The organism is Peribacillus sp. NJ11 (genome assembly GCF_030348405.1).
Taxonomy (GTDB): Bacteria; Bacillota; Bacilli; order Bacillales; family DSM-1321; genus Peribacillus.
Genome location: NZ_JAUCFO010000001.1, coordinates 1,787,038 through 1,902,380 on the forward strand (window position 1 = coordinate 1,787,038; position 115,343 = coordinate 1,902,380).

111 protein-coding genes, 6 pseudogenes, 1 riboswitch and 1 other annotated feature (2 of these 119 only partly in view) are annotated in these 115,343 nt (G+C 41.4%); of the genes and pseudogenes, 70 read left to right on the forward strand and 47 right to left on the reverse strand.

Annotated features, from left to right (window positions below; genetic code table 11):
- The 3 genes from QUF86_RS08850 to QUF86_RS08860 form a co-directional block, all read left to right on the forward strand.
- Window positions 1–513, forward strand: partial view of an o-succinylbenzoate--CoA ligase gene (locus QUF86_RS08850; protein WP_289314640.1) — the end only. The gene continues 969 nt to the left of window position 1, outside the view; only the last 513 of its 1,482 coding nucleotides appear in the window; the start codon falls outside the window, past its left edge; its stop codon occupies window positions 511–513.
- Window positions 510–1,613 (forward strand): o-succinylbenzoate synthase, encoded by a 1,104-nt coding sequence (gene menC, locus QUF86_RS08855; protein WP_289334068.1) that lies wholly within the window; start codon window positions 510–512, stop codon window positions 1,611–1,613. The genes QUF86_RS08850 and menC overlap by 4 nt, the downstream gene beginning before the upstream one ends.
- Before the next feature lie 576 nt (window positions 1,614–2,189).
- Window positions 2,190–2,336: a hypothetical protein gene (locus tag QUF86_RS08860; RefSeq protein ID WP_289314641.1), complete on the forward strand. Its 147-nt coding sequence runs from the start codon at window positions 2,190–2,192 to the stop codon at window positions 2,334–2,336.
- Window positions 2,337–2,397: 61 nt separating this feature from the next.
- On the opposite strand, the gene QUF86_RS08865 is transcribed toward QUF86_RS08860, so the two are convergent.
- A complete protein-coding gene (locus QUF86_RS08865) occupies window positions 2,398–3,093 on the reverse strand; it encodes a response regulator (RefSeq protein WP_289334069.1) in 696 nt (231 codons plus the stop codon).
- Window positions 3,086–4,696: an ATP-binding protein gene (locus QUF86_RS08870; protein WP_289334070.1), complete on the reverse strand. Its 1,611-nt coding sequence runs from the start codon at window positions 4,694–4,696 to the stop codon at window positions 3,086–3,088. The genes QUF86_RS08865 and QUF86_RS08870 overlap by 8 nt, the downstream gene beginning before the upstream one ends.
- A 141-nt stretch (window positions 4,697–4,837) precedes the next feature.
- Here QUF86_RS08870 and QUF86_RS08875 point away from each other — a divergent pair, with 141 nt between their 5' ends.
- Window positions 4,838–5,902: a DctP family TRAP transporter solute-binding subunit gene (locus tag QUF86_RS08875; protein WP_289334071.1), complete on the forward strand. Its 1,065-nt coding sequence runs from the start codon at window positions 4,838–4,840 to the stop codon at window positions 5,900–5,902.
- Window positions 5,903–5,974: 72 nt separating this feature from the next.
- Here the strand turns inward: QUF86_RS08875 and QUF86_RS08880 are convergent, their stop codons facing one another.
- Together QUF86_RS08880 and yidD are read right to left on the reverse strand one after the other, a co-directional pair.
- Window positions 5,975–6,922, reverse strand: a complete 948-nt coding sequence (locus QUF86_RS08880; protein ID WP_289334072.1) for a metal ABC transporter solute-binding protein, Zn/Mn family — start codon at window positions 6,920–6,922, stop codon at window positions 5,975–5,977.
- 120 nt (window positions 6,923–7,042) lie between these two features.
- A complete protein-coding gene (gene yidD / locus QUF86_RS08885) occupies window positions 7,043–7,264 on the reverse strand; it encodes a membrane protein insertion efficiency factor YidD (RefSeq protein WP_483313949.1) in 222 nt (73 codons plus the stop codon).
- A 199-nt stretch (window positions 7,265–7,463) separates the two neighbouring features.
- Between yidD and QUF86_RS08890 the strand changes: the two genes are divergently transcribed.
- Window positions 7,464–7,937 carry an S-ribosylhomocysteine lyase gene (locus QUF86_RS08890; RefSeq protein WP_289314647.1) on the forward strand — a complete coding sequence of 158 codons (474 nt, stop codon included), beginning with the start codon at window positions 7,464–7,466 and terminating at the stop codon, window positions 7,935–7,937.
- A 38-nt stretch (window positions 7,938–7,975) separates the two neighbouring features.
- Here QUF86_RS08890 and ytzI read toward each other — a convergent pair whose 3' ends face one another.
- On the reverse strand, window positions 7,976–8,131 hold the full coding sequence (gene ytzI, locus QUF86_RS08895) for a YtzI protein (RefSeq protein WP_289334074.1): 156 nt from the start codon (window positions 8,129–8,131) through the stop codon (window positions 7,976–7,978).
- 124 nt (window positions 8,132–8,255) lie between these two features.
- Here ytzI and QUF86_RS08900 point away from each other — a divergent pair, with 124 nt between their 5' ends.
- Window positions 8,256–8,696 (forward strand): Dps family protein, encoded by a 441-nt coding sequence (locus tag QUF86_RS08900; protein WP_289334075.1) that lies wholly within the window; start codon window positions 8,256–8,258, stop codon window positions 8,694–8,696.
- A gap of 103 nt (window positions 8,697–8,799) precedes the next feature.
- Here the strand turns inward: QUF86_RS08900 and QUF86_RS08905 are convergent, their stop codons facing one another.
- The gene (locus tag QUF86_RS08905) at window positions 8,800–9,066 is read right to left on the reverse strand and encodes a DUF6154 family protein (protein WP_370016622.1); all 267 of its coding nucleotides are present in this window, start codon (window positions 9,064–9,066) and stop codon (window positions 8,800–8,802) included.
- Window positions 9,067–9,293: 227 nt separating this feature from the next.
- Here QUF86_RS08905 and QUF86_RS08910 point away from each other — a divergent pair, with 227 nt between their 5' ends.
- Both QUF86_RS08910 and ytkD read left to right on the forward strand, forming a co-directional pair.
- Window positions 9,294–9,644, forward strand: coding sequence for a hydrolase (locus QUF86_RS08910; RefSeq protein WP_289314650.1), 351 nt, complete (start codon window positions 9,294–9,296; stop codon window positions 9,642–9,644).
- Between the two features lie 104 nt (window positions 9,645–9,748).
- A complete protein-coding gene (gene ytkD, locus QUF86_RS08915; RefSeq protein WP_289314651.1) occupies window positions 9,749–10,204 on the forward strand; it encodes an RNA deprotection pyrophosphohydrolase in 456 nt (151 codons plus the stop codon).
- An 808-nt stretch (window positions 10,205–11,012) separates the two neighbouring features.
- Here the strand turns inward: ytkD and QUF86_RS08920 are convergent.
- The 3 genes from QUF86_RS08920 to QUF86_RS08930 are packed head-to-tail and all read right to left on the reverse strand — an operon-like array spanning window position 11,013 to window position 13,593.
- Window positions 11,013–11,804: an ABC transporter permease gene (locus QUF86_RS08920; RefSeq protein WP_289314653.1), complete on the reverse strand. Its 792-nt coding sequence runs from the start codon at window positions 11,802–11,804 to the stop codon at window positions 11,013–11,015.
- Window positions 11,794–12,564, reverse strand: coding sequence for an ABC transporter ATP-binding protein (locus QUF86_RS08925; protein ID WP_289314654.1), 771 nt, complete (start codon window positions 12,562–12,564; stop codon window positions 11,794–11,796). The genes QUF86_RS08920 and QUF86_RS08925 overlap by 11 nt, the downstream gene beginning before the upstream one ends.
- A 27-nt stretch (window positions 12,565–12,591) precedes the next feature.
- Entirely contained in the window at window positions 12,592–13,593 is a 1,002-nt protein-coding gene (locus QUF86_RS08930) for an ABC transporter substrate-binding protein (protein ID WP_289334076.1), read from the reverse strand.
- A gap of 135 nt (window positions 13,594–13,728) precedes the next feature.
- On the opposite strand from QUF86_RS08930, the gene QUF86_RS08935 reads away from it, so the two are divergent.
- The 4 genes from QUF86_RS08935 (at window position 13,729) to QUF86_RS08950 (ending at window position 16,352) form a co-directional block, all read left to right on the forward strand.
- The gene (locus QUF86_RS08935) at window positions 13,729–14,517 is read left to right on the forward strand and encodes an alpha/beta hydrolase family protein (protein WP_289334077.1); all 789 of its coding nucleotides are present in this window, start codon (window positions 13,729–13,731) and stop codon (window positions 14,515–14,517) included.
- A 51-nt stretch (window positions 14,518–14,568) separates the two neighbouring features.
- Complete coding sequence (locus QUF86_RS08940) at window positions 14,569–14,811, forward strand: DUF2584 domain-containing protein (protein ID WP_101225571.1); 243 nt, start codon at window positions 14,569–14,571, stop codon at window positions 14,809–14,811.
- 273 nt (window positions 14,812–15,084) lie between these two features.
- A complete protein-coding gene (locus QUF86_RS08945) occupies window positions 15,085–15,549 on the forward strand; it encodes a 2-thiouracil desulfurase family protein (protein WP_289334078.1) in 465 nt (154 codons plus the stop codon).
- 32 nt (window positions 15,550–15,581) lie between these two features.
- Window positions 15,582–16,352 (forward strand): TSUP family transporter, encoded by a 771-nt coding sequence (locus QUF86_RS08950; protein ID WP_289314657.1) that lies wholly within the window; start codon window positions 15,582–15,584, stop codon window positions 16,350–16,352.
- A 53-nt stretch (window positions 16,353–16,405) separates the two neighbouring features.
- Here the strand turns inward: QUF86_RS08950 and QUF86_RS08955 are convergent, their stop codons facing one another.
- The gene (locus QUF86_RS08955; protein WP_289314658.1) at window positions 16,406–16,813 is read right to left on the reverse strand and encodes a VOC family protein; all 408 of its coding nucleotides are present in this window, start codon (window positions 16,811–16,813) and stop codon (window positions 16,406–16,408) included.
- 188 nt (window positions 16,814–17,001) lie between these two features.
- On the opposite strand from QUF86_RS08955, the gene QUF86_RS08960 reads away from it, so the two are divergent.
- On the forward strand, window positions 17,002–17,580 hold the full coding sequence (locus tag QUF86_RS08960; RefSeq protein WP_289334079.1) for a TetR/AcrR family transcriptional regulator: 579 nt from the start codon (window positions 17,002–17,004) through the stop codon (window positions 17,578–17,580).
- A gap of 25 nt (window positions 17,581–17,605) precedes the next feature.
- The gene (locus QUF86_RS08965; RefSeq protein ID WP_289334080.1) at window positions 17,606–18,979 is read left to right on the forward strand and encodes an MATE family efflux transporter; all 1,374 of its coding nucleotides are present in this window, start codon (window positions 17,606–17,608) and stop codon (window positions 18,977–18,979) included.
- A gap of 75 nt (window positions 18,980–19,054) precedes the next feature.
- Here QUF86_RS08965 and QUF86_RS08970 read toward each other — a convergent pair whose 3' ends face one another.
- Window positions 19,055–19,222, reverse strand: a complete 168-nt coding sequence (locus QUF86_RS08970; protein WP_289314661.1) for a Fe3+ hydroxamate ABC transporter substrate-binding protein — start codon at window positions 19,220–19,222, stop codon at window positions 19,055–19,057.
- Window positions 19,223–19,574: 352 nt separating this feature from the next.
- A complete protein-coding gene (wecB, locus tag QUF86_RS08975) occupies window positions 19,575–20,708 on the reverse strand; it encodes a non-hydrolyzing UDP-N-acetylglucosamine 2-epimerase (protein ID WP_289334081.1) in 1,134 nt (377 codons plus the stop codon).
- Window positions 20,709–20,904: 196 nt separating this feature from the next.
- Between wecB and QUF86_RS08980 the strand changes: the two genes are divergently transcribed.
- From QUF86_RS08980 to QUF86_RS08990, 3 genes are read left to right on the forward strand one after another with little or no spacing between them, the layout of a single operon-like run.
- Window positions 20,905–22,110: a glycosyltransferase family 4 protein gene (locus tag QUF86_RS08980; protein WP_289314663.1), complete on the forward strand. Its 1,206-nt coding sequence runs from the start codon at window positions 20,905–20,907 to the stop codon at window positions 22,108–22,110.
- A 22-nt stretch (window positions 22,111–22,132) separates the two neighbouring features.
- Window positions 22,133–23,449, forward strand: coding sequence for a glycosyltransferase (locus tag QUF86_RS08985; protein ID WP_289326708.1), 1,317 nt, complete (start codon window positions 22,133–22,135; stop codon window positions 23,447–23,449).
- 41 nt (window positions 23,450–23,490) lie between these two features.
- Window positions 23,491–24,792 (forward strand): nucleotide sugar dehydrogenase, encoded by a 1,302-nt coding sequence (locus QUF86_RS08990; RefSeq protein WP_289334082.1) that lies wholly within the window; start codon window positions 23,491–23,493, stop codon window positions 24,790–24,792.
- 164 nt (window positions 24,793–24,956) lie between these two features.
- On the opposite strand, the gene pckA is transcribed toward QUF86_RS08990, so the two are convergent.
- Window positions 24,957–26,543 (reverse strand): phosphoenolpyruvate carboxykinase (ATP), encoded by a 1,587-nt coding sequence (gene pckA / locus QUF86_RS08995; RefSeq protein WP_289314666.1) that lies wholly within the window; start codon window positions 26,541–26,543, stop codon window positions 24,957–24,959.
- Between the two features lie 416 nt (window positions 26,544–26,959).
- Window positions 26,960–27,122, forward strand: a riboswitch (SAM riboswitch).
- Window positions 27,123–27,284: 162 nt separating this feature from the next.
- Here pckA and metK point away from each other — a divergent pair.
- On the forward strand, window positions 27,285–28,478 hold the full coding sequence (metK, locus tag QUF86_RS09000; RefSeq protein ID WP_289314667.1) for a methionine adenosyltransferase: 1,194 nt from the start codon (window positions 27,285–27,287) through the stop codon (window positions 28,476–28,478).
- Between the two features lie 432 nt (window positions 28,479–28,910).
- Here metK and QUF86_RS09005 read toward each other — a convergent pair whose 3' ends face one another.
- Complete coding sequence (locus QUF86_RS09005) at window positions 28,911–29,429, reverse strand: gamma carbonic anhydrase (protein WP_289318282.1); 519 nt, start codon at window positions 29,427–29,429, stop codon at window positions 28,911–28,913.
- 210 nt (window positions 29,430–29,639) lie between these two features.
- Here QUF86_RS09005 and QUF86_RS09010 point away from each other — a divergent pair, with 210 nt between their 5' ends.
- Window positions 29,640–30,443 carry an alpha/beta hydrolase gene (locus QUF86_RS09010; RefSeq protein ID WP_289314668.1) on the forward strand — a complete coding sequence of 268 codons (804 nt, stop codon included), beginning with the start codon at window positions 29,640–29,642 and terminating at the stop codon, window positions 30,441–30,443.
- Between the two features lie 269 nt (window positions 30,444–30,712).
- On the opposite strand, the gene mnmM is transcribed toward QUF86_RS09010, so the two are convergent.
- Both mnmM and mnmL read right to left on the reverse strand, forming a co-directional pair.
- The gene (gene mnmM / locus QUF86_RS09015; RefSeq protein WP_289326703.1) at window positions 30,713–31,285 is read right to left on the reverse strand and encodes a tRNA 5-(aminomethyl)-2-thiouridylate-methyltransferase MnmM; all 573 of its coding nucleotides are present in this window, start codon (window positions 31,283–31,285) and stop codon (window positions 30,713–30,715) included.
- Entirely contained in the window at window positions 31,282–32,241 is a 960-nt protein-coding gene (mnmL, locus tag QUF86_RS09020) for a tRNA modification radical SAM protein MnmL/YtqA (protein ID WP_289314670.1), read from the reverse strand. Before mnmL ends, mnmM begins: the two co-directional genes overlap by 4 nt.
- Before the next feature lie 169 nt (window positions 32,242–32,410).
- On the opposite strand from mnmL, the gene QUF86_RS09025 reads away from it, so the two are divergent.
- The 6 genes from QUF86_RS09025 to QUF86_RS09050 all read left to right on the forward strand — a co-directional run bounded on the left by QUF86_RS09025 (window position 32,411) and on the right by QUF86_RS09050 (window position 41,238).
- A complete protein-coding gene (locus tag QUF86_RS09025; RefSeq protein WP_289334083.1) occupies window positions 32,411–32,917 on the forward strand; it encodes an SMI1/KNR4 family protein in 507 nt (168 codons plus the stop codon).
- Window positions 32,918–33,012: 95 nt separating this feature from the next.
- Window positions 33,013–33,276 (forward strand): DUF2524 family protein, encoded by a 264-nt coding sequence (locus QUF86_RS09030; RefSeq protein ID WP_061465304.1) that lies wholly within the window; start codon window positions 33,013–33,015, stop codon window positions 33,274–33,276.
- A 153-nt stretch (window positions 33,277–33,429) separates the two neighbouring features.
- Window positions 33,430–33,662: a binding site (T-box leader), on the forward strand.
- A gap of 53 nt (window positions 33,663–33,715) precedes the next feature.
- Complete coding sequence (gene leuS, locus QUF86_RS09035) at window positions 33,716–36,130, forward strand: leucine--tRNA ligase (RefSeq protein WP_289314672.1); 2,415 nt, start codon at window positions 33,716–33,718, stop codon at window positions 36,128–36,130.
- 339 nt (window positions 36,131–36,469) lie between these two features.
- A complete protein-coding gene (locus QUF86_RS09040; RefSeq protein ID WP_289334084.1) occupies window positions 36,470–39,634 on the forward strand; it encodes a S8 family peptidase in 3,165 nt (1,054 codons plus the stop codon).
- A gap of 280 nt (window positions 39,635–39,914) precedes the next feature.
- The gene (locus tag QUF86_RS09045) at window positions 39,915–40,613 is read left to right on the forward strand and encodes an ATP-binding cassette domain-containing protein (protein WP_289334085.1); all 699 of its coding nucleotides are present in this window, start codon (window positions 39,915–39,917) and stop codon (window positions 40,611–40,613) included.
- Window positions 40,600–41,238 carry a hypothetical protein gene (locus QUF86_RS09050; protein WP_289334086.1) on the forward strand — a complete coding sequence of 213 codons (639 nt, stop codon included), beginning with the start codon at window positions 40,600–40,602 and terminating at the stop codon, window positions 41,236–41,238. Before QUF86_RS09045 ends, QUF86_RS09050 begins: the two co-directional genes overlap by 14 nt.
- 532 nt (window positions 41,239–41,770) lie before the next feature.
- Here QUF86_RS09050 and QUF86_RS09055 read toward each other — a convergent pair.
- The 3 genes and pseudogenes from QUF86_RS09055 to gltC form a co-directional block, all read right to left on the reverse strand.
- On the reverse strand, window positions 41,771–42,370 hold the full coding sequence (locus QUF86_RS09055; protein ID WP_289334087.1) for a hypothetical protein: 600 nt from the start codon (window positions 42,368–42,370) through the stop codon (window positions 41,771–41,773).
- A gap of 128 nt (window positions 42,371–42,498) precedes the next feature.
- Window positions 42,499–42,993 (reverse strand): annotated as a pseudogene (locus QUF86_RS09060) (spore coat protein).
- 124 nt (window positions 42,994–43,117) lie between these two features.
- Window positions 43,118–44,020 carry a glutamate biosynthesis transcriptional regulator GltC gene (gltC, locus tag QUF86_RS09065; RefSeq protein WP_289334088.1) on the reverse strand — a complete coding sequence of 301 codons (903 nt, stop codon included), beginning with the start codon at window positions 44,018–44,020 and terminating at the stop codon, window positions 43,118–43,120.
- Window positions 44,021–44,153: 133 nt separating this feature from the next.
- On the opposite strand from gltC, the gene gltB reads away from it, so the two are divergent.
- Together gltB and gltD are read left to right on the forward strand one after the other, a co-directional pair.
- Entirely contained in the window at window positions 44,154–48,704 is a 4,551-nt protein-coding gene (gene gltB, locus QUF86_RS09070; protein ID WP_289334089.1) for a glutamate synthase large subunit, read from the forward strand.
- 16 nt (window positions 48,705–48,720) lie between these two features.
- The gene (gltD, locus tag QUF86_RS09075) at window positions 48,721–50,202 is read left to right on the forward strand and encodes a glutamate synthase small subunit (protein WP_289314680.1); all 1,482 of its coding nucleotides are present in this window, start codon (window positions 48,721–48,723) and stop codon (window positions 50,200–50,202) included.
- Between the two features lie 29 nt (window positions 50,203–50,231).
- Here the strand turns inward: gltD and QUF86_RS09080 are convergent, their stop codons facing one another.
- Window positions 50,232–50,525, reverse strand: a complete 294-nt coding sequence (locus QUF86_RS09080) for a hypothetical protein (protein ID WP_289334090.1) — start codon at window positions 50,523–50,525, stop codon at window positions 50,232–50,234.
- Window positions 50,526–50,649: 124 nt separating this feature from the next.
- Window positions 50,650–51,225 (reverse strand): MEDS domain-containing protein, encoded by a 576-nt coding sequence (locus QUF86_RS09085; protein WP_289334091.1) that lies wholly within the window; start codon window positions 51,223–51,225, stop codon window positions 50,650–50,652.
- 380 nt (window positions 51,226–51,605) lie between these two features.
- Here QUF86_RS09085 and QUF86_RS09090 point away from each other — a divergent pair.
- A pseudogene (locus QUF86_RS09090) lies at window positions 51,606–52,259 on the forward strand (DUF4386 domain-containing protein); the annotation flags it as partial.
- A 153-nt stretch (window positions 52,260–52,412) separates the two neighbouring features.
- Here the strand turns inward: QUF86_RS09090 and QUF86_RS09095 are convergent.
- Entirely contained in the window at window positions 52,413–53,048 is a 636-nt protein-coding gene (locus QUF86_RS09095) for a FusB/FusC family EF-G-binding protein (protein ID WP_289334092.1), read from the reverse strand.
- A gap of 159 nt (window positions 53,049–53,207) precedes the next feature.
- Window positions 53,208–53,471 carry a CD3324 family protein gene (locus QUF86_RS09100; protein ID WP_101225543.1) on the reverse strand — a complete coding sequence of 88 codons (264 nt, stop codon included), beginning with the start codon at window positions 53,469–53,471 and terminating at the stop codon, window positions 53,208–53,210.
- 349 nt (window positions 53,472–53,820) lie between these two features.
- Here QUF86_RS09100 and QUF86_RS09105 point away from each other — a divergent pair, with 349 nt between their 5' ends.
- Window positions 53,821–54,465, forward strand: a complete 645-nt coding sequence (locus tag QUF86_RS09105) for an SDR family oxidoreductase (protein WP_289314685.1) — start codon at window positions 53,821–53,823, stop codon at window positions 54,463–54,465.
- 43 nt (window positions 54,466–54,508) lie between these two features.
- On the opposite strand, the pseudogene QUF86_RS09110 reads toward QUF86_RS09105, so the two are convergent.
- A pseudogene (locus tag QUF86_RS09110) lies at window positions 54,509–55,039 on the reverse strand (sugar O-acetyltransferase).
- 383 nt (window positions 55,040–55,422) lie between these two features.
- Between QUF86_RS09110 and brnQ the strand changes: the two are divergent.
- The 4 genes from brnQ to QUF86_RS09130 all read left to right on the forward strand — a co-directional run bounded on the left by brnQ (window position 55,423) and on the right by QUF86_RS09130 (window position 60,859).
- Window positions 55,423–56,754, forward strand: a complete 1,332-nt coding sequence (brnQ, locus tag QUF86_RS09115) for a branched-chain amino acid transport system II carrier protein (protein ID WP_289334093.1) — start codon at window positions 55,423–55,425, stop codon at window positions 56,752–56,754.
- Between the two features lie 427 nt (window positions 56,755–57,181).
- Complete coding sequence (locus tag QUF86_RS09120) at window positions 57,182–58,048, forward strand: ATP-binding protein (RefSeq protein ID WP_289334094.1); 867 nt, start codon at window positions 57,182–57,184, stop codon at window positions 58,046–58,048.
- Between the two features lie 15 nt (window positions 58,049–58,063).
- Window positions 58,064–59,980 carry a vWA domain-containing protein gene (locus tag QUF86_RS09125; RefSeq protein ID WP_289334095.1) on the forward strand — a complete coding sequence of 639 codons (1,917 nt, stop codon included), beginning with the start codon at window positions 58,064–58,066 and terminating at the stop codon, window positions 59,978–59,980.
- Window positions 59,981–60,163: 183 nt separating this feature from the next.
- A complete protein-coding gene (locus QUF86_RS09130; protein ID WP_289334096.1) occupies window positions 60,164–60,859 on the forward strand; it encodes a hypothetical protein in 696 nt (231 codons plus the stop codon).
- Between the two features lie 51 nt (window positions 60,860–60,910).
- Here QUF86_RS09130 and QUF86_RS09135 read toward each other — a convergent pair whose 3' ends face one another.
- Window positions 60,911–61,030, reverse strand: coding sequence for a DUF4023 family protein (locus QUF86_RS09135; RefSeq protein WP_061465287.1), 120 nt, complete (start codon window positions 61,028–61,030; stop codon window positions 60,911–60,913).
- Between the two features lie 656 nt (window positions 61,031–61,686).
- Here QUF86_RS09135 and QUF86_RS09140 point away from each other — a divergent pair.
- The 7 genes and pseudogenes from QUF86_RS09140 to eutC all read left to right on the forward strand — a co-directional run.
- Window positions 61,687–61,974, forward strand: a complete 288-nt coding sequence (locus QUF86_RS09140; RefSeq protein WP_289334097.1) for a hypothetical protein — start codon at window positions 61,687–61,689, stop codon at window positions 61,972–61,974.
- Between the two features lie 163 nt (window positions 61,975–62,137).
- On the forward strand, window positions 62,138–63,517 hold the full coding sequence (locus tag QUF86_RS09145; protein ID WP_289314691.1) for a sensor histidine kinase: 1,380 nt from the start codon (window positions 62,138–62,140) through the stop codon (window positions 63,515–63,517).
- Window positions 63,518–63,526: 9 nt separating this feature from the next.
- Window positions 63,527–64,111 (forward strand): ANTAR domain-containing response regulator, encoded by a 585-nt coding sequence (locus QUF86_RS09150; protein WP_289314692.1) that lies wholly within the window; start codon window positions 63,527–63,529, stop codon window positions 64,109–64,111.
- 146 nt (window positions 64,112–64,257) lie between these two features.
- Window positions 64,258–65,529, forward strand: coding sequence for an ethanolamine utilization protein EutH (gene eutH, locus QUF86_RS09155; protein ID WP_289334098.1), 1,272 nt, complete (start codon window positions 64,258–64,260; stop codon window positions 65,527–65,529).
- An 18-nt stretch (window positions 65,530–65,547) separates the two neighbouring features.
- Window positions 65,548–66,954, forward strand: a complete 1,407-nt coding sequence (locus QUF86_RS09160; protein ID WP_289334099.1) for an ethanolamine ammonia-lyase reactivating factor EutA — start codon at window positions 65,548–65,550, stop codon at window positions 66,952–66,954.
- Window positions 66,955–66,972: 18 nt separating this feature from the next.
- Window positions 66,973–68,337 (forward strand): ethanolamine ammonia-lyase subunit EutB, encoded by a 1,365-nt coding sequence (locus tag QUF86_RS09165; RefSeq protein WP_289314695.1) that lies wholly within the window; start codon window positions 66,973–66,975, stop codon window positions 68,335–68,337.
- 32 nt (window positions 68,338–68,369) lie between these two features.
- Window positions 68,370–69,095: pseudogene (eutC, locus tag QUF86_RS09170) on the forward strand (ethanolamine ammonia-lyase subunit EutC); the annotation flags it as partial.
- A 95-nt stretch (window positions 69,096–69,190) separates the two neighbouring features.
- Here the strand turns inward: eutC and QUF86_RS09175 are convergent.
- Complete coding sequence (locus QUF86_RS09175; protein ID WP_289334100.1) at window positions 69,191–69,916, reverse strand: DUF4261 domain-containing protein; 726 nt, start codon at window positions 69,914–69,916, stop codon at window positions 69,191–69,193.
- 262 nt (window positions 69,917–70,178) lie between these two features.
- Between QUF86_RS09175 and QUF86_RS09180 the strand changes: the two genes are divergently transcribed.
- Window positions 70,179–70,898, forward strand: coding sequence for a YebC/PmpR family DNA-binding transcriptional regulator (locus QUF86_RS09180; RefSeq protein WP_289314697.1), 720 nt, complete (start codon window positions 70,179–70,181; stop codon window positions 70,896–70,898).
- A 99-nt stretch (window positions 70,899–70,997) separates the two neighbouring features.
- Here QUF86_RS09180 and QUF86_RS09185 read toward each other — a convergent pair whose 3' ends face one another.
- A complete protein-coding gene (locus tag QUF86_RS09185) occupies window positions 70,998–72,404 on the reverse strand; it encodes a polysaccharide deacetylase family protein (protein WP_289334101.1) in 1,407 nt (468 codons plus the stop codon).
- Between the two features lie 185 nt (window positions 72,405–72,589).
- On the opposite strand from QUF86_RS09185, the gene QUF86_RS09190 reads away from it, so the two are divergent.
- Window positions 72,590–73,105, forward strand: a complete 516-nt coding sequence (locus QUF86_RS09190) for an RNA polymerase sigma factor SigV (protein ID WP_289334102.1) — start codon at window positions 72,590–72,592, stop codon at window positions 73,103–73,105.
- Complete coding sequence (gene rsiV / locus QUF86_RS09195) at window positions 73,090–73,959, forward strand: anti-sigma-V factor RsiV (protein ID WP_289326669.1); 870 nt, start codon at window positions 73,090–73,092, stop codon at window positions 73,957–73,959. The genes QUF86_RS09190 and rsiV overlap by 16 nt, the downstream gene beginning before the upstream one ends.
- A 107-nt stretch (window positions 73,960–74,066) precedes the next feature.
- On the opposite strand, the gene QUF86_RS09200 is transcribed toward rsiV, so the two are convergent.
- A complete protein-coding gene (locus tag QUF86_RS09200) occupies window positions 74,067–74,291 on the reverse strand; it encodes a hypothetical protein (protein ID WP_289314701.1) in 225 nt (74 codons plus the stop codon).
- Window positions 74,292–74,624: 333 nt separating this feature from the next.
- Between QUF86_RS09200 and QUF86_RS09205 the strand changes: the two genes are divergently transcribed.
- A complete protein-coding gene (locus QUF86_RS09205) occupies window positions 74,625–76,118 on the forward strand; it encodes a peptide MFS transporter (RefSeq protein ID WP_289314702.1) in 1,494 nt (497 codons plus the stop codon).
- A gap of 671 nt (window positions 76,119–76,789) precedes the next feature.
- Here the strand turns inward: QUF86_RS09205 and QUF86_RS09210 are convergent.
- Window positions 76,790–77,062, reverse strand: a complete 273-nt coding sequence (locus QUF86_RS09210; protein ID WP_289334103.1) for a YesK family protein — start codon at window positions 77,060–77,062, stop codon at window positions 76,790–76,792.
- Window positions 77,063–77,700: 638 nt separating this feature from the next.
- Between QUF86_RS09210 and QUF86_RS09215 the strand changes: the two genes are divergently transcribed.
- Complete coding sequence (locus tag QUF86_RS09215; protein WP_289334104.1) at window positions 77,701–77,904, forward strand: hypothetical protein; 204 nt, start codon at window positions 77,701–77,703, stop codon at window positions 77,902–77,904.
- Window positions 77,905–77,981: 77 nt separating this feature from the next.
- Here QUF86_RS09215 and bioA read toward each other — a convergent pair whose 3' ends face one another.
- Genes bioA through QUF86_RS09230 form a run of 3 tightly spaced genes read right to left on the reverse strand, consistent with a single transcriptional unit; the run spans window position 77,982 to window position 80,631 of the window.
- Entirely contained in the window at window positions 77,982–79,364 is a 1,383-nt protein-coding gene (gene bioA, locus QUF86_RS09220) for an adenosylmethionine--8-amino-7-oxononanoate transaminase (protein ID WP_289334105.1), read from the reverse strand.
- Window positions 79,361–80,068: a dethiobiotin synthase gene (bioD, locus tag QUF86_RS09225; protein ID WP_289314707.1), complete on the reverse strand. Its 708-nt coding sequence runs from the start codon at window positions 80,066–80,068 to the stop codon at window positions 79,361–79,363. The genes bioA and bioD overlap by 4 nt, the downstream gene beginning before the upstream one ends.
- Window positions 80,047–80,631, reverse strand: coding sequence for a biotin transporter BioY (locus tag QUF86_RS09230; protein WP_289334106.1), 585 nt, complete (start codon window positions 80,629–80,631; stop codon window positions 80,047–80,049). Before QUF86_RS09230 ends, bioD begins: the two co-directional genes overlap by 22 nt.
- A 647-nt stretch (window positions 80,632–81,278) precedes the next feature.
- On the opposite strand from QUF86_RS09230, the gene bioB reads away from it, so the two are divergent.
- The 5 genes from bioB (at window position 81,279) to modA (ending at window position 86,473) form a co-directional block, all read left to right on the forward strand.
- Window positions 81,279–82,244 carry a biotin synthase BioB gene (gene bioB, locus QUF86_RS09235; RefSeq protein WP_289318283.1) on the forward strand — a complete coding sequence of 322 codons (966 nt, stop codon included), beginning with the start codon at window positions 81,279–81,281 and terminating at the stop codon, window positions 82,242–82,244.
- A 592-nt stretch (window positions 82,245–82,836) separates the two neighbouring features.
- Window positions 82,837–83,538: a polysaccharide deacetylase family protein gene (locus tag QUF86_RS09240; protein WP_289334107.1), complete on the forward strand. Its 702-nt coding sequence runs from the start codon at window positions 82,837–82,839 to the stop codon at window positions 83,536–83,538.
- 17 nt (window positions 83,539–83,555) lie between these two features.
- Window positions 83,556–84,155: a DedA family protein gene (locus QUF86_RS09245; protein WP_289334108.1), complete on the forward strand. Its 600-nt coding sequence runs from the start codon at window positions 83,556–83,558 to the stop codon at window positions 84,153–84,155.
- A 185-nt stretch (window positions 84,156–84,340) separates the two neighbouring features.
- Complete coding sequence (locus QUF86_RS09250) at window positions 84,341–85,507, forward strand: MGDG synthase family glycosyltransferase (protein WP_289334109.1); 1,167 nt, start codon at window positions 84,341–84,343, stop codon at window positions 85,505–85,507.
- Window positions 85,508–85,681: 174 nt separating this feature from the next.
- Window positions 85,682–86,473, forward strand: coding sequence for a molybdate ABC transporter substrate-binding protein (gene modA / locus QUF86_RS09255; RefSeq protein ID WP_289334110.1), 792 nt, complete (start codon window positions 85,682–85,684; stop codon window positions 86,471–86,473).
- 141 nt (window positions 86,474–86,614) lie between these two features.
- On the opposite strand, the gene QUF86_RS09260 is transcribed toward modA, so the two are convergent.
- Entirely contained in the window at window positions 86,615–87,103 is a 489-nt protein-coding gene (locus QUF86_RS09260) for a VanZ family protein (protein ID WP_289334111.1), read from the reverse strand.
- Window positions 87,104–87,220: 117 nt separating this feature from the next.
- On the opposite strand from QUF86_RS09260, the gene QUF86_RS09265 reads away from it, so the two are divergent.
- Genes QUF86_RS09265 through QUF86_RS09275 form a run of 3 tightly spaced genes read left to right on the forward strand, consistent with a single transcriptional unit; the run spans window position 87,221 to window position 88,653 of the window.
- Window positions 87,221–87,592 carry a hypothetical protein gene (locus QUF86_RS09265; protein WP_289334112.1) on the forward strand — a complete coding sequence of 124 codons (372 nt, stop codon included), beginning with the start codon at window positions 87,221–87,223 and terminating at the stop codon, window positions 87,590–87,592.
- Window positions 87,589–88,089, forward strand: coding sequence for a hypothetical protein (locus tag QUF86_RS09270; protein WP_289334113.1), 501 nt, complete (start codon window positions 87,589–87,591; stop codon window positions 88,087–88,089). The genes QUF86_RS09265 and QUF86_RS09270 overlap by 4 nt, the downstream gene beginning before the upstream one ends.
- Before the next feature lie 39 nt (window positions 88,090–88,128).
- Window positions 88,129–88,653: a GrpB family protein gene (locus QUF86_RS09275; RefSeq protein WP_289334114.1), complete on the forward strand. Its 525-nt coding sequence runs from the start codon at window positions 88,129–88,131 to the stop codon at window positions 88,651–88,653.
- Between the two features lie 132 nt (window positions 88,654–88,785).
- Here the strand turns inward: QUF86_RS09275 and QUF86_RS09280 are convergent, their stop codons facing one another.
- The 3 genes from QUF86_RS09280 to kduI all read right to left on the reverse strand — a co-directional run bounded on the left by QUF86_RS09280 (window position 88,786) and on the right by kduI (window position 91,627).
- Window positions 88,786–89,793, reverse strand: coding sequence for a LacI family DNA-binding transcriptional regulator (locus QUF86_RS09280; protein WP_289334115.1), 1,008 nt, complete (start codon window positions 89,791–89,793; stop codon window positions 88,786–88,788).
- A 158-nt stretch (window positions 89,794–89,951) separates the two neighbouring features.
- The gene (gene kduD / locus QUF86_RS09285) at window positions 89,952–90,728 is read right to left on the reverse strand and encodes a 2-dehydro-3-deoxy-D-gluconate 5-dehydrogenase KduD (RefSeq protein WP_289334116.1); all 777 of its coding nucleotides are present in this window, start codon (window positions 90,726–90,728) and stop codon (window positions 89,952–89,954) included.
- 68 nt (window positions 90,729–90,796) lie between these two features.
- Complete coding sequence (gene kduI, locus QUF86_RS09290; protein WP_289336201.1) at window positions 90,797–91,627, reverse strand: 5-dehydro-4-deoxy-D-glucuronate isomerase; 831 nt, start codon at window positions 91,625–91,627, stop codon at window positions 90,797–90,799.
- A 309-nt stretch (window positions 91,628–91,936) separates the two neighbouring features.
- On the opposite strand from kduI, the gene QUF86_RS09295 reads away from it, so the two are divergent.
- The 8 genes and pseudogenes from QUF86_RS09295 to QUF86_RS09330 all read left to right on the forward strand — a co-directional run.
- Window positions 91,937–92,902: a sugar kinase gene (locus QUF86_RS09295; protein ID WP_289334117.1), complete on the forward strand. Its 966-nt coding sequence runs from the start codon at window positions 91,937–91,939 to the stop codon at window positions 92,900–92,902.
- Window positions 92,903–92,986: 84 nt separating this feature from the next.
- Entirely contained in the window at window positions 92,987–94,012 is a 1,026-nt protein-coding gene (locus QUF86_RS09300; RefSeq protein ID WP_289334118.1) for a 2-keto-3-deoxygluconate permease, read from the forward strand.
- 266 nt (window positions 94,013–94,278) lie between these two features.
- Entirely contained in the window at window positions 94,279–95,034 is a 756-nt protein-coding gene (locus QUF86_RS09305; RefSeq protein WP_289334119.1) for an AAA family ATPase, read from the forward strand.
- Window positions 95,035–95,227: 193 nt separating this feature from the next.
- Window positions 95,228–95,608, forward strand: a complete 381-nt coding sequence (locus QUF86_RS09310) for a GntR family transcriptional regulator (RefSeq protein ID WP_289314719.1) — start codon at window positions 95,228–95,230, stop codon at window positions 95,606–95,608.
- Complete coding sequence (locus tag QUF86_RS09315; protein ID WP_289334120.1) at window positions 95,605–96,291, forward strand: ABC transporter ATP-binding protein; 687 nt, start codon at window positions 95,605–95,607, stop codon at window positions 96,289–96,291. The genes QUF86_RS09310 and QUF86_RS09315 overlap by 4 nt, the downstream gene beginning before the upstream one ends.
- A complete protein-coding gene (locus QUF86_RS09320) occupies window positions 96,288–97,118 on the forward strand; it encodes a hypothetical protein (protein WP_289334121.1) in 831 nt (276 codons plus the stop codon). The genes QUF86_RS09315 and QUF86_RS09320 overlap by 4 nt, the downstream gene beginning before the upstream one ends.
- Before the next feature lie 27 nt (window positions 97,119–97,145).
- The gene (locus tag QUF86_RS09325) at window positions 97,146–98,381 is read left to right on the forward strand and encodes a hypothetical protein (protein ID WP_289334122.1); all 1,236 of its coding nucleotides are present in this window, start codon (window positions 97,146–97,148) and stop codon (window positions 98,379–98,381) included.
- A gap of 37 nt (window positions 98,382–98,418) precedes the next feature.
- Window positions 98,419–98,733: pseudogene (locus QUF86_RS09330) on the forward strand (GNAT family N-acetyltransferase); the annotation flags it as partial.
- A gap of 39 nt (window positions 98,734–98,772) precedes the next feature.
- Here QUF86_RS09330 and QUF86_RS09335 read toward each other — a convergent pair.
- From QUF86_RS09335 to QUF86_RS09360, 6 genes are all read right to left on the reverse strand, one after another.
- Window positions 98,773–99,972 (reverse strand): MFS transporter, encoded by a 1,200-nt coding sequence (locus QUF86_RS09335; RefSeq protein WP_289314723.1) that lies wholly within the window; start codon window positions 99,970–99,972, stop codon window positions 98,773–98,775.
- Window positions 99,973–99,984: 12 nt separating this feature from the next.
- On the reverse strand, window positions 99,985–100,404 hold the full coding sequence (locus tag QUF86_RS09340) for a MarR family winged helix-turn-helix transcriptional regulator (protein ID WP_289336202.1): 420 nt from the start codon (window positions 100,402–100,404) through the stop codon (window positions 99,985–99,987).
- A gap of 90 nt (window positions 100,405–100,494) precedes the next feature.
- Entirely contained in the window at window positions 100,495–100,698 is a 204-nt protein-coding gene (locus QUF86_RS09345) for a hypothetical protein (protein ID WP_289334123.1), read from the reverse strand.
- On the reverse strand, window positions 100,695–101,009 hold the full coding sequence (locus tag QUF86_RS09350) for a hypothetical protein (RefSeq protein WP_289334124.1): 315 nt from the start codon (window positions 101,007–101,009) through the stop codon (window positions 100,695–100,697). The genes QUF86_RS09345 and QUF86_RS09350 overlap by 4 nt, the downstream gene beginning before the upstream one ends.
- Entirely contained in the window at window positions 101,006–101,194 is a 189-nt protein-coding gene (locus tag QUF86_RS09355) for a hypothetical protein (RefSeq protein ID WP_289334125.1), read from the reverse strand. The genes QUF86_RS09350 and QUF86_RS09355 overlap by 4 nt, the downstream gene beginning before the upstream one ends.
- A gap of 329 nt (window positions 101,195–101,523) precedes the next feature.
- On the reverse strand, window positions 101,524–102,174 hold the full coding sequence (locus QUF86_RS09360; RefSeq protein WP_289334126.1) for a DUF6944 family repetitive protein: 651 nt from the start codon (window positions 102,172–102,174) through the stop codon (window positions 101,524–101,526).
- A 152-nt stretch (window positions 102,175–102,326) separates the two neighbouring features.
- On the opposite strand from QUF86_RS09360, the gene QUF86_RS09365 reads away from it, so the two are divergent.
- The gene (locus QUF86_RS09365) at window positions 102,327–102,806 is read left to right on the forward strand and encodes a DUF4306 domain-containing protein (protein WP_289334127.1); all 480 of its coding nucleotides are present in this window, start codon (window positions 102,327–102,329) and stop codon (window positions 102,804–102,806) included.
- Between the two features lie 392 nt (window positions 102,807–103,198).
- Window positions 103,199–103,846 carry a pentapeptide repeat-containing protein gene (locus QUF86_RS09370; RefSeq protein ID WP_289334128.1) on the forward strand — a complete coding sequence of 216 codons (648 nt, stop codon included), beginning with the start codon at window positions 103,199–103,201 and terminating at the stop codon, window positions 103,844–103,846.
- A gap of 71 nt (window positions 103,847–103,917) precedes the next feature.
- Here QUF86_RS09370 and QUF86_RS09375 read toward each other — a convergent pair whose 3' ends face one another.
- On the reverse strand, window positions 103,918–104,073 hold the full coding sequence (locus QUF86_RS09375; protein WP_289334129.1) for a hypothetical protein: 156 nt from the start codon (window positions 104,071–104,073) through the stop codon (window positions 103,918–103,920).
- Window positions 104,074–104,223: 150 nt separating this feature from the next.
- On the opposite strand from QUF86_RS09375, the gene QUF86_RS09380 reads away from it, so the two are divergent.
- The 6 genes and pseudogenes from QUF86_RS09380 (at window position 104,224) to QUF86_RS09405 (ending at window position 110,990) form a co-directional block, all read left to right on the forward strand.
- The gene (locus QUF86_RS09380) at window positions 104,224–104,910 is read left to right on the forward strand and encodes a VOC family protein (RefSeq protein ID WP_289334130.1); all 687 of its coding nucleotides are present in this window, start codon (window positions 104,224–104,226) and stop codon (window positions 104,908–104,910) included.
- Between the two features lie 227 nt (window positions 104,911–105,137).
- Entirely contained in the window at window positions 105,138–106,415 is a 1,278-nt protein-coding gene (locus tag QUF86_RS09385) for a family 8 glycosyl hydrolase (protein WP_289334131.1), read from the forward strand.
- Between the two features lie 45 nt (window positions 106,416–106,460).
- Window positions 106,461–106,856: a VOC family protein gene (locus tag QUF86_RS09390; protein WP_289334132.1), complete on the forward strand. Its 396-nt coding sequence runs from the start codon at window positions 106,461–106,463 to the stop codon at window positions 106,854–106,856.
- A gap of 240 nt (window positions 106,857–107,096) precedes the next feature.
- Window positions 107,097–107,435, forward strand: a pseudogene (locus QUF86_RS09395) (thioredoxin family protein); the annotation flags it as partial.
- A 196-nt stretch (window positions 107,436–107,631) separates the two neighbouring features.
- Window positions 107,632–108,138 carry an RrF2 family transcriptional regulator gene (locus tag QUF86_RS09400; RefSeq protein WP_289314733.1) on the forward strand — a complete coding sequence of 169 codons (507 nt, stop codon included), beginning with the start codon at window positions 107,632–107,634 and terminating at the stop codon, window positions 108,136–108,138.
- Window positions 108,139–108,140: 2 nt separating this feature from the next.
- Window positions 108,141–110,990, forward strand: coding sequence for a YhgE/Pip family protein (locus tag QUF86_RS09405; protein ID WP_289336203.1), 2,850 nt, complete (start codon window positions 108,141–108,143; stop codon window positions 110,988–110,990).
- 46 nt (window positions 110,991–111,036) lie between these two features.
- Here the strand turns inward: QUF86_RS09405 and QUF86_RS09410 are convergent, their stop codons facing one another.
- From QUF86_RS09410 to QUF86_RS09425, 4 genes are all read right to left on the reverse strand, one after another.
- A complete protein-coding gene (locus tag QUF86_RS09410; RefSeq protein WP_289334133.1) occupies window positions 111,037–111,408 on the reverse strand; it encodes an ArsR/SmtB family transcription factor in 372 nt (123 codons plus the stop codon).
- Window positions 111,409–111,837: an SRPBCC family protein gene (locus QUF86_RS09415; RefSeq protein ID WP_289334134.1), complete on the reverse strand. Its 429-nt coding sequence runs from the start codon at window positions 111,835–111,837 to the stop codon at window positions 111,409–111,411.
- Between the two features lie 177 nt (window positions 111,838–112,014).
- Complete coding sequence (locus QUF86_RS09420) at window positions 112,015–112,458, reverse strand: DUF6376 family protein (protein WP_289314736.1); 444 nt, start codon at window positions 112,456–112,458, stop codon at window positions 112,015–112,017.
- Between the two features lie 34 nt (window positions 112,459–112,492).
- Window positions 112,493–113,098, reverse strand: coding sequence for a protein kinase family protein (locus QUF86_RS09425; protein ID WP_289334135.1), 606 nt, complete (start codon window positions 113,096–113,098; stop codon window positions 112,493–112,495).
- 615 nt (window positions 113,099–113,713) lie between these two features.
- Between QUF86_RS09425 and QUF86_RS09430 the strand changes: the two genes are divergently transcribed.
- Window positions 113,714–115,343, forward strand: the 5' portion of a protein-coding gene (locus tag QUF86_RS09430) for an SH3 domain-containing protein (protein WP_289334136.1). Its footprint extends 1,457 nt past the window's final position; 1,630 of the gene's 3,087 nt are visible here — the first part of the coding sequence; it begins with the start codon at window positions 113,714–113,716; its stop codon lies beyond the right edge, outside the window.

Below are 115,343 nucleotides of genomic sequence, written 5' to 3' on the forward strand. Positions count from 1 at the left end.
CAATTACGTATAGAGAAAGACGGCAATATGTGTGAACCGGGGGAAGCGGGTGAAATCGTGGTTTCAGGTCCAAATGTGACAAAAGGCTATTTCAATCGGATGGATGCTACACAGCAGGCCATTACCGATGGATGGCTTTATACTGGGGACCTTGGTTATCTCGATGAGGAAGGCTTTTTGTATGTGCTTGACCGACGCTCGGATTTAATCATATCCGGCGGTGAAAATGTCTATCCGGCCGAGATTGAAAATGTCCTTAGTAAGCATCCGGATGTATTCGAAGCGGGAGTGACGGGGACTGACGATGAAAAATGGGGACAGGTTCCACTCGCTTTTGTCGTTTTAAACCAAGGTGCAGAGCTTAGTGAGAGCGAACTGCTGGAGTATTGCAGGGAATCCTTGGCGGCCTATAAAATTCCCCGGAACGTGATTTTTTGCCAGGAGCTTCCGCGTAATGGCGCGAGCAAGCTTCTGAGAAGGGAACTGAAGAAGGGAATGGGGGAATGGCAATGATGTTATCCTCCATTTCACTAAAGCTCATTAAGGCCCCATTAAAGCGGCCATTTAAGACGCATCTCGAAACGGTAAGCGACCGGGAAGTGATAATTGTCGAAGCCATGGATGAAGATGGATTGATTGGATACGGGGAAGCGGTGCCATTTGCAAGTCCTTGGTATACCGAGGAAACGATCAAAACATGCTTTCATATGTTGGAGGACTTCTTAATACCGCTGACATTGGCAAGTCAGATCAAGCATCCTGATGAGCTGCCGAACTTATGGAGCGGAATCAGACGGAATGCGATGGCGAAGTCAGCTTTAGAGCAGGCAATTCTTGATCTATATGCGAAGCAGAAAGAAGTCTATCTCGGTCGGCTGTTTGGCGGCGAACGAAGTGAAGTGCCCGCTGGTGTTGTCGTTGCTTCCAATGATATTGAAGACGCGCTGCGCCAGATTGAGGATTTTTCCGGATCTGGTTATCAGCGATATAAGATAAAAATCAATCCTCAAAATGATCTGGAGTTTTTATCGGAAATCCGTCGGGCCTATCCCGATATTCCGCTAATGGCAGATGCCAATTCAGCGTACACTCTTGATGACATCCCACACCTTCAGAAGCTTGATGTGTTTAATCTGATGATGATTGAGCAGCCGCTGGGACATGACGACATTGTTGAGCATGCCATTTTACAGAAACAGCTGCAGACACCCATTTGCCTTGATGAAAGCATAAATTCCTTTCATGATGCCAAAAGTGCTCTGTCGCTCGGAAGCTGTGGGGTGATCAACATTAAGATGGCAAAAGTCGGCGGCTGGACGGAAGCTGTCAAAATACATGATCTATGCCTGGGAAATGATGTGCCCGTTTGGTGCGGGGGCATGATTGAATTTGGCATTTCACGTGCACATAATATCGCACTTGCCACATTAAAAGGGTTCACGATTCCCGGGGATATATCATCCTCATCCCGCTATTGGGAAGGGGACATAATCGATCCGGAAGTCATTGTCAAAAATGGCATGATCCAAGTCCCCGATAAAGCTGGGATCGGTTTTGCCATCAATGAAAAGCGGCTAAAGGATTTGACTACATATAGTAAACTGTACAGGTGAAAACATCAAAGGAGGTGAATGCCGCACCTCTTTTGAACTAATATTGCAAATCCAACCACATTTTATAATAATCCTCTATCTCGCTAGAAAGCTAATGTGCTTCATCCATTCGATATCACGGTATATGGAACTCACCAATTTAGTACTTCTTGGACAAAAACCCCACCCTTTTGGAAAATGATTTAATAGGATACTAACAAATATCAGTTTGTCGATATAAGGAGCTCTCACCCCCGAATCATGGTGTTAAAAGTTAACTCGGATACTCCTGCCGAATAACTGGCTAACCAAGACCCCGCCAGATGCCTGCGGCAGGAGGCTTGGCAGAGCGGAAAGGGAACGGATTTTTTCTGAAAACGACTGGAACTCTTTTTTATTTGTCAGCAGACTACAAATATATTTTTTCTCCAGTATTCCCTATTAAAAATGGAGTTTTAAAGAAGAAAAATCAGTTAAATGGCCCGATCAGTCATATTTTTTTTCGTAAAATGGGGCTTTGTCTATTTTTTCTTCACTGGATTATTTTGTATAATGAAATAAAAAGTATGCAACCAAGGGAAAGGGAGGGGAGAGTATATGAAAAGACCGTACCTTATTGCGGAAATTCTACTAAGAAGAGGCATGCCGGACTATGTCATTAAAGAAGTGACGGCATTGGCGGAGTGTGAACTGTTTCTTTTGAAGAGAAAGTGGGGCCTATATGATCGAAAGACGGGTGCGTAAAATGGATAAAAGATAAAAGGTAAAAGGGAACCGTTTCGGTTCTAGCTGGTCCCCATGCGTTTTAAGATTTTTGAAGCCGGTACCTATTGACTGGACGGCCGATGCTGCCGTACTGAACGTCAAGCTGAAGGACTTCTTCGCCATGCAAGTATTCAAGATAGCGCCTTGCAGTAACTCTGGCGATTCCAATCCCATCAGCCACTTCTTCCGCAGATAAAGATCCAGGCTGGGTCTTTATAAATTTCGTCACTTGCTCAAGAGTCGCGCCATTCAATCCTTTCGGAACATCATATTTCGGACTCGATTCAGAAGGTGTTTTGGTTTGAAAGAGAATTCGGTCAAGCTGATTTTGAGAGATTTGATGGTCAGGTTCAACCTCCATCCGAAAAGCAAAATATTGTTCAAGCGTATGTTTTAGCCTTTCGAATTTGAATGGCTTGATTAAATAGTCAAAAGCCCCGTTCTGAACCATTTTTCGGATCGTTTTCTGATCATTTGCCGCTGAAATGATGATGACATCCACATCAATTTGCTCTTTTCTTATTTGATAAAGTGTATCTACCCCGTTTAAAGATGGCATGAAGATGTCCAAAATCACAAGGTCGGGTTTAGACTCCCTGATTTTTTTTAGACCATCAAGCCCATTGGAAGCTGTATCAACTACTTTAAAGGCAGACAGGCGCTCGATGAACTGTTTGTTGACCTCTTGGACCATTGGGTCGTCTTCAATTAAAAGTACACGAATTTCATTAGTCATTTTGGTTCTCCTCTATATCGTGCATGGGAAAAGAAAGAAAAAAGCTTGTTCCTTCGTTAGGGCGTGTCGTGAATTTCATTTCGCCGTTCGCTTTTTTTACAATTTGGTCTATTAGGTAAAGACCAATTCCTGATCCTTCCGCACCTTTTGTTGTAAAACCATATTCGAATATATCTTTATGAATGTCCTCAGGAATACCGGGTCCATTATCCTCAAGCACGATTTGACAATTACGTTCATCCTGGTAGATGGATAGATAAACCTGTTTCGTTTCCTCTGAAAAATGCTTTAGTGCAGCGAATGAATTTTCGATCAGGTTTCCGATTATCAAAACAAAATCGTGATGATCCATATCAGCTGGGAAGTGGTCCAATTTCGTGTGCTTGTCCATGATTAGTTCGATTCCGAGTTCCCGTCCCAAGGAAATCTTGCTTAATATAAGCCCCACTAAATTATCATCGTGAATGTGCTTCGTTAAAAACCTGGTCAATTCCTCTTGCTCTTCCGTGATTTGAAAAATGTAATGCAGTGCTTCGTCCAGATTACCTAGCTGGATCAATCCAGCTATCGTATGAAGTTTGTTCATATGTTCATGGTTTTGGACGCGCAGGGCTTCAACGAAAGCTTTGACACTAGTCAACTCTTCAGCTAGCTTCGTCACATCGGTGCGATCCTGGAAAATGGCCACGGCACCGATCGTTTTATCCGCAATCTTTATCGGTACCCGGTTGCTTACAATATTCCTGTTTTGAACGGAGATTTCCTGATTGAAGATGGGAGATGTCCGGTCGAGCACTTCCGGGAGACGGGTATCATGTATAATATCATTGATATTCTTGCCTATGACCGCACCGTCAATATTGAATATTTGCTTAGCCTTTTCATTGAAAATCGTGATTGTCTGATTATTATCTATGGCGATGACCCCTTCATGCATGGCATTGAAAGCCGCCGTCCTTTCAACCAACATCCGTGAAATTTCATGTGGTTCAAGTTGAAAGGTCTCTTTTTTTATCCGTCTGGCCATGAGCCATGAGCCGCATACACCGAATAGGAGTGTAAGGACCAGGATAATCGCGATTTCGCCTTTCAGATCCTTGATTAATTCCGGTATCGTAGGCAGGATATTCCCAACCAGAACGACGCCGATTTGCTCTCTATCTCTATCAAGGATCGGGACAAAGGCGCGGACGGAAATGCCAAGTTCGCCAGCGGCCTTCGAAAGGTATTCGTGTTCGGCGAACGCAGCGCTTTCGTCGCTGCTGCCCGAGGGGGTTCCCAATTGGCTGAACACAGGGTGGGAATAACGTATATGCTGATTGTTGAGCACAACTATATAATTCGCTTGATGGATTTTCCTTAAATTTTCAATAATCGGATTGAGCTGCGTCCATCCTTCGGGCTCACGGACCAATTTTTGTACTTCAGGGAGTTCGGCAATGGTATGGGCGGTGATCATCGATCGTTTGCCAATTTCATCTTCCCTGACTGAAACGATATTTCCAAATATAAAAATCCCGCCTATAAGTATCGAAAAAGCGACGATTACGAATGATAGCAGGGTGATTTTAACTTGAATGGGCATATGAAAGGATTTATCCATTGTTTCTCCTCCATTACTTCTATACTTAATAGTAACAGAATTACTATCACTTTTCGCTATTTTTCGCGCATTGTATTACGACAGAAAAAAGGCTGTGATAGAATAGTGATAACGTTATGTGAGCGGTAAGGAGTTGTCGGTATGCGTGCATTATGGGGGTACTTCATATTAATTGGCTTGGGGCTGTCGATAGCAGTATATATATCGTTTCAATCGTTCTTTACAAGCTTCGGTTTCAATTTGCCGAAGGATGAGGAGCAGGTAGGGATGAAGGATCAAATCGTAATTAAGTTCAGTCATGTCGTAGCCGAAAATACACCTAAAGGGCTAGCTGCGAACCGGTTTGCCCAACTAGTCGATGAATATACAGATCATCGTGTCAAAATTGAAGTTTATCCTAATCAGTCATTATATAGTGATCTTGAAGAAATCGAAGCATTACAGGAAAACAAGGTGCAGATGATTGCTCCAACTACATCTAAAATTACGAGTATATCAAAAAAATGGATGCTATTGGACCTCCCTTACGTCTTTCCAACGGACGCTGCCTTGCAGGAAGCTTTGAATGGGGAAGTGGGGGAAGAGCTGCTTAAGCAGCTGAATACCATTGATATCGAGGGACTCGCATTTTGGTCGAATAACTATAAACAGATTACAAGCAGTAAACCGATACGGCACCCAAGTGATTTTGCAGGAAAGAATTTTAGAATCATGCCAAGTGCAGTCCTGGAAAGCCAATTTAAGCATTTTGGGGCGACTACATCTCAGCTGGAGTTTAATGATACGTTTAAAAGCCTTGAAATCAATGAAACGGATAGCCAGGAAAATACGATTTCGAATATCTATTCCAAGAAATTATATGAGGTGCAAAAATATTTAACGATCAGTGATCACGGCTATTTAGGGTATGTCGTCATGATAAACAAGCCATTTTGGAACAAACTCCCGTTGGATATTCAGCAGCAAATCCAACGGGCGATGGATGATACAACGAAATGGCTATGGAAGAAATCAACTGAATTGAATCAGGAACAGCTACGGGAAATTCAACAAAAATCGAATATAGACATCTATACACTGTCAGATGAAGAAAAGAAAGAATGGATGGAAGAGATGACCGTCATCTATCCGGAATTTGAATCAACGATTGGAACCGAATTGATGACGAAAATGGAAAAGATTCGTGAGAAGCATTTAAAGGAATAACGAAAGCGACTCTTTAGTCCGTTTAAAAGGACCAAAAAAAAGCGGACCCATAAGGACCCGCTTTTTTTTTGACTATTGCAATGCAGTTTGCAGTGTCTTTATATTTTTTTCCATTAAACTGAAGTAATCTTCGCCAGCTTCGATATCTTTATCCGTCAGAACGGAAAGGTTATGGAGCTCAAGTGATTTCGCTCCCATTTCCTTTTGGATGATCTCGGTTAGTTTAGAACTGATATTCTGCTCAAAGATGACGTAATTCAAGTTCTCTTCATCGGCCATGGTTACGATTTTCCCCAGTTCCTTTTGAGATGGTTCGTTTGAAGACGTTAGTCCTGTGACGCCAATCTGTTCAAGACCGTAGCGTTCCTCCCAATACCCATAAGCGGAATGGGAAACGATGATCTTATTGGTACGGCCCGACTCGATTGTTGTCGCGAATTTTTCATCAAGTGACTTCAGCTTTTCGGAAAGCTTGTTGAATTGACTGTTGAAATATTCTTCCTGTTCAGGCATTTTCTTCGTTAATTCGTCCTTGATGGTTTTGGCCATCTCAATGGAATAGATGGGATCTAACCATAAATGCGGATTGACGCCCCCATGGTCATGACCGTCTTCTTCATGGGCATGTTCATCTTCGTGTGCATGCTCTTCTTCATCAAGATGAACCGTTTCGCCTATCGCGACTGTGCCGACGCCTTCTTTGCTTAAAATTGGTTCAGCTTTGGTTACAAAGCCTTCAAGATGATAGCCAATGTAGAAAAATAGGTCTGACTCAGCCATTTTTACAATATCTTTTTGAGAGGGTTCAAATGAGTGTTCATCCGTTCCGGGTGGATAAACCGTTTCGACGTTCACGTACTCCCCACCAATGGCTTCCGTGAAGTATTGCAATGGGTAAACGGTCGTATATATATCTAAGGTATCCTTCTCTTTTTTAGTGGATTCTCCCTTTGAGTTGCCGCAGGCTGACAAAAATAGCGCAGTAACAAGGAAAAGTGAGAGCAATGCTCGATTTTTCATATGAAATGCTCCTTTATAATTCGTATTGATTACGATTTGAATTTTATGTGTAAAAACGAAATGATTACGATTTGACTTCTGTATAATACAAAAAATTGCAAAGGAAAGCAAGGGTTTTTTCTAACGGTCCTCACTTTTTTCTTTTTTTTCTGGAACAAGGTCAATGCCTCCTGGATGAAACGGATGACATTTAAGGATCCGGATGAGTGCTAACCAGCTTCCTTTTATGGGGCCGAAACGGTTGATCGCTTCCAAACCATAATGGGAACACGTTGGGTAAAAACGGCAGGTTGGCGGTTTTATTGGAGAAATGGCAACTTGGTAAAAACGGATGATTCCCATTAGTACTTTTTTCAACACGATGCTTTCATCTCTTTTCGAGTAAATTCACTACCCTCAATTATAGCATATTTTCTAAATTTCCAATAAGGCATAAGCATATTGGTAATCCGATAGATATAATGAGAATTAATTTTAAAGGATGAAATATATTGTTATTCAAGGTAAAATAGAGATGACATACAATTAAGGAGTGAATTAAATGCCTTCAGTTGAAAGCTTTGAATTAGATCATGACGCTGTTAAAGCCCCATATGTTAGACATTGCGGTGTCCATAAGGTAGGAACAGATGGTGTTGTTAATAAATTTGATATCCGTTTTTGCCAGCCGAATAAACAAGCGATGAAGCCGGATACGATCCATACACTGGAACATTTGCTTGCATTCAATATCCGTAAGCATTCTGAGCGTTACGATCATTTTGATATTATCGATATTTCGCCAATGGGCTGTCAAACAGGATATTACCTTGTTGTCAGCGGTGAGCCGACAGTAACGGAAATCATCGATGTTCTTGAAGATACATTCAAGGATGCCGTTACAATTACAGAAATTCCTGCTGCAAATGAAAAGCAATGCGGCCAAGCAAAATTGCATGATCTTGAAGGAGCTAAGAAATTAATGAATTTCTGGCTTACACAAGATAAAGAAGAACTTCATAAAGTTTTCGGTTAATGAAAAAGGTTCCCGTCATTTTTTGACAGGAACCTTTTTTATTTTTCGGATTCTTCCTTTTTCCGCTCATCCTCTGGCAAAGGGTCAATGGGATCCACTGTATGTTTGTAGCTGTAACCCTTTCCGATGGTTAGGACGGATAATGCCAATACAATCAGAATCACAATAATGGAGATAACTAAAACCGTAATCATACTTTACAGCCCCTAACGTTCACAATTTAGATTCATTTTAGCATAAGAATCGAAATAGATAATGTTTCAATTTTTGAATAGAGGGAATTATAAAGGTATAACCAACTTACGGAGGTAGATATTTATGGCTCAGAAAAAATTAGGAACTTTAGTGAATAAGGAAATTGCAAACTTCAGTGTTCTTTATACGAAAATTCATAATTACCACTGGTTCGTGAATGGACCGCACTTCTTTGAACTTCACCAAAAATTGGAAGAGCTATATAAAGAAGTGACAACCAATTATGACGAATTGGCTGAAAGACTATTGGCCATTGGTGAAAAACCGGTCGCTACCCTTAAAGAATACTTGGAATTAACCACGATTGAAGAAGCGACAGGGAACGAAAATACAGAAGATATGGTTCAAAGTGTCATCAGTGATTTTGAGAAGCTTTCCCAAGAGTTCTCGGAAATTATCGAAGTTGCGGAACAAGAAGATCCGGTTACGGCTGATATGCTGACAGGCATGAAGAAAAGCTTAAACAAACATGCTTGGATGTTGCGTGCGTATTTAGGACGTTAAGGTTTAAGGAAAAGCTCTACTTCGGTAGGGTTTTTTTTTGGAGGAAAAAAACTAAAACAACAAAAAGGCATCCATCAAGAGAGGGACACCTGACAAGTATGTATTAATGAATATTCCGTGGCGGAAAATGTGTAGGTTTCGTGTCGTTCATGCTATTTTGTGCGAACTTCCCTTTTAAAGTTTCAATAATGTAAAGGCCCATTAGATTGGTTAGTTCCTGATCATCCATCTCTTGAAGCAATTCGAAAATTTCCTTACGATCCAGTTGTTCCAGAACGGCAAAAGTAAGCATATCAATATCTTCTTCATCACCAGTCATCTTATTGCGGTACATATTGTATAATTCTTCAATTAACTTCAAAACTCTCACCTCACATTTATTAGAAATCCGTTATCTCTTTATATGTAGGTTATCAAAAAAACCTCTGGGTGCATATAAAAATCTGAAGGGATGCTTGGGCTTATTATATGTTTTACCCTTTGAAAGATACTTTAATCTATTATTTAACATCTTTGTTCTTCTTTAAGCAAAATTTTCCATTGTATGAAGTGGGGAATTACGTGAAAAAATAAGCGTAGGATTTATGGAAAGGGTGGATGAATGTGTCTGAAAACAGGAAAAAGTATTACATTTGGCTTCCGAATGGGCAGATAACACAAGATAGGGAAAGTTCTCCATGGAATTTCGAAATCGAGGCTACTGATAATGAAGTCATCAAGTTACGTGAGTTATTTGATTATAATTATTCTGTAGGGGAAGAAAACTTTTACCGGGCACATGTCCCATACCTACAATATCATTATGACCGGGAAAATGATAAACAGGACATCACACTCCAAAAAATTTACGAGATGATTTATGCACTAGGTACTGAAGAAGGAAGACGGCATATAGAAAGTATGGGGATTTTACAGGCAAAACCAACAGACGATGGCCTCGAATATTGAGGTGCCATCGTTTTTTTGATGTGATGGAGATTCTTGCTGGATTATAATGAAAGATGGATCCAATAAAAATCAGCATTATTTCTTACATGGAGAGAAGGGGAAAAATGAAACGCTTTTTTGATAAGAACGGATATAAGGTGGAATACTCCGAGGATCCTGTTTTTGGAGAGTCCTGGCATGTTTTTGTGCTAAGCAGGTATAAGGGAACGTGGGTATTGACCAAACACAGAGAGCGGGGATTGGAGTTCCCGGGAGGTAAGCGGGAAGCAGGGGAGTCGATAGAACAAACAGCCATACGGGAAGTGTATGAAGAAACAGGGGGTTTAGTGGGGGAGCTGCAATTTTTGGGACAATATAAAGTGCATGACCCAGTTAAGCCATTCGTTAAATCGATATACTATGCTTCTTTGCGTGAGGTCGAAAAGAAGGAAGATTACCTGGAAACGGACGGCCCGATCTTTTTGGAAGCATTTCCGGATGTACTGGGTGAGGAGTTTAGTTTCATCATGAAAGATCAGATTGTGCCGTTGAGCTTATCAAGGCTGGATGGCAGTATATAACTGAGAAACGAGTAGATGGGGCAAATTTACGGATATTGGACAATTCATAGGTAAAAACATCAAATTCACGAATTAAGGCTCGTATTCACGAGTAAACGCACCAAACTCACGAGTAAAGCACCAAACTCGACTCACGAGTAAATCGCGCAAACTCACGAGTAAACCGCGCAAATTCACGAGTAAACGCACCTAATTCACGAGTAAATCGCCGAAACTCACGAGTAAACGCACCAAACTCACGAATAAACCGCGCAAACTCACGAGTAAAGCACCTAACTCACGAGTAAATCACGCAAACTCACGAGTAAAGCACCTAATTCACGAGTAAATCGCGCAAACTCACGAGTAAACGCACCTAATTCACGAGTAAATCGCCGAAACTCACGAGTAAACGCATCAAACTCACGAATAAACGCACCTAATTCACGAGTAAAGCACCAAACTCACGAGTAAACGCACCAAACTCACGAGTAAATCACGCAAACTCACGAGTAAAGCACCTAATTCACGAGTAAATCGCCGAAACTCACGAGTAAAGCACCAAACTCACGAGTAAAGCACCTAATTCACGAGTAAATCGCCGAAACTCACGAGTAAAAGCACCTAATTCACGAGTAAACCGCGCAAACTCACGAGTAAACGCACCAAATTCACGAGTAAATCGCGCAAACTCACGAGTAAACGCACCAAACTCACGAATAAATCGCGCAAACTCACGAGTAAACGCACCTAATTCACGAGTAAATCGCCGGAATTCAATAAATTCCTGACATGAATGAAAAACTGCCGAGGGTTATCGGCAGTTTGGTTAGTCTTTGATTAGTTTTCGCTCGAGCAGTTCGACAAGTTGATACATGATGGTGGCAAAGACGGCGATGATCATCAAGGCAAGCATGACGAGGGTGAAGTTGAAGACTTGAAAGCCATAAATGATCAGGTAGCCCAATCCTTTCGCCGAGACAAGGAATTCTCCGACGATGACGCCGACCCAGGAGAGTCCGACATTCACTTTCAATGTCGAGATGATCGTTGGGAATGAGGCGGGTAATATGGCTTCCCGAAAAGCTTGTGTTCTTGTGGCTCCAAAAGTTTGGAGCACCTTCAGGTAGTTCGGGTCCACTTCGCGAAATGCGGTGTAGACGACGATGGTGGTGATGATGATGGAGATGATTGCCCCCATCGAGATGATGGAAGGGAAGCCAGGGCCGAATGCTACGATGATGATGGGGCCGAGTGCCACTTTCGGCATGGCATTTAAAATGACGAGATAGGGGTCAAGTGTTTTTGATAATCTTGGCGACCACCAGAGCAGTGATGCCAGGACCGTTCCAAGAAAAGTCCCTATGATGAAGCCGAGGACGGTCTCGAATAGCGTCACTCCGGAATGGGAAAGCAGCGTTCCATCACTCAATTTCTGTATGAAAAGGTGCCACACTTTAGTTGGGGAGCTGAAGATGAGCGGGTCAATCCATTCCATTCTGGAAAACAGTTCCCAACTGCTGAAAAAAACAATGAAAATCAGGATCTGATAAAAGCGAATGAGCCTGTTTTCCTTTTTTAATGAGGTTTTATATTGGTTATGAAGTTGTTCAATATTCAAGGCTCTCAAGCTCCTTCCAGATCGTTTGGAATAGCATCGGATACTGTGGATGGTTGCGTGCATGGAAAGGCGTCAGTTCACGCAGTTCATCGGGAACATCTAAAGTTTTGTACACGCTACCCGGGTTCGCGGAAAACAGATAAATGCGGTCACTCATTGCAATGGCTTCACCGATATCATGGGTGACGAGCACGGCTGTCTTTCCGAAGGATTTCAAGGTTTCAAAAACAAGGTCTTCCAGCTTCAGCTTCGTTTGGTAATCAAGGGCCGAGAAGGGTTCGTCAAGCAAAAGGATTTTTGGATCGACCGCCAGTGTCCGTGCCAGTGCAGCCCTTTGCCTCATTCCGCCTGAGAGTTCGCGCGGATATAATTTTCCGGTGCCTCCCAATCCAACGTCACTTAATAGTTTCAGCGTCTTTATTCTCTCAAGGCCTTCATCCTTTTTAATCAGTTTCAATCCTAATAAAACATTTTCTTCTATCGTCTTCCATGGAAATAGATAATCCTGCTGCAGCATATAGCCGATTGAAAGGTCACTGTTGGCCTTCAGAGGTTTGTTTTCGAGCAGGATCTTTCCCGCAGTGGGCGGAAATAGCCCGGCGATGATGGAAAGCAGGGTGGTCTTTCCGCAGCCGCTGGGACCTAGAAAAGAGACGAATTCACCTTTTTCAATGTCGAGGGAAATGTCCGCGAGTGCGGTCGCTGCCGTCTGATTTGAAAAATAAGTATGGTGAATGTCTTGGATTTTTAAAAAGCTCATCGGACATCCTCCTTACCTTTAGCTATGCTATTTTGTGACTTCTTCAGCAAAATCGGTATTGACCAGCTCATCATGGCTTATACGTGAAGGCAGCTCTCCTGCTTCATCCATGATGTTTTGCAGATTGTTCCATTCTTCTTCATCAAGAATGGGGTCGGTGGCAAAGGATCCTTGTTCTTTGTAGCGGTTGATGACTGTTTCCATCGTCTCGATATTGGTATCTTCAAAATATGGCTGAATGACTTTGGCAATTTCGGCAGCGTCATTTTCCTGAACCCAATCCTGTGCTTTCTTCAATGCCTTCGTGAATTTCTCGACAGTCTCTTTGTCTTCTTTCAAATAGCTTTCCTTAGCCATATAAACCGTATAGGGAAGATGCCCGGACTCGGTGCCGAAAGAAGCGACGATATAGCCTTTTCCTTCTTTTTCAAACACGCTGGCTGTTGGTTCGAACAGTTGAACAAAATCGCCTGTTCCGGAAGCGAAGGCAGTTGCTACATTCGCAAAATCAATATTCTGGATGAGATTCAAATCTTCTTTCGGGTCTATGTTATGTTTTTTCAATACGAACTCGCCGGCCATTTGCGGCATCCCGCCTTTTCGCTGGCCTAGGAATGTAGAGTTTTTCAGCATATCCCATTTGAAGTTGTCGATTTTTTCACGTGAAACAAGAAACGTTCCATCCGTCTGTGTTAATTGGGCAAAGTTGATGACGGGATCGTTCGAACCTTGTGCCTGAACATAGATCGATGTTTCAGAGCCAACGAGAGCGATATCCGCACCATCGGACAGAAGCGTGGTCATCGTCTTGTCGCCGCCTGCCGTCGTTTTCAAATCTATGCTTAGGCCCTCGTCTTTAAAAAATCCCTTTTCAATCGCTACATATTGCGGTGTATAGAAAAGGGAGCGGGTAACTTCGGCCACCCTGACCTTCGTTGTTTCCTGGCCCTTGTTGCCACATGCTCCGAGCGGGATCACCAGCACACACAGAAGTAAAAATATGACACCTGCTTTACACCATTTTTTCAAAATTCCTTCCTCCTTGATAAATAGGTATTTTGCCTACCTTATCGTATGAATGGAAGAAAAAAATGTGAATGCCTCTTAGGGGATAAAAACAAGCGGATGTTTTACAATAAGATTAAAGAGAAAGGAGAGTGGAAATTGGAGAACGGGACGATTATTTCAAAACGGCGGTTTCCCTCACCGCATCCACAAATCCATCTTTATTCAGTTACATACATATCACAAGGCCTGAAAGTAAGGGGGTTACTGGCTGAACCGGTTGATGGTGAAATTCACGATGCCTTCTTATATTTACGCGGCGGGATTAAAAATGTCGGCAAGGTCAGGCCCGCAAGGATTGTGCAGTATGCCGTAGAAGGTTTTATCGTTTTTGCCCCTTTTTACCGTGGAAATCAAGGCGGAGAGGGAGATGAGGATTTTGGGGGAGAAGATAGGTTCGACGCGATATCAGGATTCAATCTTCTTGAACAGCACCCCCGAGTGAACAAGGACCACATTCATATCCTCGGATTTTCCCGTGGCGGCATCATGGCGCTTTGGACTGGGATATACTGCAAGAATGCAGCGTCGATCGTCACATGGGGAGGTGTGTCGGATATGTTTTTAACATATGTCGAACGTGTCGATATGCGTCGGATGATGAAGCGGGTCATCGGCGGAACACCAAAAAAATGCCCTGATCAATATGAATACCGTACACCATTGTTTGCGATTGAAGATTTGAATATACCCATTCTGATCATTCATGGTGAAAAAGATGACAATGTCGCCATTGAACACGCGTACAGGTTGGAGAAAAGGTTGAAAATGCATGACAAAGAGGTCGAAAGCTGGTATTTTCCTCAATTCACGCATTACTTCCCACCGGCCGTTAACAGAAAAGTAGTCGAAGATTTAACAACTTGGATGAAAAATAAAACCGAATAATGATAGAATGAAGTATATTCTAAGTATATTGGCAAGAGGAGGAGATACAACATGGGCATGCCTATGGAACTCAATACTATGATCGTTACAAAAGGGAATGAAACCCGAGAAGAAGAAAATATCTTTCGGCTATCGAAAGCAGGTTACCGGTTATACCCTATCGATATCCCAATCGATGTCCGCAAAACGATTCAATCTGACTCAAGCGGAACAGCCGTTATCCAAAAAATTGAATGGACCAGTGAAAAGACCATCATTACGTACCAACTTCTATCACTGAACTCAACTAACTAAATAGACAAGCGCTTGCCGGGATTTCACTGCAAGCGCTTTTTTTGGTTGGGTTGCCAGAATTCGACCTCCGCGCTGATAAATCGACCTCCGCGCTGATAAATCGACCTACACCCAAATAAATCGACCTCCGTACCAATAAATCGACCTCCACGCCGATAATTCGACCGTCGTCATTCGCCACACTGCAAAATTCCAATTGATATTCAATATTCGAAATGAATGATACTGAAAGAATGATAAAATGGATTAAAAAGCATGAGGTGGGGTGATTTGATGATTTTGGTGAGTTCTTGTTTAGCAGGTCTTGAGGTGAGATACAACGGTACACACAGCCTGGACGATAAAATTATGGAATTAATGAGGGAGAAAAAGGCTGTAGCGGTTTGTCCTGAGTTGCTTGGCGGTTTTTCGACACCTAGGGAACCTGCTGAGATAATTGGCGGTGATGGTGGGGATGTCCTTAATGGAAAAGCGAAGGTAATTGAAAAGTCGGGTCGGGATGTAACGGAGTTGTACATAGAAGGAGCCAATCTTACATTATTGAAAGCCCAGGAGGTTGGAGCGACGCTTGTCGTTTTAAAAGAAAATAGTCCATCCTGTGGAAGTGCGACGATTTATAATGGTGAATTCAAGGGGGAGAGGAGGGTCGGGAATGGAGTGACCGCGGCTTTGCTTAAACGCCATGGATTCACGGTTACATCAGAGGAAGGGTTAGTCGATTATCTGGACGAAAAATGATTTAGATAGTGCTTTTGAAAGAAGGGGAATACATGGAGGATATCAATCTCTATACTTTGCTATTTTTAATTATTGCGGGTTTTATTGCTGCATTCATCGATTCCGTTGTGGGCGGAGGCGGCTTAATTTCCATTCCGGCTTTATTGTTCACGGGGATTTCGCCTTCTGCGGCACTTGCGACTAATAAGCTTGCGGGTACAATGGGATCTTTAACGAGTACGATTTCATTCATTCGGGCTGGCAAAGTGAATTTCAAATTCGTCATCAAGCTGTTTCCGATTACTGTGATTGGAGCGGCATTAGGGGCTTTTGTTGTACATTTCGTTTCCGCTGAAATATTAAAGCCCCTCATTTTGATCTTGTTGGTCATTGTTGCGATTTATACGATGGTAAAAAAGGATTGGGGTAAAGATGCAAGGTATAAAGGACTGACAAGGAAGAAAATGTTACTTCTGATTGCCATAATTTTTGCCATTGGTTTTTATGATGGTTTTCTTGGACCAGGGACAGGCTCCTTTTTATTATTTTCATTTTTGATCATTGGATTTGATTTTGTCCAGGCAGCTGGGAATGCAAGAATATTGAACTTTGGAAGCAATATAGCCGCACTTATCATTTTCTTATCGATGGGGACCGTCAATTTTGCCTATGGAATTCCGATGGGTCTTGCAATGGTCGCAGGAGCATTGGTCGGAACGAACTTCGCAATTAAGAAAGGTGCTTCCTATGTACGTTTATTATTCATTTGCGTCACGATTTTACTGATTGGAAAAAATGTCTTGAATTATTTTCATGTGTTTTGATGATATAAAAAATGGCCGGAGATACAAATTTGTATCTCCGGCCATTTTTGAATTCATTTTGTGTAATTCAAGTCCCAGTGAACGCCAAATTGATCCTTGACTTTACCATACTTGGCCCCCCAAAAGGTATCTTGCAGTTCCATTAAGGATAATCCTTTTTCACAGATGGCATCATATAAATACTGGATTTCCGAGTCGCTTTCACATTCGAGGACCAACGATACATTATTCCCGACTTGAAGGGGATTGCCTGGAAACGTATCAGATACCATGATCAACATATCGCCTTTTTTGATTTTGGCATGCAAAACAAGGTCATTCGCTTCTTCAGGTGTTGGGAAATCAGCTTCACCGTAAGTTTGCAGGTCGATAATCTCTGCTTGGAATACCTCTGCATAAAAGGCTAATGCGTCCTTTGCTTGACCATCGAACATTAAATAGGGGGTAACCTGATTTTTCATATGGATCCTCCTTCTTGTACATGACTATCATTTCGACAGAGATATCTTATCCCCCTTTATTTCATCACAGGGAATATGATTTGTGTGTTTTTTATTATAAAAATTTGCCTGACGAACGTTCGTTAGGGTATGATGGGTTTATCAGAAATACAAAAAAGAATATTCGGCAATGAAAGGTGAACCTTATTATGAAAAGCGATGAAATAAAAAAAGCGGCACTCAAATATTTTACAATTCATGGGTATGAGGGGACTTCACTCTCACAAATTGCGGAAGAAGTCGGAATAAGGAAACAATCCATTTATTCTCACTTTAAAGGGAAGGACGATCTGTTTTTATCTGTCCTTAAGGATGCCAAGGAAATGGAGCTTTCGTCTTATGTGGAGTATTTCAAAATGATGCGCAACAGTGACCCGGAAGAGACGCTATACGGATTTTTGGAAGAAATGATCAAGATGTTCCAGGAGGTAGAAAGTTTGAAGTTCTGGCTTCGCATGGGATTCTTTCCGCCAACACATCTATACAATGAAATACAGAAGGAGACTGATGATCTTCAGGTTCAACAGGAAGCCTTAATGGAAGAGATATTCCGATCATGGGTATCAGAGGGGGCTTTAAACACAGGGAATGCGCGGACCCTGACATTGGCGTATTCAGGTGTCATCGTGGCCATTATGGTTGAACTGGTTTATGCCGATAATCGAGAGCGGGTGGCGGAAAAACTTGCAGCGTCATGGTCCATTTTTTGGAGAGGTATTTCAAAGTAAGGTCGAATAGCAGGAGATGGTAAACATGTCATTAAGAGAAAAACAACAACAAAATCTACTGGAGATGGAATCGACGGGAAGGGTCTTTTTACGCTATTTGATTCCTTCTATGATAGGAATGGTATTGATGGCATTGAACTTTGTTGTCGATGGCGTGATGGTCGGCAATAAACTTGGATCGGTTGCCCTTGCAGGAGTTAATATAGCAGGGCCCATTTATACGATTTTTGTAGCGATGTCGATTTGGATCGGGGTAGGCGGCGCAACACTTTATTCACAAAGCATGGGGGCAAGGGATTATGGCCGTGCACGCTTTATTTTCACCCATTCCATCATTTTGATTACGATATTCACCGTAATCATTGGTCTGATTGCCTACGCTTTTCACCATCAGCTTGTTTATGCACTAGGGGCCAATGAAGCAACGGCTCCCTTTGCAACGGACTACATGAATGTTTTCTTGATGCTAGGCTTTGTTTTCACGTTGGAAAACACTTTAAGCATATTCGTCAGGAATAATGGCAATCCGAATTTGGCCATGGCCTCCCTTATCGTTACAGCCATATCCAATTTCGTTTTGAACTTCATTATCCTTTACGTACTTGAACTAGGGGTGCGTGAGACAGCTTATGGTACGATCTTGGCAGCAGCGTTGGGGATACTGGTTCTCAGCCTGCACTTTTTCACGAAGAAGAACACGCTTCGTCTCGTCAAGTTCCGTTTTGAAAAGTCACTATTCATGATGACGATGATGATCGGCTTTCCTAGTTTCTTAGCGGAAATAGGTGTATCCGTCTTTACTATCGCTCATAATAATGCGTTCTCCCGACTTGCAGGCACCGATGGATTAGCTGCATTTTCGATTGTGAATTATGCCCATAGTGTCATGCTGTTGATGTTTCTCGGCATAGGGTCGGCAATCCAGCCGCTGGTAAGTTATTATCATGGTGCAAAAGATGAAAAGAGGAAGCGCGAAACGGTCCGCATTGCCATTTTTACCGCAATGGGGGCAGGAATATCCATTACCCTCATGGGACAGGTTGCGGCTCCTTTAATCGTGAATTTATTCGGTGATTTTTCAAGTGATGTTAAAGAACTTGCTACAATTGGAATTAGGATCTTCTTTAGCGGCTATATCCTAATGGGTGTCAACTTTGTCATGATGACCTATTTCCAATCCATAGGGCAAGTGAAGATGGCCGCCTGGATCACGATTGGGCGAGAGTTCATTTTCATGCTTATATTCTTGCTGACATTGCCGCTTATATTCGGGACGAATGCAGCATGGCTGGCCATTCCATTATCAGAGGTGGTCATATTCTTAACCGTCCTACTTTATTTAAAAAGAAGAGGTTCGAAAACTTGGGGAAAAGCCCAGTTCAATAAAATGATAAATTGAGGATCACCAATTTTGGTGGTCCTTTTTATGCAAGGACTTAGTAAGAGAGAGAAATTTAAATATCATATATTAGTTTTAAGCTTTATCAAAACACTCTTCACAGATGAAACTTCCTTCATTTTTTAAATATGCTTTTATTTCAGTCATCCCTCTACGCTTCGGATAACGCATTTTCACAAGAACAACTTCATCGCCTTTAATTTCTTTTCCACAATTAACACACTTTGGGTCTTCCCCGAACATTTAAACACCTCCAAGCAATGTAAAGTTTTAAATCCAATGAACTTTGATATATCAAAACTATCATAAGTATCTGCCATTTCAAATACAAATTAATAGTGGTTTTTTGTCCTTCGTTGCTTTGACTATTTTTGCGTCCCCTTTCGTAAATGAAATTCAAGTGATGATCCAGAATGTTAATGCTGGTGCGGATTCAATAATAGAAATAGCGGTTATTTCGGAATAAGGGCAAATGATACGTGTGCCGCGACTGAACAGGTTTTCGAAGGTGCTCAAGTATAGATCTAACTAATTGGAAAAAGCCTGCCGGTAAAGTGGCAGGCTGATTTAATCATCTTTTTTTATTGAACCATTTTCATATTGGAAGGGGGGATTTCATACTATGCTTTAATAGGATTTCAACAATCCGCTTTGAAGCAAGTCCATCTCCATATGGGTTGGAAGCTGTGGCCATTTTTTTATAGGCCTCTTCACTCGTAAGTAGGTCATTGGTTAATTGGTAAATTCGTTCTTCTTCGATCCCTGCCAATAATAGAGTGCCAGCTTCAATTCCTTCCGGCCGTTCCGTCGTATCTCGCAATACGAGAACTGGAACACCTAGAGATGGAGCTTCTTCCTGCACCCCTCCGGAATCTGTCAGGATCAGATGGGATCGCGCAGCGAAATTATGGAAATCAATCACCTCTAAAGGTTCGATAATATGCAGCCTATCGTTATCGTTGAAAATCTCATGAGCGATTTCGCGAACGACTGGGTTTTTATGAATCGGAAAAACAACTTGGATATCCCCATGTTCATCAAGAAGCCGTTTCACGGAACGGAATATTCCTTGCATGGGTTTTCCGATATTTTCACGACGGTGTACGGTCATCAATAGCATTCTATCGCCATTCAACCCAGAGAGGATCGGGTGCGTGTAGTCTTTTTGTATCGTTGTTTTCAAGGCATCGATGACAGTGTTACCGGTAATATGGATACGGTCATTCTGTTTGTTTTCCAATAGGAGATTTTCAGCAGCCTTCTTGGTCGGTGCAAAGTGCAAGTCAGCCAGGACACCAGTCAACTGTCGATTCATCTCTTCTGGGAACGGTGAATGCTTATTCCAGGTACGGAGACCAGCTTCAACGTGACCAACCTGTATCTTATTATAGAAAGCAGCCAAGCTTGCGATGAAAGTTGTCGTTGTATCCCCATGAACGAGGACGATATCCGGTTTTATATTTTTCATGAGCGAACTCAACTTTTCAATGCCTCGAGTTGTAATTTCTTCTAATGTTTGCCTATCTTTCATCATATCCAAATCGTGATCTGGCTTTATTTTAAAACATTGCAAGACTTGGTCGAGCATTTCCCTATGCTGGGCGGTGACCACCACGATGGTTTCTATTTCTTCTTGATGTTTTTTCAGTTCCAATACGACGGGTGCCATTTTGATGGCCTCCGGTCTTGTACCAAATACGGTCATGACCTTTAAACGTTGTTTAGGCATGCTCATTTCCTCCCCTTCTAAATGTCCTCCCCATTATAGCGGGAAGTTCATGGAAAATATGAAAATGAAACAATAATTAACGGAATATTTACAATATTAATGAGGACTTTATATTTCTTTAACTTTCAGTTAATATCTGGCATTTACAATGAAAAGCAGGAACATAACAACCCAAGAATAGAGGTGATAGGCGAATATGAAAAGCGTCCTGATGATCGTGCAAAACTTTTATCCGGAAATCGGAAGTGCGGGAAATAGAATGAAAAATATATATCTCCATTTGAAAAGAAACGGATTTGAGGTAACGGTCATCACATTGAAGCCGAGTTATCCTAATCAAAGTTTATATCAAGATACAAAGTTTTGGGATGAAGATAGCATTGAAGAAGATGTCATCAGGATAAAGCCGGACAAAGTGAAGAGGTATACAAGCAATATGGGAAAGCGGTTGCTTCATTATCTTGAAGCGATGTGGCTTTTCATTTATACAATCATCCGTCTCGAAAAAAAATATGATTATGTGTTTGCCACTACCCCGCCGATCTTCCCGACATTGGCGGCGTTGATCGCCAAGAAAAAGATGAAGGCGAAACTCATTACCGATGTCAGGGATTTATGGCCGGAATCGTTGATAGGAGTGGGAGTGTTTACAAATAAGTGGGTTTTGAAAATCGCTTTCTTTCTGGAAAGGAAGCTATATCGGCATTCGGATTTTATCATAATCAATAGTCCTGGTTTCAGGGATTATATCGTTTCAAAGGGAGTCAAGGAGGATACCATCCAATTCATCCCTAATTCGCTTACTGCGGATGAGCTGACTTTAAAGAATTTGCTTACACCCGCATCGGAAAAAATAATCAAGGTCGTTTATACAGGGAATATTGGACTGGCTCAAGACCTGAAAAAACTGATAGCCGTGGCTGAAAAGCTAAGGGAACATAAGCAAATCGAGTTCTCGATGATCGGATATGGATATCGGGTATCCGAAGTGGAGAAGGAGATCGGATCTAAAGGGCTGACTAATATCAAGGTGATTAATGCGATGAATAGAAGAGTGACTCTTCATGAAGTTTCAACTTCTCACATTGCATATGTAAGCTTGGTTGAAAAAGAGGTCTTCAACAAGGTGCTACCTGGTAAAATCATCGATTATATGTGTGTCGGAAAGCCCATTGTCGGTGATGTTGCTGGACGGGCCAAGAAGATGCTCACAGAGGCGAAATGCGGGTTGGTGGCAGACAGCCGAAATGTTGATGAAATCAGTCAGCATATCCTGACCATGGCCTCGGATCCAGCCCTTCGTAAAGAACTGGGGGAAAACGGTTATCAGTATGCTAAACAACATTTTCAATGGTCCAAAAATATTAAAGGTCTCATCAACGTGATGGAAGCGTCAGGCTGAAAACCTGGAAGTGGAGGACAACATGGCGAAGAAAGTATGTATGTTTGTGTGGAATCACTTTACGAACGATGCAAGGGTTCTAAGAGAATGCACAGCACTTACTGAAGCGGGTTATGAAGTGGATTTGATTGCCATTCATAACTGGAAGATCAAGGATTTGCCCAAAAAGGAGAAACATCAAAATGGTTTCACTGTCACTAGGGTGAATAACCGCTGGGAGGCGCTTCATAGGATTCTCAGGATCGTAGGCAAATTGAAGAAAAAGAAGTTTGAAATCGTTCTACTGGCATTATTGGTTTGGAATACGTTGTGGAACTTGAACTTGATCAATGGCTGGGTGGGATCGGGAATATTGTTCGGTTCCCTTGCACTCCTTGCGATCGGCACCTTGATCATGAGTAAAACGAAACTGCCGACCCTATTAACAAGGAGCTACATTTTTGGTCAAATGATCCACCATGGCCGGAAAAGGAAATATGATTTTTATCATTCGAATGACTTGAATACGCTAATGCAGGGAGCAATCAGCAGTAAATGGTTAAGGCGGAAAAAGCTGATATATGACTCACATGAGGTTCAAACGAGCAGAACGGGATATAATAGCCGACTTTACGGGATGATGGAGAAATTCCTATTAATATTTGTTGATGAAATGATTGCCGAAAACCATACGAGAGCTAAATATAACGAAGACTTATATGGTTTATATCCCAATGTGGTCCATAACTACCCAATTCCAACCAATCCGGAGGAAAGTACGGCCGTGAATTTGCATGAACTGCTCGATTTGCCAGCGAATGAGCCGATATTGTTATACCAAGGCGGCGTTCAAATGGGCAGAGGTTTAGAGCAATTGGTTGATGCTGTACCGATGATAGAGGGTGGGACAGTGGTTTTTATAGGAGATGGAAGAATCAAGGATGATTTGATGAAAAAAGTAAGCGACATGCATCTGGAACATCGTGTGAAGTTCTTACCGAAGGTTCCGGTCGACGAGCTGCTCCATTATACGAAAAATGCGTATTTAGGTTTTCAGGTATTGAATAATGTCTGTTTTAATCACTACTCCGCTTCTTCAAATAAATTGTTTGAATACATGATGAGCGGTGTGCCTGTGGTTGCCTGTAGTTTTCCTGAAATCCAAAAGGTGGTCGATGCGGAACAGATTGGCGTGTGTGTCGATTCACATGATCCAAAGTCAATTGCCGAAGGAGTCAATTACCTATTGAAACACCCTGAAAAAAGGGCGGAAATGAGCAGTAATTGCCTGAATGCCCGGCAAAAATACAATTGGAAACAAGAGAAGGAAATCTTTATCGATATTTATCAATCTGCCTAACAAAACGAGTGTAGCAGAAAAATAGGATAGGAGTGGTTAATATGAAACTTTGTACAATGGGACTAGGTTATATAGGGCTTCCAACTTCTTTAATGTTTGCGAAACACGGTGTCGATGTTATCGGCGTGGATATCCAGCCTGAGGTTATCTCCAATTTGAATGATGGTAAGCTCCATATCGAAGAACCTGGACTGGAGCAGGTATTACATGAGGTGCTTATTTCCAATAAGTTTCGAGCTGCTTTAAGCCCGGAACATGCTGATGTTTTCATTATTGCAGTCCCTACTCCAAATAAAGATGACATGCATCAATCATGTGATTTAACCTACGTCTTAGAAGCGACATCCACCATTCTTCCTTTTATCAAAAAGGGAAATGTCATCATTATCGAATCGACGATAGCGCCAAGAAGCATGGATGATCATATCAAACCGATGATAGAAATGACTGGCCTCACGATCGGTAAAGACATCTTCCTCGTTCATTGCCCGGAACGTGTTTTACCTGGAAGGATTCTTGAAGAGCTAGTTCATAATAATCGTATCGTCGGAGGGATCACGGAAACATGTTCTTATAAAGGGAGCTTAGTTTATGAAACCTTCGTTCAAGGTGAAATCATTCAGACGGATGCGAAAACGGCAGAAATGTCCAAGCTGATGGAAAATACTTTCCGGGATGTCAATATCGCCCTTGCAAACGAGCTGGCGAAAGTCTGCTTCCAGCTGGACATCAATGTCTTGGATGTCATAGGGATGGCAAACAAGCACCCACGTGTCAATATTCACCAACCAGGCCCTGGAGTCGGGGGACATTGTTTAGCAGTCGATCCGTATTTCGTCGTAGCAAAGGCACCAGAGTATGCGAGAATCATTAAATTGGCACGTGATACAAACGTATCGATGCCTTATTACATTGTCAATTGCGTAAGAATGATGCTCGAGGGAATCCGTCATCCAAAGGTAGCGGTTTTCGGACTTTCATACAAAGGAAATGTAGATGATATTCGTGAAAGTCCCGCCATTGATGTCGTCAATATCTTGATGGGAATGGAAAATGTGGATGTAGCCTTGCATGATCCGCATGTTCAATCTGGGAAGATGCCAATCGTTTCAGTGGAAGATGCTGTAAAAGGTGCCGACTTGATACTTGTCCTGACCGACCATGATGAATTTAAACGGATGGATTATGATAAGCTATCGGATCTTATGGCCAATAAATTGATTTTGGATACACGGAATTGCATTGATGCGAATGAAACCGATGTCCCGGTGGCCAACCTGGGCAATATATATCAATACAAAACGATGTCCATGAAAAAAGCCAGGAATAAAGCGATCATCTAAAAACTTGGACAAACATCGATAATGGAATAAGGATAAAGGGGGCGCTGACTATGGACAGTGCCCTTTTTGTGGTTGAAAGTCAAGCTCTGCAACTGGCACGGGGGGAGCGGAAAACCAATGAAGAAAGGACCAAGCAAGAGCTTGGTCCTTTTGTGTACAATTTATTAAGCTGTCGGTCCGCCAAGTTCTTCGATTTCACTTGGAACGCTACCGAATTTCTTGAAGTTTTCACGGAATTGAGCTGCAAGAGCTGTTGCTGCTTGTTTATAAGCTGCAGGATCTGCCCAAGTCTTGATTGGTTGAAGCACTTCGTCAGGAACTCCAGGAACATGAAGCGGGATATCCAAACCGAAGATTTCATCCTTGATCGTTTCGATGTTCGCTAATTCACCTTCAAGTGCCGCTTGTACCATCGCACGAGTGTAAGCAAGTTTCATACGGCTTCCGGTTCCGTATGCTCCGCCAGTCCACCCAGTGTTGACAAGGTATACTTTTGCATTGTGCTCGTCAATTTTATCACCAAGCATCTCAGCATAGCGTTGAGCGGGAAGCGGTAAGAACGGTGAACCGAAGCAAGTGGAGAATGTAGCTTCCGGAGAAGTTACCCCTCTTTCAGTACCAGCCAATTTACTAGTGTAACCACTTAGGAAATGGAACATTGCCTGTTCTTTGGAAAGCTTGCTGATTGGAGGCAGAACGCCTGAAGCATCAGCTGTTAAGAAAATGATTGTATTTGGGTGTCCTGCAATACTTGGGTTCACGATGTTATCGATCGCTTGCATTTGGTATGCAGCACGGGTGTTTTCAGTCAATGAACTGTCATCATAGTCCGCTTCACGTGTATCCGGGTCCACAACTACATTTTCCAATACGGCACCGAAGCGGATCGCATCGAAAATTTGTGGTTCTTTTTCACGTGAAAGGTTGATCGTTTTCGCATAGCAGCCACCTTCGATGTTGAATACACCGTTAGAAGACCAGCCGTGCTCGTCATCGCCAATCAGTTTACGGCTAGTGTCTGCGGATAAAGTTGTTTTACCTGTTCCAGACAGTCCGAAGAATAAAGCGACGTCCCCTTCACGTCCTACGTTAGCAGAGCAATGCATTGGAAGGATTCCAGCCTCTGGAAGTAAGTAGTTCATGATCGAGAAGATCGATTTTTTCATTTCTCCTGCATATTCCGTTCCGCCGATCAGGATGGTACGGCGTTCAAATGAAACGATGATGAAAGTTTCAGATGAAGTCCCGTCCACTTCTGGGTCTGCTTTGAAATTAGGTGCCGAAAGAATTGTGAATTCAGCTTCGTGACCTCTTAATTCCTCTTCGTTCGGACGGATGAACAAAGTATGGGCAAAAAGATTATGCCAAGCATATTCGTTAACAACTCGGATTGGAAGACGTGATGATTCGTCTGCACCAGCGAAACCTTTGAAAACGAAAATCTCTTCTTTTGCTTTTAGGTAGTCAACTACTTTATTATATAGTTTATTGAACACATCTTCAGAAATTGGCTGGTTCACTGAACCCCAATCGACTTTATCCTTAACGGATGCTTCTTCCACGATATATTTATCTTTAGGTGAACGACCAGTATATTTGCCGGTTTCAGCTTTTACTGCGCCAGTTGATGTTAGTACGCCTTCATTTCTGCTTAATACTTTTTCGACCAATTGAGGAACTGAAAGTTGAGTTTGAACATTGTTTCCTGTTAATAACTGGTGTAACTCATTAGAAACATCTACAGAATTCATATATGAGATACCTTCCTTTGTTTAAGTTTTTATATTACAATTAGTATAACACATTCATTTAAATAGTCTATACTATTTCTTTTAATTTGTGATTATTTTCAACTGGTTGCGTTAATCATTTTTCATTATTAAGGCGCAGGAACCGAGTCATTACTATTGCATATACTTACATGGAGTGAAAATTTTATTTTAAATAGGAAGTAATTAAGCAACATATTTCTAATTGGCCGTTCCTGTTAGTATGCTTTATTTTCTATTATTAATGGCAATTTTCAACATTTCTATTCGCAGTCTGCCTTGGAAACCCTTTGAAGACGCTGAAACAACCCGTTTTTTCAAGTGGGGGGATATGTTCTTTTTAGAAAAACATTGACAAGTTCCAACCTGATACGATATTATCTTAAATTGTACGGATTCTCTTATCCCGAGTTGGTGGAGGGACAGGCCCTTTGAAACCCAGCAACCTGCCATATTGAACTTGACTCCAAGATCGATCGCCGAAAATAAAGCGATGTTCTTCAAGGAATAGTGGTGATGGTGCTAACCTGAGCAAGGTAAAAAACCCTTGAACGATAAGAGTGAAAGGATAGAAGACAGAATTTTAAACCTTTCCTCATTTGCCAGGGAAGGTTTTTGTGTTTTTATAAGTAATTCTGTGTCTATAGTTGAAACTAATGAGGGAAACGAGTTCCGTAAAAATCAGGCTTATGCCTACAACATACTAACTTCCAAGGAGGAAATATGATGTCAAAGAAACGTCTATTTACTTCTGAATCTGTTACAGAGGGCCATCCGGACAAAATTTGTGATCAGATTTCAGATTCCATTTTAGATGCTATCCTTGCTAAGGATGCAAATGCACGTGTTGCGTGTGAAACAAGTGTAACAACAGGTCTTGTGCTTGTTGCTGGTGAAATTACAACATCCGCTTACGTGGATATTCCGCGTATCGTTCGTGATACCATTGCAGGAATTGGTTACACACGTGCGAAATACGGTTTCGATGCTGAAACTTGTGCTGTATTGAGTTCCATTGATGAGCAGTCTGCCGATATCGCAGCTGGCGTCGATAAAGCATTGGAAGCTCGTGAAGGAAACATGTCAGAGGAAGAAATCGATGCAATCGGTGCAGGGGACCAAGGTCTTATGTTCGGATTTGCTTGTAATGAAACAGAAGAGCTTATGCCGCTTCCGATTTCATTGGCACATAAACTTTCATTCCGCTTGGCTAAAGTTCGTAAAGATGAAACTCTTGCTTACTTACGCCCTGATGGTAAAACACAGGTAACTGTGGAGTATGATGAGAATAACCGTCCTGTACGTGTAGATACGATCGTTATCTCTACACAGCATGATGCAGAAATTACGCTTGAACAAATTCAAGCCGATATAAAAGAACATGTGATTAAAGCAGTTGTTCCAGCTGAATTGATCGATGCTCAAACTAAGTACTTCATCAACCCGACCGGCCGTTTCGTAATTGGCGGACCTCAAGGGGATGCTGGTCTTACTGGACGTAAAATCATCGTTGATACGTACGGCGGATACGCTCGTCACGGCGGTGGTGCATTCTCTGGTAAGGATGCTACTAAAGTTGACCGTTCTGCGGCATATGCAGCGCGTTACGTTGCGAAAAACATCGTTGCCGCTGGCCTTGCTGACAAAGCGGAAGTTCAATTGGCATACGCAATTGGTGTGGCAGAGCCTGTATCGATCTCGATTGATACATTCGGAACTGGTACAGTTAGCGAAGAAGTCCTAGTTGACCTAGTTCGTGCAAACTTCGACCTTCGTCCAGCTGGTATCATCAAAATGCTTGATCTTCGTCGCCCAATCTACAAACAAACAGCTGCATACGGACATTTTGGCCGTACAGATGTCGATCTTCCATGGGAACGCACGGATAAAGCAGAAACATTAAAAGCACAAGCATAATCCATAGAAAAAAGGTGTCCCGCAAAAGCGGGGCACCTTTTTTCTATGGATTAATTTTGCCTTCAGGGGGAATAATTCAAGAAATCGATAGTTACTCTAGAGTTAGGAGTTTACTCGTGAAATTGGAGCAAATACTCGCGAGTTAGGAGCAAATACTCGTGAAATTGGAGCATTTACTCGCGAGTTAGAAGCATATACTTGTGAGTCAGGGTCGTATACTCGTGAAATTGGAGCAAATACTCAGAGTTAGGAGCAAATACTCGTGAGTTAGGAGCATTTACTCGTGAGTTAGGAGTTTACTCGTGAATTGAGTATATACTTGTGAGTCAGGGTCGTATACTCGTGAAATTGGAGCAAATACTCGTGAGTTAGGAGCAAATACTCGTGAAATTGGAGCATTTACTCGCGAATTAGGAGTATTTACTCGTTAGTTTATTTTATTCGTTCTGCCGTTTTATAGTATTGTCCTTTTTCGGCATATTCGCGTACGATTCGTTCCATATCCTGGCGATCTTCTTCGTTGATTTCGCGAATGACTTTAGCTGGGCGTCCGAATGCCAACATGTTCGGTGGAATGACTTTACCTTGGGGAACGAGACTGCCGGCACCGATAAAAGCCCCTTCGCCGATTTCCGCTGCATCAAGCACAATCGATCCCATGCCGATCAAAGCTCCTTTACGGATTTTGCAGCTATGTAAAATGACCTGATGGCCGATGGTCACTTCATCCTCGATGATCAATGGATTATTTGGGCTTTGGTGCAGGACGCTATTATCCTGTATACTGACTTTTTTCCCTATGATGGTTGGGGATACATCACCGCGAATGACGGAATTGAACCAAATTGATGATTCGTCACCAATTTTCACATCACCTGTGACGACAGCATTTTCAGCAATATATGCGCTTTCAGCGATTTCAGGTTCTTTGCCTTTAAACGGATAAATAATCATTTTCAATCATTTCCTTTCCGAAGTTAATGTTTTTATGTATTATTTTAATATACCGTATGCAAATACACTTAGCTATTTATAATACCAATGTACAACTTGTTAGATTTCTTTTTTGTCGAAAATCACGAATATGGTTATAATTTATATATATTATTTTAACTATCATGGATCGTATACAACAAGTGAAATGTGAAAGGGGGATTTCGAATGTGGAAATGGGAGACAGAAGGAGACGCAAAAGGCGTCATTGTCATCATTCATGGGGCTATGGAGCATCACGGCCGTTATAAGTGGGTTACACAAATGTGGCTTTCAGCCGGATACCATGTGGTCATGGGCGACCTTCCTGGGCAGGGAATGACAACACGCGCCTACCGGGGACATATCGATTCCTTTGATGAATATTTAGATGAAGTGAAAAGCTGGATAGAAGATGCCTACGAATATTCGCTACCGGTGTTTTTACTTGGTCACAGCATGGGCGGTTTGATCTCGATACGCCTTCTTCAGGAAGAGGAATGGGACATTGCAGGGGTGATTCTATCTTCACCATGCTTAGGCCTCATGACGAAGCCGCCGAAGTTCATGACAGCCCTCTCTCATGGTTTGAACATCGTGATGCCAAAGTTCAGGGTAGATTCCGGGTTGACACCTGAAATGGCAACGAGAAGTTCTGAAGTTCGTGAATCCGATAGAAACGATACCCTATATATCACAAAGGTTTCGATTCGTTGGTATCGCGAGCTTGCACAGGCTATGAAGGATGCTTTTGAAGAGATTCCCGAAATTCAGGATGTACCGCTTTTGGTCATGCAGGGCGGAGATGACAAAATCGTGAATAAGAAGGCGGTTCGTGAGTGGTTTAATTATAACTTGGCCAGTGAAAAGCAATATAAGGAATGGCCGAAGCTTTATCATGAAATCTTTAACGAGCCAGAGCGTGATGATGTATTTCAATATGCACTGAGTTTTGTTGAAAATCGTTTAAAGATATTAGGGTATGTCGTTTGATCGGTACATACTGCGGGATATAATGAAAAAGCTGCCGAAGTGAGACCTTTGGCAGCTTTTTTTATTTGGATCAACCTGTTTTTGTAAGCAATTCGTTCGTCTTGATGACCGGTGCACGGAATACATTACAAGTATCTTTTTATAATGTGGAGGATATTGGCGAATAGGTCTAGTCATTTTCATATTTTGTTCCATGCACCCTTCGAGTGGGGGCTTAAACGAATGTCTAATGCAAAAACACCGTTACTAAAGAACGGTGTCATGCGTGATCATCTCTTTTCAATCGCCACGATGAATGGCGGATTGTTGGCTTGGTTGATGAAACCGTATTTCAGGATATGCGCTTTCTGTTGAGGAAAGTCCCGTACATAATCCATCAATGCATCCCGTTCTTCAGATCCCCCTGGATGTCCATGGTAAATGACGAGGATGATAATGCCTTCTGGTGCCAGCATCTCGAACAGCTGTTCAATGGCCGATATCGTCGTATCTGCTTGGGTGATGATTGATTTGTCTCCGCCAGGAAGGTAGCCTAGGTTGAATATGGCACCTGTGATCTTTCCGGAATGTTCTTGCCTGATGTATTTGCTCAATTGTTCATGCCCATCGTGAATGAGGGTGCAGTGCGCTTGTAAATTCTCGGCCTTCAGTTTCGCCGCTGTGGTTTGGAGGGCTTCTTTCTGAATGTCAAAACTATAGACATGTCCGTTTTCACCTGTAAGTCCTGCAAGAAAGACCGTATCAAAACCGTTGCCCATCGTGCCATCAATGCTTATATCCCCAGGCTGAACAGCCTTTTCAAGCAGAATCCTGGCGAATGGCAAAATTCGATCAAGCTTCATGTTTGTACCTCCGTCTGATGATTTTTCCCCTGCCAGCTGTTGCGGCGTTTCAATTCGGCGTCAATGGCATTCAAGACATCCCATTTATTGACGCTCCACATTGGTCCGATCATCAAATCGATCGGACCGTCACCCGTAATGCGGTGAACGATCATTTCTGGAGGGATAATTTCCAACTGGTCACATACCAGGCTGACATAATCGTCACGGTCGAGAAACTCAAGTAGGCCCTTTTCATATTGTTTGACCATTGGTGTCCCTTTTAATAGATGAAGTAAATGGATCTTTATACCCTGCACATCGAGTTTGGCGACTTCCCGGGCTGTTTCCATCATCATTTCGTAATCTTCCTGAGGAAGACCATTGATGATATGGGAGCATACGCGGATGCCGTGTTTACGCAGTTTATCGACACCCTCTTTGTAGCAATTGAAGTCATGGGCACGGTTGATCATCGTCGCGGTCTTTTCATGAACCGTCTGGAGACCGAGTTCCACCCATAGGTAAGTGCGCTCGTTCAATTCCGCTAAATACTCGACTACATCATCTGGGAGGCAATCCGGGCGTGTCGCGATGGAGAGTCCGACGACACCTTCCTGGGTCAATACACTTTCATATTTCTCGCGAAGCTCTGCCACGGGTGCATGGGTATTCGTGAACGCTTGGAAATAGGCCATATATTTTCCGTCTTTCCATTTATGATGCATCCGTTCGCTGATTTTCTTAAACTGGACGTCTAACGGTTCAACCCTGCTGCCCGCAAAGTCACCGGAGCCTGAGGCACTGCAGAAGGTGCAGCCTCCATGCGCAACGGTGCCATCACGGTTCGGGCAGTCGAAACCGCCATCCAGGGCAACTTTAAAAACCTTATGTCCAAAATGATTTCTCAAGTGGTAATTCCATGTATGATATCGTTTGTTATCCGTTGCATATATAAACGGGTTTGCTTGATTCAAATCAGCAACCTCCTAATTAAAAATAAAGCGCAACATATATTATACAACATTCTGGCAGCTAGGTCTTTTTTTGAAAAATAAGCGTATACTGTATACTTGAAGGTTAAAATTTAGCTGCTATTTTCAGTATATCTAATGAATGACTATATCCAATCGGGAGCTGATGGACATGACCGGTCAAGTTGAAGAAGCGATTAATCAAATGAAAAAGAAATTAGCCGAAAATAATCAGGTGATCGAAGTAAATGAAGATGGGTTCATATACAAAGCCACTTGCACCTTCAATTCACCTGCTTCGGATGAACAAATTCATTCCTTTGAAAAGAAAACCGGATTGCTTCTGCCCGATGATTATAAAGAGTTTTTAAAAATAACGAATGGATGCCGTCTATTCGATAATGTGGAATCTGGCGGGGAAAATGATTTATACAGCCTGGATGATATTGTTAATTACACATATGAAAATTCATACGAAGGATGCTATAAAGTGGCATGCATTTATCAAGATAATATCGTGATAGATGGGGAAGCCGTCGCTAAAGGTGATAAGGATTATTTAATGGTAAAAGGCCATATCGATGATTTTGAAGAAGGCGAGAAACTCCATATGAGTTTTGCCGAGTGGATCGAGCAGTTCATTTCCCATCATGGGGAGAAGTTTTGGGATAAAGGTTGATTCCTCAAAAAAAATGATAATCCACTCGATATTTGCTCAAACTAAACAAGATGATTCCGAATCATCCACATGAGACGCGAAGGAGAGGGTTTGTAATGGCAACCAGACAATCCGTCGATCATTTTTTAGAGCAATGTGAAGGAGCTCTCCATTTTGCAGAGTTTGAATTTAACGAGGCCTCACGGCAGGAGCATTATGATGATGAACAATTTCAAAATTCGCAAAGGTATATCGAAGAGGCTTTGACGGATATGGAACGATTGTATGCCAGTTCGAATGCCCAACAACGGGATATGCTTTCGCGGATGCGGCAGCAGTTGAATGAATTGAAAAATGAAATGATTTTACTGCGGCATTAAAGGGAAGCAAGGGAGCTATGGATGCATAGCTCCCTTTTTTGCACGATTTTCCTTGAATTCGCATATATAATGAAAAACCTGTCGATAATGTTTATGTACGGCTATTGCAATTATCGGTGAAATTGAATAGAATTAATATAATCAAATATTCTCATAAAGACTATGATGAGGAACAGTAGCGATTTGATTCCAGTAAAGAGAGTTGACGGGTGGTGCAAGTCAACCTGGGAGGGTCGTGAACTCCCCTTGGAGTTCCGGGTGTGAAGGTAAAAAGTAATGCCTGGCGTTTTAATCCATGTTACGGATGTTTTAAGCTGGGCGGATTTTAGCTATCGCCAATGTGGGTGGTACCGCGGGAAGATATACATAATCCTCTCGTCCCTATTTTGGGATGAGGGGTTTTTTATTGTTTTTTATACGGAAATTAGGAGGAAATCAAATGAGTTTTGACCATAGAAGCATAGAAACGAAATGGCAGCAGTATTGGGAAGGCAATAAGACATTCAAAACGGGTGAAGAAAGCGGCAAACGCAAATTCTACGCGCTGGATATGTTCCCATACCCTTCAGGCGCAGGTCTTCATGTGGGGCACCCGGAAGGTTATACGGCAAGCGATATCCTAGCACGTATGAAACGGGCGCAGGGGTATAATGTTTTACACCCGATCGGCTGGGATGCATTTGGACTTCCGGCAGAGCAATATGCGATCGATACGGGAAATGATCCAGCTGAATTCACGGAGCACAATATCAACACGTTCCGCCGCCAAATCAAAGCCCTTGGTTTTTCTTATGATTGGGATCGCGAAATAAACACGACAGATCCCGACTATTACAAATGGACGCAATGGATCTTCTTGAAATTATATGAAAAGGGCCTTGCATATATTGATGAAGTGGCCGTTAACTGGTGTCCGGCTCTTGGCACGGTATTGGCGAACGAAGAAGTCATCGATGGAAAAAGTGAGCGTGGAGGCCATCCGGTTGAGCGCCGCCCGATGAAACAATGGATGCTTCGAATCACGGCTTATGCGGACCGCTTAATCGACGATTTGAATGATGTGGATTGGCCTGAAAACATCAAGGATATGCAACGTAACTGGATTGGACGTTCCGAGGGAGCGGAGGTTACATTCAATATCGATGGCTTTGAAGATGCATTCACGGTGTTCACGACCCGTCCGGATACGTTATTCGGTGCAACATATGCCGTATTGGCACCTGAACATCACTTTGTCGATAAAATTACGACAGCTGATCAAAGGTCGGCAGTCGACGCATATTTAGATGAAGTGAAACATAAAAGCGATTTGGAAAGAACAGACTTGGCTAAGGATAAATCAGGCGTGTTCACGGGGGCATATGCCATTAACCCGGTAAACGGCGAAAAAATGCCGATCTGGATTGCTGATTACGTGTTGATCAGCTACGGAACAGGTGCGATCATGGCCGTTCCTGCGCATGATGAGCGGGATTATGAATTTGCAGTCAAGTTCAACTTGCCGATCAAGGAAGTCGTAGCTGGCGGAGATGTGACAAGTGAAGCATATACAGGCGATGGCCTTCATGTGAATTCGGAATTCCTTGATGGATTGAATAAAGAAGAAGGCATTTCAACCATGATCAAATGGCTGGAAGAAAAAGAAATCGGTACGAAGAAAATAACATACCGTCTTCGCGACTGGTTATTCAGCCGTCAGCGTTACTGGGGTGAACCGATTCCAATCATTCATTGGGAAGACGGCACGATGTCTGCAGTGAAGGAAGAAGAACTTCCATTGATTTTACCGAAAGCTACGGACATCAAGCCTTCGGGTACAGGCGAATCACCACTTGCGAACATTACGGAATGGGTAAACGTAACGGATGAAAACGGACGAAAAGGGCGCCGCGAGACAAATACGATGCCACAATGGGCAGGCAGCAGCTGGTACTTCCTTCGTTATATCGATCCGGACAACAAGGAAGCACTTGCAGATCCTGAAAAATTAAAAGAATGGATGCCGGTCGACATTTATATTGGCGGCGCTGAGCATGCGGTGCTTCACTTGCTTTACGCTCGTTTCTGGCATAAATTCCTGTACGATATCGGTGTCGTGCCAACGAAGGAACCTTTCCAAAACCTATTTAACCAAGGGATGATCCTTGGCGAGAATAATGAAAAAATGAGTAAATCCAAAGGGAATGTCGTGAACCCGGATGATATCGTTGAAAGCCATGGTGCAGATACACTTCGCATGTACGAAATGTTCATGGGACCATTGGATGCTTCGATTGCCTGGTCTACAAACGGATTGGACGGTTCCCGCAGATTCCTTGACCGCATCTGGCGTTTATTAGTCAACGAAGACGGTTCGATCACAGATAAGATGACCGAAACGGATGACACGGGCAAGCTTGAAAAAGTCTATCATCAAACGGTTAAAAAAGTGACCGAGAATTATGAAGAATTGAAATTCAATACGGCGATTTCACAATTGATGGTCTTCATCAATGATGCTTATAAAGCGGATTCGCTTCCTAAAGTATATATCGAAGGCTTCGTCAAATTGCTTGCACCGGTTGCACCGCATATCGCTGAAGAGCTTTGGTCTAAACTAGGCCATTCCGAGAGCATCACATACGGAACATGGCCGGCGTTCGACGAAGCGAAGTTAGTGGATAACGAAGTCGAAATCGTCATCCAAATCAACGGAAAAGTCAAAACGAAATTAATGGTGCCGACTGACACTACGAAAGAAAAGTTGGAAGAAATTGCGATGGGTGATGATTCCATCAAAGAACAAATCGATGGGAAAACCATCCGTAAAGTCATTGCTGTACCAGGTAAATTAGTCAATATCGTCGCAAACTAACCAAATCGAATGAGAGCTGTTCCGCATGTTTTAATGCTGGGACAGCTTTTTTTTTCGCGGGCATTGGCGGAACTTAGGAATTAGGTCATGTTAGGATATTCACCGATTTAAGTCCATTAGCGATGAATCTATCAAATATTGGCATCAACATCGTTATAAGGTGTCGATCGGAGCTCAAATATCTTGCTTAATTGGTACAGGAGAATCATTTTTCTGCTCGCTGTCCAATTGTATCAAGCATTTGTCATAAAAAAGGGAAAAAATTGGTTGATAAAATTATACAGTGTGATAGTTTGGTATAGTACTGTTATTTTATAACCAAATATTGGAGGCGAAACCGTGAAATTTAAGAATGTGAGTCGAATTACGGTGTTTGTGCTTATTTTTGCACTGATTTTCAGCTTGGTTCCACAAAATTCTCAAGCTGCAGCTGTAACACCTATTGAAAATGTAAATACGATTAAAAATGGGGACACTTTGGACGGAAAGTTTGAAAAACCGGGTGTTCAATGGTATCAAATCACTCCCACACAAGAAGAAATACAAAAATTCTCCCATATTGAGTTCGAAGTCAATTCGGATAAAATCTTGAATATTTCCGTATATCAAAATAAAGAAAAAGCAGAAAAAGATGAGAGTAATTATTTTGTCTCTTCTTATCCTGATGAAAAAGCTGTAGTTGATTTCCCATATGCTTGGGACGGCACATATTATGTTAAAGTTGAATATTTCGGCGATACGGATGATGAAGGAAATCCTCTACCGGATGCGGAAAATGTAGCTGAATACTCCATCAATGCCCATTCAGTGACATTGCCGCCATCTGCCGGGGACGAAGGGGAAGATCTCGAATCATGCCCGGTTGAATTGAGTGTAAACGATAAGAAAACGGGAGAATCCATGTTGAAAACACTCCGCGTGTTTAGAGATGAAGTTCTCACGAAATCATCTGAGGGACGCACCCTGTCCTCTTTATACTATAAGGCTTCTCCATTCCTGGCTCTTCATCTGGCTGGTAATAAAACGGCAAGGGAAGCCGTCTATAATCATTTAGTCGTCATTAAGCCCCTTATTGAGGATCTTAATGAAAATGGAGCAAGCAGTACGGCAGTCATTAGCAACAAGCAGCAAGAAGCGATTAAAGCTTTATTCACTAAGACGGCAGACGTCGCTCCGGCTGGATTGAAAAAGGATATGGACGGCATTGCAAAGAAAATCAATCTTGATAAGCTTGCAGGTGAGAGAATCGTCGATATCGCAAGCAAAGCGGGAATCGAACTTCCGGCTACGAAAAATATAAAGAACAAATATATCGTCAAACTTAAACCAGGGAAGTCATTAAGCTCTGTCCAATCCAAAGTAAGCGGAAAAGGATTCGGGACATTATCGGCACCTAAGAAACAAGAGGTTCTGTATGATGATATGTATGTCGTAGAGTTAAAGAATCAAGCAAAAATGAGCACAGCAGCTCTTTCCGGTATTGAAAATCTTCCAGAAGTGGAATATATCGAACCGGTAAAAACGTATAAAGCACTTTCAACCGATATTCAATCATCGTATCAATGGTCTTTGAATAACCTCGGTGGTGAAGAGGGCATAAAGGGTGCGGACATCGATAACGAAAAACTGCAAAACCTTATTAAGAAACGTAATCTAAAGGATACATTAGTAGCGGTTATCGACACAGGTGTCGATGATTCACTTGCGGATTTGAAAGATACGGTTCGCATGGACTTAGGCAAGAATTTCATTGATAAGAAGGGAAATGCAGTCGATGACAATGGCCATGGTACACATGTATCCGGAATTATCGCTGCAAAAGCAGACAATGGCTATTCCATGCAAGGAATCAATCCAGTAGCTAAAATCATGCCTGTGAAGGTCTTGGACTCTTCAGGATATGGAGACAATGAGAAAATTGCACTAGGCATTAAATATGCCGTGGAACATGGTGCCAAGGTCATAAACCTTAGCTTGGGCGGAGAATATAGCAGGACGATTGAACACGCCTTGAAAGATGCAGCCGCCAAAAATGTAATGGTTGTCGTAGCAAGCGGTAATGATGGGATGGAAGGTCTTTCTTATCCTGCATCATCTAAATACGCCATTTCCGTCGGCGCAACCAATGCCCTTGATTTAGTATCGGATTATTCCAATTATGGATCGAAATTGGACATGGTCGCTCCGGGGACAGGCATCCCGAGCCTTGTACCTAATGGAAATGTTACCTATATGGATGGTACATCAATGGCAGCTCCCCATGTTGCGGCAGCTACGGCCTTGTTATTATCCGGAAACCCTGGATTGAAATTGAATGAAGTAAGGGAAATCCTTCATGAGACATCGGAATATGTTGCTTTTGAAGAAGAAGATAATGTAGACCCTTATGAGGACTATCCACCTGAGGATGGAGAAATCATAATACCAGAAGAAGAACTTCCTGTCGGAAAAGATTTAGTATCCGGATATGGAAGGCTGAATGCATACAGTGCACTTAGTGCAGTGGATTTAAAAGCAAAAGTCAATCTTGTGATGGATACGCAAACAACACTGACTGGTACAGCTAAAAAGGATTCAGTCATCGAAGTGAAAAGCGGAAACAAAACGCTCGGTAAAGCAACGGCGGCAGCTAACGGAACGTTCACCATTAAAATTCCGGTCCAAAAAGCTGAGCAAATGCTTACTGTGAATATCTCTGATTCTTCCAAACTGGCAACCTCTTCAATCAAAGTATTCGTGAAGAAAGGGGAAACCCCTAATAAGCCAACCGTTAAAGCTGTAAGTGACAAAGATACGTATGTAACTGGTCAATCACAAGCGGACATGAAAATCACGATCAAAAATAATGCAAAAAAAGTGATTGGTTCAGGTAACACGGACAGCAAAGGGAATTTCAAAGTGAAAATCAGCAAACAAAAAGCTGGCACTAAACTTTCAGTCACAGCTACAGATCTAGCAAAACGGGAAAGTAAGGCGGCAACCGTAACTGTTCTGGATAAAACCGCCCCAGGTGCACCGAAAGTGAATGAAGTGAACGACAAAGCCACCAAAGTAACAGGTAAAGCGGAAATCGGTTCAACCGTCACCGTGAAGTACAACAATAAAAACATCGGAACGGCAAAAGCTGATAACAAGGGGAACTTCTCCATCAAGATCAGCAAGCAAAAAGCAGGGTCCGCATTATATGCCTCTGCAAAAGACAAAGCAGGCAATACAGGAAAAGCGGCAAAAGTAACGGTTAAAGATAAAACGGCTCCAGGAGCACCGAAAGTGAATGAAGTAAACGACAAAGCCACCAAAGTAACAGGTAAAGCGGAAATCGGTTCAACCGTTACCGTGAAGCACAACAATAAAAACATCGGAACAGGAAAAGCAGATAACAAGGGGAACTTCTCCATCAAAATCAGCAAGAAAAAAGCAGGATCCGCATTATATGCTTCAGCAAAAGACAAAGCGGGCAATACAGGAAAAGCAACAAAAGTAACGGTTAAAAAATCAAAATAGTTATAAGAGGTGAAGGCCGTTTAACTTACATGTTAAACGGCCTTTTTATGTGAGAAGACGAATGAAAACACCGCTCGATGATGAGTGGTGTTTTTGATATGAGCGTGTCTTTTGCCTGTGCGTTGTCATTGCATGATGTCAGATCTGGAGTTTCGCGTTTTAATTCTGAAATAGAACCTACTCTTTTTTCTTGTACTATAAATCTTTATTAGAGAAAAAGAGAGGAGAAAGAATAAAAGTCAAAGTGCAGTAATACCAAATTTCAGGTGGAATTATAAAGATGAAAAAAGGAAGAGTAATAGCATTAGGTACTATTCTAGCTTGCTCAATTGGTTTAGGAACGCTTTCGGTTGAAGCTGGAAATGAGAATTCAGGATATTCCTTTGAGATTAAGAAAGAGCAGGGCAATGAATATACAGGTACAAAGTATCGTCAAACGACTACGGAACGGAATATATGGAAAGTGAGAATGTATTATTCAAAAGAAGGAACTAATACCTATACGACTTATTGGCTGGAGAAAAGCAATGGAACGAATGGTAAGGATATTTCATTTCCTTCTAACATTAGTGTCATTATTGAAAACACATCCCTGCTTCACCAGTATGACGCCTATACAAATCTGAAAATATTATCAAAAATCAGGAACATCGCCACTGATGAGGATATTAAATTGGCGATAAAAAGAGTCGGTCTTGATCCTGATTCAAAAATGAAGGTAGGAAAGTTTTCGTTAGGAATGAAACAACGATTAAGTGTCGCCCAAGCGATATTTGAAAAACCGGATATTTTATTATTGGATGAACCAACAAATGCAATTGATGAAGAAGGTGTCATTCAAGTTTATCAAATCTTGAAAGAAGAAAAAGAGCGCGGGTCACTCATCATTTTGACAAGTCATCATAAACAGGATTTAGAAGCATTAGCGGATGAATATATAAAGATGGATAATGGAGGAATCGTTCTTGACTCTAAATAAAAGAATGGCAGCATTAAGCTTACTAGTATTAGTTGGAGGATTCCTTATCTATAAAGTGTACTTTGTTTCAGCAGCAATTAGTGCCGATCATAGAAATACTGAAAATAATATAGCATCCTATAAGGTTTTGGAGTCACAAAAAATCATTGTCGGGAAGGATATCGATCAGGGTTATTATGATATTAAAGCCCTCGATAATGAAGCGGAATTTTTTGGTGATAAAATGCACAAAAATGCCATTTTACATGCAGTGCCAGTTCATCTCAATGGGAATTTGTGGATTAAAGGAAAGGTTGAATTCAAGCCTTCTGAATTTGAAAAGGCAGCGAAAAAGGGTCAAAAGATCATCCTTAAAGATCCTGGTCATTATGTGGTCGGTGCAGAAATACAAGCGGGGAATTATGTACTATCAAGGACATCCGATAGAATCCGAGTGTTTATCGATATAAGAGATGGAACAAAATCAGGAAGTTTGCAAACCATTCAATGGAAAATTGGTGAAAAAGTAAAAAAGCCAATCGAAATTGAACTGAAAAATGGGTATAACGTGTATATTAAGAAAATGGATAAAGATGGTTTCATATCAAATGAGGATGATTTGATATTGGAGAGAAATAATGAGTAATTTAAGTGTATTTAATACAAGCTTAATTGAAAGATAAGTTTGAAATACTATCAATCAATATTGTCTTTATGCACAGATTCAAATCCCATGATCGTTTCTTAAAATGTTAATATTTATTGACTTGAAATTATAAGGAATCAAGCTCAAAAGCGGATTCCTTATTTTAAATGTATATACCTAGGGCGGGATTTTCGAGGGTCATTATATCCGCCGGTTATTTGATGTCCGAGAGAGCTCGCAATGACTACTGCTGCAAAGAGGAGGATGATTTTCTTCAATTTAATATCTTCTTTCCGTTTTTTTTTATTTTAAAAGATTACACCCAAATGCCTCTTCCTTCAACCCCTTTTTAAAATTTTCCCATACCCATTATTTGGACTTTAATACTTCATCAATTTGATTGCCAACCCTTTTTTGAATCTTCAAATGTCTCATTTATTTTCTTGAAACCATAGAGTTTTGTAGTATTAGCGTGCTAAAAATAAACTGTGCAGGTGCAAGTTCGATTCAACTTGCACCTGCATTTGTCAGCTCATTTAGTGAATTCACTTCTCAGGAGGTAGACAACATCGTATTCCTTCAACTCGTCCATATGGCCATCCATATCACCATAAAAATCAGTGGAAAGTGAACGTATGCCTTCATTTCCGCTTGAGTAGCATATACTCGCCAATGCAAGCTTAGTTGTGCTGTTAATATTGATTTTATCAGGACTGCCCCATACGCTGGTATCCTTTCTATCAATGCTCTCAGGATAAGTAGCTGAAATCAAACCGTCATCGTTTTGAATGCTGGTATTGAACATCGATTGATCTTGGTCATCATCCGTTTTGGATGTGGTGAAGATAATCGTCCCATTCTTTTCAACCCCAGTTGTCATGCGGCCTTTTTCATCCTCAACTAGTTTACCAAATTCATATTTCTCGACCCAGACGGACATCTCCTTATATGTATCATCAACTTTGAAATCGATAAGGAAGGAATGTTCACTTGAACTCTCCAGGATTGCTTTTTCCCTAGCGGTCAACTCAGGAACTGAAAGGATATTCTCGGGTTTTGGCCCATCAGCCTTACAGGCGACTAAAGATAATGATAGCAGGGATATGATGATGGATAAAAAGATCTTTTTCATGATTTTCACCTCTTTAATACTTTTGACCTAATTAAAACCAATTCTTATATATTATAACATTATAATGAAAACCGGAATCGGAACGCGGCAAAAAGGCAAGCAATCGGTATGCTTACCTTTTTTTGCATTTAGAATGGTTGGGAAAGAGCCTTATTGGCAACATCTACGTCATTTTGAAGCAGTTGGTTCAAGTCGTATGCAGGATAGAGGCTTCTTTCATAAAGTTAGTTGAAAATCTTGGCATGGGTATCGATGGCTCCATTTAAATGTTTCTTAAATACTTTTCGAAGAGAAGGGGTGGCTGTTTCAGTAATGGCAAGTGCATAACTTTTGATGGATGATTTGGCAAAGCCCAGCAATTCCCCGGCAGCAGCGGCCGAAGCGTCATCCCTTAATACATCGTCATCCCGGCCCGTCTTAGGCGCCAATGGGTAAAATTGCAGCAGCTCCATGATGTTTTGGGTAAGGGTATCAATCGTTTGCTTATATATCGTTTTTAAAATGGGGTCTTTTATTTTTGGATAAGCTTTTTTAAATTTCATAAGGGCATTGGACTGGGCGGCGACCAATTCATGAAGCTCGAGTGTTTCATGCCATGCAAGATGTGAATGGGTGGATGCCATTTAAATTCCTCCTGAACGAATAATCTTGAACAGTGGGCTATTTGTAAGTTGTCTAGTGAAATCATTTATGGAAAAGGCTGTCCCATCTTCGTTCACATTCACAGTTTAGAAGGGTCGGCATGTTTTATTGATATTGCTCGAGAACAGAGAAAAACTTTTTGGCAAATTCATAAAACACCTTTTCCGATGGTGCCAATTCCCTGTGTTTTGGAGTGATGATGCCAACAGTCCGTTTGACTTCGGGTGTATCGATCGGGATTTTGACGGTAAGCCTTGGAGTGACTTCATAAAACGTACTTTCAGGGAGCAGACTGACTCCGATTCCGGCTGATACGAGACCTTTAATGGAATCCATGTCTTCACCTTCCGAGGTGATGTTCGGTGCGAAACCGGCTGCTTTGCAAGCTTCGATAGCGATAGTGTGAAGGATGTATCCTTTCGGAAACAAAACGAATGGATCATTTCGTAAGTCACTTAGTCGCAAACTCTTCCTTTCCGCTAATGGGTGAGTTATGGGCAGTAAAGCGGAAATGTTTTCCGTGAACAGGATATGACCTTCGATATCTGGATCGTTTGTCGGGATTGGTCCAAGGAAGGCTAATCCGATTTCGCGATTTTTGACGGCTTCCTTTAAAGAGGAATAGGATCCCTGTCTTAAGTGGAACCCGATATTCGGCTGCTCATCTTTAAAAGCAGAAATAACGGTAGGTAGTAAATGGGTGGAAAGGCTAGTCGGGAACCCGATTTTAATGGTTCCGTGTTCAGGGTCCAAAAATTCCTCAATTTGATATTTGGCATATTCTATCGCTTGTATCGCCGTTTTTGCATGGATAAGGAATATTTTTCCGATAGGGGTTAACTGAATATTTCGGCCGATTTTTTCAAATAAAAGGACGCCAAGCTCATCTTCCAATCTGGAAATTTGCCGGCTGATTGCTGATTGTGCGATATGCAGGTGCTCTGCGGCTTCAGAGACGTGTTCTCTCTCGGCGACTTCAACAAAATAACGTAATTGCCGTAGTTCCATTTATTCATCCTCCAACCATTCATCTCAAATTGAGATAGATTCTATTAGAATTATATATTGTTTATATCGATTTGAAAACCTAGAATAAATGTAAGTGACATAACGGTGTAAGAATACGATGGGGGCGATTAATATGACATACAATCAAATACCAAAAGCACAAGGGCTCTACCATCCTGAATTTGAACATGATGCATGTGGGATCGGTTTATACGCTCATTTAAAAGGGCTTGCTACACATGACATCGTCAAACAAGGACTGAAGATGCTGTGCCAATTAGATCATCGCGGCGGACAAGGCAGCGATCCCCTTACAGGAGATGGCGCAGGATTAATGGTGCAGATTCCCGATAAATATTTCAGGCTGGCATGCCCGGAGATGAATTTGCCAGCAAAAGGGCGCTACGGTGTAGGCATGCTTTTTTTCTCTAACAATGATGATGAACGGATTGAAATTGAAGCTCGTTTGAATGCATTTATCGAACAAGAGGGCCAAACGCTATTAGGCTGGAGAACGGTCCCTGTTGATGCTGGGAAAATCGGGGAGGTCGGTAAGGAGACATGTCCGACGATCCGCCAAGTATTCATCGGTGCCAGTGAAGGGATAACCGATGATTTAGCTTTTGAACGTAAATTGTTCATTATTAGAAAACAAGCTGAAAACTGGGCTCGTGAACGTGGGAATCGTTTTTATTTTGCCAGCCTTTCAAGTACTACGATCGTTTACAAAGGTTTATTGACACCGGAGCAGGTGGATGCATTTTATCTTGACCTTCAACAGGAGGATTTCGTTTCGGCTTTCGCTTTAGTGCATTCCCGCTTCAGCACGAATACTTTTCCTAGTTGGGAACGGGCACATCCAAACCGTTACCTGATTCATAATGGCGAAATCAATACGCTTAGAGGCAATGTGAATTGGATGAAAGCGCGTGAGCAGCAGTTTGTTTCAGAAGCATTCGGAGATGACCTGCAAAAGGTCCTGCCCATTTTGGATATAGACGGCAGTGATTCCTCGATTCTTGATAATGCACTTGAATTCTTTGTCCTTGCCGGGCGTAAACCGGCACATGCGGCCATGATGCTCATTCCTGAACCATGGACGGAAAATCCGCATATGACGAAGGAAAAGAAGGCATTTTACGAATATCATAGCATGCTCATGGAGCCATGGGATGGTCCGACGGCCATATCCTTTACGAATGGCAAGCAAATCGGGGCAATCCTGGATCGAAATGGTTTAAGGCCTGCAAGGTATTATGTGACAAAAGATGATTACATCATTTTCTCCTCCGAAGTCGGCGTGATCGATGTGGAGCCGGAGAATGTATTATATAAAGATCGTTTAAGCCCAGGCAGAATGCTTTTAATAGATTTAGAGGAAGGCCGTATTGTTTCCGATGAAGAAATCAAGACGGAAATGGCTCAGGAAAATCCATACCAGCAATGGCTGGACGAACAGCTTGTTCAATTAAGTGACGAAGAACCAGTGACCGAAGGGAAGCCATTGAGTGATTTGTTATTCAGGCAAAAAGCGTTCGGATACACATATGAAGATGTCCAAAAATATTTACTGCCGGTCATTACCGAAGGCAAAGACCCGCTGGGCAGCATGGGGAATGACATTCCGTTAGCGGTCTTATCAGATCGTCCGCAGTCGCTATTCAACTATTTCAAACAATCCTTTGCACAAGTAACCAACCCGCCAATCGATTCGCTTCGTGAACAGATCGTCACGTCAACGATGACATTTCTGGGTGCGGAAGGAGATTTGCTGAAACCGGATGAAACGAACAGCCGCCGCATTCAATTGGATTCACCTGTTTTGACGCCAGGTCAAATGCAGCAGTTGAAGGAAAATGCCTTTCCGGAATTCAAAAGCAAAGTCATACACACTTTATTTTCAGAAGATTTAGAGAGTGAACTCGATCGCATCTGCCGTGAAGCGGAACAAGCGATCGCTGATGGTGTCAGCCTTTTGATATTATCTGACAAGGATATGAGCAAAGAAAAGGCTGCGATTCCTTCCTTGTTGGCTGCGAGCTCCCTTCATCAAGAGCTTATCCGTCATGGAAACCGTACGAAAGTGAGCATTATCGTTGAATCGGGTGAAGCAAGGGAAGTCCATCATTATGCGTCCCTTATCGGGTATGGAGTGGATGCGATTTACCCATACCTTGCTTATGAAACATATAAGCAAGCTGTATTGGAAGGCAGTTTAGCCATCAGCTACGAAGAAACGGTAAGGAAATATGTAAGCTCCTTGACGGAAGGTATCGTAAAAGTGATGTCGAAAATGGGGATTTCCACGATTCAAAGTTATCGTGGGGCACAAATTTTCGAAGCAGTCGGAATTGGTGCTGATGTAATCGAACGCTATTTCAGTGGTACGGCATCGCAGCTTAGTGGGATAGATTTGGAAACGATAGCTGATGAAGCGTTGATTCGCCATAGGAAAGCTGCAGCTGATTCCCTTGACCAAACACTTGAAAGCGGAAGTGATTTTCAATGGAGAAAAACAGGGGAACATCATGCTTTCAATCCTAAAACGATCCATACACTGCAATGGGCCTGCCGGAAAGGCGATTATAATTTATTTAAGCAATATTCCAACTTGGCGAATGAAGAGAGACTCGGGTTTTTAAGGAATTTATTCTCGTTCGATCAAAAGCGCCAAAGCATTTCAATAGATGAAGTGGAATCCGTGGAATCCATCGTCAGCCGATTCAAAACGGGTGCGATGTCATTCGGTTCATTGAGTCAGGAAGCACATGAAACATTGGCGATCGCGATGAACCGTTTAGGCGGAAAAAGCAATAGCGGTGAAGGCGGGGAACACCCAAGCCGTTACCAAGTGGATGAAAATGGTGATAACCGCCGTAGCGGGATTAAACAAATTGCATCTGGACGTTTTGGTGTGAAAAGCCATTACCTTGTCAATGCCGATGAACTTCAAATCAAAATGGCACAAGGTGCAAAGCCGGGTGAAGGCGGCCAGCTACCGGGGAATAAAGTATATCCTTGGGTTGCAGAGGTTCGTGGTTCCACACCAGGTGTCGGCCTGATTTCACCGCCTCCACATCATGATATCTATTCGATTGAGGATCTGGCACAGCTGATCCATGATTTAAAGAATGCGAATCGTGATGCCAGGATCAGCGTCAAGCTAGTATCAAAGGCAGGCGTGGGCACGATTGCAGCCGGTGTGGCCAAAGGAGCTGCAGATGTCATCGTTATCAGCGGGTATGATGGCGGTACGGGTGCATCACCAAAAACAAGTATCAAACATACAGGTCTTCCTTGGGAGTTGGGCCTTGCCGAAGCACACCAAACATTGATGCTGAATGGCCTGCGCAGCCGTGTAGTCCTTGAAACGGATGGAAAGTTAATGACGGGACGCGACGTTGTCATGGCAGCTATCCTTGGAGCGGAAGAATTCGGCTTTGCTACGGCACCGCTTGTGGTCCTTGGCTGTGTCATGATGCGTGCTTGCCATTTGGATACATGTCCAGTCGGGGTAGCTACTCAAAACCCTGAGCTTCGCAGCAAATTCACTGGAGATCCGGATCATGTCGTGAATTTCATGCGCTTCATCGCTGAGGAAGTGCGGGAAACGATGGCTGAGCTTGGTTTTAGAACACTAGAGGAGATGGTCGGCCGCACTGATGTTTTACAAGTGAGCGAGCGGGCACAAAACCATTGGAAAGCGAAGCATCTGGACTTGACGACACTTCTTTTCCAACCGGAGGGGATACGTACGTATCAACTTCCGCAAAACCATAAAATTGAAGAATCCTTGGATATCCGTGAGATTTTACCTGTGGTGCAGCCTGCTTTAAATGATCAAACCCAGGTGGATGTAAGCTTCCCGATTACAAACGTGAACCGTGTGGTCGGAACGATCGTCGGCAGTGAAGTATCCAAACGCTATGGGGAAGATGGGTTGCCTGAAGATACGATCACACTTCGCTTTACGGGATCGGCGGGCCAGAGCTTCGGTGCGTTCATTCCAAAAGGAATGTCGATGTATTTGACAGGTGATGTCAATGACTATGTTGGGAAAGGCTTATCTGGCGGAAAGATCATTGTCACGGCACCTTCTGGGAATCAGATTGAGGCCGGGGACAATGTAATTGCCGGTAATATCGCCTTATACGGTGCAACAAGCGGCGAGGCCTACATTAATGGCCGTGCGGGAGAACGATTTGCCGTACGGAACAGTGGAGTCAACGTCGTGGTTGAAGGGATTGGAGACCATGGCTGTGAGTATATGACAGGCGGTCGTGTGGTCATCCTTGGCGACGTCGGCAAAAACTTTGCGGCAGGAATGTCAGGCGGCATCGCTTATGTACTTGCTGATGATGCAGAAGAATTCAAGGCATTATGCAATGGTGAAATGATAGAATTCGAGACGCTGACGGATATGGATGATGCAAACGAGGTAAAAGAAATGCTTTACAGTCACCTTCATTATACAGAGAGTGCAAAAGCCTCTTATGTACTGGAGAACTGGGAGGATTTCGTCAAGAAATTCGTAAAAGTCATTCCGAAAGATTACAAACGGATGATGAAAAGCATCAATGAGCAGAAGAGCGCTGGGTTGTCGGATGAAGAAGCGACCATGAGTGCATTTCAGGCAAATTCCGTTCAAGATAAAAAAATCACTAAACAAGCTGTGATGCAGTAAGGAAGGGGAGAGAAAGATGGGAAAAGCAACAGGATTTATGGATTATCCGCGAGAAAAACCAACAGACCGGAATCCTCTCACTCGTTTAAGCGACTGGAGAGAGTATACAGCTCCTTTCTCTGATGAAAAGTTAAGTACACAGGGAGCGCGGTGTATGGACTGCGCGACCCCTTTCTGCCATATGGGCATGGAATTGAACCGAGTCACAACAGGCTGTCCGATTCATAATCTGATCCCGGAGTGGAATGATTTGGTTTACCGCGGCAGATGGAAAGAAGCATTGGACCGTTTGTCGAAAACGAATAATTTCCCTGAATTCACCGGGCGAGTTTGCCCGGCCCCGTGTGAAGGTTCTTGTACGGTAGCGATAAGCGACCCTGCGGTTACCATCAAGAACATTGAACGGACCATCATCGATAAAGGATTTGAAAATGGCTGGATCACGCCTCGCATCCCTGAGAGCAGAACTGGCAAGAAAATTGCCATCATCGGTTCAGGCCCAGCAGGATTGGCGAGTGCCGATCAGTTAAATCAAGCAGGTCATTCTGTCACGGTTTATGAGCGCGCAGACCGTGCAGGCGGGCTGTTGACATACGGCATCCCGAACATGAAACTTGAAAAAGATGTCGTTGCACGCCGGATCAAATTATTGACCCAAGAAGGCATCGATTTCATTACCAATACGGAAGTGGGCAAAGATATTTCAGCCGAGGAACTGCAAGATCAATATGATGCAGTCATCCTATGCACAGGTGCACAAAAGCAGCGTGACCTGGAAATTGAAGGCCGCGGGGCATCAGGCATTCACCTTGCTATGGATTACTTGACCACTTCGACTAAAAGCCTGTTGGACTCCAATTTTGAAGACGGCAAATTTTTAGACACGAAGGGTAAGGATGTCATCGTCATCGGCGGCGGGGATACAGGAGCGGACTGTGTCGCAACTGCCCTTCGCCAGGAATGTAAGAGCGTCGTACAATTCGGGAAGCATCCAATCCTTCCGACGGCCCGTACATCTGATAATATGTGGCCGGCCTACCCGAATGTATTTTCACTAGAATATGCGTATGAAGAAGCGGAAGCGAAATTTGGTGCAGATCCGCGTCAATATTCCATCCAAACAAAGAAAATCGTAGCCGATGAAAATGGCAACGTTAAAGAACTGCATACAATCTCAATGGAAAAAATCAAAGGTGAAGATGGAATATACATTTTCAGGGAAGTTCCAGGAACTGAAAAAGTATGGCCTGCACAATTCGTTTTCATCGCAATCGGATTTGAAGGCACTGAACAGCCACTATTAACTCAATTTGGCGTAGAAACAGTCAATCAAAAAATTGATGCCGTCTATGGCGAATACAGAACGAATGTCGAAGGCGTTTTCGCTGCCGGAGATGCAAGGAGAGGCCAAAGCCTCATCGTTTGGGCGATAAATGAAGGCCGTGAAGTAGCACGTGAAGTGGACCGCTACTTGATGGGCGCATCGGTATTGCCATAATTGTAAAAGAAGAAGTGCCATATCAATCATTATGGCGCTTCTTTTTTTGTGGTGGGAAATGTGGAATTCACGAGTAAAAGCATGAAACTCACGAGTAAACGCACGAAACTCACGAGTAAACGCACGAAATTCACGAGTAAACGCACGAAACTCACGAGTAAACGCACGAAACTCACGAGTAAAAGCATGAAACTCACGAGTAAACGCACGAAACTCACGAGTAAACGCACGAAACTCACGAGTAAACGCACGAAACTCACGAGTAAACGCACGAAACTCACGAGTAAAAGCATGAAACTTACGAGTAAATCACGAAAATTCATGAGCAAACGCTCAAAACTAACAATACTACGGCTTAAATATACAAGGAATTCATAACAAGTGGTCGGTAACTCAATAAAATGCATGGCAAAAAAACACGCTTAGGAGAATTCCTAAGCATGTTGTCTATTTTTTCACAGCATTAGATGGCAAGTATTGTTCCGAGGTGATGATATCATCGTCGGTTAGAACATAAGGGTGTGTTTCCATCAATATCTTTTTTAGGTAGTCTGGCATCCTAGCACCTTCGTACGCACAAATTAATGGAAATGACAGCAGATTTACTGCCTCATCTACTGTTCTCTCAAAATCTTCTATGATATGCAGTGGCTCTTCCATGGTCGCCCACTCCACATGTGCCCATGATCGGAAAGAGATTTTATTTTCCACATAGGGCTGTACTGTTTTATTAAAGTATTCTTCGATTGCAGGGGGATGATAACTGCCGCTTGAACAATAGAAATCGAAGTTGTTCACAAAGTGAATGAACTCCATTTGCTCTTTCGCTAATCGTGCACTCAGTTCTCTGTGAATAATGGGATAAATACGGTCATTTTCAATAAGAATAACGTAGTCTCCCGCCGCGACGCCATCTTGGATATAACTTAAAACCTGTTTGATGTAATTTTCCTTTTCATTATAGGAATACAGCACATGAACGTTCTTTTGGTCTTCAAACAACTGATTCATTTTACTTTTCAATATATCATTCCTTCTCTCATGTATCTCCTCAATTATACTAGATTTGTGTAAACAGAACAAAATCAATTGGTGACAGCAGGTAAAGGTGTTGATTGAAGAAGCGCCACGGCAGCAGGGGGATCGATAACTCAACAAAAACGGTAATGAATATAGAAGATAGTAATCATGCATGTTGTTATCGATTATTAGCAATTCTTTATATCTTTGAGAATACGAATTTCAAGGCCGTTCGAGAAAAGAGAATAAATTTTACCACAGCAATCTTTTTGATTCTATGACAATAGTACTTCGAATATTGTAAAGTTAGCAGGAAATTAGGAGGAGTCAGAAATGACAAACCGTAAACGCCGCCACTCCATTATTCTAGAGTCGCAGGAGTAGGGCTATTGCTTATGGCAATACTTGCGATGTTTTCTAACTTTTCTGTTCTTGAAGGACTTATCGTCTTTGATGATGCAGCAGCAACTGCCACTAACATCATGACCAATGAGATGTTATTTAGGACTGGATTCATTAGCTTTGTTATCGTGCTCATTCTTGATGTGCTGTTAGCTTGGGTTCTGTATGTTCTGCTTAAACCCGTTAATAAGAATCTGGCGATGCTCGCTGCGTGGTTTAGGTTGGTGTACACCGCCATCTTTGGGTTCGCCTTGCATAATTTCCGGGGTGTACTGCAACTGCTAAGCGGTACTGAATATTTGGCGGCATTCACACCTGAACAGATACATGCTCAAGTGCTGTCATTAATCGATGCTTTCAATAATGGATGGCTAATTGGGTTGGTGTTTTTTGGCTTTCATTTGTTTGTAGTTGGTTATTTAATAATCAGGTCAGGAGGCTACATGCCAAGATTGATCGGGATCTTCCTGGTCATTGCATCTGCTGGGTATTTAATAGACAGTTTTGCACATTTTCTTCTGACCAACTATACCGACTATAAAACGATATTCTTATTGATTGTAGCCATACCTGGTGTGATTGGGGAGTTATCATTAGCTTTCTGGCTTTTGATTAAGGGTGTTAAAGTTCAATAAAGGCGATAACCTTCCAAAATTAGGAGCTGTACTTATTGAGGCTGTTGAGTAAAATGCGTTAGTTCATAAAATGCACACATTCAAAAATAACATGAATGTATAACAAAACCCAAAAAAGCAATCCTTCACCATTTGAAGGATTGCTTTTCCGTATTATTTCAGCCGCTCGATTAAATCGGTCATTTTATCTAAAGTGGTTATGTTCTGGTTACATTTCATACTATCCAGGCAAATATAATTCCCTTTTTTAATGAATGTCCCTTGGACGGTTCCTTTTGTTTCAGACATGAACATCCCTACTTCTTCAAAGCGGCTGCATATGGCACAGATCCCTTTTTTGTTGGCGGGTTTAATAGTTCCATGCAATCCGGTGAGTTTATTATGATGGGGTGCAATGATGAATTTCTTTCCGGATCCGCCATCATCCCATCCCAAGTATGAAATCTCTCTCAAATCGATGTTTTCCAACAAAGGGGCTTTTAATTTCTTTGCTTTAGAAAACAATTTTTTTATCGTTTTTTCGCTTACTTCTTTAAATGGGATCACAAACGGTTTTACCTGTAAGAGAAAGGCTTCGGCTTGTGGGGGATCTTTAATGGTATCTACTGGATCCAGCAGTTGTTTTTGTTCTTCGCTCAAGTCACTGAATAAGCTTAATACTCTTTCTTTGGCAACAGTTTTCAGGGTGTTGATCACATCCTTATCGTTGGCCGTCGCGTGTCCATTTATAAGAATCTGCGTTTGGGATTTAATGAAGTTATATTGCTCGCTTCTGATAAAAGGTTCCATTTTCTTCACTCCTGTTTTTATTGCGCGATACTTGTAACATGATACCGTTTTTATATACTTTACAGAAATCGCATCTGCATTAAAAGGGGGAAAACGACTAAGAAACATTCTTGGCATATGAATAGCACTGATATCATTATCAGTGCTGCCCATGCAATCCTATTTAGAATAAACGATTTTCTTAATGGTTTCCGCGGAGAGAAAATGTTCCTCGGCTAATTGATGGATGGTATGCCCGTCCTTGAATGCATATTTTATAGAGGCATTTCGGTCATCGATCAATTCCCTTGATCCCGAACGGGTTCCCCATTTGTGATGGGCCTTTTCAGGTTTCGGGATATATATGGTTTCACCTTGCACATACTTTTGAATTTCAACGATCAGCTTTTCAGGCAACACGGCCGTTGCTTTTACATATTTCATTTCTGCCAGCCCCTTATTCTTTTTTAAGAATGAAATAAGGTGCAAAGCCAAATATTAGAAATGATAAGTCGGGCGATTAAGTTTAGCTTAATTTAACCCCATGCAAAGTATCGCCTCCAATACTAGGCTTTGCATGAGACGCTGCAGAAGGTGGCATTAACATTCTTATTGCCATCTTTACACCTCCCTTTTGTGTCCCAGAAGAACACGTACTGTCATTATTATAAAATATATAAGGGTGGTTGCCAAACTTTTTCCAATGAATGGCGGGCTGATTGTTTGATAATGATCTAAGTACATGAAATAATTTGAAATGAAATCAAACTAACCATTATGGGAGCTGACTTTCATGAAAGTATTCGTAGTTGGGGCAAATGGGCAGATCGGTAAACATCTGGTGGATTTATTAAAAGATAGTCCGGATCATACTGTACGGGCAATGATTCGCAAAGAAGATCAGAGGAAGCATTTTGAGAAAAATGGAATTGAAGCTGCAGTCGTCAGTTTAACGGGAACAGTGGATGAGATTGCGAATGCGGCGAAAGGCTGTGATGCCATCGTGTTTACAGCAGGATCCGGAGGAAGCACCGGCGCTGATCAAACGCTGTTGATTGATCTGGATGGTGCAGTTAAAACGATTGAAGCGGCAGAAAACTTGGGAATCAACCGATTCATCATGGTGAGTGCTTTTCAGGCCAATAATCGCGAAAACTGGAATGAAGCCATCAAACCGTATTATGTGGCCAAGCACTATGCGGATAGGGCATTGTTACAAAGCGATTTGAATTATACCATCATTCGGCCTGGCGGTCTGGTTAATGAACCGGGAACGGGCAAAGTGACCGCCGCCGAAGAATTGGAAAGAGGTTCGATTGCCCGTGAAGATGTGGCTCGAACTATTCTTGCTTCTTTAACTGAAGAAAATACCTACAAGCGTTCATTTGATTTAATCTCCGGTGATACTGCAATCGCGGAAGCATTAAGGAAAATATAACGAAAAAAAGGAGGCAGAGCCACTCAGCGTCGAGTGAGCTCTGCTATTTAATTCCCTCAATATGCTTGATGACCCTCGCTGGGTTTCCACCGTCAACAACGCCTTCAGGAACATACTTTGTTACGACGGCCCCTGAAGCGACGACGGAATGACTCGCTATTGTAACGCCAGGATTGATGATGGCCCTTCCGCCAATCCATACATGATCCCCAATCGTAACCGGTTTTCCGTATTCCACTCCAAAACTGCGTTCGAAGGGATTCAGCGGGTGTGTGGCCGTATAGATATGCACTCCGGGACTTGCCAATCTTCACTTCACAAACATCCAAAATGACACAATCGAAATTAGCATAAAAGTTTTCCCCGACAGAAATATTGTATCCATAGTCACAATAGAAAGTGGGTTCAATATAAACATTTAGTCCAGTGGAACCTAAAAGCTGTTTCAGTAGTGCCCTTCGTTCATCCCCTTCGCTTTCCGTTGTCTGATTGTATAACCGGTCATCTTTCTAGCATTTTCCCTATCTCTTATTAATTCCGGATCAGCGGCCATATAAGGTTCCCCGCTCACCATTTTTCTTTTTCAGTATTCATGTTTACTCTTCCTATTTTTTTACTTTTTATATAGTTTATTTAAATATCTGAATATTAAAACATTTTTCCTGCAAAATAAATTGCAGGACATTTTACTCAAATTTTCTGTTGAATCTGAATGCCTCTCTCAGTTTCATAAAAAGAAGTAAGAAAAGAAAGATTTTTCCGAATAATGAGTGAAATAGCTTTGACAAACGTTCCGCCGAATTTTATAGTAAGGAGAGTTATCAATAATCAATAGTTTCATGAAGGTGCATTTTAATAGATAAGTAGAATGGACCGAAGCTCATTTCACTTTTTTATCGGAAATGGATGGGCAACTCTTTTCTTCGTTAAGATAATCAAAATAATGGAGGGCTCAATATGTCACAGAAAGCACCACTTTCTTTTATCGTTGTAACAGGATTAATGCTTTTTGCTTTATTTTTTGGTGCAGGAAACTTAATTTTCCCTGCCATGCTCGGTCAATCCGCTGGGACCAATTTATGGTCGGCTAGTTTAGGATTCATCATTACTGGTGTTGGATTGCCATTCATTACAATATTGGCATTTGGTTTTTCGGGAAAAAATGATGTTCAATCGCTTGCAAGCAGGGCACACCCGTTATTCGGCATCATTTTCACAGTCGTTCTTTATTTATCTTTGGGACCGCTTTTCGCGCTTCCGAGAACGGGAAGTGTCTCTTACGAAATAGGGATCAAACCTTTCCTTTCCAATGACGTCGGTTTTTTACCATTGCTGGTATTCACTATCATATACTTTGGAATTGCCTGTTTATTGTCCATCAATCCATCCAAGATGCTGGATATCGTCGGAAAAATATTAACACCGTTATTATTGATTTTTATCGGGATTCTCATTGTAGTCGCAATTATTAACCCAATGGGTGAAATCCAGTCACCAGTGGCAGATTATTCAGATAATTCTTTCTTCAAGGGATTTAAAGAAGGATATTTGACCATGGATACGCTGGCCGGATTTGCATTTGGTATCATTGTCATCAACGCGATCAAAGACAGGGGGATCACTTCAAGAAAAGAAGTGTTAGGCTTCTGTATGAAAGCTGGCTTGATAGCTGCAACCTTGTTGGTGATCGTGTATACGGCATTGACTTATGTCGGGGCAACAAGTGTGGAAAAACTAGGTCAACTGGGTAATGGCGGAGACGTTTTGGCTCAAGCCTCGAATCATTTTTTCGGATCGGCTGGTGCCGTGTTGTTAGGGTTGATCGTGATCGCAGCATGCCTGACGACAAGCATTGGGTTGATAACGGCTTGTTCTGCGTATTTCAATAAAATACTGCCTGCTGTATCGTATAAATCATTTGTCGTCATCTTCTCCGTTTTTAGTGCGGCTGTTGCAAATGTAGGTTTGACAAAGCTCATTTCAATTTCAGTGCCTGTGTTAACCGCGCTTTATCCGGTGGCGATCGTTTTGATCGTTCTGACGTTCTTCCATTCCCTTTTCAAAGGGAAATCGGAGGTATACTTAGGAAGCTTATTATTAACGGCCATCATCAGCATAATGGATGGAGTAGTGGCATCAGGCATTAAATTGGATGCTGTTTCGAACTTTTTCACCCAATACCTTCCACTATATAGTGTAGGGATAGGATGGGTGATGCCTGCCATCATCGGCGGTGTATTGGGCTATATGATATACCTGATGAAAGGGGACCCTAAGGAAGCCTATTAAGGGTCAGCATTCACTATATGAGCATGAAAGGAGCTGTCTTGATGACAGCTCTTCAGTTTGTCGACAAAAGGGGATTCGGAATGCTCTCATCCCGAACCATGATTTTAAAACAAGACTAGATTATCCTTAATGTTTTTTTACTATAATCCTTATTGGATTGAAGAAATTTGCGACACTCCTGCCGAATAACTGGCTTGCCGAGACCCCACAGGCGCTTGCTTTGATGTGGCTTGGCAGACAGTCGGCGGAAAGGGAGCGGATTTCTGAAATCAACTGGAACGTCATTTAAATAAAAAACTGCAGGCAAACACACTTTTCTTCTAGTTTGTCACAGTCTGGGAGCTGTCTTGATGACAGCTCTTTTTCTTAGTGTTTGTTTTTAATGGGAAAGAGCCTTAAAATGTTCAGAAAGGGGTGTAGGAACACAATGATCAATCGACTACCAATAGAAATAGCAAATATATTAGAAGCTAATAAAAAAAATCCTGCTCAATACGAGGAATTGATCAGGAGCGGCGGATATCTGCCTCCCGAGATGGAGTTGATGGTAGATGCCATCACTGCCTTAAGCATGGGGAAGAATATCCTTTTGAAGGGTCCGACAGGGGCAGGAAAGACAAAGTTTGCCGAGACATTATCGAATTTATTCAACCAGCCAATGTTCAGTGTCAACTGCTCAGTCGACTTGGATGCCGAAAGTTTATTGGGCTTCAAGACGTTGGCTTATAAAGAAGAAAAACAGGTGATAGAATTCGTACCCGGACCTGTGACCAATTCAATGAATCACGGTCATTTCTTATATATAGATGAAATCAACATGGCAAAACCGGAAACACTGCCGCTAATCAATGGGGTGCTTGATTACAGAAGGACGATAACGAATCCGTTCACGAATGAAGTCATCACTGCAAAAGATGGCTTTAATGTGATTGCTGCAATCAATGAAGGGTATGTCGGTACAGTGCCGCTGAATGAAGCGTTGAAAAATAGGTTTGTCGTAATCGAAGTTCCCTATATCGAAGGGGAGCAGTTAAAGCAATTGATAGAAACCAATACAAAGTTGAAGGACCCAAGAAGTATTGAATTGTTCGTTAAACTGTCGAGTGATTTGATAAATGCCGTGAATCAAGGGAAGGTCGCTGAAGATGCGGCATCGATCAGGGCTTTGCTTGATGCTTGCGATCTGAGTATATTGATCCCGCCGAAACGGGCGATTCTTCGTTCCATTGTGGATAAGTTGGACGAGGAGCGGGAGCGTGAGTTTGTGAAGAACTTGGCTGACACATTATTCTAACTAGGAGAATGCCTCATGAAGTATATCCGGTTTAATGATTCAATAATCGATACGGCCCTTTTTTTACAGCTTCAGGATCTCTCGACTGTCTTATCCGGCATTTCTGAGCTGGAATTCGAATATAATTATGGTTCCTTCATTGATCTGATCGAGAATAAGGTCACAGCCAGCCATTTTTGGGAAAATGGCAATAAGGAAGTGAAGGAAGCGGGACTGAAAACGGACGTGCTCCTTAGAACGATAGGTACGCTGCATCATTCAACAATCCAGAGCATGAAGGAGTACCAGGACATCATCGGGGAAAGTTCGCTTCCGAAGTTTGGAGCCCAATTATTCGCTATAATGGAAGATTTGCGATTGGAAGAATTGGTGAAGAAAGAAAGGCCGGGCACGAAAAAATGGTTTTCGGTAAGGGGAGCTTACCTTAAACAATATTTCGAAAGCCAATTAGCAACGAATGTCACAAGAAGTTTTGCGCTGGATGAATTATACTGCCTCATCTATTTACTGCTTCAATCCGACCGTCCGGATCCGATTTTTCCCAGAGCCAATGTACGGCAGCTGGAAGAGCTGGAGAAAATCAAACCGTTCATCCATTCTGTCTTTGAAGCCACTAAAACCAGTGATATCACGAGGATTTGCGAGCAAATCGTTTTCCGTGTGAACGATGGATACGAGGATACGATCAATGAATATTTCATCTTCCCCATTGCAAATGTGGAAAAGTATAAGGCAAATACCTTATTTGATGAACTGACTAGAAATGATGAACTGGTTAACGATGATACAGAAGAGGTAGACGAAGAAAAAAGTGAGTTCATTGATGAGAAATTCTCAACTTGGCACCGGGAGAATAAGAACGGCGAGAGTAATTCGACTTTCCTTCAATTTGAATTGGAGCAGGGAACGAAAACAAGTCTTATGGGCGGCGGTGCCCGAGAAGCGGAAGATGCCGACCAAGCGCTGGCTTCGATCCAGGGTTCATCAGGGGAAAGTAAACAAAAGGAATACAATCAGCAGGAAACGCTGGAGAAGAAACAAACCAATATGGGCAAAAGTGGTGAACATCCATTTGGTGAAGAAAATAAAGACGTCGTCCAAGTAATCAAGGAAGCAAAAATACCAACACTTTCGGAAGAGAAACGCTACCGTGAGTTTGTTGCGGATATCGAACCGTTTAAGAGGAAACTTTCCAGTACAATTGAAAAGACACTGGAAAATAAAAAGAATGCACCAAGAAAAGATTTGGTTTTTGGTCGTTTATCGAAGAAATTACTGCCGCTTGTACTTGAAGAAAATCCAAGGGTCTTTTATAAAAAGAACCAGGATTCAAATGAATTGGATGCCGTATTCACATTGCTTATCGATTGCTCGGCCTCCATGCATAACAAAATGGATGAAACGAAACGAGGGGTCGTCCTGTTTCATGAAGTGCTGAAAAAATTAAGGATCCCCCATTCGATCGTGGGATTTTGGGAAGATGCGAATGAAGTGAGAGAAGGATATCAGCCGAATTACTTCCATGTAATCCAGTCCCATTCCGATTCTTTTTATCTGAACTCAGGAGCGAAAATCATGCAGCTTGAACCGGAGGAAGACAACCGGGACGGATACAGCATCAGGGTGGCCACAATGGAATTGGAAAAAAGGCGCGAAAAAAACCGTTTCTTGCTCGTATTTTCTGATGGTGAGCCGGCAGCAAGCGATTATGATCAAAATGGAATTGTCGATACACATCTTGCCGTATCGGAAGCCAGGAAAAAAGGCATAGAAGTCATAGGCCTGTTTTTAGCGGATGGAGGCGTCGATGAAAGTGAAGAATTGACGATGAAAAACATCTATGGCAAAGAACGGCTAATGATTCCGAGTGTAGCTGAATTGCCAGAGCAATTTACACCGTTGCTAAAAAAGCTACTGCTGAAGACCATTTAAGAATTAGGTGTATATAGGGAAAAACGCAGTAGGATTCTGATTTGGATCTTACTGTGTTTTTTTTTGTTTCATATCAGTTATTTGCAGTAAGTGAATATTTTGATGAGAAGCTTGAAAAGAAAAAAGGATGCGATTCTTTTGGTGGGATTGGGGTAAACAATAAATGAGGAAGTGATCGTGTTGATGAATTTACTGTTTATGTTACTTTACTTTATAATCATTGTTCTTGTTATTGAAATATCAGTTACCTTGCTGAAATTGACTGGATTAAAAAGCACAGTAGCCAGATTTCAGGTTATCTCCATGCTGACAGGTACTGGTTTTACAACTGATGAGTCAAAATCCATTATTGATCATCCCGTTCGCAGGAAAATAAGCATGTTTTTAATATTATTTGGTGCTTTCTCACTTGCTGTCATCATTTCATCGATCAGTACATTGCTTACAGATGACCTACGCTTGATGGAGTTAAGCATCATTATTGGTGTATTGGTGGTCTTAACCATTTTTGTGAAGACGCCATTCCTGAATAATAGAATATCGAATAAGTTGAAAAGTGAAATGTATAATCATTATGAATTATGGGAGCACCCGATAGAGGAGGTCCTATTTTTAGAAGATGATGACGTGGTCATGGAGATTGATATTTATGAGGACTCTGAATTCATAGATGTCAAAGCGTTTGATGTCATATCGGATGGAGCAGACATCAATATTTTATTTATTGAAAGCGGAGAAGTGAAAATCAGGAAAGAGTTATATGAGTATAAAGTTAAATTAGGGGATAACCTCTTTTTATATGGAAATAAAAAAGAGATAGAAGACACATTTTCAAAAGAAATCGAAGTGATGAAGAAGAAAAAGAGTACATCGGGGTGAAGAAATCCCTGCCTTGAAATAAGGCAGGGATTTTTTGAATTGCGATCTTCATTAATGTTTTTTATTCGGTAATTTCTGAGCGGGATTACCGTTACCTTGACGGCGAAAATTGCCTTCTTCCTTTTTCTGCTGCTCTTGAATGCTTTCCACAAATTCCTTTGAACTTTTCATGGAATGAACCTCCTCCGTTAGTTTCTTCTTTACTATAACCAGAAGAGGTGAAATTCATGAGTGTGGAAGAAATGTTGACTTTCTTATAAATAGGATAGATGGTAATGTGTGGAATTAAAATATTTTTTATGAAATGAAACCACCCCGACCTACTAGCATAGCACCAAACGAGACTTCTCTAAACCCTTCCTTAATATCCTTCGTGAATTCCTGTTACGTTTAACCCGGAAATTAAACCAACAACGATTACTATTATAAAAATATCCTGCCATTTCTAACATGAACAAACAACCTTATGCTAAAACGCCAGATACTTGTCTCAAATTTGGGGAATTAAATTTCAAAAATGAAACACCATGATGCGATTCAGATGATTTAATTGAATTATAAAAACAGGTACTCAATTAAAGCGAATCCAAAAAAATGGAGTAGACCTGCCATCTATGGAGATTTAATTGCTACCAGATATCAAGTAAAATCATATACAGGCGCTGGAAAACTAATAAGCACAACTTATGTAACGTACTATCATACAACAAAAACATATATAAAAATTTTATATTAGTATAAAGGGCTGAGGTGAAATTATTTTCAAAAAATCTTCATTTTTTTTAGTGGCAATACTATTAGTTGTTGGTTTTGTTAGCAGTGATAAATTGGGATTATTCGAAGATGTACCACCTTCAATTGTTTGGGAAGGGCAATCTTACAGAATTACTGATGAACCTGTTGAAGTTCAAGATATAGGGAATGAAGTAGGAGAAGTTATTCGAAAAATTAGTAGCAATAGCACTCCTAATGCGGATGGAGAATCTAATGTTTTAGAAAAGGGAACAAAAATCTTCGAATCTAAAATACAATTTGAGGATAAAAATTATAAAGAGTTAGTTCTTCAAATAAATAATAAAGAGTATATAAAAGCGTATCCAATGTTAGGATTATAATAGCAAGGAAAAAATGTTCTCTTAAAAAAGAGGACATTTTTTCCTTGCTATCTAATGTCAGGATATATAACATTTGAATATTTTGAATATTGACAAAAATAGGGACGGTATCTATAATAATCAATAATAATATCCATGAATAAACGTTATTGGGGTTTTGCCTATGGAACGGACAACTACAACTGCTGTCCGAGAATTATGTGAGATGCATACTCACCTACTGGACAAGGATATTCAAATTCTTGAAAACCTATCAACGAATTTATCGTTGATAGCCAATTTGAATAAAGCGAATGTCTTTATTGATTGTCCGGTGCGTGAAGGGAAGCATGCCATAGTCGTGGCAGAGGCAAGCGCATATTCTGTAAAATCGGCTTATGATCATCCGGTTGTCGGGAAATTTGCCTATGAGGCTTTCGAGCCGGCAGTATTTTATGTATTGCGCACCGGAAAGGAGATGTTCGTGAATCGGGCATTGACTCAAGAGGGGGCAATGGTCCAGCAAAGTGTCGTTCCGGTCAAGGGAGAATGCAATCGGGTCATAGCCGTTTTGATCATGGAAAAGGTGATTCAGGAAGAACCTGAAACTTCAAATCAGTTTGAAAGGCAAGATCAACAAAATTCCTTAGTTCCTGAATTCATCGAAGAGTCCATTTTCCTGATCAATAACCAGAACCGACTTGTTTATATGAATCCTGCTGCCATTAATCTAGTAACGGAAATAGGTTTGAGGGACTGTGTCTTGGGGGACTCCATTTTCGATTGTTTTCCTGACTTTGCCGATGTTCTTGCTTCAAAAGAAGAGATTTTAATGAAAGAAATTAATATTGGTAAAAAGACTTTCCAAATTAAGAAATTCCATTTAGGCAACAAGAATTCCGATGAAACATTCATCATCATCCGGGATCTGACTGAACTGCGGGATAAAGAGAGAGAGCTGATTAGCAAGTCAGTAGCCATTCGTGAAATTCATCATAGGGTGAAGAATAATTTGCAGACTGTTGCCAGTTTACTTCGGCTGCAAATGAGGATAGGGGCCCCTGAAGAAAGCAAGCCCCATTTATTGGTCAGTTTGAACCGGGTGTTAAGCATATCGTCGGTTTATGAAATCATTTTGGCAAGCAGCCATGCGGATCACGTGGATTTACTGGAGCTTATTAAGAAAATAGGCGATATGATCGTTTATACGGAGGATCATACCCGTAACGTCCTAAGCATTGAATATACGGGTGAGCTTCATTCCATTGATTCCGACATTGGCATTTCCGTCGCGCTGGTGGTGAATGAGCTGATTCATAATTGTGTGAAGCACGCTTTCATGGAAGGTACGGAAGGGAAGATTACCGTATGCTTTCAAAAGGATGGTTCTGAATTGGAGATTCAAGTAAGAGATGATGGCATCGGCTATTCGCCGGCAGTGAAACCTTCTTTGGGGCTGGATATCATCCGTATGACGGTGGAAAATGATTTGGATGGGGAGTTTTCGATTCATCGGATTAAAGAAGGTACCCTGGCTTCTGTGAGATTTCCATACAAGAGGTAGGTGGGAGAAGTGGTCAAGAGGATTTTGGTCGTGGAGGATGAATCGATCGTTCTGCTTGATATAACGATTATGCTCAAGGATGCAGGCTACGATGTGGTTGGACATGCACGTGACGGCGAGAAGGCGGTTGAATTGGCACATGCTTTACAGCCGGATCTCGTTTTGATGGATATAAAAATGCCTAAAATGAATGGACTCAAGGCTAGCGAAGTGATATCCAATACCTTTCAGATACCGGTCCTGCTTTTAACTGCATTCAGCCAGCGTGAATATATCGACGAGGCGAAACGGGCGAATATCGTCGGATATCTTGTAAAGCCAATAACGGAGGCGAATTTGATTCCGGCAGTGGAGATTGCTTTACTGCAAGCCGCCAATGTAAAAAAATATCAGGAACGAAATGCTCAATTGGATGAAACGCTCACAAATCGTAAAGTCATTGAAAAGGCAAAAGGAATTATCATGAAAAGGAAGAAAGTAACAGAAGAAACCGCTTACAAAAAACTGAGAAGGCTGAGTATGGATAAGCAGCTATCCATGGAGACAGTGGCACGAATGATCATTTCAAATGATCAAAAACAAGTAAATAGATGAAGCAATGGCGCTTTGATGGTCCAAATTGGTTATAGGTAGGCAAATCTACTGAAAAACCTAAGTTTGGGCTATAAGAGGCGTCTTTTTTTATACCCTTTTTTAAAAGTCGATAGGCCAAATCAAATCGGAATCCAGGGGGAATATGTATGGAGATGGTAGGTAAATTCGTTATTTATATCATTATGGTGTGTGCTGTTGTCGGTGCTTTTGCATCGATTAAGGACAGTGAGCGAGGATTGGGCAAGCAATTCATGGAAGGTTTGCATACCGTTGGCCATATATTCATCCCGGCTGCTGGAATCATGGCCTCAATCCCTTATTTATCATGGTTCATCGATACAGTATGCGGTCCGGTTTTCGCTGCAATCGGTGCAGATCCCGCCCTTGCTGCAACCACGATTTTGGCAACGGATATGGGGGGTTACCAATTGGCTGCCGAGCTCCAGGAATCATATGAAGGCTGGATCATGGCGATGATTGTCGGATTCATGTCTGGAGCAACGATTGTATTCTCGATTCCAATGGGGCTTGCCATGTTAGAGAAGCGTGATCATAAGTACATGGCTCTTGGTGTCATGTCAGGGATCCTGACGATTCCGATTGGCGCTTTCATCTCAAGTGTGCTGGTGGTGACAACGAATTCGAAAATCCGCGAAGTTATTTCCACGAATGCGGATTCTACATACGAATTCGCGTTGAGCTATTTGAAAATTGCCCTGAATCTTTCCCCCCTTATCATTTTTGTGGTATTGCTTGCGTTAGGTCTTTATTTCCTGCCGGATTTGATGATCAAAGGTTTCATGTGGTTTGGGAAAATATTGGATGCCGCGATTAAACTCGTACTTGTGTTTTCAATCGTGGAAATTTTCACCGGACTGTTTTCCACTGTATTTGGTGTTTGGGGGTTCCACCCCATCATGGCCGATAAGGCGGACCAGTTCCGTGCCCTGGAAACGGCGGGGTATATCGGGATCATGCTGGCAGGTGCTTTTCCAATGATTTACCTGATTCAAAAGTATGCAGGCAAGCCGCTTGAAGCGATGGGCGGGAAAATCGGATTGAGCAAAGCGGGGAGTGCAGGGATATTAGCCACGGTAGCCAATATATTGGCGATGTTCAAACTTGTTAAAGATATGCCGCCGAAGGACAAGGTCATAAACATTTCCTTCGCTGTGTGTGCGGCCTTCCTATTAGGCGATCATTTATCTTTCACAGCCAACTTTCAGCCCTCCTTAATATTACCGATCATTGTGGGCAAGCTATCTGCCGGTGTTATTGGAATCGGTCTTGCTTACTGGCTGTCCGTTCCGAAAGCTTTGGAATTGGAGGAAAAGGATCGTGCAGCAGGAGTTATCGGCATAAATGAATATAAAGGGGAAAACAAGGAAGAAGATGGAAACGAAATCCAAGTGGTGTAAAACTGAGGTGGAATTCTAATGAATGAACAGGTGGAACGAATCATCAGTGCAGGAATTGATATTGGCACCAGTACGACGAAACTTGTTATCAGCGAGCTTTCGCTTAGGAATGTGGCGGGTGGTGGACAGGTGCCAAAAATCGAAATTACCGAGAAGAAAATTCTGTATCGAAGTCCCATTTTCAGGACCCCGCTTTTATCCGATACGGTAATTGATATACCTGCCGTTCAAAGAATGGTGGAAAGTGAATATCATCAAGCTGGAATCATGATGGAAAACATACAAACAGGGGCTGTCATCATCACAGGGGAAACGGCAACCAAACAAAATGCAGAAGAAATGGTACACCAGTTATCCAAAGCGGCAGGGGAATTCCTTGTAGCGGCAGCCGGTCCGGATTTGGAGGGAATCATTGCCGCCAAGGGATCCGGTGCCTATCAACATTCCATTGAGACTGGAAAGACAATTGCGAACATAGACATTGGCGGGGGAACGGCGAATATTGCCGTTTACCGATCTGGCATGCTTTGCGGAACTTGCACACTGCATATAGGGGGCCGTTTGGTTGAATGGGAGGGAGCGAAGGTGAAGGTTGCTCCTTCAATAGGAAAATGGCTGAAATCAAAGGGGTATTCTCCTTTGAATGTTGATGGGGTAATCATCGCAAATGAAATGACGAAGGTGCTTTTGAGGTTTCTGGCTAGTTCATACACAAACGAAGATAAACTCCTTTTAGTGGGGAAGGAGCCATCGTGGACAGGACGAATAGATGGGTTAATGTTCTCGGGCGGGGTCAGTGATTGCATTTATCATGAAGAACGGAAGGACAAAAGCTTCCGGGATATCGGCATGATGCTTGCAACTTCTATAAAGGAAAATGAAGGATTGGCTGCATGGGAGTGGGAACAGCCCGTTGAAACGGTTCGGGCGACTGTCCTTGGAGCAGGCGCACATACAACTGAAATCAGCGGTGCTACCATCGAGGTGAATGATTCCCATCTGCCAGTTCGTAATATCCCAGTCTATCGGCTCGATTTTCAAGGCGTGCTGGATGATGGTGCCGAGAGAATGACACAAGCTGTTCTGGATGCGATCACGATATACGATCCCCAGCATGAGGGCCTGAACTTCGCCTTTTATTTAACGAATTTGCCTTATCTATCATTTCGGGACATTCAGCAGCTCGCAGTCGTTTTTACCGAGGCTTTGAAGCAAAAACCGAATCAGCAGCAGCCTCTGATCATTGTCATGGATAGTGATTATGGGAAGGTGCTTGGTCAAACATTTCTAGCGAATCAACCAGATTTGCCGGTCATCTGCATTGATCAGACACAAGTGGAACATGGTGATTATTTAGATATAGGAAGGCTGCTGCGGACAGGGGTCGTTCCGGTTGTCGTAAAAACGCTAACCTTTCACAGTTAGGAAAAGGAGGATTACACGATGAAATTATCCACTCAATACTTTGGGGAAATCCATCAATTCAAATCGTTGAAAGAAGTCTTGGCCAAAGCGAATGAAGAGAAATCAGGAGATAGGCTTGCGGGAATTGCAGCAGAATCGGTCCAAGAACGGATTGCGGCGAAAGCGGTGCTTAGCGAATTGACTTTGGCAGACATTAGGAACTATCCCTTACTCTCCCCGGAAGAGGATGAAGTGTCACGGGTGATAGATGGTCTCATCAATGGAACCATCTATCAATCTGTGAAGAATTGGAGCGTTGCCGAGCTGCGTGAATATATTTTAAGTGACGAAACGACTGGAGAGGATTTAAAGCGAATAAGCAGGGGGTTGAATAGTGAAATGATTGCTGCTGCCGCCAAGTTGATGTCGAACCTCGACCTCATTCATGCAGCCAATAAAATCGAAGTGCTCACCAAGAATAATAGCACGATCGGATATAAAGGAACGCTTGCCTCGCGCCTTCAGCCTAACCACCCGACAGACAATGTGGATGGCATGCTCGCTTCTTTAAAAGAAGGCCTCTCCTATGGAATTGGGGATGCACTCATTGGAATCAACCCTGTCGATGACTCAGTCGAAAGCGTAAAGCGGCTGCTTCATGCGACACAGGATGTCATCCAGAAGTGGAACATCCCGACACAAAATTGTGTGCTTGCGCATGTGACCACACAAATTAAGGCCGTACAGCAGGGTGCACCTGCTGATATGATCTTTCAAAGCATAGCCGGAACCGAAACGGCCAATCGTTCTTTTGGAATTAATGTTCAATTGCTCGAAGAAGCCAATGAGGTGGCAAAGGCCTATGGGACCGGAACAGGTCCACAGCATCTTTATTTTGAAACGGGGCAAGGCTCCGAGTTATCGGCGGAAGCGCATTTCGGAATCGATCAGGTGACGCTTGAAGCAAGGAACTATGGATTTGCCCGCTATTTTGATCCGTACATTGTCAATACGGTCGTCGGATTCATCGGACCTGAATATTTATATAACAGCAAGCAGGTCATCCGCGCCGGGTTAGAAGATCATTTCATGGGAAAAATGCATGGCCTGCCGATGGGAGTTGATATTTGCTACACGAATCATATGAAGGCGGATCAAAATGATATCGAGGACTTGGGTGTACTTTTAACTGCGGCTGGCGTGAATTTCATCATCGCCACTCCGATGGGGGATGACTGCATGTTAAACTATCAGTCTTTGAGTTACCACGATATAGCGACTTTGAGGCAAACGATGGATAAGCGGCCTGCCCCCTTATATGAAGCTTGGCTGGAGAAGATGGGGATTATGGAAAACGGCAAGTTAACGAAGCGTGCCGGTGATCCAACGATATTTAACCATTAGGAGTGGATGATATGGGAATGAATAATAAGGAAGATTTGGATGCTTTGATGGCGAAAACCCCTGCGCGGATAGGGGTAGGCAGATCGGGAACACGGCCGAAAACGGATTCTTGGCTGAAATTCCGTTTTGACCATGCAGCAGCTGTTGATGCTGTATATGGTGAGGTCAGTGAAATTCTGTTGAAACGCTTGGATTTATTCAAGGTGAAAACGAAGGCCGATGATAAGGAAGTCTATCTGCGGCGTCCGGATTACGGCAGGAAACTTTCGGATGAAGCAAAGCGGGTGATAGAAGCCAAATGCATAAAAGCCCCTACGGTTCAGATCATCATATCCGATGGCTTAAGTGCCAAGGCGATCGAAGAAAATATGGAGGACGTCTATTTATCTTTCAAACAATCTTTGGCAGTGGCAAAACTGGATACAGGTACCCCTTTTTATATTGAAAAGGGCCGGGTTGCCGTGATGGATGATATCGGTGAAATCCTTGGACCTGAGGTCATTGTCCTGTTAATCGGTGAACGGCCTGGTCTCGTCAGTGCTGAATCATTGAGCGCTTATATTTGCTATAAACCTCGCTTGGGCACAATTGAAGCAGAGCGGATGGTCATTTCCAACATCCATAAAGGAGGAATCCCGCCCGTTGAAGCAGGAGCACATCTTTGCACGGTCATTCAAAAGATCCTCAAATACCAAGCGAGCGGCATGTCCCTCGTGAAGAAAGAACATGACGAAGAAAAGCGTGAAAAACTCGGTTGAAAATAAAAATGGAGGAGCGAATTACTCCTCACAGTTTGTCGGCAAACTCGCTTTATTCGAATTTGTCTACAGTTTGGGAGGAGCGAATTGCCCCTCTATTTACTTGTCCCTAAATTCCACAATCCAAATGGGTTATAGAAGGGATGGTCTTCTTCGTATCTAAAGTCCTGAAGGCCCGTCAATATGAAGTCGGGTGCGTCTTTTTGTATGCTAAAGGTTTCGCCATTCTTAAAGAGAGGTTGTTCACCTACATGGTAATAATTGAATGTGTTAAGTAGAGCAGCCGCCTCTTTCGGACTCATTGTGTTAAGTGTCACGGCATCCGGAAGACCAAAAGCTTTCATTCCGAAAGAACAATAATAATCCTCTTCACCGATGATCGTGACAAAATGGGCATATACCGAGAGAATATCGGGGCTATGATGAAGTTGTTGCCAATCTTCCTTTGAATGGGCAATGCCAGCTGTTTCTATTTTCACTGCCATTCCGCCTGCCCTAAGGATTGCTACACCGGCATCGATCAAATCTGAAACATTTCCGACATTGGATATATCAGCAATTATATAAACGGTAAAGGTATGGTCATTGATTTCCGCTAATAAACTCTCTGGAAAGGCGCCTTTACTGGCGTGGGAAAAGGTCTCTGTTAAAGTGGGTTCATAATCCTGGATCTCCGCCTGAAAAGTTATGTTCTTATCCTTGTTATGAAAAATATTCCCGGCTAACAGATACCCTTCGCTTTGGGAGGCTACCGTTTGAATCAATTCTGTCCGGTCCTTCCACTTTCCGGGTATCCCGATGATGATTTGGTTTTCCGTCATGAATCATCTCTCCTTTCCAATCACTTCATACTATACCACTCTTGATGTATTCCATAGTATTTTATAATATATGGCGCCAAGCCGTCGATTTAATGCCAGTGGTTGATGTGCAGACTTTTTCAAATTTATACAATTGATGTATAATATAATCTAGTAAACGTACTGTCTATCTTTAAAGGAATTCCCTTAATGGGTTTTCTCTTAGAGCAGTATCTTAATAATCAATTCGTATATATTCAATGATGAAAGAGAGTGGAATATAATGGGTCGTAAGTGGAATAACATTAAAGAAAAAAAAGCGTCAAAAGATGCAAATACAAGTCGGATTTATGCTAAGTTCGGACGGGAAATATATGTAGTGGCGAAACAAGGTGAACCAGATCCAGAATCCAATCAGGCATTAAGGGTCGTACTTGAGCGTGCGAAAACCTACAATGTTCCGAGAGCGATCATTGACCGTGCGATTGAAAAGGCAAAAGGCGGTTCGGAAGAAAGCTATGACGAACTTCGTTATGAAGGATTCGGTCCAAATGGTTCAATGGTCATCGTGGATGCATTGACAAATAACGTGAACCGGACGGCATCTGATGTACGTGCCGCGTTTGGGAAAAATGGCGGGAATATGGGTGTCAGCGGATCTGTTGCTTATATGTTCGACGCAACGGCTGTGATCGGGATTGAAGGTAAAACGGCTGATGATGTGCTTGAACTGCTTATGGAAGCGGATGTTGATGTACGTGACATCATTGAAGAAGAAGAATCGGTCATCGTTTATGCTGAACCTGAACAATTCCATGCTGTGCAACAAGCATTCAAGGATGCAGGAATCACCGATTTTACAGTGGCAGAACTGACGATGCTTGCACAAAATGACCTTACCCTGCCAGAAGATGCACAAGCACAATTCGAAAAAATGATTGATGCATTGGAAGATTTGGAAGATGTTCAACAAGTTTATCATAATGTAGATCTTGGAGAATGAAAAAACAAGCAGACCTTTGCTGTATGATCAAAGGCCTGCATATTTTGTTTGGATGCAAAAGAGCCTGTTCCGAATGACGAAACAGGCTCTTTCTTTTGATTATTCATTTATGGTGATTCTGGAAAGTTCACGGTCTTTCTTAACCTTTTCCAATTCCGAAATAGTGACAAGTTGATAGCCTTTGTCATGCAGTTGTTTGATGATTTTTCCTGCAGCCTGGGCGCTAGTTTGATAGATATCATGCATTAATATGATACTGCCATCTTTGGCTTTACTCATCACATTGTTCACGATTTTCTTTTCATCGCGTTCTTTCCAATCTTCGGGATCGACATCCCAGAGTATGACTTTCATATCCTCCATGTATTCACGCGCATTATCGTTAATCGCTCCATATGGGGGACGGACGAGATTTGGCCCAGCACCTGTAGCTTTTTCTACAGCGTCTTGGGTCTTTTCGATTTGGCCTTTGATTTTGTTCTTGCTTAAGCGCGTCAGCTGCGGATGGTCCCATGAATGGTTGCCGATCTCATTTCCTTGCTGCAGCATTTTTTGCAGAACTTCCGGATAGTGCTGTACGCGGCTTCCAAGCACGAAAAAGGTCGCGTGTCCATCATACTTGTTCAGGTCTTCAAGAATGGACATGGTATGACTTGGATGCGGCCCATCATCGAACGTCAAGGCAATGACCTTTTGTGTTGGGTCAATCCATTCCTTTTGCTCGGGCAGTTGGGCGACGATATGTTTCGGCTGCCATTCCTTTACACGATCCTCATTCAAATCTTCACTTTGATATGAATCTAGCAAACTATCTTTAAAAAGTTCCTTCTTGATGGCTATTGTATGGGTCTTAGTTGAATCATCAGTCTTAACGTAGAATACAAGCGTATTTTTCAAGACTGAGAAAGAATTGAAGTTGGCCGCTTTCAGTTTGTGTTCCTTTTTAATAAGACTCTTTGAAATGCCTTCTTCTTCCTTCTGCGTTAACTCTTCAAAAACAATATCGGATAAAACGGATAAATAATCAGTATCCGTGGCAAAGATGTCTTTTATGGAGAGCTTTTGCTGAGATGGAACATCATAAGTGAAGATCCGGGATTCAGACTGCTTCTTTCCTTCCACTTGTTCATATTTATCGAAGGAAATCGTAATGGTCTGCTTGCTGAAATGGAGGATCGTATATGTGAGGTTTAGCTCGGATGCTTTTCCGTCGGATGCTTTCCATTTCTTTTCATAATTCTTAATTTCTTTCTTTATGTAAGCTTCTAGTTGCTTGTCGATATTTTCTATATGCAGAACGGGTCTGCTGGCTGAATACCCGCCTTTCGTATTATCTTTCACATACGTTTGAATATCAGCTTCTGGGTAATTTTTATCGTTTGTATAGGCCGAAACGGTTCGTTTCTTATCAAAAGCAAGACTTTTGATGGCTAACCCCATCGTTCCCACTGCAGCTGTTAGACAAAATAGAAAAATAAAGACTTTTTTATAATTTAGTTTCCTCATGATGCATTCCACCTCGATAATCATTCTACTATATAGACGCGCCAAAAGCCTTAAAAGTTTGTAAATATTTTCATTTTTTTATATAAAGATATTTCCTTGATCAAATTCAAACTTTTATGGCTGCACGAACGTCTATCCTTTGTACCTAGGATACGTAATTTAAATGTAAGGAGCTCTATCATGCAATGAAAAATCTAGATATGAATCAATTAATAACGGACCGGATAACCGAACGGCAAGAAAATTTGTACAGACTTGCTTTTTACTATGTCAAAAATCAAGAGGATGCGCTTGATATCGTGCAGGAATCGATCAGGAAAGCGCTGGCCTCCAGCAGCAAAGTAAAAGACGCTGCTTCTATAGATAGTTGGTTATATAAAATCATCGTCCGAACGGCACTTGATGTTTTGCGAAAGAAAAAGAAGCTGACAGTCGCCGATGACGAAACAATAGAGTACTTACGCAGCGGTGAGGAAGATCACTACGCTGACCTGGATTTGCAAAAGGCCCTTGAAGGACTTTCGGTCAAGTATAAAACGGTAGTCATCCTTCGTTTCTTTGAGGACCTGAAGTTGGAAGAGATAGCGGAAGTGCTGGAAGAGAACGTAAGCACGATTAAAACAAGATTATATAAAGCGCTGCAACTATTGCGGATCAACATGACTGAACGGGAGGAAACGAAAAGATGGAAAAAAAATTAAAAGATCTACGGGAAGAGTATCTTAAAACACCGATCCCAAAGGAATTGAAAGATGTCGTTCAAGCCGCCTTGAATGAAAGGCCAAGGAAGAAGCCAAGGGTTGGCAGGAATATCCTGGTGTCAGCAGCTGCAGCGCTTCTGATTGTGACAGCTTCCGTAAACATCAGTCCGGCAGTGGCGAAAGCCATGAGTGATATTCCAATAGTCGATAAGGTCATCGACGTGATCACCTTCGTCGAATGGAAAGAAGAAGCGAATAATTCCTCGGCAGTAATCAAAACACCTGCTATATCCGGTCTGGAGAATAAACAGCTGGAAAATAGCTTGAATGATAAATACTTATCGGAAAGCAAGCAGCTCTATAAGGAATTCTCGGATTCCATGTCAAAACTTAAGGAAGGGGAAAAGGGTAATATCTCGGTGGAAAGCGGGTATGAGATATTGACGGATAATGAAACGATCTTATCCGTACGACGTTATACGGATAAGATCCAGGCTTCTAGTTCTACAGAAAGTCAATTCGATACAGTCGACAAGAAAAACGAAGTACTTTTAACGTTAAATAGCTTATTTAAAGATGATCGTTATCTCCAGGTGATCAGTGAGAACATAAAGGAACAGATGAAAAGGCAGATGGCTGAAGATCCGGAAAAGATATATTGGGTCGAAGATGATGATTTTACTGCTTTTAAAGGCATAGATGAAAACCAAAACTTTTATATAAACGAAGATGGCAAGCTAGTCATCGCCTTTAACAGCTATGAAGCTGCCCCGGGATATATGGGGGCCGTCGAGTTCATCATCCCGACAAAGGTGCTAACAGATCTTCTTGTGGGCAATCAATATATCCATTAAAACGAACTTATTTGTAAGGTGCTTTAATCATTCTTATGACGGGCGGGATGGTTTTAAAACGGGGACCCCGCAATGCCCATAAAAAAGGACGAACCAACGTTACTTGATTACAGTAACCTTGGCTCGTCCCTTTTTTCATCGAATTTCATCTGATCCAGTTCCAGCCTCATTTTTTCCGTCTCCATAAGAAAGTTTGCATGTTTAAGTTTTTCAAGTTCCAATTCATCTTTGAGCATATTGTGTTTGGTTTTTGACTGTTTTTCGAAATGGGTTGTCAGTATGCCGAGTATAGGGATGGAAAAAATCATCACGACGGTTATGATACCGAGCATTATTGTGCCTCCTCATTTTTGTGTTATTTCTATTATACGGTGACCATAACGGTTTTGGTTGGGGTTTTGCGTTTTCCTTTTTTGACTTTCATTTAATTGGTAAATGGTTACTAATGAGGTATTAAACGTAATATCATTCGTGAAGTTAGGGCAATATATCATTGATGGCGCTTCCTATTGAATGGTGTTTTTTTCCGGAGGATTCGCAGTGTTACTTGCATGGTGAAAAGCCATTATTATTTACTTTGAAATTAATTATTTAAATATACTAAATATTTGTTTACAATAGAGAAAATAAAATGTTATTATACAATAATAAAAGGAGGACTGGGTATGGCAACGATAAATAAACAGAAAATTGTGGATAGTGTACCTCAAAAAGGCTTTTTTGGAAACCCCAAAGGACTATTCACCCTTTTCTTTACTGAGTTCTGGGAGCGTTTCTCCTATTATGGCATGAAGGCCATTCTTGTTTACTATATGTATTATGAAGTTTCTAAAGGGGGACTAGGTCTTGATGAAACCACAGCCCTTGCCCTTGTATCCATTTACGGATCTTTAGTTTATATGTCCGGTATAATAGGTGGCTGGTTTGCCGATAGGATTTTTGGGACTTCCAAAGCTGTATTTTACGGTGGTATCTTGATTATGCTCGGGCATATTGTCCTTGCTGTACCAGGCAGTCTCTCCATGTTCTTTGTTTCAATGGTTCTTATTGTACTGGGTACTGGTCTTTTAAAACCAAATGTCTCCAGCATCGTTGGGGAAATATACGCAGAAAATGACGAGCGCCGGGATTCCGGTTTCAGTATATTCTATATGGGTATCAACATGGGTGCATTCCTTTCACCGTTTGTTGTCGGTACAGTCGGAATGGACTACAGCTTCCATCTTGGTTTTGGACTTGCAGCAATTGGTATGTTGATTGGACTCATCGTCTTTGTTGCAACAAAGAAAAAGAACCTGGGCCTGGCTGGAACCCTTCCTGCTAACCCATTATCACAAGGTGAAAAGAAAAAAGTATTCACTAAATTTGGAATAGCTGCATTGATCATAGCTGCCATCATTGGCATCACTGCTTCTGCAGGCATCTTAACGATTGAAACCTTCATTAATCTTGTAGGTATCCTTGGTATCGTTATTCCGACCCTTTATTTCATTTTCATGTATCGCAGCCCGAAAACGACTTCTGTTGAACGTTCACGCTTGATTGCCTATATTCCTTTGTTTATAGCAGCTGTCATGTTCTGGGCGATTCAAGAGCAAGGTGCAACAATATTAGCAAGCTATGCAGACAAACGGACACAGTTGAATTTTGCTGGAATAGAAATAAACCCGGCATGGTTCCAATCATTGAATCCTTTGTTCATCATTACCCTTGCACCAGTATTCGCATGGTTATGGATTAAACTAGGAAAGCGCCAGCCGACCATTCCTCAAAAATTCTCAATAGGTTTATTGTTCGCTGGTTTATCATTCTTGGTTATCCTGCTTCCTGTTTATTTCGGTGGATCAGACGCATTAGTCAATCCACTATGGCTTGTACTTAGCTATTTCCTTGTAGTACTTGGAGAGCTTTGCTTATCGCCAGTTGGACTTTCTGCCACTACTAAATTGGCTCCAGCTGCATTCTCGGCACAAACGATGAGCCTGTGGTTCCTGGCAAGTGCAGCGGCACAAGCACTGAACGCACAAATCGTTAGATTCTACACACCTCAAACTGAAATGGCTTATTTTGGAGTGATCGGTGTTGCTTCAATCGTCCTTGGACTGGCCCTGATGGCCTTATCACCAAAGATTCAAGGTTACATGAAAGGCATTCGCTAACACTTAGCAAGCAATAAAAGAAAGATGACCTCCAAATTAAAAAGGGGTCATCTTTTTTTCATTTTTCGTGCCCTCGAAAATTCCCGAATGGGTGCTATATCGATTTTTATTTGAGGTCGTGATTCAAACCTTTAACTTTTTTTTAATAGGATCCACAGTGAACACTAAGACAAAAAACAAAATAATCTTGGAAATGGGCCCGATATCGAAGATAAAAAAAATACAATATCCTAAAATGAAATATATCGAAAATAGAATACCTAAGTACAATCTATTTTTCATTTAACCCTCTCCTTAGCTGAGTGTCCATCCCAATTCTAAACAAAATGGCATTGCCTGGCATTTTTAACATTAACAGCTGACATTAGTAATCCATAATAAACTAAGTTTCAACTTGATAGATTCCAAAAGAGAGCAGTGGAATTTCAGAAATGATACGGTTGCCATAAAGAAATAAGCTAATATGAAAAAAAGAGCATCCTTTATAGGATTGCTCTTTTTTCCAGTTGTAAGAACCTTTTCCTTTTTTGTTTTTAATAATACGGGTGGAGGGGGCAAACGCCCAACGCATTCGGCTATTTGTCATTTCACCAATGGTTTTTTTTATTGGTTGTAATCGTTTTAGTCATTGTATATATTCCTGTTTTCATAGATTATCCGAACTAAATGGACTAGCTTTGCACACCTTTGTTTTTACTCGCAATCATTGAAGCCACAATTGCAAAGGGAAGTAAAAAGAAAGCAAGTATTCCATATCCAGCTCCTTCAAACCCTCTGATGTTCACAAAACCAATGTAAAACAAAATAATTGACGCTATAACCGTTAATATGCCTGGTAAAAGCCTTACAAATAAAGATAAATGTAATTTCCTAAACCACCACGCCAAAAGTATTACTAACATCCCAGGGACACAAGCAACCAGGAGGGGAAATCCCAACATCATTTTGTAACCTCCTTAAAATCATTATGTAAAGAATACCATAATTAGTAAATTTTCTCTTTTTTATTTAAGGAGTGAAAAAGACAGCAGGAGGTCACCTTCTTGGATGTATGAGGGAGGAAAACAAAAAAGATAAACGTAAAGGTGAGGTAAATTAAATTCTTAATATTTGTGTACAAACAAAGTTCACTTACATTAGTGATCGGCCTTTTTCTTATCAAGATCTCCAAATAGCCAACTAAAAAGTAAAATAAATGCTACGAAATAGAATGCATATCCTAAATTCCCTGACCACTTTATCGGTTGGCCACTGAAGTATTGCAGACCAGAGTTAGCAAGAAACATGAGTATGATACCCACTATAGAACTTATGAAAAATCTTTTCTTTGTTATCGCCATACTGCAAATCCACTCCTTTGCTTATCCAGTTTACAATAAATATCCAATCATTTACATCAAGGATTATTAAAATTAGTCCATTAATGGTGCGTAATGAAGAAGCGGATAGGGATGAATGTTATATTCATATCGCACTCGATTTTTTAAAAGACAGGAGGTAAAAATGAAACGTTTACTTGGAATATGCATATCCATGCAAATGACCTTCGTGCTGCTTTTTATCTCGGGGATTTACTCCAAAGTTGAATTCCTATGTTGGAGCCAGCATTTATTTGATCATTGGGTTTGCAAGTCTGGTGATCAGCTTATATTTAGCAGGTAAGAAATTTCTCTTGGGCATTTCGTTTATTGCATTCATCTTTTCCTTGCTTATCATTTGTTTCACCATTTTCATTTATTTCTTGCCTGAAGCCGGGATGCCGCCGGAAATCCCTTTGTTTGAATAGGTGACTTCATCCAAAATTCAAGCGAAAAAAAGGGCATCCCATTGAGGGTGCCCTTTTTAATTCCACATCTTTTTGAATCAGTTTGCTGCTGGGATCAATCCTTTATGAATGGAGACTTCCTGAATGGCGCGGTAGACGGTTTCGACCATGAAATCGAGTTCCTTTTCTGACATGGAAAGGATCGGCATCATCGTGATGACTGGACCAAGTTCCCGGATGATCAGGCCATTTTCCCGTGCTGTATGGATGATTCCGGAAACGACATTCTCTTGGAGGGTGAACGTTTCTTTTGTTTGGCGGTCTTTAACGATCTCCACTCCAATCATGAAGCCGCGCTGGCGGATATCGCCGACTATCGGAAGTTCGTATAGCGCTTGCAGTTTTTCGGATAGGTATTTTGATTTTTTCTGGATGTCTTTAATGAGATTGCGGCTTTCCATTAGCTCGATATTCTTCAGGGCCAGTGCACAGGCTAGCTGATTTCCTGTATAGGTGTGGCCGTGATAGAAGGTTTTATGTTCTTCCCGTTCTCCCAAGAAGGATTGAAAGATCTGCTCGTTCATGATGGTTGCTGCGAGTGGCATATATCCCCCAGTGATCCCTTTGCCCATACACATGATATCAGGAACGACATCTTCCTGTTCGCAGGCAAACATCGTTCCGGTTCGACCGAATCCAACGGCCACCTCATCACAAATTAAGAGGATGTTGTACTTTCTGCATAATTGTTCGACTTCTTTCAAAAAGCCTGCCGGATGGGTTATGATGCCTGCCGCGCCCTGCACAAGCGGTTCGATGATCAATCCTGCAATTTCCTCTGATTGTTCTTGCAGTAACTTCTCCAGTTCCTTCAAGCAATGGTTTTTCACTGCTTCTGGATCTCCATACTCAGTCATGTGATAGGCATATGGTGAAGGGGCGGAAATCCGTTGAAATAAGAGTGGCTTAAAGATTCTATGGAATAGATCCATTCCGCCAACACTCACGGCACCGACAGTATCGCCATGGTATGCTTCGTCAAGGGAGACGAATTTGTTTTTATTCCGATGCTTGACGGGATCGATGTTCTGCCAATATTGATAAGCGACTTTAAGGGCGATTTCCACAGCAGCAGATCCCGTGTCAGAGTAGAAGACTTTCGATAAATGACCAGGAGTGATCTCTGCAAGTTTTTTTGCCAGTAAGATCGATGGTACATTTGCAGATCCCAGCAGTGTGGAGTGCGCGACCTTATTCACTTGTTCAATAAGGGCGCCGTTTAATTCCGGCTCGTTATGCCCGTGCACATTCACCCATAATGAAGCATAGCCGTCCAAATAGCGTTTGCCATCCACATCAATCAAGTAGCTGCCTTCCCCGCGCTCGATGATCAGCGGTTTACTTTCCCGATACGTTTTCATTTGTGTGAACGGATGCCATACATATTCCTTATCCCATTGCTCTAAATCCTGACTGTTCATGCTTGGAACACCTCTTTCAGTTGTTGGGTATAATCTTGATCATCAAGTAAATCAAGGATGCAGATCCTCAAGTCTTTTCTAACATCCGCCAGTGTTGGGATGCAGGCGAGGCCATTCAGCCCTGTCAGCTTTTCAATGGTTTCGATATTGTCTTTATGAATCCGATCCTCTGACCGGTAATGGTTATACAAAATGGTTTTCACGCATATATCATGGATTTGGGCATACGAATGCGTCGTCACGACATTATGAATCGCGCCTAAACCACTTGTAGATACGAATACGACAGGCATGCCGCAATCTCTTATGAAATCCGTCGTCATATAGAAACCGTCGGATCGTTCAATGAGCGGGACAGCCAATCCGCCAGCACCCTCGACTAATACGATGTCATACATTTCCTCAAGTTCATGAACCCTTTCCACGACTTTCTTCTCATCAATTTGCTTTCCGGTCAATTTAATCGCCAAATGTGGGGAGGTTTCAGGTTCCAGTGTGTAAAACCCTGATTCCTTTACACCGAGTTCCTGCTCAAACCAAGATATGTCCGGGTATGTATTGTTTTCCTCGTTGATTCCAGTTTGAAATGGTTTGAATATCGTGACGCTTTTTCCCAATGTTTGAAGAGACAGATAGAGTGCGCTCGTGACGATGGTCTTTCCAATATCCGTGCCAGTTCCGGTTATAAAGTAGGCTTGGCCCATGGATGATTCAGCTCCTTCACGTTTATATATCTTGCAATGCGCGGACGTACTTGTTGAATGATGACAGCACATATAATGCACAGCAGTAGATCACCGGGGACAGGTAATAAGAAGCCGTAAAGAATCGTTTGGTTGATTGAAAGCGGCGTTTCCACAATCCACTTCATTGCACCATAAAGCCAGATGCAGCCGAAGAAGTACACAGTCAGTAAAGAGGCGGCATTAGCAAAGAATATGGAACGAATCGTGGTGAGGGAAAACCGGTTGATCAGCCATCCATTTACATAGGCTCCCAGTATATATCCGAGCAAATAGCCGAAAGTGGGTTTGAATATATAGCCGAATCCCCCGCCTTCAGCAAACACGGGCACCCCGATAAGTCCGATCATGACGTAGCATAGCTGACTGAGCAATCCAAGACGGGGGCCCAATAATGCGCCTGCCAAATAGACTGCCAGAATTTGAAGTGTGAATGGTATGTAAGGGATAGGTATTTTAATAAAGGCGCCAATTGCGGTTAACGCGGTAAAAAGGGCCACATAAGAAATCGTCCTTGCTTTCAAGGTTTTCACCTCCTTTTTTAGAAATGATAGGCGAAATGCTCACTATTAGTTTGCCTGATTCCCATTTTATATGTCAACTAATTTATTATTTAGTTAACATATAAAAACCATACGTACACAGGTTTTAATGGACAGACTAGTAAAATATTGAAAAAAGACCATTGAATAATATTTTGTTTGTATGTTATTATTCTATCGATATGTTAACTTAAAATATTATAGGTTAACAAATTAAAGGTTCTATTTTCGGGAGAACTATTTAGATCACTGATTGGCATGTTTCCAGGCATTGTTGATCTTTCGGCGCTCATTATGGTTGGTGTTGCACGTTCGACCCGCGGGGAACTTCCGAACATTTTGGTTTGAAGGGAAAGATAGATATCGAAATGGGGCCATTCTGCTGAAAACCGGAACGAGCCAAGCTGCTTTCCTAGGAAGTACATAAGCCACGGAATCCATGCACCAGCGATTCATCACACTTTAATGGCAACACATCAGGAACAACAGATGTGATTTAGCGAGTGCAAAAATTATCCAATCCGTTCCAAGGGTCAGGTAATTAATCGAGTCAGTTTTATGAGAAGTAATTTAAAAGATTGTAAAGAAAAGAGGGATAAGGTTTGGATACATTAGTAAGGGATTGGAAGATGTTAGCGGAGAACGTAATTAAAGGATATAAAGTGACGGAGGAAGAAGCATTATCCATCGTGCAAGCTCCGGACGGCGATGTTTTGGAAATTTTGAATGCAGCCTATCTCATACGCAAGCATCATTATGGGAATAAGGTTAAATTGAATATGATCATCAATACGAAATCAGGATTATGTCCCGAAGATTGTGGCTACTGCTCGCAGTCGATCGTTTCGGAAGCCCCAATCGATAAATATGCCTGGCTGACTAAAGAAAAGATTGTCGAGGGAGCACAAGAATCCATTCGTCGTAAAGCGGGTACATATTGCATTGTTGCCTCTGGCCGTCGGCCGACTAGCAGGGAAATTGATCATGTCATTGAAGCGGTAAAAGAAATCCGCGAAACGACGGATCTTAAAATCTGCTGCTGTTTAGGTTTCCTGAATGAGGAACATGCCGGCAAACTAGCGGAAGCAGGCGTTCATCGCTACAATCACAACTTGAATACATCACAGGAAAACTACAGCAATATTACATCGACACATACATATGAGGACCGGGTAGATACAGTCGAAACTGTTAAAGATGCCGGGATGTCTCCATGTTCAGGTGCCATTTTCGGTATGGGGGAATCTGAGGCCGAAGCGGTGGAAATCGCTCTATCCTTACGCAGCCTTGATGCAGATTCCATTCCTTGTAATTTTCTTAATGCAATTGACGGAACACCGCTTGAGGGAACTTCCGAGTTGACCCCCAATAAATGCTTGAAATTGATTTCAATGATGAGATTCGTTAACCCGAGTAAAGAAATCCGTCTGGCCGGCGGCCGTGAGGTCAATCTCCGTTCCATGCAGCCCATGGCACTTTATGCAGCCAATTCCATCTTCGTCGGCGATTATTTAACGACAGCTGGTCAAGAACCCACGGCGGATTGGGGAATCATCGAAGACCTGGGATTTGAAATTGAAGAATGTGCTCTTTGATAAAGAAGGTTATAAAACTTTCATTTTTTGAGGAAAACTATATGGATTTGAAAAAAACACCCTTAGGGTGTTTTTTTCAGTTTGTGACAAAAGGGAGCGGATTTCTGAAAACAGCTGGAATATTTTTTGAGGGTTTGTAAAATTTGAACGCTGATTTACTCTCCGGGCACTCGCTTTCCGCGGGCGGTCCGGGAGCCTCCTCGGCGCTCTTTGCGCCTGTGGGGTCTCCCTTGACACGCTTTTCCCGCAGGAGTCTCGTACCTTCCGTTCCAATCAACTGGAATTTATAAAGGAAAAAACTGCAGTCAAACTCGACTTCTTCAATTTGTCTACAGTCAGGGTGTTTTTTTATTTAGCTGTAGATAGCTAGTGACCAGTCAATCTTTACAAAAATAAAAAAATGATTGATTAGTGAAAATAATTTTAAAAAAATGCTAAATTGTAAGAAGGGGTTTTTAATGTAATGAAAGACAGTGCAATGAAAATTGTAATTGCTTGAAGATAATAACATTTGCTGCATAGAGTTAAAAGATTATGATATAGGGAAAGGACCAGTATTGGTAATATAAATAATGAGAGGGTATGTTTTTGTGTGATACATATATGGATATTTAGTTTTATTATTTTATTTTTGCTATTTATATTTTATACTATTTTCCCAACGGTGCTTATTCGTGCATGCAGTCTGGGAATAACAAAAAAAATCAATTCGAATAATGGGATGGCGCTAACTTTCGATGATGGCCCAAACCCTGAATATACAATGAAATTACTTGATCTTTTAAAAGATTATGGGATAAAGGCTACGTTTTTTGTTGTTGGCAATAAAGTGAAAAGCAATCCTGAGATTATTAAAAGAATGCATGAAGAGGGACATACTATAGGTATCCATCATTTTCATCATGTTTCAAGTTGGGTTCTTTCTCCAATCCATCTGCGGAGACAGTTGGATATGACGGCAAAGGCAATAAATGAATGTACGAATGAAAAGGTAGTTTTTTACAGACCTCCATGGGGCCATTTCAATATTTTCACCCCACTTTTAAGTAAGAAATATAAGGTGATAATGTGGTCGGACATTTTCGGGGATTGGAAAGTGGAAAAATGCAAAAAAAATCTGCTTGATCAACTGCGAACCACTTCAACAGAAGGTTCCATTCTATTGCTTCATGACTGTGGTGAAACCTTGGGAGCGGATAAAGAAGCACCTGGCTACATGATTGAAATGTTAAAAATTTACCTGCAGGAGCATAAGGATAAGGGAACGCGCTTCATTACTTTAAAAGACTTATAACTAATTCTGGGGGTATTATGAATATAGATACGCTTTTACATTTTATTGATTTGTATGGATACCTGATCATTTTTCTTTTTTTATTCTTTGGCATTGTGGGAGTGCCTGCTCCAGAAGAATCCCTTCTATTTCTGATTGGGGTGTTGGTTGTCCAAGGGAAGCTCTCATTTGGTTTAGCGATGCTGTGTGCAATTCTCGGCGCCTTTATCGGAATGCTTGCAGCTTATGCATGCGGAAAATATGTGGGGTATCCATTTATAAATAAATATGGAAGATTCATTGGAATTACTAGTGAACGCTGGGAGAAAGCAAAGAAAAACTATACGGATAATGCACAAAAAACCTTAGTATTGGGATTTTACATTCCGGGTATAAGACAAATTAGTCCATATTTTGCAGGAATCTCTTCTATACCCTTTCGGAAATACTTCCTATTTTCCCTATTAGGCACTATACTCTGGACTGTCCCTTTTATAGTGGCCGGTTATTATGTGGGGGATGCTTTTAATGTTAATCCTAAATATGTTCCATATTTAGGGATTGTATTTTTGGTGATTTTTGTACTATATGTTACTATCAAATACATTAAAAAGAGAAAACGAATGTCGGAAAATTGAGTCGGCTCCTCGTTATACAGCACAACAATGATTCCCTCTCGGAAGATGGAACTTTTGCTAAACTTGATTTAAAGGAAATTGTTCAAAAATATCGATAATTATATTGTAAGAGGAAGATATCATGGACCTGCTAATACATTTCCCCATTATATATTTTCAGAATGATTTCTTAGGAGATGACACATATGAAGAAGATTTTGTTTTTACCTCTCTTTCGAATGCAATCGGGACATCATCAAGTTGCCGAGGCATTAATGGACATGTTGAAAAAGCATTCAAATGGGATTACTTATAAAAAAATCGATCTAATCAGTTATACCAACACCTCTCTAGAAAAAATAGTGGCAAATAGTTACCTGACATGGATTCGTTATGCGCCAGAAACCTATAATCTTGCCTATAAAAACCTTTTTTACATTCACTCACCAAAGGAACGGATATTTAAATGGTATCAGCAAATATTCATGAAAAAAATGGAACAGTTGATAGCTGAAGAAAAGCCTGATTTAATTGTTTGTACACATGGTTTCCCTTCCTATCTTTTGAGCCAGTTAAAGATGAAAGGGAAGTGCAGCACACCGGTTATAAACGTGTACACGGACTTCTTTATTAATAATGTGTGGGGAAGCGAAGGGATAGATGCCCATTTTCTTCCTAGTCAAGAAGTAAAAGAAAAGCTGATGGGTAAGCGTCAAATACCAAAACAAACGATGATGGTCACTGGTATTCCCGTGCACGAGGAAATCACTAAAAATGCCGGTGTACAAAGAAACACAGAACGACCAAAAATTTTGATATCCGGAGGAAATAGTGGTTTGGGAGGGATTTTGAACTTAGGTGATGAGTTAAAGAATTCGACCGACTTTGATTATTTAGTTCTTTGTGGCAACAACACCAAGCTGTATGATGAAATCCAAACGTGGAACTTAGCTCATATCAAACCATTGCCTTATATCTCATCAAGGTCTGAAATGAATAAGCTTTATGAAGAAGCTGACGCAATCGTTACGAAACCGGGCGGTGTCACGATTAGCGAAGCATTGCGAAAAAGGCTTCCCATTTTTGTTCATTCCAGGCTTCCGGGGCAGGAGGAAATTAATCTACAGTATTTAAAACAACAAGGACTTGTATTTAAACTTAATCAAAAAACGCCTTTTGAAAAACAATTGTTGAGTATATTGAAGGATCAGAAAAAAATGAAAAAATGGAAAACATCCATTGAATCCTATCATAAGGAAATAGAGTTGGAGAAACCTGAGCGAATGGTGGAGGTCATGAAATTGATCCTTAATCTTAATCAAAATGGTACGCCTTCCTATCTAGCCCGACAGCCCAAAGTTCTTTATAGCTAAGTTTTCACTTGCTGGCAAGGGCATCCTACAGTGAACCAGATGAAGAGGCGGTTTGAAAAGAACAGATTATAGTCAATGGCATACCAAACCCGGAAGGCTGCTTTATTAGTAGCTCTCCTGATTTCGTTTTTATAAGATATAACTAGATATAACTGGGCGGAAGGAAGAGCGATTTTGAAAAAAATATACCTTATGATTTTTGCGATTATGCTGCTTGTGGCAGTGGGTACAGGGTGTTCAAATGAAGAAGCGGAAAACACGGAAATGAAGGGGAAGCAGGTGGAATTGACTGTTTCCGCAGCTGTAAGTTTGCAAGATGCCTTAAATGATATAAAAGAGTCCTTTGAAAAAGAGAATGCAAATGTGAAAGTTAATTACAATTTTGGAGCCTCTGGAGCTCTTCAGCAACAGATCTCCCAGGGCGCACCTGTTGAACTGTTTTTCTCGGCTGCAGAAGATAAATTTGATAAATTAGTAGAGGAAGACCTTATTGAAGATAAAAACGGAATCGATTTAGTCGGCAATGACCTGGTGCTGGTGGTGCCAAAGGATTCCGATAAGGGACTGGGATCACTGAAAGACCTCACAAAGGCTACCAAAATTTCGATTGGCACTCCTGAGTCTGTACCGGCAGGGCAATATGCTAAACAAACCTTGGAAAACCTGAATCTCTGGAAAGAGGTTGAAGATAGATTGATTTATGCCAAGGATGTCCGGCAAGTGCTTACATATGTGGAAACGGGAAACGTGGACGCAGGGCTCGTTTATAAAACGGATGCGATGAGCTCATCAAAAGTTGATATCATTGCAACAGCCAAGGAAGATTTACACGATCCGATCATTTATCCCGTCGGAATGATCAATGACCTGGAGCATTCCAAGGAAGCCAAGCTATTCTATGACTATCTCCAAACGGAAGCCTCCATTAAAATTTTTGAAAAATACGGATTTAAAGATTTAAAATAACCACCAATCTGGTGGTCTTTTTTTTTAGTATAACAAGTAATATTAGGAGTATTTTACTTTATATTGAAACTTCATCTCGCTTTAAACGTAAGAGTAAGAACATGCATCTAATCATCTTTCAACATTAGCGGATAATTCGACCTACACTTGACTGCCAATGGTTCCATTCTTTTTGAAAACTGTGTAAAACAGCTTAATCGGCAGGTACCCTATAATCCCCCCGAGAGTATTCAGGATTAAATCATCGGTATCAAAACTTCCTAATTCAAATAAAAGCTGAAGAATCTCGTAGGTGAAGCTAAAACAGAATGTTGCAATCAAGATCGGTTTGAGTTGGGTAAACCTTTTTGATAGTAAAGGAAGCATGAGACCAAATGGTACGAAACCGATGATATTCCCCACTATGTTTTCAATCCGGATGGATGTATTTACATCCGCTAAGAACAGGTAATGGAAAATGGTTTTAAAAGGGATGAAGTTATGGGAACCCCAATAGCGGCCATTGAAGGAAAAACTAATATGATCGTTCATTTCGGTTATCGAGAAGGTTTTAAATAATATGAGCTTTGTAAGAATTAATAGATAAAGAACCATACATAGCGATAAAAGGACTTTTACAAAAAAATTCATGATACAACTCCAATATTAAAGTAGGAAATATATATCATTTTATCATAAATGGTATATGATGAGTTTAATGTAATATTTTACAAGTTTTTTAGGGCGAATTACCAAGGAGGAGTAAAAGTGGAGGAAGCAATAATTGATTTTCTCATTGTAGTCATGTTAATTATTGGTTTCACATACGGTCTCATTCGGCAATTTAGACAATGCGTCAGTATCAGGAATGGAAATAAATCTGATTATGCACATTACAAGAGGATGCTGATCGGAAACTATCTGTTTTGCTTATCCTATTCGGGTTTTCTTTTTTCCTACATTTTGAATTCATTACTGGGATCTCGTATTATACAGGCTTCATTTATTACAAGTGATAATACTAGTTTTTGCTGTTTCAGTTTTCTTGCCATTCTATTAATCGCTAAATTTGGGATTATTCCTAAGGAAAATGAACAAGTTGAATTACAAGAATACATAGTTGAGAAAGAGGAAATATGAAGAAAATTTCGCTTATCCTATTAATCGTATGTATATCGATCACTTTTCTAATGAATTTTGCCATGCCTGAATTTGCTGGCAAAATGAAAGGTAATATAAGTTCCATGAATATCCTTTATTCATACAGTGTCACAAAATCATTCTCGGAACAAACTCAAGATACGATCGAAATGGCATCCGTGCCTTCAGGGAAAACCGATACCAGGAGCGTTGATTTCCGAAGCGATGTTAAGCTTGAGGAAACTCCGTTGAATATTAAAAGTGTAGTGAAAGGGAGCTTGAACAAGCCGCAGGCGTATAAAACTAAAGAAAAATTAACCGGTCCCGAAAAAGGGTTTTCATACCGGAAATATTTTCTTACTAAAAATTATGATAAAGGAAGATATACAGTCATCCGAACCAATAAAATAACGGGAAAAGAAAAGGTGTATGTCGGAACTTATTATGAGCCGAGCACGCAAGATCCTATCGTCAAATGGTCACGTGATGAAAAGTGATGGCTGACAATACCATTTCATGAAAAGTTGAGTGATTAAATGGGGAAAACAGTAAAGGTCGAGGATTATAACCCTGATTGGGTTAGCGAATTTCAACAGGAAAAAGCGAGGATAACGGAGGTTTTAAAGAACTATTCCCCCCTTTGTGTTGAGCATATTGGAAGTACATCTGTAAAAGGGTTGGGGGCAAAACCGATTTTGGACATCATGGCTGGCGTCCGGCATTTAGATGAAGCTGACACATTCATTGAACCCTTGAAATCGATTGGGTATGAATTTGTCCAACATCAGGAGTTTCCCGAAAGGCGTTTTTTTAGAAAAGGTCAATGGAGAGCGGGGACACACCATTTGCATATCTATAGATTCGGAAGTGAACAGTGGAAGAATCAACTTTTATTTAGGGACTATTTAAGAACCCATCCTGATGTACGGAAACAATATCAGCAATTAAAATTATCCTTAGCTCAAAAGCATCGTGCGGATATAGTCGGGTACACGGAAGCGAAAGCACCATTTATCCAAAATGTCATAGAATCAGCTAAAAATGAGGTGAATGGTGGGTGATTTCCAAGTTGAAGGTTTAATCAGTATCTGTAAATTACCTGAAAGAAAAAGAAAATCGGTTAGCTTTTCTTTCATCATTCCAGTGTAAATGGTAACGGCAGTGTAACTAACCTGCCGTTTTTGTCTAATCCTTTAGCATGAACCTCGAACAATCAGTTCGGGGGCAAACCGATAAGTAATGTACGGGGTCTGACCAGAATCGGTTATCCGGTGCAATAATAACTCTGCTGTTTTAATTCCCATTTGTTGTATTGGTTGTCCGATTGTTGTGATCGATGGTTCATAAAACTCCGTATAAGCGACATCATCAATGCTGACAATGGCCACTTCCCCAGGGATCGAGATTTTTTGCTTTTTCAAATAGCTAAGGATTTCACGTAACACTAAATCATTTCCTGCCACTATGGCTGTTGGAGGTTTTTCTGCATCGAATATCTGGGCCAATTTTTCTTGAATTCGATTTCTGGGTAAAGAATGAATATCATCCTCCCTGACTTCCAATTTATGAGATGCCATCGCTTTTTTAAATCCTTCGATTCTCTCCAATCTTGGTGTTATCGGGATATCAATCGGTAAGGTTAAAAAAGCAATATTTTCGTGTCCTTTTTCAGCAAGCATGGAAACAGCTAAAAAGATTGCAGCATGATTGTCCAAAAGAACGGAATCGGATGTAACTCCATCAACTAATCGATCAACGAATACCATTGGAATGGAATGATCGATCAAGTAATTATAGACTTTAAAGTCATTTCCTACCGGAAAAATGATGATTCCATCTACTTGTGTAGAAACCAGCAAATCAAGGTATTCCTTTTCTTTCTCTGGATCATCGGCAGAGTCACATATGAATACTTTCATGCCATGCTGCTGAAGCTGTTGTTCAACGGTACGAATGATTTCAGTGGATAAAGTATGTAAAATATTAGCTACGAGTATGCCTATCACTTTTGTTTTTTTTACTTTTAAATTCCTGGCATTATCGTTGGGACGAAAGTCAAGTTCTTGGATGACTTGCTCGATTCTTTCCTTTGTTTCAGCACTCATATAACGAAAACGTTGGTTAATATATTGAGAAACCGTACTTTTGGAAACACCGGCCTTCTCAGCAACATCTGATATTGTAGTTTTCTTTTTTTTCATGATGTTCTCCTAAAGGGAATAATTTCTTGAAATAGAACGGGATACCTACATCATAACAAAGGAGTCCGATTTTGTTAAACATTGGATGAAAGAAACACCCTAAGCGCTTTGGCTAAGGGTGTTAACCTTAAACATATTCATTTGTCTTAATCGGCGGATTAACGAACGAGCCAGCCTCCATCAACAGCGAGGATATGGCCATTCATATAGTCAGAGGCCTTGCTTGCAAGAAATACGACGGTTCCCATGACATCAAAAGGTGTTCCCCATTTTTCAGCCGGGATCCTTGAAAGAATGTCTTTGTTTCTTGACTCATCTGCACGAAGCGCGGCTGTATTGGCCGTTTCAATATATCCAGGGGCAATCGCGTTTATTTGAATGTTTTTAGCGGCTAATTCATTAGCGAATGCTTTAGTCAGCCCAGCAACGCCATGTTTACTCGCAGTATAGGCCGGAACGAACTTACCTCCTTGGAATGTGAGCATGGATGCGATATTTATGATTTTTCCGCTGCCTTGTTCAACCATTTCTTTAGCAACGAGCTGACTAAGAAAATACAGGGAATTAAGGTTAATGTCCATTACTGCATTCCAATCTTCATCTGTATATTCCAATAAAGGAGCCCTGCGAATCGTTCCTGCATTATTAACAAGGATATCGATTTTCCCGTATGCATCAAGACAACCTTTTACAACACCTTTAAGGCTTTCCTTGTTCGTAAGTTCTGCTTGGTAAAAGACTGCCTTTTGTCCGGTCGTTTCGATTAAATCCTTCGTTTCCTGCCAATTATCACCATGGGCAACGATAAAAACATCTGCACCTGCTTTTGCTAACGCAACCGCATATCCTTGTCCTAATCCAGTGTTTCCTCCTGTTACGATGGCAACTTTACCTTTTAAACTGAAAAAGTCCATTGAAAAATCAAGTAAACTCATCTTTTTTCCTCCATCCCCAATAAGAATATGATTGTCTTCGGCAATTTTAGTTTTAGCATTCTTTGGTGTTACTTCATTTCTGAAATAGGAAAGGTATCCATATCCTCATATGTATAATTCTCTCCAGCCATTGCCCAAATGAAGGTGTAGTTGCTCGTAGCGGAACCACTATGTATGGACCACGGAGGGGAAATGACAGCTTGCTCATTTTTCATTACAATATGCCTTGTTTCATCGGGTTCACCCATCATGTGGAACAAAATGGCATCTTTAGCTAAGTCAAAATACATATAAACTTCTACTCTGCGGTCATGAACGTGAGGAGGCATCGAATTCCAGACATTTCCTGAAGCCAATTCAGTCATTCCCATACAAAGTTGACAGCTTTGGATTCCTTTTTCATGAATCATTCTGCGAATCGTCCGCTTGTTTGCCGTTTCCTGTGAACCCAGTTCATCCCCTTGCACTTCCTTGAATGCAACGTGTTGAACTGGGTAATTTTTATGGGCTGGAGCAGAGGCTAAATAAAATTTAGCGGGTTCGGTGCCTGAATCACTAGTGAAAATTAGCTCTTTACAGCCTAATCCTATATACAGACAATCGCGGTTTTCAAGGGTATATATTTCCCCATCAACTGAAATCTTCCCTTGGCCCCCTATATTAAATACGCCTAATTCTCTTCGTTGTAGAAAATAATCAGCTTTTATGAAATCATGGCCCTCAAGCTTAACCCCTTTAGAAACAGGCTTGATTCCCCCTATGATGATCCTGTCATCAAGGGAGTAGCATAAAGAAACGTCATCATCGAGAAATAAATTTTCCACTAAAAAATTTTTGCGGATTTCACTTGTATCAAAATGTTTGGCTTGTGACGGATGAATGGAATAACGTTTTTCCATATGCATATAAATAACCTCCTAATTTAGTAAAACGGTTTATCGTATGATTAAAAAATGTTAACGTTACCAATATTTAAAATATATATAATGTTTTCCAAATAGTCAATATTAATAGAAAATTTTAGTAGTAAATCAGTATAATTGAGGGAAAATATGTTAAATTCTATGTTTTTATGCAAAAAAAATATAAAAAATTAGTATTGTTAATAACTGGTTTATATGATAATCTGATTTCATTCAAAAGAAAGCGCTTTCTAGTAGTCTTGGTTTACTAAACCATAATATACCTTTTTTCAGGAGGAATTGGGAATGAAAGATTTAGATGTGATCACCTTTGGGGAACCGATGAACATGTTCTATGCAAATGAAGTAGAGCCTTTACATGAAGTTAAATCCTTTTCCCGAGCGATTGCGGGAGCAGAATCAAACGTTGCTTGCGGATTGGCACGGCTTGATTTAGATGTTGCTTACATGACGAAACTTGGCAAAGACAGTTTCGGTAAGTTCATCATCGAAGAATTGAATAAAGAAAAAGTCGACACGACAGGGATCCGATTTACAAGTGATCACCCGACAGGAATGCTAATGAAGTCTAAAGTGCTTCAGGGAGATCCGGAGGTGGAATATTTCAGGAAAAATTCAGCTGCTTCCACTCTGGATATTGACGACCTTTCAGAAGAATATTTTCGGCAAGCCAAACATCTGCATGCAACAGGTATCCCATCCGCATTATCTGAAAGCTGCCACGAATTTACAGTTGCTGCCATGAAATTTATGAAGAATCAAGGAAAAACGGTTTCATTTGACCCGAATTTACGACCTAACCTATGGCCGGATAAACAAAAAATGGTGGATTGCATTAATCAGCTTGCTTATATTTGTGATTTATTTCTTCCAGGCATGTCCGAAGCGGAAGTTTTAACAGGACTTAAAAGACCTGAAGAGGTGGCTGAATTTTATTTGGACAAAGGAGTTAAAATGATCGTCATCAAGCTTGGAGCAGAGGGAGCCTATTATAAAAATGCGGATGAAGAAGGGTATATTAAAGGTTTTGTCCCCGAAAAGGTTGTTGATACAGTAGGTGCCGGCGATGGTTTTGCCGTCGGGGTGATCAGCGGCTTGCTTGAAGGTAAATCTACGATTGAAACCGTTACTCGGGGTAATGCGATTGGCGCTCTTCAAGTCATGTCACCTGGTGATATGGATGGTATGCCTAGCCGGAAAAAATTACAGGACTTTATTGAAAGCCAGAATGAACTTTTAAACGTCGAATGATCGATGACAGCAACCAGTTAACTCCACACCTAGACTTCCAATTACAAATAATCATAAATTTGATAATGAAGTGGAGAGATTGCGATGAGAATAAAAGCTGCAATAGAAAAAATACCTGGTGGCATGATGGTTGTCCCTTTGTTCATAGGAGCCTTGATACATTCTATTTTTCCTGATACGGCAACCTTCTTTGGAGGATTTACAGGTGCCATGCTAACAGGTACCGCATCGATATTAGCCGTCTTTTTCTTTTGTGTCGGAGCTACGATAGATGTTAAGCAATCCGGGTATATTGCCAGAAAAGGATTTACGTTGCTTATAGGTAAAGTCGTATTTGCGGCATTATTAGGATATGGGGCAGCTTTGCTGCTTCCAGAGAATGGGATTCAAACTGGTCTCTTTTCCGGTCTTTCGGTTTTAGTGCTGATAGCAGCTTTTAATGAAACGAACGGCGGTCTTTATACCGCACTTATGACTAAATTGGGCAGAACGGAAGATGCTGCCGCATTCCCGTTCATCAGTATTGAAAGCGGACCGTTCTTCACAATGATCATCCTGGGAGTAGGTGGTCTTGCTACATTTCCATGGCAAACAATCGTCTCCACTTTGATTCCATTTGCAGTCGGCATGATTGTAGGGAATATTGATAAAGAATGCCGGGAATTCTTTGGCCAGGCGGTACCGGTCCTTATCCCGTTCTTCGCATTAGCTCTAGGATTCGGGTTGGACTTTGGCATGATCTTAAAATCCGGATTCATGGGTATTTTAATGGGTGTTGCTGTCGTCTTCCTTTCCGGAGGTGTCTTATATTTACTGGACCGCTACGTTACAGGCTCTGATGGTGTTGCTGGGGTCGCCGCTTCTTCCACAGCGGGTGCAGCAGTTGCTGTACCATTCATCATTGCCGAGTTAAACCCGCAATTTGCTCCTGTAGCGGAATCGGCAACAGCGATTATCGCAACAAGTGTATTGGTAACGGCGATTCTAACACCCATGCTGACGATGTGGGTCGCAAAGAAACAAGAAGAAAGAGGCATTCCGCACCGTAGAGGCATGAAACCAGCCATATTAAAAGATCCAAATGTAACTTCCATAAAAAGAGCGAAGTAAAACATATGAAATGTAAGCGTTAACTAAAAGCAACTGGGAATGTAGTCCCAGTTGCTTTTTTTGTGATGCATATAGATTGATGTTAAAATAAGGAAATGACAGGACCTCCCTCATTATCAATCTATGAATTTGGCTAATCAATGGAGTTCTTCGATAGGGAAGGCTCCTGGATTGCAGTTCTTAGCCGTTTTAAGAATGTAAGCATGATAGTATATACCAGCTCTTTAAATGTTTATAAGAATCTATTATACAGAAGGTGATTATATATGAAACTAAATTATGATACACAGTACATCAGGGGCGTCTACCTGAATAGAGACCGAATATCTTCGTATGACCATTTTCCTCTTGATCTTCCGGTTATCAACCACCTTAAAGAAGTGACCTTTCATCCCAGTGTTACCTATGTTATCGGGGAAAATGGAATGGGGAAGTCCACCTTGCTTGAAGGTATTGCGATTGCGTATGGCTTCAATCCAGAAGGCGGAACGTTGAATTTCAATTTTTCCAATTATGATTCACATTCGAATTTGGACGAATACCTCCGTTTGAAAAAAGGAGTGTACAAACCGAAGGATAATTTTTTCTTTAGGGCGGAAACTTTTTATAATTTAGCTACGAATATAGAGGAATTGGACAGGGAGGCATCGTTTGGTTCGAAAATCATCGATTCCTTCGGTGGAAAGTCACTTCATCAACAATCACATGGGGAATCTTTTTTCTCAGCCTTTGTAGAACGATTTCAAGGCGATGGATTGTATATCCTTGATGAGCCTGAAGCTGCTTTGTCGCCGCTAAGACAAATATCGATGCTGGCCAGGATAAATGAGCTTGTTCAACAAGGTTCCCAATTCATCATTTCCACCCATTCCCCGATCATCATGGCCTACCCGGATGCTAAAATCCTTCAGATTTCAGAAGAGGGAATGAATGAAGTGACTTTAGAGGAGTCCAATCATTATTTGTTAATGAAACAGTTTTTTGAAGATAAAGATCGGCTGCTACATCATCTATTCGAATGAAACTTTGGCATCTCCTTCTATAATAAATAATGAAACCCCGACTGCACCGCGCTTTCGGGGCTTTCATTTTGTGGAAAGTTAGGATTGACAGTTTAGGTGTATTACGGGTATAGTACATCTATAAGGTGTATGAACCACTTAGTACATACACAAGTGACTACACGTAATTCTAAATAAATAGGGGGTGTTTTTAATGAATGTTAATACCCGGGAACCGGTATATCTGCAAGTCGTTAGGCATTTTAAAGAACAAATAGCCATTGGTAAATTCGTTGCTGGACAGGAAATTCCCTCCCGCAGAGAACTGGCGGCTTCACTGAATATAAATCCTAATACCGCTCAAAAAGCGTATAAAGAAATGGAGGAACAGGGCTTGATTCATACAGAACGAAATTTCCCAAGTCAAATCACGACGAATGAAACGATTTTACAGGCTGTAAGGCAGGAATTGATTCTGGCAGCCGTTGATTCGTTTGTCGATGCGATTCGTCCGATTAATGTACCAGTTGATGAACTGCTTCGTGTTGTTAAAGAAAAATATTCGGAAGAAATAAGGGAGGAGGAAGAAAAATGATAGAAGTAAAACGGATTTCCAAGAATTACGGCCGGAAAAAAATCTTGGATAGTGTTTCTTTTACAGCTAATAAAGGGGAAGTCACGTGTCTGATCGGGATAAATGGTGTCGGTAAAACAACTACACTCAAAGCCATTATGGGATTGACGCCATATAAAGGTGAAATCCTGATCGATGATCAAAAGATGACAAAGGACAGTTATGAAAAAATCACCTTCATTCCGGACGCACCGATCATGCTTCCGCAAATGACCGTTAAACAGGCAATGGTTTTCATGGAGGATTTCTATACGTCATGGAATTCGGAAAGAGCTAACCAATTGATGGGATTCTTCAAGCTGAAAGAGGAGACCCCCATTTCGGAACTGTCAAAGGGGAATACAGCTAAGCTCAACCTGATGCTTGGTTTGTCCCTTGACGTGGATTATGTACTGATGGACGAACCATTTTCAGGCATCGATATGTTTAGCCGCGAGCAAATCGCCGATGTCTTTGCGAGCCACCTTATTGAAGATAGAGGAGTCATCATCACGACCCATGAAATCGGTGATATTGAACATTTAATCGATAAGGTCATTTTATTGGATAACGGTACAGTGCTTAAAGAGTTCAATACCGAAGAAATGCGTGAAGAGGAAGGAAAATCGGTAGTCGATGTAATGAGAGAGGTGTATCAATCATGATGCGATATTTAAAGCTAGTGAACTTTGAAATCAATCGATTTAGTAAAATATATATATCCTTATTGTTGATAACCTTGGTTTCGCAATTTGCTGGAGTGATCATCGTAACGAAGAGCCTTCTTAAAGATGCCAGGAAGATCATGTCGGATGAAAGACTATCCGAAGCTGCCTATATTGCGACTTATAATGGCATTGATTTTAGCCATATCGCCCATACCCTCTTGTTTGTAGGACCGATTGCGCTGAGTGCGGTTGCCCTTATTTTTTACATTTTCCTTATTTGGTATCGTGATTGGTTTGGTAAGAATACATTCATTTATCGTCTATTGATGTTACCGACATCCAGATTATCGATCTACCTTTCAAAAGCTACGGCCATCTTCCTTATGGTATTAGGGTTGATTGCTTTCCAGATCATCATTTTACCAATGGAAAATGCCCTATTTAATTCAAATGTGCCGGAAGCGCTCTTGAATGAAATGTCAATTTCCACCATCACAAAAGCCAGTCAAGTTTTGGCATTGATCATCCCAAGCACGTTCACGCAATTCCTACTTTCCTATGGCATCGGTCTTATGATCATGTCGATATTATTCACGGCGATCATGTTTGAAAGAAGTTTCCGCATAAAAGGAGTCGTAATGGGCTTGGTATATTGCGGAATCGCTGCTGCATTGTTTTTAGCTCCTGTTTTCGTAATGGCGCTTGGTAAATTCCATTTTTATCCTAATGAATTATTTGGTCTGCTGCTCGCATTAGGAATCATTGTGACAGGACTTTCGATTTGGCTTGGTTCCTGGTTATTGAAAAACCGCGTTACCGTATAACAACAACTTTAAAGGAGAGTGAACAAGGTGAAACGTTATTTATGCAGCATCATTATTGGAATGGTTGTCATCTTAAGCATCGGGACCTATTATGTCAAAGTAGCTTCCTCCGCTTCCAGCCTTCCAAAATATACCTTCAAGACACTGGAAGGCAGCGATAAAGAGCTTGATCCGGTAATCATAAATGCAACGCTTGAAAATGGCTCTTTTTATGAATCGTTAACATTTGAATCCAATACAACGACATATGCCAGCGAAAGGTCTTACTTGGAGAACTTATATGGAAGACAAGATCATCAAATTGAAAGATTAGTAAAAGAACATCGTGCATTTATGCGTGGCAAGGATTCCATTAGTTCTTTATATGAAGACGATGATTTTCTCGCTTACGCTTGGGTGAATAGCGATATTACGAATAACGGGAAAATGGATGCGGAGTTTGATATCGGTTTACTGGAGAAGAAGGACGAAGAGGAAACTTCTTTCCAAATTGAACTTCCCGACCAAGAGAGAATCATGAATGCTGATGTCAGGGATGTGCAGTTGGTCCATTCAAAACTACAGGTTTTAACGATGAATGATGTGAATTCAAGTGATGATAAGCAAACGAAAGAGGTTCATCTGTATACGATCGATTTAGCTAATAAAAAAGTTTTGACCGATAAAACCCTTTTATCCGAAACCTTTACTTACCCCAATCAAGTAGATTTTGAGATGCCAATTGATATTGCTCCTTCCCAGCCAAACAATATGGTTTTAATTTCTGTAATTAAAGGGGTAAATCATGAGGACGGTCCCTATGAGGAAAAATTAAATGAAAGCAAACTGTTATCTTATAATTATGAAACGGAAAAAGTAGAAACGGTTAAATTACCCAAAAGGGAATCTCTTAGCCTTGGTATGGTTGAATCAGGATATGTGGACGGGAAAAACCTTTACCTAATTGATAAGAAATCCGATAATTATCGCATTAAAATGTTTGACTTAAGCAGTCAAACATTAACGAATGACATGGAGCTAGATTTAGCTGTAAATAAAAAGGAACAAAACTTCGCTGCCATTAAGAATGGGCGTGTGTACTTCCTATTAGGCAACGGAGTGGATCAAATGGACAATTTAACATACAAGCCTGCCAAACTTCTAATCGCTGATATAAAGACTGGAAAGACTTTATATCAAGGTGAAACGGTCATGCAAGCAACAAATAAAAAGAATGGCAGAAAATTTGGAATCTTTATCGATGAATTGGAAGTAAAACAATAAAATGAAAGGTCCCCTCATGATGAGGGGACCTTCATTTAATTGGTCAAATAAAACGGCATATATAGGCTATTGGCTTGGTGAAGATTTTCAAGGGAAAGGGATCATGACTAAGGTGGCCAAGGCCCTGACTGATCATGCCTTTTCTAATCTCAAACTAAATAAAGTGGAAATTAGAGCGGCTGCCGAAAATGAAAAGAGCAGGCGAATTCCCGAAAGGCTTGGCTTTGTAAAGGAAGGGTGCATTAGAAAATCTGAATGGCTGTATGACCATTATGTGGATTCCATAGTTTATGGGGTACTGGCAGATGAGTGGCAAGGGAAATCTGAAATATTTTGGGTTCGAAAATCGTGAAAAAAGGGATATCCACCAATGGGATATCCCTTTTTTCATTTAAATGGAAGCTAAGTTTGTTTTAGCTGTACGTTCTTTCTTGCCGTGCAAGAAGTAGTAAAGAACGGAAGTTGCGATGACGACAACGCCCAGGATGACATAAAGTGTGCTGTACCCTGTTACTGGAATGATGAATCCTAGAATATAAGGGCCGAATCCAAGTCCTGCATCAAGCATGATAAAGAAGGTGGATGTTGCCATCCCCATACGGTGGGGCGGTGTCAGTTTAACGGCAATCGCCTGCGAGCTTGATTGCATATTACCGAATCCAAGGCCAATTAGGAAACCAGCAGCCAATAAAGTGAAACTATTGGTTGATATACTTAGAAGGAGCAAACCGACTCCGAAAATCATGAAAGCTGGATACATAATGAAGTTCGATCCTTTCCGGTCCATTAACGGTCCTGAGAAAGGACGTGATAACAATACGGCTACTGCGTAAACTACAAAGAAGAAGCTTGCTGTATTGACCAGGTCGATTTCAATGGCATAGAAACTGATGAAAGAAAGGACGCTGGAATAACAGAATGCCAATACCAGAGTAATGAATGAGATGGGCAGTGCCTTAGGTTCTATGAAATTGGAAAGCTTGAATCCTTTACTTTCGGTTACTTTTGCCGTCACTTTCAATGCCGGGACATATAGGAAGAATGCAGTAATCAGGCTGATCAACCCTAAAGCCAGGCAGAAACTGAAAATTACTTGGAAGCTTGTATTTTGAGCCATATACAGACCGATGAAAGGGCCGATTGCCGTCGCAAGTGTTGCGCTCATACTGTAATAGCCGATGCCTTCGCCTTTTCGTGTTGCCGGGATGATTTGGGCGACGATCGTTCCTGTCGCAGTACTTGCCATACCCATCGCCATACCATGGATGAGGCGGTTAACAAGCAGGAAGCCAATTCCAAGGTCCACAAAATATAGAAGTGTTGTCAAAGTGAAAAAAATCAGGCCGATGAATAATGTTTTCTTGCGTCCGATCGAATCAATGAAACGGCCGATGAACAGACGTCCGATTAACGTCCCGATTATGAAAATACCCGATATGAGTCCGGCTTCGCTTGTAGAAGCATCCAATTCATTTACAGCATAGATGGCAAGTGTCACCATCAGTAAATAAAAGATTAATGTTATGAAAAAATTAATGGAAGAAACGATGACAAAATCCTTCGTCCACAGTCTAGATCTGGATTGTTCCATTTTATTATCTCCTTACTTTAATATGTTATTTCTTATTTCGCCCATGATGCGGATGGCTGCGAGTTGTTCCTCTTCAGTTATCCCTTTCAAGATATCCTGTTCGTATTGATCGATTGTTACGCGGACTTCAATGTAGACCTTTTTTCCAAGCTCCGTAAGCCGCATTCTTTTTTCGCGTTTATCTTTACTTGGCACATGTTCGACATACCCCAGCTCTTCCAAGCGGGCAATGGTCCTCGTAATCGTGGGTTTCTCCACACTTTGGTAATTAGCAAGCTCTACAAGCGTCGCCGAACCATAATTGGTTAAGTAATACAAAATGGACCATTGCGCCCTGTGTAAATCATGCTTGTTAAGCTGTATATTAAGATTATTTTCAAACGGTCGGTACAGCAGTAATAATTGCTGAAAGAATTTTTGGTAAGTCTTTATCAGAAACACCCCTTATACTTAATATATAGTTACCCTAAGTAATTGTTACCCTGAGTAACTATAATAGCAAAATGAATCCATTCTGTCCACTCAGATTTGTAGTAGTAATTTGATAAAATGAAGGGGAGGAGCGATCCTGAAACTCACGAGTAAAATTCCCGAATTCACGAGTAAAAGCCCCAAATTCACGAGTAAAGAGCCGAAACTCACGAGTAAAGAGCCAAAACTCACGAGTAAAAGCCCCGAATTCACGAGTAAAGAGCCAAAACTCACGAGTAAAGAGCCGAAACTCACGAGTAACGCCGAAACTCACGAGTAAAGAGCCCAAACTCACGAGTAAAGAGCCGAAACTCACGAGTAAAAGGCCGAAACTCACGAGTAACGCCGAAACTCACGAGTAAAAGCCCCGAATTCACGAGTAAAGAGCCGAAATTCACGAGTAAAAGCCCAAAACTCACGAGTAAAGAGCCGAAACTCACGAGTAAAAGGCCGAAACTCACGAGTAACAGGCCGAAACTCACGAGTAACAGGCCGAAACTCATGAGTAAAGAGCCGAAACTCACGAGTAACGAGCCCAAATTCACGAGTAAAGAGCCAAAACTCACGGGTAACGCCGAAACTCACGAGTAACGAGCCCAAATTCACGAGTAAAGAGCCGAAATTCACGAGTAAAAGCCCCAAACTCACGAGTAAAAGCCCCGAATTCACGAGTAAAGAGCCGAAACTCACGAGTAACGCCGAAACTCACGAGTAAAGGCCCCGAATTCACGAGTAAAGAGCCAAAACTCACGAGTAACGCCGAAACTCACGAGTAAAGAGCCCAAACTCACGAGTAAAGAGCCGAAACTCACGAGTAACGCCGAAACTCACGAGTAAAAGCCCCGAATTCACGAGTAAAGGGCTCATTTTTACGAAAAGCGATGATAATTTTGAGCTGTATGTATCAAATTTAAACAGGACCATTGGTTTTTGGAGGGGATGGGCTATGAGCCATTCCAGGAGTGTGGAAGCGGGAAGAGTTGGAAATTGGATGAGAAGTATATGCATTGTTTTTGTACAAGCGGAAACAAGGGTTCTCGATGAAAGTCGAACTTGCAGGCACTTAATTACCAGTCAATTTCATGCGTAATAATTTACATAGCTATAATGGCTGTTAAGTCCTTCCTTACCTTTCTCAGGTTGTTCGGGTTCTGGTCCAATGGAAAAGGCATCGATTAATATGAATGCACCGATAACTTGGGTCCAGCTGCCGAGCAAAAGAATTTGCTCTCCCATCCTTCGTTTTTCATTCAAAATGAAGATATTTCCGATCGATTCCAAAAAAGAACCTGCAGCAATGAGGCCATTTCCCTTAATCTCTAGAGAGCGTGAAAATGTCGCCTCCGTCAGTGATGCCCCGAATGCTTCAAAAGTGGCACCCAGGCCTTGGATTCCACTGCCGAGTGCATCCGTCCGGGTGCCCTCCTCCTCTGAGCCATTCAACTGAATATCTATTCCAACTGCATTTGCGGTATTACCAGCAGCCTCAAGCCAAGCACCGAATATGAAATAGGTTTCCGAATGTTCATTTTCCGAATTCAGCATTTTCGTCCGGCCGATTGCTTGCAGCGAATTCCCAACCGCTTCAATGACATTCCCTTTGAGGACCAGATCTTTGCCGAGATTAGTGCCCGTTAAAGTTTGCCGGGTTTGACCGATTGCACCTACGAGTGTACCCAGGCCCAGTAACCATGCTCCTGAAATAAGGAGGTCATCTCCATGAGTGATCATATCTTAAACGCTCCTTAAAAGTGGTTACATTATATTATTCAGGAAACAGTGTATGTTTACATATTGCTTTGGGGTATAAAGACAGTTTTGTTTCAAGATTGGGTGTGGATTTTACCCATTTATTGGTATGATGACAGCTGGAGGAGATGGCATTGACTTTTAAATATTTTTTGCAAATAATAATCGCTGCACTTTTCTTTATGGTATTTTCATTTTGTGCATGGTTTGAAGGCAGCGAAATTCTGGATGAACCTTGGGAATGGAAGTATTCCGCGCATTTTTCACAAGTAAGTGATGATGAGGTGATGGATGCACATGATATCTCGAATTTGGATCATTTCGTGTATGCTGCAAAATTCAAGCCTTTATTTCCATTTCTAATGGCCCTTACCGCTTCATATATAATCATATTTACGGGTTATACCTTATTCAAAAGAAGCATTAAAAAAACAGCACTATTTTTGTCTGGATTTGGGGTCCTTTTTCTGATTCCAAGTGGTTTCATATCCACTTCCCCGACTGTTGGAGGAAATATCTTTCAAGCTTTTTTCCTGATAGGCGGAATGATAGCCGTAATGGGCGCAGCTCTATATTATTTCCGGATCCCAAAAAGATTCAATACTGAAATATAAAATCACTTCATCCGTTTTTATGAAGTAAGCGAGGCTGCCGATGAGGCAGCTTTTTAATTTGCAGTGGCAAAGGTGACACAAAATAACGAAAAATAATAGCCATATTAGCGAAATTCTTAGATTGAACTTCACTGAAATATGGTTTAAAGTTAAGTCCGAATTAAGTAGACCAGTTGTTATATTGTCAGCTGTGGAAGTTTCAATTTCTAGTAAGCATTAATGTCCCCACCTTTCAAAAAAACGGTATGCGGTAAAAAGCCTTTTGAAAATCGAACGGAAATGACTCCAGGTCAAACGTCATTCCGTACTTTTCATGTAAAGGAACGTGTTGCAGTATTGATCCGGTTTTTAGCTAAGCCCTTGAAAGGTTAATAAAGTGAGAAGGTGATAATATGTCAGGCAAAATCAAAATTGAACAGCCAAAGATCCCCCAAGACTTAACTCAAGCGAACTTTCAGGAAATATATTATCAGGATGAGCCTTATCTTGAGTCCTGTATCATAACCAATTGCACGATCGATAGAGAAAAAATGGACAAAATCGTACTATCACAGGTTGTTTTTAAAAATGTGACATTCAGCGATGTATCATTCAGGAATATCGAGCTGACGGATGTCATTTTTGACCATTGCGATTTGACGAATGCCGATTTCATGGGTGGCTCGATTCATCGGGTGGAATTCAAGGAGTCCAAACTTTTAGGCATTAACCTGTCTGACGCAAGTTTAGGCAATGTCTCCTTTGAGAATTGCAACTTGAATTTAAGTGCATTTGGTTATTCCGGTTTGAAGCAAGTGAAGTTCGATCATTGCTCAATGGAAAGTGCTGATTATTATGAGTGTAAATTCATCAAAGTGAAGTTCGAAACATGTAGATTAAATGAAGCGAACTTTTCCCGGACACCGCTCAAAGGAATCGATATTAGCAGTTCTACATTTCAAAGACTTACCGTATCCCTGGAGGATTTAAATGGATGCGAAGTTTCCCCGGACCAAGCGATAGGCTTTGCAGCCATGCTTGGAATGAAAATTAAAGAATGATCCTTTTTAAGATGAAAAGATGAAAATACATGACCAAATGGAGAAGGAGAAATGATTCAAAACAAAGTGGTTTAAATTACTGGTTCTCCAACAGGGCCGAACATTTCAGCTACGGCAGAAGAAATTGCCGACATGGTCATTTTTGCTTCAACAACAGGGGCGATCATCTTAAATGGAACCATCGTAAACTGCGCTGGCGGAGAGATTTTTTCAATACGGGGGACCACCGATTTGGTGGTCCTTTTTGAGTTGGCTGGCCGAAAAATTAAGGGATATTCCATTGGTTATTTGTGGTAAAAATAGGTAAAGTGAATATGAATATATATATTTTAATATGTAAATGAAGAGTACGGGTTTGGGAGAAGGGGGATTAAACTTTGATTATCAATAAGGTCACTTTGTATAGTCATGCATTGAATGATATGCGGAATTTTTATGTTAATGAGTTAGGATTTGAGTTACTATCGCATACTGATGATGGTTTTGAAATTAAAGCAGGGGACAGTGTGCTTGAAATTAAAAAATATCATCTCCAGGAAAAGCCTTTTTATCATTTTGCCATGAATATACCGACCAATTTATTCACTTCGGCCAAAGCATGGGCGAAATCAAAAGTGGAATTGACTAGGGAAGATGAAGTGGACGAAGTTTATTTCAGTTATTCAAATGCACATGCCTTTTATTTTTCAGACCCTTCAGGCAATATTGTCGAGTTCATTTCCAGATATTCCGTATCACCCAAATCTGAGGCGGAGTCTTTTTCAGCTCAAAACGTCCTGTGTATTAGTGAAATAAACATTACGACGAATGAAGTCAGGACCTTGGGAAATCAGTTGGTCAGTTTTGGTGTACCCGTAAGGAAGGCTGAAACGATAAGTGAAAATGGATTGAATTTCATGGGGGAACATGAAGCAGGTTCGTTTTTACTTTTAGGTCCAAGTAAACGGAGGTGGATCTTTTCGGATAGAGAGTCGGAAATCTTTCCGCTTTCGATAGTCGTTAATCAGCAATTTGAAATTTCATTGGATGGCGAAGGCCTTATGGAGTTGAAAAAAGTGGAATGACCAAGGGGAAAGATTGATATGTCCGGAATTTGATGAAAGAGGTGAGTTAATTGAGGAATTTCATTTTTTTGACAATGGTTATTATAAGTTTAATTATCCTATTCGGATTAAGATATTCATTTCTTTTGTCTTCCGGAAAGGAAGAAAAGTCATGTTAATAGATTGAAATGCTCATAGCCAAACATAAAAAAGAAGTGAATACTGCACCATAACCCAAGGAGCGAGCCATGAAAAAAAGAAGTTTATTGATAGCGGTGGGCTCGATCGTTTTTGTGATCATTGCCTCGCTAGCATTGGTATCTCAAACCACAAAGAAAGAGATTGCCGGTAAAAGGGCATTTCCTCAGCATACAGTCTATCAAGCGGGTACGATAAAACCTGACAATCTATCACAGGAGGAGATGGATGATGCCGTAGCGAATTATTATGAAACCTGGAAAAATGAATATTTGAAGCAGCCTGCTGATAAAAATGATGAATATTATATCTTTTACAATGATAAAGGATATGCAGAACCCAAGAACGCAGTGACCGTTTCTGAAGCGCACGGTTATGGGATGATGGTTACGGCAATAATGGCAGGCAGCAAGGACAAACAGTACTTCGATGGTCTGTATCGTTTTTATAAAGCGCATCGAAGTGACAATGACCCTTCATTAATGGCGTGGCAGCAAGTTAAGGATAAATCGGGCAAAATCATAAATACTCCAGGGGATGCCGATTCAGCAACTGATGGCGATATGGATATCGCTTATTCGTTATTATTGGCTGATCGCCAGTGGGGAAGTGAAGGGGAAATCGACTATCTCGCCAGAGCAAAGGACATCATGGATGCGATCATGTCGAATGAGATAAATAGGTCGCAGTCCCTGATTAAACTAGGTGACTGGGCGGAGGATGAAGATGAAGTATACGGACAATCGACTCGTTCATCGGACTTTCTTCTGAATCATTTGAAGTCATTTGAGGCGGCAACTGGGAATCATGAATGGAAAGGTGTTACGGATAAGGCCTATGCGATCATTCATTCCATTTATAAGGAGAAAAGCGGCAATACTGGCCTCATGCCGGACTTCATTGTACAATCCAAGGGAGAGTATCAGCCAGCACAAGCTGACTTTTTAGAAGGGGAGAATGACGGCAATTATAGCTGGAACAGCAGCAGGACCCCTTGGCGGTATACGCTCGATTACTTACTGACTGGTGATGAAAGGGCGCTGCCGCAATTAAAGCGGATGAATGATTGGATTAAAGAGGAAACGGATGGAAACCCTGAAAATATCCAATCGGGCTATACGCTAAGCGGAAAAGCCTTGGAAGAAGGGAATAGTACAAGCTTCGTTGCTCCATTCATGGTAAGTGCCATGGTTGATTCCTCCAATCAGCAATGGATTAATCAGTTATGGAATCGGACGATACAGGAACAAGATGATGATGATTATTTTGCCAATACGATAAAATTACAGACAATGATCGTGGTTTCAGGTAACTGGTGGGCGCCATGATTCAATGCAAGAAACTAATTAAAGATGAAAAGGGGTTTGATGAGAATGATGAAGGTCACACCTTTCTTGATGTTCGAAGGAAATGCGGAAGAAGCAATGAATTACTACATATCTTTAATCGAAGGATCGAAAATAACCAGCATGAAACGGTATGGTGCAAATGAATCAGGTACAGAGGGGAGTGTCATGCAGGCTACCTTTACCTTGAAGGATCAGGAATTTATGTGCATCGATAGCAATGTTAAGCATCAATTTACGTTTACACCTTCGTTTTCAATATTCCTTACATGTGATAGTGAAGAGGAAATTGACAGGCTTTATTCGAGCTTAACTGATGGCGGACAAGTGATGATGCCATTGGGTGATTATTTCTTTAGTAAGAAGTTCGGATGGGTATCCGATAAGTTCGGTGTTTCCTGGCAACTAACTCTCCCAATATGAATGAAGTGAAAAGACCACTGGATAGTGGCTTTTTTCATGAATAAACACTGATTTGTGGATTGCTAGATTAAAAGTAATATCACATACCTGTCGACGGAAAAAGGAGAATTTTTCATAAACAATCAACATAAACCGGGCAATAGTGGGATAGATCGAGGTTAAACCGTTTGAACTGGGAAGGAATAAATTATATAGTAATTCTTGAGTACATATATTCATTGATTAAAGTATGATGATGATAAGAAAAGCTCGGAGGAGACAATCATGAAAAATATTAATACAGAACAAGAATACCGTGAACAAATCAAACAAGAGGGACTGACGGTCGGGATTTTTACGACTACGTGGTGTCCAGACTGCAAACGTTTAGACATGTTCATTGATGAGATCACTCAAGAACATCAAGACAAACAGTGGTTTACAATCGATCGTGACGAGTTCCCAGAGATTTCTGAAGAGCAAACCGTAATGGGAATTCCATCTTTATTAGTATTTAAAAATGGAGAAAAGGTTGCACACCTGCACAGTGCAAATGCTAAAACTCCAGAGGCAGTCAATGAATTTTTAAATGACCTATAATAGATCCTGCCAAAGGTGAACCCCGCATGATGTTGTCATGCGGGGTTCACCTTGTTTTGAGGACCCAAAACGCTTTTTTAGAAATTTTTTCTGGAAATAACTTGATTTCTAAGATGAAACAGGGTTTAATTATAGATACCGAATATCCATTATGGATATCAAACATCCACATACATATTTGAAGAGGTGAACTGAATTGCAATTAACAAAAGGTGTCGAGCAAGCTATATGCATCATTGTTATACTCTCTACCCAGGATAAAAATGTACCGCTTTCGTCTAATGAGATCAGCAGGCGGTTAGAGGTGTCTCCTTCTTATTTGAAGAAAATCATTAGGAAATTGGTCGTTAAGCAGATAATCACTTCCGTTCCTGGTAATAATGGCGGCCTTTCTCTTGCCAAAAGTGTAGATAAGATTAAAAACCTTGAAATTATTGAAGCGATGGAAGGCCCCATTTCGATGTTTCCAGATACAGGACTTATAGAAAAAGCGTTTAAAGATGGAGAGTATGCAGAAAAGGGCATGGACGTTCTTCGTCGGATGTTTTCTCAGGCGGATGAACTTTTAATGGATTTCTTTTCCAGTCAAACAGTAGCAGATTTGCTTAAAGAAAGCTTTGGCACCACGGATATACCGACTGTTAATTGGAATTCGGGGTCATTGGGTGAATTAATGCGTGAAAAGAAAGGTGAAAAAGAGTGAACATGCTTAAACAAGAATGGAAGCTTTTACTTACAAATCGAAAACTGATCGGGGTCGCAATCGTATTACTGTTCGTGCCGATTATTTATGGGGGGTTATTCCTAAGTTCTGCTTGGAATCCATACGGAAATACTGGTAAATTGCCTGTTGCAGTCGTGAATAATGATGTGAAGGCGGAATATGAGGGTAAAACCTTATCTGTCGGTGATGAGCTAATCGAGCAATTAAGGGACAATGATGATTTAGAATGGCATTTCGTAACGGAAAAAGCGGCGAAAAAAGGATTCGATGATGGTACATATTATATGGTCGTCACCATTCCTGAGGACTTTTCGAAAAATGCTTCAACCGTAATGGATGATAAGCCACAAAAAATGAATTTAACGTATGATGTGAATCCTGGACGCAGTTTCGTTTCTGAAACGGTCGGAAAACAGGCAACGAATAATTTGAAAACTGAAATTGCAGAAAGTGTCACAAAGGAATATGCAGAAGCGATCTTCTCACAACTGGATGAAATCGGAGATGGATTCGGTGATGCAGCAGATGGGGCATCAAAACTGGATGACGGTGCTGAAAAACTGAATGATGGAAACAAAGAAGTGACAGACAATCTGAATAAATTGGCTTCCAGTACATTAACGTTTAAAGATGGCGCGAATGAACTTCAAATTGGCGTTGGCGAGTTTTTGGAAGGCGCTAATAAACTTGAACGTGGGGCGTCGGAATTAAGTAAGGGAATTTCACAATACACGTCTGGTGTCGGTCAGTTGCAAACGGGTGCTAACGAACTCGCATCTGGCACAGGGGAGTTGACTAATAATAGTGAAGCGCTTATACAAGGTTCTTCCCAACTTTCCACTGGGCTTGCAAAAATGGTTCCAGGAGCCCAAACATTAAATAATGGATTGGCACAAGCGCAAACAGGCAGTGCGAATTTGAATGATGGCTTGAATCAGTTATCACAAAATGCAAGCCAGCTGACTGACGAATCTACGGGAATCCCAAAAATGGCAGCAGGTCAGCAGAGCTTAAATGAGGGAATCACTAAACTTTCAGAAGGAAGCCAGGCATTAAATGACGGCCTGAAAAAGATGGATGGCCAATTGCCCGCGGAAGAACAGCTGAGTCAGCTTAAGCAAGGCCTGACAAGCATTCAAAGCGGTGTAAATCAATTGCAAGAAGCGGTTCCTGCAGGAAGCGGCGCGTCCGGTACCGTATCGGGAATTACAGCAGATCTCGAGAATAGCCAAGCAGCTTTAACAGAACTTCAATCAACGATTGCGAATAATGGACAAAGCACAATCAATACTGTACAAAACACTGAAGCATACAAAAGTATGACCAGTGAACAACAATCCGAATTAATCGGAGCCATTCAAAATGAACTTCAAATGCAAGCGGAAGCACAAAAACAAATTGCATCGACTCTTGCTGCAAGTGTATCCGACTTATCAACACAATTAACGAATAAAGCAATGCCAGTATTGAATGGATTAGGCCAGCTTCCAGAACAAGTGGCCAATTTAAATAATGCGGTGAATAAAGTCAATCCAAACGCCGTATCAGCGTTAAACGGATATACGGCGATAAGGAACGCACTGGAAGAACAATTGATTCCTGGTGCAACCCAATTAAATAGCGGCTTGAATGAAGCAGTTAAAGGCAGCAATCAATTAACAGCGGCAACCGAAAGCTTAAATGAACGAGCACCGGAACTTGTGAATGGGATCAATCAGTTAGCACAAGGCGGTTCCTCGTTAAATAATGGCTTGTCAAAACTAACTGAGGGATCTGGTCAGTTGGTTGATGGAGTTTCACAACTTCAAGCAGGGTCATCTTCTTTTGGAAATGGTCTGGAGAAGTATGCTTTTGGTGTTAGCAAAGTTGGCGAGGGGGCGAACAAACTTGCTAATGGAGCCAATCAACTGAATGCCAACTCAGCATCCTTGAACGATGGCTCATCAGCACTTGTTAAAGGCACTGAGCAATTGGCAAGCAATCTGCCTACTTTAAGCAATGGTGTGATCCAACTTGCTGAAGGCGCAGGTAAGATCAATGAAGGTTCATCAGCACTAGCTGAAGGTTCACATAAATTGGGTGATGGAATCTCCTCACTAAAAGATGGAACGGTCGAACTTTCGGAAAAACTAAGTGATGGTGCAGAAGAAATAAGGGGAAATAAAACAACCGATGATAATTACAGCATGATTGCTGAGCCGACACAGGTTAAAGAACAAAAAAGCAGTGAAGTGCCTAATTATGGTCATGCTCTGGCTCCTTACGTATTGTCTCTAGGGTTATTTGTAGGAGCGATTGCCTTCAATATGGGATACCCGACAGGCAAGCCATCTACAAGACCTACATCAGGAGCGGCATGGTGGTTCAGTAAATTTACGGTCCTATTTATACAAGCCACGATTTCAGCATTAGTATTGGATGCAATCATGATTTGGGGTATGGATTTACAGGTCGAGAACATGGGGCAATTCATAGGGGTTTCCATATTGACTTCCCTTACTTTCATGTTCATTGTTACTTTCTTAACTGTAGGATTTGGAAATCCAGGTCGTTTATTAGCGATGATATTCCTTGTATTACAGCTAGGAGCAAGCGGAGGAATGTTCCCTGTGGAACTGACCAATAACTTCTTCAGTCATGTTCACCCGTTCATACCAATGACATACTCAGTCATGGGCTTCCGTCAGGCGATGAGTACGAGCCTTGGAGCGGATGCATTGACAACGAGTATCGTGTTCCTTACTGGATGCATAATTGTATTTAATTTACTGTTGTTGTTAACGATGGTCATCAAGAAGCGCAAAGAACACAATATTGAGATGGATGCATAAATTAATGAAGAAAACCCCCCGGTGCAATGCGCCGGGGGGTTCTTCATTATGATTGTTCATCCGTGTCCTTTTCTTTTTCGGCGGCTTTAAATCCATTTCCCCTTGGATTTTCAATCACATGTTTAAGGATGGATAGTTTGTTATCCCAAAATTGATCGTAAAAAGAAAGCCACTGTTTCAATTCCGCTAAAGGTTCTGGATGAAGCCGAAAGCGTTTCTCTCTTCCTACCTTCCGGCCACTGACCAATTCAGCTTCAGAAAGGATATGAAGATGCTTGGCAATCGCTGTACGGCTCATGGAAAAGTGAGAAGTGATTTCTGAAATGGGTAAATCCCCTTCAGCAAGCAATTGCAGGACCTTTCTGCGGGTTGGGTCCGCGATAGCCTGAAATACATCATGCTTTTCTGCTGCAGTCACTTAGCCCTCAACAGCCTTTTTAAGATTTTGATTAACGATCTGTTCCCAGCCATGATCCATTCTATCGCGAATGACTGAGCTTTTTTCGTTCGGTTTCGGAAGAATTGTGTCAGGCTCTTTCCAACCACCATGAATAAGGGTAAACTCCGTTTTGCCATCCAGTTCTTTTAAAGTGAACGATATGATCCAACCGTCCGTATCCCAAGCGAATGAAAGCCGATTAGGAGCATCTAACTCTAATACCTTACAAGGAGAAGGACCAAAAGGTGATTGGACATGGAACTCATGTCCAACTTTCGGTTGAAAATCATTTGGCATGAACCATGAAGCTATACCCTCGGCAGTCGAAACTGTATCCCAAACTTTTTGGATGGGTGCTTCAAGAATAATCGTCTTTTTGATATCTTGTAATGTATGTTGATTTTCCATACTGATTCTCCTTTTAATTAAAAATATAAAACCAATTGGTTTCGCTTTTTCGATTATATAAAACCTTTTGGTTTCATGTCAATAATTTGTTCCGAACATTCCTTTTTAATTCATGATTCCTTGAAATTAAAAGGGACATCGGTACGAGGAGTTCTTCATTTTAATGGAGTAGGCTGCTTAATTACCCAACTCTTCAATTTGCTTTGCCAATCCTGTTATATTATCGATTGATTTCATTATCTCTGAATCTTCCAATGCCTTAGGGTCAATTTGGCCATTTTCAATATTATTCAGGTATAATTCAATTCCATCTGAAAGCTGTTGATTTGAGCTGACGATCTTCTCATGGATGCCTTCAGCGATTTGGGGTGGTTCAGTTGCATTGAATTCTTCAATCTCCGTTTTCATCAATTCCAGTTCTTTTTCAAGATTTGCTCTTGCTTCGGTATTCGCAACGGCGTCTTGTGACAATGCGGGCACCTCATTGGCAAAATCCTTAACGGTACTTATATACTCTGTGGCATTATCTGCATACTCCAATGATGAATTGACTTCTCCCAAAAGCGAGCATCCGCTTAATGTAAGGATGGACAGTAAAGAAATGGTTATGATTTTTTTCATATGTGCCTCCAATGTGATTTTTTTATAGTGATGATCAGATGGGCAAGAATCTCTTTTTATAAATCGCTGCTATGGAATTCAGTATGAAGCCTGGGATTTTCTTCGGGAAAAATGACTTCGAATAGAAAAGGTGAAAAGCACTTTTCAGGTCGTGCCACTGTTTGCAGGATTTCACTTGCTTAAACCTCGCAACGTCAATGATCTTCACCTTCTTTTCGGAAGTGATGAAGATGTTTCGTAAATGAATATCCGAAGGGTTCAATCCCTCTTTCCTTGCTAATTGTAAGGCATGGTCAATCTCCTTGATATTTTCTTCCGTTATTGGGATTCCCAATGTTAAACATTCAAAAAGAGTGTTGCCTTCGATGTGATCTATTACCAGATAATTTACCCCCGCATCATATAGGGTTGGATAGTAATCGATCGATTGAACGGTTTTGTATATTTCAGCTTCTACTTTAGCTGTGTGAGTATGGTCAGGGAAAAACACTTTTAGTGCTTTATTGGTGGAATGTATTCGGAATACATAAGCGCTGCGGCCTTTTCCGATAAGTGATAAAGATGGGTCGGCATCAAGCAATATATGCTTTTTATCATCGGAAATCTTAACGCTTTGAGCTAATTCATTATAGTTCTGCATACTTTTCACCTCTATTGTGCAATTTTTTCGATTAAAAAAGACGGTATAACCGATTTTTGGTTATACCGTCTTTTAAAAATTTAAAAGACCTCACCAAATAATCGGCAAGGTCTTGCAAACAACTAAAATCAGTTGCCAATAAAGCCGAGGATTAAATCCTGTACTGACGACTTTATTGTATAGCTACTCCCCTTAACAGAAGGATTCATATAAGTTATTTAGAGTAATTATATAGGTTATGGCCTTGATCCGTCAAATATAAGGATTGTAGGCTTACCCTTTATGTATATTCGGTATGCGTAGAAAGATGCTCGTCTCATAAACATTACTTTGAGTATGAATAAATTATTTCAATATATCTTATTTTACGTCATTAAGCTTGTATCCGCTTCTTATGGAATTTAGTGAAATGGATTACATTTCTAATGTTACTAATTAATAACTTAAATGTCTATTAGTTTACTATTGTGTTACAAATCTCGTCCATCTCTCTATAGATCTAAAGGAATATGTTATGTTTTTAATGAATAAGCACAATTGCCTATATTATTATACTGAATTTAACCGATATTTAAATAAATGTTAAAAATATAATTCTTTAGTAGGGAGAATGAGATGAAGAAATTAATTATACCAACTTTCTGTTTTGCAGTGTTGTCTACAGTTGCTTTCGAAGAAAAAATATCTGCAGCTCCACTACACGCAGAACATGCCAATATTGAAAAAAGCGTCATGTTTGTAAATGTAAATTCCGGTTCGCTAAATATGAGAAAAACTGGTGCGGATAGTGCAAGCATAGTTGCAAAGCTGGCAAAAGGCACACAAGTAACGGTATATTCGGAATCCAGAGGCTGGGCGAAGATCAGAGCCAATGGAAAAGATGGATATGTCAGTACCAAGTATTTATCGGCAACGAAGCCAGGGACTTTAACTAAAGCTGCAGTAACCATTAAAACGGCAGAGAAATATGTGAATGTCAGTACAGGTTCACTCAATATGCGCAAAAGTGGAATGGATAGTGCAAGCGTAGTCGCGAAGCTGACAAGGGGCACACAGGTAGCGGTGTATTCGGAATCCAAAGGCTGGGCGAAGATCAAAGCCAATGGAAAAGATGGATATGTCAGTACCAAGTATTTATCGGCAACGAAGCCTGGAACGGTGACCAAAGCTGCGGCACCCGTTAAAACGACAATGAAATATGTGAATGTGAGCACAGGTTCACTTAATATGCGAAAAAGTGGGGCAGATAGTGCAAGCGTAGTCGCGAAGCTGACAAGAGGCACACAGGTAACGGTGTATTCGGAATCCAAAGGCTGGGCGAAGATCAAGGCCAATGGAAAAGACGGATATGTCAGTACGAAGTATCTATCGGCAACGAAGCCTGGAACGGTAACCAAAGCTGCGGCAACCGTTAAAAAAACGGCAAAATATGTCAATGCAAGCACGCTCAATATGCGAAAAAACGGGACAGTAAGTTCAAGCATAGTCGCGAGGCTTTCAAAAGGAACGAAAGTGACGGTGTATTCGGAATCCAAAGGCTGGGCAAAAATCAAAGCCAATGGTATAGACGGTTATGTCAGCACCAAATATCTGTCTGCTGCAAAGCCGGGATTGGGATCTACAGTAGCCACACCTGAAAAAACGACGGTAAAATATGTGAACACGGGTTCACTCAATATGCGAAAAAGTGGTACAGAAAGTTCAAGCATAGTCGCGAGGCTTTCAAAAGGAACGAAAGTGACGGTGTATTCGGAATCCAAAGGCTGGGGGAAGGTCAAAGCCAATGGAAAGGGCGGATATGTCAGCACCAAATATCTATCGATGTCAAAACCGGGATCGGGATCCACAGTAGCCACGCCAGAAAAAACGACGACGAAATATGTGAACACGGGTTTACTTAATATGCGAAAAAGTGGTACAGCAAGTTCAAGCATAGTTTCGAGGCTTTCAAAAGGAACGAAAGTGACGGTATATTCGGAATCCAAAGGCTGGGCGAAGATCAAGGCCAATGGAAAAGACGGACATGTCAGCACCAAATATTTATCGACAACAAAACCAGGAACGGAAACCACGCCTTCCATACCTGATAAAACGACGACAAAATATGTCAACGTAAGCTCAGGAACGCTTAATATGAGAAAAAGCGGGTCGGAAAGTGCCAGCATAGTCGCGAAGCTTTCAAAAGGAACGCAAGTAACGGTGTATTCGGAATCCAAAGGTTGGGCGAAAATCAAAGCCAATGGGC

What these genes read in the sequence shown, in the direction of transcription:
- menC (WP_289334068.1), top strand. Translation starts at nt 510, where the DNA reads ATGATGTTATCCTCCATTTCACTAAAGCTCATTAAGGCCCCATTAAAG.
- QUF86_RS08860 (WP_289314641.1), top strand. Translation starts at nt 2,190, where the DNA reads ATGAAAAGACCGTACCTTATTGCGGAAATTCTACTAAGAAGAGGCATG.
- QUF86_RS08865 (WP_289334069.1), bottom strand. Translation starts at nt 3,093, where the DNA reads ATGACTAATGAAATTCGTGTACTTTTAATTGAAGACGACCCAATGGTC.
- QUF86_RS08870 (WP_289334070.1), bottom strand. Translation starts at nt 4,696, where the DNA reads ATGGATAAATCCTTTCATATGCCCATTCAAGTTAAAATCACCCTGCTA.
- QUF86_RS08875 (WP_289334071.1), top strand. Translation starts at nt 4,838, where the DNA reads ATGCGTGCATTATGGGGGTACTTCATATTAATTGGCTTGGGGCTGTCG.
- QUF86_RS08880 (WP_289334072.1), bottom strand. Translation starts at nt 6,922, where the DNA reads ATGAAAAATCGAGCATTGCTCTCACTTTTCCTTGTTACTGCGCTATTT.
- yidD (WP_483313949.1), bottom strand. Translation starts at nt 7,264, where the DNA reads ATGGGAATCATCCGTTTTTACCAAGTTGCCATTTCTCCAATAAAACCG.
- QUF86_RS08890 (WP_289314647.1), top strand. Translation starts at nt 7,464, where the DNA reads ATGCCTTCAGTTGAAAGCTTTGAATTAGATCATGACGCTGTTAAAGCC.
- ytzI (WP_289334074.1), bottom strand. Translation starts at nt 8,131, where the DNA reads ATGATTACGGTTTTAGTTATCTCCATTATTGTGATTCTGATTGTATTG.
- QUF86_RS08900 (WP_289334075.1), top strand. Translation starts at nt 8,256, where the DNA reads ATGGCTCAGAAAAAATTAGGAACTTTAGTGAATAAGGAAATTGCAAAC.
- QUF86_RS08910 (WP_289314650.1), top strand. Translation starts at nt 9,294, where the DNA reads ATGAATGTGTCTGAAAACAGGAAAAAGTATTACATTTGGCTTCCGAAT.
- ytkD (WP_289314651.1), top strand. Translation starts at nt 9,749, where the DNA reads ATGAAACGCTTTTTTGATAAGAACGGATATAAGGTGGAATACTCCGAG.
- QUF86_RS08925 (WP_289314654.1), bottom strand. Translation starts at nt 12,564, where the DNA reads ATGAGCTTTTTAAAAATCCAAGACATTCACCATACTTATTTTTCAAAT.
- QUF86_RS08940 (WP_101225571.1), top strand. Translation starts at nt 14,569, where the DNA reads ATGGGCATGCCTATGGAACTCAATACTATGATCGTTACAAAAGGGAAT.
- QUF86_RS08945 (WP_289334078.1), top strand. Translation starts at nt 15,085, where the DNA reads ATGATTTTGGTGAGTTCTTGTTTAGCAGGTCTTGAGGTGAGATACAAC.
- QUF86_RS08950 (WP_289314657.1), top strand. Translation starts at nt 15,582, where the DNA reads ATGGAGGATATCAATCTCTATACTTTGCTATTTTTAATTATTGCGGGT.
- QUF86_RS08955 (WP_289314658.1), bottom strand. Translation starts at nt 16,813, where the DNA reads ATGAAAAATCAGGTTACCCCCTATTTAATGTTCGATGGTCAAGCAAAG.
- QUF86_RS08960 (WP_289334079.1), top strand. Translation starts at nt 17,002, where the DNA reads ATGAAAAGCGATGAAATAAAAAAAGCGGCACTCAAATATTTTACAATT.
- QUF86_RS08965 (WP_289334080.1), top strand. Translation starts at nt 17,606, where the DNA reads ATGTCATTAAGAGAAAAACAACAACAAAATCTACTGGAGATGGAATCG.
- QUF86_RS08970 (WP_289314661.1), bottom strand. Translation starts at nt 19,222, where the DNA reads ATGTTCGGGGAAGACCCAAAGTGTGTTAATTGTGGAAAAGAAATTAAA.
- wecB (WP_289334081.1), bottom strand. Translation starts at nt 20,708, where the DNA reads ATGCCTAAACAACGTTTAAAGGTCATGACCGTATTTGGTACAAGACCG.
- QUF86_RS08980 (WP_289314663.1), top strand. Translation starts at nt 20,905, where the DNA reads ATGAAAAGCGTCCTGATGATCGTGCAAAACTTTTATCCGGAAATCGGA.
- QUF86_RS08985 (WP_289326708.1), top strand. Translation starts at nt 22,133, where the DNA reads ATGGCGAAGAAAGTATGTATGTTTGTGTGGAATCACTTTACGAACGAT.
- QUF86_RS08990 (WP_289334082.1), top strand. Translation starts at nt 23,491, where the DNA reads ATGAAACTTTGTACAATGGGACTAGGTTATATAGGGCTTCCAACTTCT.
- pckA (WP_289314666.1), bottom strand. Translation starts at nt 26,543, where the DNA reads ATGAATTCTGTAGATGTTTCTAATGAGTTACACCAGTTATTAACAGGA.
- metK (WP_289314667.1), top strand. Translation starts at nt 27,285, where the DNA reads ATGATGTCAAAGAAACGTCTATTTACTTCTGAATCTGTTACAGAGGGC.
- QUF86_RS09010 (WP_289314668.1), top strand. Translation starts at nt 29,640, where the DNA reads ATGTGGAAATGGGAGACAGAAGGAGACGCAAAAGGCGTCATTGTCATC.
- mnmM (WP_289326703.1), bottom strand. Translation starts at nt 31,285, where the DNA reads ATGAAGCTTGATCGAATTTTGCCATTCGCCAGGATTCTGCTTGAAAAG.
- QUF86_RS09025 (WP_289334083.1), top strand. Translation starts at nt 32,411, where the DNA reads ATGACCGGTCAAGTTGAAGAAGCGATTAATCAAATGAAAAAGAAATTA.
- QUF86_RS09030 (WP_061465304.1), top strand. Translation starts at nt 33,013, where the DNA reads ATGGCAACCAGACAATCCGTCGATCATTTTTTAGAGCAATGTGAAGGA.
- leuS (WP_289314672.1), top strand. Translation starts at nt 33,716, where the DNA reads ATGAGTTTTGACCATAGAAGCATAGAAACGAAATGGCAGCAGTATTGG.
- QUF86_RS09045 (WP_289334085.1), top strand. Translation starts at nt 39,915, where the DNA reads ATGAAAAAAGGAAGAGTAATAGCATTAGGTACTATTCTAGCTTGCTCA.
- QUF86_RS09055 (WP_289334087.1), bottom strand. Translation starts at nt 42,370, where the DNA reads ATGAAAAAGATCTTTTTATCCATCATCATATCCCTGCTATCATTATCT.
- gltC (WP_289334088.1), bottom strand. Translation starts at nt 44,020, where the DNA reads ATGGAACTACGGCAATTACGTTATTTTGTTGAAGTCGCCGAGAGAGAA.
- gltB (WP_289334089.1), top strand. Translation starts at nt 44,154, where the DNA reads ATGACATACAATCAAATACCAAAAGCACAAGGGCTCTACCATCCTGAA.
- gltD (WP_289314680.1), top strand. Translation starts at nt 48,721, where the DNA reads ATGGGAAAAGCAACAGGATTTATGGATTATCCGCGAGAAAAACCAACA.
- QUF86_RS09080 (WP_289334090.1), bottom strand. Translation starts at nt 50,525, where the DNA reads ATGAATTTTCGTGATTTACTCGTAAGTTTCATGCTTTTACTCGTGAGT.
- QUF86_RS09095 (WP_289334092.1), bottom strand. Translation starts at nt 53,048, where the DNA reads ATGGAACCTTTTATCAGAAGCGAGCAATATAACTTCATTAAATCCCAA.
- QUF86_RS09100 (WP_101225543.1), bottom strand. Translation starts at nt 53,471, where the DNA reads ATGAAATATGTAAAAGCAACGGCCGTGTTGCCTGAAAAGCTGATCGTT.
- QUF86_RS09105 (WP_289314685.1), top strand. Translation starts at nt 53,821, where the DNA reads ATGAAAGTATTCGTAGTTGGGGCAAATGGGCAGATCGGTAAACATCTG.
- brnQ (WP_289334093.1), top strand. Translation starts at nt 55,423, where the DNA reads ATGTCACAGAAAGCACCACTTTCTTTTATCGTTGTAACAGGATTAATG.
- QUF86_RS09120 (WP_289334094.1), top strand. Translation starts at nt 57,182, where the DNA reads ATGATCAATCGACTACCAATAGAAATAGCAAATATATTAGAAGCTAAT.
- QUF86_RS09125 (WP_289334095.1), top strand. Translation starts at nt 58,064, where the DNA reads ATGAAGTATATCCGGTTTAATGATTCAATAATCGATACGGCCCTTTTT.
- QUF86_RS09130 (WP_289334096.1), top strand. Translation starts at nt 60,164, where the DNA reads ATGAATTTACTGTTTATGTTACTTTACTTTATAATCATTGTTCTTGTT.
- QUF86_RS09135 (WP_061465287.1), bottom strand. Translation starts at nt 61,030, where the DNA reads ATGAAAAGTTCAAAGGAATTTGTGGAAAGCATTCAAGAGCAGCAGAAA.
- QUF86_RS09145 (WP_289314691.1), top strand. Translation starts at nt 62,138, where the DNA reads ATGGAACGGACAACTACAACTGCTGTCCGAGAATTATGTGAGATGCAT.
- eutH (WP_289334098.1), top strand. Translation starts at nt 64,258, where the DNA reads ATGGAGATGGTAGGTAAATTCGTTATTTATATCATTATGGTGTGTGCT.
- QUF86_RS09160 (WP_289334099.1), top strand. Translation starts at nt 65,548, where the DNA reads ATGAATGAACAGGTGGAACGAATCATCAGTGCAGGAATTGATATTGGC.
- QUF86_RS09165 (WP_289314695.1), top strand. Translation starts at nt 66,973, where the DNA reads ATGAAATTATCCACTCAATACTTTGGGGAAATCCATCAATTCAAATCG.
- QUF86_RS09175 (WP_289334100.1), bottom strand. Translation starts at nt 69,916, where the DNA reads ATGACGGAAAACCAAATCATCATCGGGATACCCGGAAAGTGGAAGGAC.
- QUF86_RS09180 (WP_289314697.1), top strand. Translation starts at nt 70,179, where the DNA reads ATGGGTCGTAAGTGGAATAACATTAAAGAAAAAAAAGCGTCAAAAGAT.
- QUF86_RS09185 (WP_289334101.1), bottom strand. Translation starts at nt 72,404, where the DNA reads ATGAGGAAACTAAATTATAAAAAAGTCTTTATTTTTCTATTTTGTCTA.
- QUF86_RS09190 (WP_289334102.1), top strand. Translation starts at nt 72,590, where the DNA reads ATGAAAAATCTAGATATGAATCAATTAATAACGGACCGGATAACCGAA.
- rsiV (WP_289326669.1), top strand. Translation starts at nt 73,090, where the DNA reads ATGGAAAAAAAATTAAAAGATCTACGGGAAGAGTATCTTAAAACACCG.
- QUF86_RS09200 (WP_289314701.1), bottom strand. Translation starts at nt 74,291, where the DNA reads ATGCTCGGTATCATAACCGTCGTGATGATTTTTTCCATCCCTATACTC.
- QUF86_RS09205 (WP_289314702.1), top strand. Translation starts at nt 74,625, where the DNA reads ATGGCAACGATAAATAAACAGAAAATTGTGGATAGTGTACCTCAAAAA.
- QUF86_RS09210 (WP_289334103.1), bottom strand. Translation starts at nt 77,062, where the DNA reads ATGATGTTGGGATTTCCCCTCCTGGTTGCTTGTGTCCCTGGGATGTTA.
- bioA (WP_289334105.1), bottom strand. Translation starts at nt 79,364, where the DNA reads ATGAACAGTCAGGATTTAGAGCAATGGGATAAGGAATATGTATGGCAT.
- bioD (WP_289314707.1), bottom strand. Translation starts at nt 80,068, where the DNA reads ATGGGCCAAGCCTACTTTATAACCGGAACTGGCACGGATATTGGAAAG.
- bioB (WP_289318283.1), top strand. Translation starts at nt 81,279, where the DNA reads ATGTTAGCGGAGAACGTAATTAAAGGATATAAAGTGACGGAGGAAGAA.
- QUF86_RS09245 (WP_289334108.1), top strand. Translation starts at nt 83,556, where the DNA reads ATGAATATAGATACGCTTTTACATTTTATTGATTTGTATGGATACCTG.
- QUF86_RS09250 (WP_289334109.1), top strand. Translation starts at nt 84,341, where the DNA reads ATGAAGAAGATTTTGTTTTTACCTCTCTTTCGAATGCAATCGGGACAT.
- QUF86_RS09260 (WP_289334111.1), bottom strand. Translation starts at nt 87,103, where the DNA reads ATGAATTTTTTTGTAAAAGTCCTTTTATCGCTATGTATGGTTCTTTAT.
- QUF86_RS09270 (WP_289334113.1), top strand. Translation starts at nt 87,589, where the DNA reads ATGAAGAAAATTTCGCTTATCCTATTAATCGTATGTATATCGATCACT.
- QUF86_RS09275 (WP_289334114.1), top strand. Translation starts at nt 88,129, where the DNA reads ATGGGGAAAACAGTAAAGGTCGAGGATTATAACCCTGATTGGGTTAGC.
- QUF86_RS09280 (WP_289334115.1), bottom strand. Translation starts at nt 89,793, where the DNA reads ATGAAAAAAAAGAAAACTACAATATCAGATGTTGCTGAGAAGGCCGGT.
- kduD (WP_289334116.1), bottom strand. Translation starts at nt 90,728, where the DNA reads ATGAGTTTACTTGATTTTTCAATGGACTTTTTCAGTTTAAAAGGTAAA.
- kduI (WP_289336201.1), bottom strand. Translation starts at nt 91,627, where the DNA reads ATGGAAAAACGTTATTCCATTCATCCGTCACAAGCCAAACATTTTGAT.
- QUF86_RS09295 (WP_289334117.1), top strand. Translation starts at nt 91,937, where the DNA reads ATGAAAGATTTAGATGTGATCACCTTTGGGGAACCGATGAACATGTTC.
- QUF86_RS09300 (WP_289334118.1), top strand. Translation starts at nt 92,987, where the DNA reads ATGAGAATAAAAGCTGCAATAGAAAAAATACCTGGTGGCATGATGGTT.
- QUF86_RS09305 (WP_289334119.1), top strand. Translation starts at nt 94,279, where the DNA reads ATGAAACTAAATTATGATACACAGTACATCAGGGGCGTCTACCTGAAT.
- QUF86_RS09310 (WP_289314719.1), top strand. Translation starts at nt 95,228, where the DNA reads ATGAATGTTAATACCCGGGAACCGGTATATCTGCAAGTCGTTAGGCAT.
- QUF86_RS09315 (WP_289334120.1), top strand. Translation starts at nt 95,605, where the DNA reads ATGATAGAAGTAAAACGGATTTCCAAGAATTACGGCCGGAAAAAAATC.
- QUF86_RS09320 (WP_289334121.1), top strand. Translation starts at nt 96,288, where the DNA reads ATGATGCGATATTTAAAGCTAGTGAACTTTGAAATCAATCGATTTAGT.
- QUF86_RS09335 (WP_289314723.1), bottom strand. Translation starts at nt 99,972, where the DNA reads ATGGAACAATCCAGATCTAGACTGTGGACGAAGGATTTTGTCATCGTT.
- QUF86_RS09360 (WP_289334126.1), bottom strand. Translation starts at nt 102,174, where the DNA reads ATGATCACTCATGGAGATGACCTCCTTATTTCAGGAGCATGGTTACTG.
- QUF86_RS09370 (WP_289334128.1), top strand. Translation starts at nt 103,199, where the DNA reads ATGTCAGGCAAAATCAAAATTGAACAGCCAAAGATCCCCCAAGACTTA.
- QUF86_RS09385 (WP_289334131.1), top strand. Translation starts at nt 105,138, where the DNA reads ATGAAAAAAAGAAGTTTATTGATAGCGGTGGGCTCGATCGTTTTTGTG.
- QUF86_RS09390 (WP_289334132.1), top strand. Translation starts at nt 106,461, where the DNA reads ATGATGAAGGTCACACCTTTCTTGATGTTCGAAGGAAATGCGGAAGAA.
- QUF86_RS09405 (WP_289336203.1), top strand. Translation starts at nt 108,141, where the DNA reads ATGCTTAAACAAGAATGGAAGCTTTTACTTACAAATCGAAAACTGATC.
- QUF86_RS09415 (WP_289334134.1), bottom strand. Translation starts at nt 111,837, where the DNA reads ATGGAAAATCAACATACATTACAAGATATCAAAAAGACGATTATTCTT.
- QUF86_RS09420 (WP_289314736.1), bottom strand. Translation starts at nt 112,458, where the DNA reads ATGAAAAAAATCATAACCATTTCTTTACTGTCCATCCTTACATTAAGC.
- QUF86_RS09425 (WP_289334135.1), bottom strand. Translation starts at nt 113,098, where the DNA reads ATGCAGAACTATAATGAATTAGCTCAAAGCGTTAAGATTTCCGATGAT.